Annotated in this window: 110 protein-coding genes and 1 tRNA gene (2 of these 111 cut by a window edge); 73 read left to right on the plus strand and 38 right to left on the minus strand. The window is 67.1% G+C overall.

Features of this window, described 5'->3' with window-relative positions; all coding sequences use genetic code 11:
- From KB879_RS05205 to ureG, 42 genes are all read left to right on the plus strand, one after another.
- A protein-coding gene (locus KB879_RS05205) for an NAD(P)H-quinone oxidoreductase (RefSeq protein WP_153955094.1) crosses the window boundary here: on the plus strand, positions 1-214 show its final stretch. 791 nt of this gene lie to the left of the window's left edge; only the last 214 of its 1,005 coding nucleotides appear in the window; the start codon falls outside the window, past its left edge; its stop codon occupies positions 212-214.
- Positions 215-328: 114 nt separating this feature from the next.
- Positions 329-1,066, plus strand: coding sequence for a triose-phosphate isomerase (tpiA, locus tag KB879_RS05210; protein WP_013956011.1), 738 nt, complete (start codon positions 329-331; stop codon positions 1,064-1,066).
- Positions 1,067-1,129: 63 nt separating this feature from the next.
- Positions 1,130-1,498, plus strand: coding sequence for a preprotein translocase subunit SecG (secG, locus tag KB879_RS05215; RefSeq protein ID WP_013956012.1), 369 nt, complete (start codon positions 1,130-1,132; stop codon positions 1,496-1,498).
- Positions 1,499-1,685: 187 nt separating this feature from the next.
- Positions 1,686-1,770: transfer RNA gene (locus KB879_RS05220), tRNA-Leu, on the plus strand.
- 166 nt (positions 1,771-1,936) lie between these two features.
- Positions 1,937-2,296: an NADH-quinone oxidoreductase subunit A gene (locus KB879_RS05225; protein WP_010809131.1), complete on the plus strand. Its 360-nt coding sequence runs from the start codon at positions 1,937-1,939 to the stop codon at positions 2,294-2,296.
- A gap of 6 nt (positions 2,297-2,302) precedes the next feature.
- Complete coding sequence (locus tag KB879_RS05230) at positions 2,303-2,785, plus strand: NADH-quinone oxidoreductase subunit B family protein (protein ID WP_008643342.1); 483 nt, start codon at positions 2,303-2,305, stop codon at positions 2,783-2,785.
- A 1-nt stretch (position 2,786) separates the two neighbouring features.
- Positions 2,787-3,383 carry an NADH-quinone oxidoreductase subunit C gene (locus tag KB879_RS05235; RefSeq protein ID WP_013956013.1) on the plus strand — a complete coding sequence of 199 codons (597 nt, stop codon included), beginning with the start codon at positions 2,787-2,789 and terminating at the stop codon, positions 3,381-3,383.
- A gap of 9 nt (positions 3,384-3,392) precedes the next feature.
- Positions 3,393-4,646, plus strand: a complete 1,254-nt coding sequence (locus tag KB879_RS05240; RefSeq protein ID WP_013956014.1) for an NADH-quinone oxidoreductase subunit D — start codon at positions 3,393-3,395, stop codon at positions 4,644-4,646.
- Positions 4,647-4,831: 185 nt separating this feature from the next.
- Entirely contained in the window at positions 4,832-5,329 is a 498-nt protein-coding gene (gene nuoE / locus KB879_RS05245; RefSeq protein ID WP_041228324.1) for an NADH-quinone oxidoreductase subunit NuoE, read from the plus strand.
- Between the two features lies 1 nt (position 5,330).
- Entirely contained in the window at positions 5,331-6,626 is a 1,296-nt protein-coding gene (gene nuoF / locus KB879_RS05250) for an NADH-quinone oxidoreductase subunit NuoF (RefSeq protein WP_013956016.1), read from the plus strand.
- 12 nt (positions 6,627-6,638) lie between these two features.
- The gene (nuoG, locus tag KB879_RS05255) at positions 6,639-9,005 is read left to right on the plus strand and encodes an NADH-quinone oxidoreductase subunit NuoG (RefSeq protein WP_153955096.1); all 2,367 of its coding nucleotides are present in this window, start codon (positions 6,639-6,641) and stop codon (positions 9,003-9,005) included.
- A gap of 21 nt (positions 9,006-9,026) precedes the next feature.
- Positions 9,027-10,091, plus strand: a complete 1,065-nt coding sequence (gene nuoH, locus KB879_RS05260; RefSeq protein WP_013956018.1) for an NADH-quinone oxidoreductase subunit NuoH — start codon at positions 9,027-9,029, stop codon at positions 10,089-10,091.
- Between the two features lie 58 nt (positions 10,092-10,149).
- Positions 10,150-10,641: an NADH-quinone oxidoreductase subunit NuoI gene (gene nuoI, locus KB879_RS05265; protein ID WP_010809124.1), complete on the plus strand. Its 492-nt coding sequence runs from the start codon at positions 10,150-10,152 to the stop codon at positions 10,639-10,641.
- 198 nt (positions 10,642-10,839) lie between these two features.
- On the plus strand, positions 10,840-11,484 hold the full coding sequence (locus KB879_RS05270) for an NADH-quinone oxidoreductase subunit J (RefSeq protein ID WP_041227814.1): 645 nt from the start codon (positions 10,840-10,842) through the stop codon (positions 11,482-11,484).
- A 16-nt stretch (positions 11,485-11,500) separates the two neighbouring features.
- Entirely contained in the window at positions 11,501-11,806 is a 306-nt protein-coding gene (gene nuoK, locus KB879_RS05275) for an NADH-quinone oxidoreductase subunit NuoK (protein WP_013956021.1), read from the plus strand.
- 58 nt (positions 11,807-11,864) lie between these two features.
- Positions 11,865-13,952: an NADH-quinone oxidoreductase subunit L gene (gene nuoL, locus KB879_RS05280; RefSeq protein WP_013956022.1), complete on the plus strand. Its 2,088-nt coding sequence runs from the start codon at positions 11,865-11,867 to the stop codon at positions 13,950-13,952.
- Positions 13,953-13,979: 27 nt separating this feature from the next.
- Complete coding sequence (locus tag KB879_RS05285) at positions 13,980-15,446, plus strand: NADH-quinone oxidoreductase subunit M (RefSeq protein ID WP_013956023.1); 1,467 nt, start codon at positions 13,980-13,982, stop codon at positions 15,444-15,446.
- Positions 15,447-15,464: 18 nt separating this feature from the next.
- Positions 15,465-16,940: an NADH-quinone oxidoreductase subunit NuoN gene (nuoN, locus tag KB879_RS05290; RefSeq protein ID WP_013956024.1), complete on the plus strand. Its 1,476-nt coding sequence runs from the start codon at positions 15,465-15,467 to the stop codon at positions 16,938-16,940.
- Between the two features lie 13 nt (positions 16,941-16,953).
- Positions 16,954-17,262 carry a DUF2818 family protein gene (locus KB879_RS05295; protein ID WP_013956025.1) on the plus strand — a complete coding sequence of 103 codons (309 nt, stop codon included), beginning with the start codon at positions 16,954-16,956 and terminating at the stop codon, positions 17,260-17,262.
- Positions 17,263-17,306: 44 nt separating this feature from the next.
- Complete coding sequence (locus tag KB879_RS05300) at positions 17,307-17,942, plus strand: NUDIX domain-containing protein (protein ID WP_153955098.1); 636 nt, start codon at positions 17,307-17,309, stop codon at positions 17,940-17,942.
- 128 nt (positions 17,943-18,070) lie between these two features.
- Positions 18,071-18,517: a DUF1178 family protein gene (locus KB879_RS05305; RefSeq protein ID WP_013956027.1), complete on the plus strand. Its 447-nt coding sequence runs from the start codon at positions 18,071-18,073 to the stop codon at positions 18,515-18,517.
- A 93-nt stretch (positions 18,518-18,610) separates the two neighbouring features.
- Entirely contained in the window at positions 18,611-19,813 is a 1,203-nt protein-coding gene (locus KB879_RS05310; protein ID WP_013956028.1) for an acyl-CoA dehydrogenase family protein, read from the plus strand.
- 13 nt (positions 19,814-19,826) lie between these two features.
- Entirely contained in the window at positions 19,827-20,945 is a 1,119-nt protein-coding gene (locus KB879_RS05315; protein ID WP_013956029.1) for an acyl-CoA dehydrogenase family protein, read from the plus strand.
- Between the two features lie 162 nt (positions 20,946-21,107).
- Positions 21,108-21,551, plus strand: a complete 444-nt coding sequence (locus tag KB879_RS05320) for a MaoC family dehydratase (RefSeq protein WP_013956030.1) — start codon at positions 21,108-21,110, stop codon at positions 21,549-21,551.
- Positions 21,552-21,585: 34 nt separating this feature from the next.
- Positions 21,586-22,062 (plus strand): MaoC family dehydratase, encoded by a 477-nt coding sequence (locus KB879_RS05325; protein WP_013956031.1) that lies wholly within the window; start codon positions 21,586-21,588, stop codon positions 22,060-22,062.
- Positions 22,063-22,677: 615 nt separating this feature from the next.
- On the plus strand, positions 22,678-23,646 hold the full coding sequence (cyoA, locus tag KB879_RS05330; RefSeq protein ID WP_211980868.1) for a ubiquinol oxidase subunit II: 969 nt from the start codon (positions 22,678-22,680) through the stop codon (positions 23,644-23,646).
- Positions 23,647-23,654: 8 nt separating this feature from the next.
- The gene (gene cyoB, locus KB879_RS05335) at positions 23,655-25,628 is read left to right on the plus strand and encodes a cytochrome o ubiquinol oxidase subunit I (protein WP_013956033.1); all 1,974 of its coding nucleotides are present in this window, start codon (positions 23,655-23,657) and stop codon (positions 25,626-25,628) included.
- Positions 25,629-25,633: 5 nt separating this feature from the next.
- The gene (gene cyoC, locus KB879_RS05340; protein WP_013956034.1) at positions 25,634-26,278 is read left to right on the plus strand and encodes a cytochrome o ubiquinol oxidase subunit III; all 645 of its coding nucleotides are present in this window, start codon (positions 25,634-25,636) and stop codon (positions 26,276-26,278) included.
- Positions 26,278-26,646, plus strand: coding sequence for a cytochrome o ubiquinol oxidase subunit IV (gene cyoD / locus KB879_RS05345; protein WP_013956035.1), 369 nt, complete (start codon positions 26,278-26,280; stop codon positions 26,644-26,646). The genes cyoC and cyoD overlap by 1 nt, the downstream gene beginning before the upstream one ends.
- 353 nt (positions 26,647-26,999) lie before the next feature.
- On the plus strand, positions 27,000-28,256 hold the full coding sequence (gene urtA / locus KB879_RS05350) for an urea ABC transporter substrate-binding protein (protein ID WP_013956036.1): 1,257 nt from the start codon (positions 27,000-27,002) through the stop codon (positions 28,254-28,256).
- Between the two features lie 147 nt (positions 28,257-28,403).
- The gene (gene urtB, locus KB879_RS05355; RefSeq protein ID WP_228772524.1) at positions 28,404-30,026 is read left to right on the plus strand and encodes an urea ABC transporter permease subunit UrtB; all 1,623 of its coding nucleotides are present in this window, start codon (positions 28,404-28,406) and stop codon (positions 30,024-30,026) included.
- Positions 30,026-31,231 (plus strand): urea ABC transporter permease subunit UrtC, encoded by a 1,206-nt coding sequence (gene urtC / locus KB879_RS05360; RefSeq protein ID WP_211982128.1) that lies wholly within the window; start codon positions 30,026-30,028, stop codon positions 31,229-31,231. Before urtB ends, urtC begins: the two co-directional genes overlap by 1 nt.
- The gene (gene urtD, locus KB879_RS05365) at positions 31,228-32,076 is read left to right on the plus strand and encodes an urea ABC transporter ATP-binding protein UrtD (RefSeq protein ID WP_010809104.1); all 849 of its coding nucleotides are present in this window, start codon (positions 31,228-31,230) and stop codon (positions 32,074-32,076) included. The genes urtC and urtD overlap by 4 nt, the downstream gene beginning before the upstream one ends.
- A 2-nt stretch (positions 32,077-32,078) precedes the next feature.
- Entirely contained in the window at positions 32,079-32,771 is a 693-nt protein-coding gene (gene urtE / locus KB879_RS05370; protein WP_013956039.1) for an urea ABC transporter ATP-binding subunit UrtE, read from the plus strand.
- 123 nt (positions 32,772-32,894) lie between these two features.
- Positions 32,895-33,764, plus strand: a complete 870-nt coding sequence (locus KB879_RS05375; protein ID WP_013956040.1) for an urease accessory protein UreD — start codon at positions 32,895-32,897, stop codon at positions 33,762-33,764.
- A 43-nt stretch (positions 33,765-33,807) separates the two neighbouring features.
- Positions 33,808-34,110 carry an urease subunit gamma gene (locus KB879_RS05380; protein WP_013956041.1) on the plus strand — a complete coding sequence of 101 codons (303 nt, stop codon included), beginning with the start codon at positions 33,808-33,810 and terminating at the stop codon, positions 34,108-34,110.
- Between the two features lie 54 nt (positions 34,111-34,164).
- Positions 34,165-34,776, plus strand: a complete 612-nt coding sequence (locus KB879_RS05385) for a HupE/UreJ family protein (protein WP_153955102.1) — start codon at positions 34,165-34,167, stop codon at positions 34,774-34,776.
- 11 nt (positions 34,777-34,787) lie between these two features.
- Positions 34,788-35,093, plus strand: a complete 306-nt coding sequence (locus KB879_RS05390; protein ID WP_018313224.1) for an urease subunit beta — start codon at positions 34,788-34,790, stop codon at positions 35,091-35,093.
- Entirely contained in the window at positions 35,090-36,808 is a 1,719-nt protein-coding gene (gene ureC, locus KB879_RS05395; protein ID WP_269148705.1) for an urease subunit alpha, read from the plus strand. Before KB879_RS05390 ends, ureC begins: the two co-directional genes overlap by 4 nt.
- A gap of 29 nt (positions 36,809-36,837) precedes the next feature.
- Positions 36,838-37,461 carry an urease accessory protein UreE gene (ureE, locus tag KB879_RS05400; protein WP_153955104.1) on the plus strand — a complete coding sequence of 208 codons (624 nt, stop codon included), beginning with the start codon at positions 36,838-36,840 and terminating at the stop codon, positions 37,459-37,461.
- Between the two features lie 9 nt (positions 37,462-37,470).
- The gene (locus tag KB879_RS05405) at positions 37,471-38,163 is read left to right on the plus strand and encodes an urease accessory protein UreF (RefSeq protein ID WP_013956046.1); all 693 of its coding nucleotides are present in this window, start codon (positions 37,471-37,473) and stop codon (positions 38,161-38,163) included.
- A 14-nt stretch (positions 38,164-38,177) separates the two neighbouring features.
- Positions 38,178-38,807 carry an urease accessory protein UreG gene (ureG, locus tag KB879_RS05410; RefSeq protein ID WP_013956047.1) on the plus strand — a complete coding sequence of 210 codons (630 nt, stop codon included), beginning with the start codon at positions 38,178-38,180 and terminating at the stop codon, positions 38,805-38,807.
- Here the strand turns inward: ureG and KB879_RS05415 are convergent.
- On the minus strand, positions 38,804-39,076 hold the full coding sequence (locus tag KB879_RS05415; protein WP_249221255.1) for a hypothetical protein: 273 nt from the start codon (positions 39,074-39,076) through the stop codon (positions 38,804-38,806). The two genes, ureG and KB879_RS05415, sit on opposite strands and share 4 nt — an antisense overlap.
- 121 nt (positions 39,077-39,197) lie before the next feature.
- Here KB879_RS05415 and KB879_RS05420 point away from each other — a divergent pair, with 121 nt between their 5' ends.
- The gene (locus tag KB879_RS05420; protein ID WP_249221256.1) at positions 39,198-39,728 is read left to right on the plus strand and encodes a hypothetical protein; all 531 of its coding nucleotides are present in this window, start codon (positions 39,198-39,200) and stop codon (positions 39,726-39,728) included.
- Between the two features lie 50 nt (positions 39,729-39,778).
- On the opposite strand, the gene KB879_RS05425 is transcribed toward KB879_RS05420, so the two are convergent.
- Positions 39,779-40,471, minus strand: a complete 693-nt coding sequence (locus tag KB879_RS05425) for a glutathione binding-like protein (protein ID WP_013956050.1) — start codon at positions 40,469-40,471, stop codon at positions 39,779-39,781.
- Between the two features lie 157 nt (positions 40,472-40,628).
- A complete protein-coding gene (locus tag KB879_RS05430) occupies positions 40,629-41,891 on the minus strand; it encodes an acyl-CoA dehydrogenase family protein (RefSeq protein WP_013956051.1) in 1,263 nt (420 codons plus the stop codon).
- Positions 41,892-42,080: 189 nt separating this feature from the next.
- Between KB879_RS05430 and KB879_RS05435 the strand changes: the two genes are divergently transcribed.
- The gene (locus KB879_RS05435) at positions 42,081-43,019 is read left to right on the plus strand and encodes a LysR family transcriptional regulator (RefSeq protein ID WP_013956053.1); all 939 of its coding nucleotides are present in this window, start codon (positions 42,081-42,083) and stop codon (positions 43,017-43,019) included.
- A 264-nt stretch (positions 43,020-43,283) separates the two neighbouring features.
- Positions 43,284-44,459: a CAP domain-containing protein gene (locus tag KB879_RS05440; RefSeq protein ID WP_153955105.1), complete on the plus strand. Its 1,176-nt coding sequence runs from the start codon at positions 43,284-43,286 to the stop codon at positions 44,457-44,459.
- Positions 44,460-44,486: 27 nt separating this feature from the next.
- Here the strand turns inward: KB879_RS05440 and KB879_RS05445 are convergent, their stop codons facing one another.
- From KB879_RS05445 to KB879_RS05455, 3 genes are all read right to left on the minus strand, one after another.
- Positions 44,487-45,704: a hypothetical protein gene (locus KB879_RS05445; protein WP_211980869.1), complete on the minus strand. Its 1,218-nt coding sequence runs from the start codon at positions 45,702-45,704 to the stop codon at positions 44,487-44,489.
- Positions 45,701-46,339, minus strand: coding sequence for a sigma-70 family RNA polymerase sigma factor (locus KB879_RS05450; RefSeq protein ID WP_013956057.1), 639 nt, complete (start codon positions 46,337-46,339; stop codon positions 45,701-45,703). Before KB879_RS05450 ends, KB879_RS05445 begins: the two co-directional genes overlap by 4 nt.
- A gap of 79 nt (positions 46,340-46,418) precedes the next feature.
- Positions 46,419-48,119 carry a VWA domain-containing protein gene (locus KB879_RS05455; protein ID WP_153955106.1) on the minus strand — a complete coding sequence of 567 codons (1,701 nt, stop codon included), beginning with the start codon at positions 48,117-48,119 and terminating at the stop codon, positions 46,419-46,421.
- Positions 48,120-48,326: 207 nt separating this feature from the next.
- On the opposite strand from KB879_RS05455, the gene ggt reads away from it, so the two are divergent.
- On the plus strand, positions 48,327-50,207 hold the full coding sequence (gene ggt / locus KB879_RS05460; protein ID WP_013956059.1) for a gamma-glutamyltransferase: 1,881 nt from the start codon (positions 48,327-48,329) through the stop codon (positions 50,205-50,207).
- Between the two features lie 67 nt (positions 50,208-50,274).
- Here the strand turns inward: ggt and KB879_RS05465 are convergent, their stop codons facing one another.
- The 4 genes from KB879_RS05465 to KB879_RS05480 form a co-directional block, all read right to left on the minus strand.
- A complete protein-coding gene (locus KB879_RS05465; protein ID WP_010809084.1) occupies positions 50,275-51,351 on the minus strand; it encodes a phosphotransferase in 1,077 nt (358 codons plus the stop codon).
- 60 nt (positions 51,352-51,411) lie between these two features.
- On the minus strand, positions 51,412-52,137 hold the full coding sequence (locus tag KB879_RS05470; RefSeq protein WP_013956060.1) for a histidine phosphatase family protein: 726 nt from the start codon (positions 52,135-52,137) through the stop codon (positions 51,412-51,414).
- Between the two features lie 83 nt (positions 52,138-52,220).
- A complete protein-coding gene (locus tag KB879_RS05475) occupies positions 52,221-53,000 on the minus strand; it encodes an oxepin-CoA hydrolase, alternative type (protein ID WP_013956061.1) in 780 nt (259 codons plus the stop codon).
- A 33-nt stretch (positions 53,001-53,033) separates the two neighbouring features.
- Positions 53,034-54,557 carry a 3-hydroxyacyl-CoA dehydrogenase gene (locus KB879_RS05480; RefSeq protein ID WP_013956062.1) on the minus strand — a complete coding sequence of 508 codons (1,524 nt, stop codon included), beginning with the start codon at positions 54,555-54,557 and terminating at the stop codon, positions 53,034-53,036.
- Positions 54,558-54,746: 189 nt separating this feature from the next.
- Between KB879_RS05480 and KB879_RS05485 the strand changes: the two genes are divergently transcribed.
- Positions 54,747-55,391, plus strand: coding sequence for a glutathione S-transferase (locus KB879_RS05485; RefSeq protein ID WP_013956063.1), 645 nt, complete (start codon positions 54,747-54,749; stop codon positions 55,389-55,391).
- A gap of 96 nt (positions 55,392-55,487) precedes the next feature.
- Here KB879_RS05485 and KB879_RS05490 read toward each other — a convergent pair whose 3' ends face one another.
- On the minus strand, positions 55,488-56,669 hold the full coding sequence (locus KB879_RS05490; RefSeq protein ID WP_153955618.1) for a pyridoxal phosphate-dependent aminotransferase: 1,182 nt from the start codon (positions 56,667-56,669) through the stop codon (positions 55,488-55,490).
- Positions 56,670-56,752: 83 nt separating this feature from the next.
- A complete protein-coding gene (locus tag KB879_RS05495) occupies positions 56,753-57,280 on the minus strand; it encodes a putative toxin-antitoxin system toxin component, PIN family (RefSeq protein WP_013956066.1) in 528 nt (175 codons plus the stop codon).
- A 49-nt stretch (positions 57,281-57,329) separates the two neighbouring features.
- Here KB879_RS05495 and yaaA point away from each other — a divergent pair, with 49 nt between their 5' ends.
- Together yaaA and KB879_RS05505 are read left to right on the plus strand one after the other, a co-directional pair.
- Positions 57,330-58,115: a peroxide stress protein YaaA gene (gene yaaA / locus KB879_RS05500; protein WP_041228327.1), complete on the plus strand. Its 786-nt coding sequence runs from the start codon at positions 57,330-57,332 to the stop codon at positions 58,113-58,115.
- A gap of 26 nt (positions 58,116-58,141) precedes the next feature.
- A complete protein-coding gene (locus KB879_RS05505; protein WP_013956067.1) occupies positions 58,142-59,284 on the plus strand; it encodes a M14-type cytosolic carboxypeptidase in 1,143 nt (380 codons plus the stop codon).
- Between the two features lie 80 nt (positions 59,285-59,364).
- On the opposite strand, the gene KB879_RS05510 is transcribed toward KB879_RS05505, so the two are convergent.
- The 3 genes from KB879_RS05510 to KB879_RS05520 all read right to left on the minus strand — a co-directional run bounded on the left by KB879_RS05510 (position 59,365) and on the right by KB879_RS05520 (position 62,284).
- Positions 59,365-60,144: a BspC domain-containing protein gene (locus KB879_RS05510; protein ID WP_371827391.1), complete on the minus strand. Its 780-nt coding sequence runs from the start codon at positions 60,142-60,144 to the stop codon at positions 59,365-59,367.
- A 250-nt stretch (positions 60,145-60,394) separates the two neighbouring features.
- Positions 60,395-61,282, minus strand: a complete 888-nt coding sequence (locus tag KB879_RS05515; protein WP_013956069.1) for an N-formylglutamate amidohydrolase — start codon at positions 61,280-61,282, stop codon at positions 60,395-60,397.
- A 15-nt stretch (positions 61,283-61,297) separates the two neighbouring features.
- Positions 61,298-62,284, minus strand: coding sequence for a tripartite tricarboxylate transporter substrate binding protein (locus KB879_RS05520; RefSeq protein WP_013956070.1), 987 nt, complete (start codon positions 62,282-62,284; stop codon positions 61,298-61,300).
- A gap of 124 nt (positions 62,285-62,408) precedes the next feature.
- Here KB879_RS05520 and KB879_RS05525 point away from each other — a divergent pair, with 124 nt between their 5' ends.
- Positions 62,409-63,317 carry a LysR substrate-binding domain-containing protein gene (locus KB879_RS05525; RefSeq protein WP_013956071.1) on the plus strand — a complete coding sequence of 303 codons (909 nt, stop codon included), beginning with the start codon at positions 62,409-62,411 and terminating at the stop codon, positions 63,315-63,317.
- 3 nt (positions 63,318-63,320) lie between these two features.
- On the opposite strand, the gene KB879_RS05530 is transcribed toward KB879_RS05525, so the two are convergent.
- On the minus strand, positions 63,321-64,229 hold the full coding sequence (locus KB879_RS05530) for a LysR family transcriptional regulator (protein WP_249221257.1): 909 nt from the start codon (positions 64,227-64,229) through the stop codon (positions 63,321-63,323).
- Positions 64,230-64,338: 109 nt separating this feature from the next.
- Here KB879_RS05530 and mdlC point away from each other — a divergent pair, with 109 nt between their 5' ends.
- The 3 genes from mdlC to KB879_RS05545 are packed head-to-tail and all read left to right on the plus strand — an operon-like array spanning position 64,339 to position 68,493.
- Positions 64,339-65,943 (plus strand): benzoylformate decarboxylase, encoded by a 1,605-nt coding sequence (gene mdlC, locus KB879_RS05535; protein ID WP_013956073.1) that lies wholly within the window; start codon positions 64,339-64,341, stop codon positions 65,941-65,943.
- 49 nt (positions 65,944-65,992) lie between these two features.
- Entirely contained in the window at positions 65,993-67,444 is a 1,452-nt protein-coding gene (locus KB879_RS05540; protein ID WP_013956074.1) for an aldehyde dehydrogenase, read from the plus strand.
- A gap of 59 nt (positions 67,445-67,503) precedes the next feature.
- Positions 67,504-68,493: a tripartite tricarboxylate transporter substrate binding protein gene (locus KB879_RS05545; RefSeq protein WP_013956075.1), complete on the plus strand. Its 990-nt coding sequence runs from the start codon at positions 67,504-67,506 to the stop codon at positions 68,491-68,493.
- 61 nt (positions 68,494-68,554) lie between these two features.
- Here the strand turns inward: KB879_RS05545 and KB879_RS05550 are convergent, their stop codons facing one another.
- The 3 genes from KB879_RS05550 to KB879_RS05560 are packed head-to-tail and all read right to left on the minus strand — an operon-like array spanning position 68,555 to position 71,256.
- Positions 68,555-69,730, minus strand: a complete 1,176-nt coding sequence (locus tag KB879_RS05550; protein ID WP_013956076.1) for a VWA domain-containing protein — start codon at positions 69,728-69,730, stop codon at positions 68,555-68,557.
- A gap of 28 nt (positions 69,731-69,758) precedes the next feature.
- Positions 69,759-70,352 (minus strand): GNAT family N-acetyltransferase, encoded by a 594-nt coding sequence (locus tag KB879_RS05555; RefSeq protein ID WP_013956077.1) that lies wholly within the window; start codon positions 70,350-70,352, stop codon positions 69,759-69,761.
- A 13-nt stretch (positions 70,353-70,365) separates the two neighbouring features.
- Positions 70,366-71,256 (minus strand): MoxR family ATPase, encoded by an 891-nt coding sequence (locus KB879_RS05560; protein ID WP_211980871.1) that lies wholly within the window; start codon positions 71,254-71,256, stop codon positions 70,366-70,368.
- A 539-nt stretch (positions 71,257-71,795) separates the two neighbouring features.
- Between KB879_RS05560 and KB879_RS05565 the strand changes: the two genes are divergently transcribed.
- Positions 71,796-72,143: a cytochrome c gene (locus KB879_RS05565; protein WP_013956079.1), complete on the plus strand. Its 348-nt coding sequence runs from the start codon at positions 71,796-71,798 to the stop codon at positions 72,141-72,143.
- A gap of 9 nt (positions 72,144-72,152) precedes the next feature.
- Positions 72,153-72,551, plus strand: a complete 399-nt coding sequence (locus KB879_RS05570; protein ID WP_013956080.1) for a c-type cytochrome — start codon at positions 72,153-72,155, stop codon at positions 72,549-72,551.
- Between the two features lie 99 nt (positions 72,552-72,650).
- On the opposite strand, the gene aroG is transcribed toward KB879_RS05570, so the two are convergent.
- Complete coding sequence (gene aroG, locus KB879_RS05575) at positions 72,651-73,730, minus strand: 3-deoxy-7-phosphoheptulonate synthase AroG (protein ID WP_013956081.1); 1,080 nt, start codon at positions 73,728-73,730, stop codon at positions 72,651-72,653.
- Positions 73,731-73,874: 144 nt separating this feature from the next.
- Positions 73,875-74,120 (minus strand): hypothetical protein, encoded by a 246-nt coding sequence (locus KB879_RS05580; RefSeq protein WP_148271560.1) that lies wholly within the window; start codon positions 74,118-74,120, stop codon positions 73,875-73,877.
- A 122-nt stretch (positions 74,121-74,242) separates the two neighbouring features.
- On the opposite strand from KB879_RS05580, the gene KB879_RS05585 reads away from it, so the two are divergent.
- Positions 74,243-75,298 carry a trans-aconitate 2-methyltransferase gene (locus KB879_RS05585; protein ID WP_013956082.1) on the plus strand — a complete coding sequence of 352 codons (1,056 nt, stop codon included), beginning with the start codon at positions 74,243-74,245 and terminating at the stop codon, positions 75,296-75,298.
- A gap of 64 nt (positions 75,299-75,362) precedes the next feature.
- Here KB879_RS05585 and tldD read toward each other — a convergent pair whose 3' ends face one another.
- The 3 genes from tldD to KB879_RS05600 all read right to left on the minus strand — a co-directional run bounded on the left by tldD (position 75,363) and on the right by KB879_RS05600 (position 81,961).
- On the minus strand, positions 75,363-76,823 hold the full coding sequence (gene tldD, locus KB879_RS05590; protein ID WP_211980872.1) for a metalloprotease TldD: 1,461 nt from the start codon (positions 76,821-76,823) through the stop codon (positions 75,363-75,365).
- 99 nt (positions 76,824-76,922) lie between these two features.
- A complete protein-coding gene (locus KB879_RS05595) occupies positions 76,923-77,753 on the minus strand; it encodes a carbon-nitrogen hydrolase family protein (protein WP_013956084.1) in 831 nt (276 codons plus the stop codon).
- Between the two features lie 23 nt (positions 77,754-77,776).
- The gene (locus tag KB879_RS05600) at positions 77,777-81,961 is read right to left on the minus strand and encodes a YhdP family protein (protein ID WP_211980873.1); all 4,185 of its coding nucleotides are present in this window, start codon (positions 81,959-81,961) and stop codon (positions 77,777-77,779) included.
- 293 nt (positions 81,962-82,254) lie between these two features.
- Between KB879_RS05600 and glnE the strand changes: the two genes are divergently transcribed.
- Both glnE and rrtA read left to right on the plus strand, forming a co-directional pair.
- Positions 82,255-85,248, plus strand: coding sequence for a bifunctional [glutamate--ammonia ligase]-adenylyl-L-tyrosine phosphorylase/[glutamate--ammonia-ligase] adenylyltransferase (glnE, locus tag KB879_RS05605; RefSeq protein WP_211980874.1), 2,994 nt, complete (start codon positions 82,255-82,257; stop codon positions 85,246-85,248).
- Positions 85,238-85,876 carry a rhombosortase gene (gene rrtA / locus KB879_RS05610; RefSeq protein WP_211980875.1) on the plus strand — a complete coding sequence of 213 codons (639 nt, stop codon included), beginning with the start codon at positions 85,238-85,240 and terminating at the stop codon, positions 85,874-85,876. The genes glnE and rrtA overlap by 11 nt, the downstream gene beginning before the upstream one ends.
- Positions 85,877-85,894: 18 nt before the next feature.
- Here the strand turns inward: rrtA and mprA are convergent, their stop codons facing one another.
- The 4 genes from mprA to KB879_RS05630 all read right to left on the minus strand — a co-directional run bounded on the left by mprA (position 85,895) and on the right by KB879_RS05630 (position 90,872).
- Positions 85,895-87,526, minus strand: coding sequence for an MprA protease, GlyGly-CTERM protein-sorting domain-containing form (mprA, locus tag KB879_RS05615; RefSeq protein ID WP_211980876.1), 1,632 nt, complete (start codon positions 87,524-87,526; stop codon positions 85,895-85,897).
- 108 nt (positions 87,527-87,634) lie between these two features.
- Positions 87,635-88,084, minus strand: coding sequence for a hypothetical protein (locus tag KB879_RS05620; RefSeq protein ID WP_013956088.1), 450 nt, complete (start codon positions 88,082-88,084; stop codon positions 87,635-87,637).
- A 49-nt stretch (positions 88,085-88,133) separates the two neighbouring features.
- The gene (gene recN / locus KB879_RS05625; RefSeq protein WP_013956089.1) at positions 88,134-89,888 is read right to left on the minus strand and encodes a DNA repair protein RecN; all 1,755 of its coding nucleotides are present in this window, start codon (positions 89,886-89,888) and stop codon (positions 88,134-88,136) included.
- A gap of 66 nt (positions 89,889-89,954) precedes the next feature.
- Positions 89,955-90,872: an NAD kinase gene (locus KB879_RS05630; protein ID WP_013956090.1), complete on the minus strand. Its 918-nt coding sequence runs from the start codon at positions 90,870-90,872 to the stop codon at positions 89,955-89,957.
- A gap of 102 nt (positions 90,873-90,974) precedes the next feature.
- On the opposite strand from KB879_RS05630, the gene hrcA reads away from it, so the two are divergent.
- The 3 genes from hrcA to KB879_RS05645 all read left to right on the plus strand — a co-directional run bounded on the left by hrcA (position 90,975) and on the right by KB879_RS05645 (position 93,623).
- Positions 90,975-92,009: a heat-inducible transcriptional repressor HrcA gene (gene hrcA, locus KB879_RS05635; RefSeq protein ID WP_013956091.1), complete on the plus strand. Its 1,035-nt coding sequence runs from the start codon at positions 90,975-90,977 to the stop codon at positions 92,007-92,009.
- Between the two features lie 106 nt (positions 92,010-92,115).
- The gene (hemH, locus tag KB879_RS05640; RefSeq protein WP_013956092.1) at positions 92,116-93,231 is read left to right on the plus strand and encodes a ferrochelatase; all 1,116 of its coding nucleotides are present in this window, start codon (positions 92,116-92,118) and stop codon (positions 93,229-93,231) included.
- Positions 93,228-93,623, plus strand: coding sequence for an RNA-binding S4 domain-containing protein (locus tag KB879_RS05645; protein ID WP_013956093.1), 396 nt, complete (start codon positions 93,228-93,230; stop codon positions 93,621-93,623). The genes hemH and KB879_RS05645 overlap by 4 nt, the downstream gene beginning before the upstream one ends.
- 67 nt (positions 93,624-93,690) lie before the next feature.
- Here the strand turns inward: KB879_RS05645 and KB879_RS05650 are convergent, their stop codons facing one another.
- The gene (locus KB879_RS05650; protein ID WP_013956094.1) at positions 93,691-93,864 is read right to left on the minus strand and encodes a hypothetical protein; all 174 of its coding nucleotides are present in this window, start codon (positions 93,862-93,864) and stop codon (positions 93,691-93,693) included.
- A gap of 275 nt (positions 93,865-94,139) precedes the next feature.
- Between KB879_RS05650 and grpE the strand changes: the two genes are divergently transcribed.
- Positions 94,140-94,700 (plus strand): nucleotide exchange factor GrpE, encoded by a 561-nt coding sequence (gene grpE / locus KB879_RS05655; protein WP_013956095.1) that lies wholly within the window; start codon positions 94,140-94,142, stop codon positions 94,698-94,700.
- 88 nt (positions 94,701-94,788) lie between these two features.
- Positions 94,789-95,220 (plus strand): thioredoxin family protein, encoded by a 432-nt coding sequence (locus KB879_RS05660; RefSeq protein WP_211980877.1) that lies wholly within the window; start codon positions 94,789-94,791, stop codon positions 95,218-95,220.
- Between the two features lie 22 nt (positions 95,221-95,242).
- Here KB879_RS05660 and KB879_RS05665 read toward each other — a convergent pair whose 3' ends face one another.
- Together KB879_RS05665 and KB879_RS05670 are read right to left on the minus strand one after the other, a co-directional pair.
- The gene (locus tag KB879_RS05665) at positions 95,243-96,559 is read right to left on the minus strand and encodes a phospholipase A (RefSeq protein WP_211980878.1); all 1,317 of its coding nucleotides are present in this window, start codon (positions 96,557-96,559) and stop codon (positions 95,243-95,245) included.
- A gap of 131 nt (positions 96,560-96,690) precedes the next feature.
- Complete coding sequence (locus KB879_RS05670; RefSeq protein WP_013956098.1) at positions 96,691-97,122, minus strand: DUF1841 family protein; 432 nt, start codon at positions 97,120-97,122, stop codon at positions 96,691-96,693.
- A gap of 102 nt (positions 97,123-97,224) precedes the next feature.
- On the opposite strand from KB879_RS05670, the gene KB879_RS05675 reads away from it, so the two are divergent.
- Both KB879_RS05675 and KB879_RS05680 read left to right on the plus strand, forming a co-directional pair.
- Positions 97,225-98,163, plus strand: coding sequence for a DMT family transporter (locus KB879_RS05675; protein WP_153955625.1), 939 nt, complete (start codon positions 97,225-97,227; stop codon positions 98,161-98,163).
- Between the two features lie 88 nt (positions 98,164-98,251).
- Entirely contained in the window at positions 98,252-98,839 is a 588-nt protein-coding gene (locus tag KB879_RS05680; RefSeq protein ID WP_013956100.1) for a malonic semialdehyde reductase, read from the plus strand.
- 80 nt (positions 98,840-98,919) lie between these two features.
- Here the strand turns inward: KB879_RS05680 and KB879_RS05685 are convergent, their stop codons facing one another.
- The 3 genes from KB879_RS05685 to KB879_RS05695 are packed head-to-tail and all read right to left on the minus strand — an operon-like array spanning position 98,920 to position 102,208.
- Positions 98,920-99,645, minus strand: coding sequence for a Coq4 family protein (locus tag KB879_RS05685; RefSeq protein WP_153955626.1), 726 nt, complete (start codon positions 99,643-99,645; stop codon positions 98,920-98,922).
- A 17-nt stretch (positions 99,646-99,662) separates the two neighbouring features.
- Positions 99,663-100,646, minus strand: coding sequence for an alpha/beta fold hydrolase (locus KB879_RS05690; protein ID WP_153955627.1), 984 nt, complete (start codon positions 100,644-100,646; stop codon positions 99,663-99,665).
- Positions 100,643-102,208, minus strand: a complete 1,566-nt coding sequence (locus tag KB879_RS05695) for an NAD(P)/FAD-dependent oxidoreductase (RefSeq protein WP_211980879.1) — start codon at positions 102,206-102,208, stop codon at positions 100,643-100,645. Before KB879_RS05695 ends, KB879_RS05690 begins: the two co-directional genes overlap by 4 nt.
- 84 nt (positions 102,209-102,292) lie before the next feature.
- On the opposite strand from KB879_RS05695, the gene KB879_RS05700 reads away from it, so the two are divergent.
- Positions 102,293-102,919 (plus strand): TetR/AcrR family transcriptional regulator, encoded by a 627-nt coding sequence (locus KB879_RS05700; RefSeq protein ID WP_153955629.1) that lies wholly within the window; start codon positions 102,293-102,295, stop codon positions 102,917-102,919.
- Positions 102,920-102,926: 7 nt separating this feature from the next.
- Here the strand turns inward: KB879_RS05700 and nth are convergent, their stop codons facing one another.
- On the minus strand, positions 102,927-103,571 hold the full coding sequence (gene nth, locus KB879_RS05705) for an endonuclease III (protein ID WP_011614905.1): 645 nt from the start codon (positions 103,569-103,571) through the stop codon (positions 102,927-102,929).
- A complete protein-coding gene (gene rsxB, locus KB879_RS05710; protein ID WP_211982129.1) occupies positions 103,568-104,374 on the minus strand; it encodes an electron transport complex subunit RsxB in 807 nt (268 codons plus the stop codon). Before rsxB ends, nth begins: the two co-directional genes overlap by 4 nt.
- Before the next feature lie 295 nt (positions 104,375-104,669).
- On the opposite strand from rsxB, the gene KB879_RS05715 reads away from it, so the two are divergent.
- Complete coding sequence (locus KB879_RS05715; RefSeq protein ID WP_013956107.1) at positions 104,670-105,305, plus strand: TetR/AcrR family transcriptional regulator; 636 nt, start codon at positions 104,670-104,672, stop codon at positions 105,303-105,305.
- A gap of 52 nt (positions 105,306-105,357) precedes the next feature.
- Here the strand turns inward: KB879_RS05715 and KB879_RS05720 are convergent, their stop codons facing one another.
- The gene (locus KB879_RS05720; RefSeq protein WP_153955630.1) at positions 105,358-106,617 is read right to left on the minus strand and encodes a polyhydroxyalkanoate depolymerase; all 1,260 of its coding nucleotides are present in this window, start codon (positions 106,615-106,617) and stop codon (positions 105,358-105,360) included.
- 312 nt (positions 106,618-106,929) lie between these two features.
- Positions 106,930-108,126 carry an amino acid aminotransferase gene (locus KB879_RS05725; protein WP_114134620.1) on the minus strand — a complete coding sequence of 399 codons (1,197 nt, stop codon included), beginning with the start codon at positions 108,124-108,126 and terminating at the stop codon, positions 106,930-106,932.
- A 239-nt stretch (positions 108,127-108,365) separates the two neighbouring features.
- Between KB879_RS05725 and uvrB the strand changes: the two genes are divergently transcribed.
- The 6 genes from uvrB to KB879_RS05755 form a co-directional block, all read left to right on the plus strand.
- Complete coding sequence (gene uvrB / locus KB879_RS05730) at positions 108,366-110,450, plus strand: excinuclease ABC subunit UvrB (RefSeq protein ID WP_013956110.1); 2,085 nt, start codon at positions 108,366-108,368, stop codon at positions 110,448-110,450.
- A 66-nt stretch (positions 110,451-110,516) separates the two neighbouring features.
- A complete protein-coding gene (locus KB879_RS05735; protein WP_013956111.1) occupies positions 110,517-110,816 on the plus strand; it encodes a putative quinol monooxygenase in 300 nt (99 codons plus the stop codon).
- A 22-nt stretch (positions 110,817-110,838) separates the two neighbouring features.
- A complete protein-coding gene (locus KB879_RS05740) occupies positions 110,839-111,060 on the plus strand; it encodes a hypothetical protein (protein ID WP_013956112.1) in 222 nt (73 codons plus the stop codon).
- Positions 111,061-111,092: 32 nt separating this feature from the next.
- Positions 111,093-111,335 (plus strand): hypothetical protein, encoded by a 243-nt coding sequence (locus KB879_RS05745; RefSeq protein ID WP_013956113.1) that lies wholly within the window; start codon positions 111,093-111,095, stop codon positions 111,333-111,335.
- Between the two features lie 91 nt (positions 111,336-111,426).
- Positions 111,427-111,915, plus strand: coding sequence for a low molecular weight protein-tyrosine-phosphatase (locus KB879_RS05750; protein ID WP_211980880.1), 489 nt, complete (start codon positions 111,427-111,429; stop codon positions 111,913-111,915).
- Positions 111,916-112,002: 87 nt separating this feature from the next.
- A protein-coding gene (locus KB879_RS05755) for a site-specific recombinase (protein WP_211980881.1) crosses the window boundary here: on the plus strand, positions 112,003-112,254 show its 5' portion. 1,845 nt of this gene lie beyond the right edge of the window; 252 of the gene's 2,097 nt are visible here — the first part of the coding sequence; its start codon is at positions 112,003-112,005; its stop codon lies off the right edge, out of view.

Below are 112,254 nucleotides of genomic sequence, written 5' to 3' on the forward strand. Positions count from 1 at the left end.
GCGCATCACCGTGACCGGCTCCACGCTGCGTCCGCGCCCGGCATCGTTCAAGGGCAAGATCGCCGCGGCACTGCATGAGCAGGTGTGGCCGCTGCTGGCCGCCGGCAAGATCAAGCCGGTGATCCACCAGGTGTTCCCGGCCGCGCAGGCGGCCGATGCGCATCGCCTGATGGAGTCGAGCGAGCATATCGGCAAGATCGTGCTGACCTGGTAAGTCACATCGACCGTTGCATGTGGCCAATGCTGCCGCCCCCCGCCATCGGGCGGCGGTAGCGCCGTGCCCCCGCCACAAGCTACAATACCGGGTTTGATTTGGGAGGGGCACTTCGTGAGACAAAAGCTCGTCATCGGCAATTGGAAGATGCACGGCAGCCTGGCTGCAAACGCGGCGCTGCTGGAGGGTATCAAGGCTGGCGCGGCCAAGGCGACGCTGGCGGTCTGCGCGCCGTTCCCCTATCTTGCACAATGCCAGGCGTTGCTGAATGGCTCGCAGGTGGCCTGGGGCGCACAAGATGTGTCGGCGGAGGCGCGTGGCGCCTTCACCGGTGAAGTCGCGGCATCGATGGTCGGTGAATTTGGCTGCACTTATGTGCTGGTCGGCCACTCGGAGCGCCGCACCTATCATGGCGAAACCGACCAGACCGTCGCGGCCAAGGCGCTGCGCGCGCTGGAATTCGGCATCGTCCCGGTGGTCTGCGTGGGTGAAACGCTGGCCCAGCGCGAGGCGGGCGAAACCGAGGCGGTGGTCGGCAGGCAACTGCAGGCCGTGCTGGACGCGCTGACGGTGGAGCAGCTGAGCCGCGTGGTGCTGGCCTATGAGCCGGTCTGGGCGATCGGCACCGGCAAGACCGCCACCAGCGAACAGGCGCAGGCGGTGCACGCGTTCCTGCGCGGCCAGGTTGTTGCGCGCGATGCGGGCGTGGCCGAGCGCATGGCCATCCTGTACGGCGGCAGCGTCAAGCCGGACAATGCGGCCGAACTGTTTTCCATGACCGATATCGACGGGGGCCTGATTGGCGGCGCCTCGCTGAAGTCGGAAGATTTTCTCGCGATCGGCAACGCCTGAATGCCGGCCGTTCCGATCGACCGATCAGGCAAGTAACCAGCCAGTAAGGCTTATTTAAATCAAATGGCAATCTTCAAGACTTTGTTGGTGGTGCTGCAGGTGTTGTCGGCGCTGGGCGTGATTGGCCTGGTGCTGATCCAGCATGGCAAGGGCGCCGATGTCGGCGCGGCATTCGGTTCGGGCGCCTCGGGCAGCCTGTTCGGTGCCACTGGCTCGGCAAACTTCCTGTCGCGCACCACCGCCGTGCTGGCCACGCTGTTCTTCGTCTGCACGTTGGCACTGACGCTGCTGGGCAACTACAAGCCGGCTGCGTCGCTGGGCGTGATGGGCGCGGCGCCGGCTTCGGCGCCCGCAGTGGCAGGTGCTTCGGCTCCCGCTGCAGCCGCGGCCGCTGACGCGTCGGCGCCGGCAGCCCCCGCTGTTCCGAAATAATCCGTAAGCCTTGCGGCGGATTCCTGAGTTTTTTTGCAGTTGTGCGTTGAACAAAGCAAGAAATCTAGGTTAGAATGCAAGGCTTGAAACGATTCCCCAGCGATGGGTTCCGAGCAAAGACGAAAGCCTCTGCAACGGACCTGAAGGGCCTGAAAACCCGGCGCCAGGCAATATTGTTTCTCCCCCAGCCGACGTGGTGAAATTGGTAGACACGCTATCTTGAGGGGGTAGTGGCGAAAGCTGTGCGAGTTCGAGTCTCGCCGTCGGCACCAAACAACTTGATCGGAGTCCCTGGCCGGGCAATGCACCCGAGCGTGGGGCTCCGGCAGTCCGCAAGGCGGCGCGCCATGAGGCTTATGGCTTAGCGCCTGGGGTGGGCAACAGGACGCCGCTTCAGCTGGTGCTGTTGACAACATTCCAGATAAGGCTGGCCGTACCTTGAATCTCGAAGCCTACTTCCCCGTTCTCATCTTCATCATCTTCGGTGTCGTGCTTGGCGTGGCACTGATGTCGATCGGTCGGATCCTCGGTCCGAACAAGCCCGATCCCGCGAAGCTGTCGCCGTACGAGTGCGGCTTCGAAGCGTTTGAGGACGCGCGCATGAAGTTCGATGTGCGCTACTACCTCATCGCCATCCTGTTTATCCTGTTCGATCTCGAAACCGCCTTCCTGTTTCCGTGGGGTGTCGCCCTGCGGGATATCGGCTGGCCGGGGTTCATCGCCATGGGCGTGTTTCTGCTGGAATTCATCGTGGGCTTCGTCTACATCTGGAAAAAGGGCGCGCTCGATTGGGAGTGATGTGAAATGGCAATCGAAGGCGTTCTCAATGAAGGCTTCGTCACGACTACCGCTGACAAGCTGATCAACTGGACCCGCACCGGGTCGCTGTGGCCGATGACTTTCGGCTTGGCCTGCTGTGCCGTGGAAATGATGCATGCCGGCGCCGCGCGCTACGACATGGACCGCTTCGGTGTGATTTTCCGCCCGTCGCCGCGCCAGTCGGACGTGATGATTGTGGCCGGCACGCTGTGCAACAAGATGGCCCCCGCGCTGCGCAAGGTCTACGACCAGATGGCGGAACCGCGCTGGGTGATCTCGATGGGCTCGTGCGCCAATGGCGGCGGCTACTACCACTACTCGTATTCGGTGGTGCGTGGCTGCGATCGCATCGTGCCGGTGGATATCTACGTGCCGGGCTGCCCGCCGACGGCCGAAGCGCTGATCTACGGCGTGATCCAGCTGCAGAACAAGATCAAGCGTACCAACACCATCGCGCGCAAGGGCTGAAATGGCGAAGCTCGACATCCTCAAGGCCGCGCTCGAGAAAGCTCTCGGCAAGCGCGTGCAGAATCTGATCGAGGCGACCGGCGAACTGACGCTGATCGTCAAGGCCGACGACTACCTCGAAGTTGCCCGCATCCTGCGTGACGATCCGTCGCTGCGCTTCGAGCAGCTGATCGACCTGTGCGGCGTGGACTATTCCGAGTACGGCGACGGTGCCTGGGACGGCCTGCGCTTTGCCGCGGTCTCGCAGCTGCTGTCGATTACCCACAACTGGCGCCTGCGCGTGCGCGTGTTTGCCCCGGACGATGATTTTCCGGTGCTGCCGTCGGTGATCGACGTGTGGAACGGCGTCAACTGGTTCGAGCGCGAAGCTTTTGATTTCTACGGCATCGTCTTCGACGGCCATCCTGACCTGCGCCGCATCCTGACCGACTACGGTTTCGTCGGCCATCCGTTCCGCAAGGATTTCCCGGTTTCGGGCTTCGTCGAGATGCGCTACGACCCGGAACAGAAGCGGGTCATCTACCAGCCGGTCACGATCGAGCCGCGCGAAATCACCCCGCGCGTGATCCGCGAGGACAACTACGGCGGCTTGCACTGATAACGCGCCATGGCAGACATCAAGAACTACACCCTGAACTTCGGCCCGCAACACCCGGCAGCGCACGGCGTGCTGCGCCTGGTGCTGGAGCTGGACGGCGAAGTCATCCAGCGCGCCGACCCCCATATCGGCCTGCTGCACCGTGCCACTGAAAAGCTGGCCGAGCAGAAGACCTGGATCCAGAACGTGCCGTACATGGACCGCCTCGACTATGTGTCGATGATGGTCAACGAGCATGCCTACGTGATGGCAATCGAGCGCTTGCTGGGCCTCGAGGTGCCGGTGCGCGCGCAGTACATCCGCGTGATGTTCGACGAGATCACCCGCCTGCTGAACCACCTGATGTGGATCGGCTCGCACGCGCTGGACGTGGGCGCGATGGCGGTGTTCCTGTACGCCTTCCGCGAGCGCGAGGACATGTTCGACATGTACGAGGCGGTGTCGGGCGCGCGCATGCACGCGGCCTACTACCGTCCGGGCGGCGTCTATCGCGACCTGCCTGACACGATGCCGCAATATCGCGCGTCCAAGGTACACAACGAGCGCGCCATCAAGGCCATGAACGAGGCGCGTTCGGGCTCGCTGCTGGACTTCATCGAGGACTTCACCAACCGGTTCCCGAAGTACGTTGACGAATACGAGACGCTGCTGACCGACAACCGGATCTGGAAGCAGCGCCTGGTGGACATCGGCGTGGTCAGCCCGGAACGGGCGCTGCAGATGGGCTTTACCGGCCCGATGCTGCGCGGCTCCGGCATCGAGTGGGACCTGCGCAAGAAGCAGCCGTACGAGGTGTACGACAAGCTGGACTTCGACATCCCGGTAGGCGTGGGCGGCGACTGCTACGCGCGCTACCTGGTGCGCGTGGAAGAGATGCGCCAGTCCAACCGCATTATCAAACAGTGCGTGGAATGGCTGCGCCGCAACCCGGGCCCGGTGATCACCGAGAACCACAAGGTGGCGCCGCCCTCGCGCGTGGACATGAAGTCCAACATGGAAGAACTGATCCACCACTTCAAGCTCTTCACCGAAGGCATGCACGTGCCCGAAGGCGAAGCGTATGCAGCGGTGGAACACCCGAAGGGCGAGTTCGGCATCTACGCGATCTCGGACGGCGCGAACAAGCCGTACCGCCTGAAGATCCGTGCACCTGGCTTCCCCCACCTGGCCGCGCTCGACGAAATGGCCAAGGGACACATGATTGCTGACGCGGTAACGATCATCGGCACGCAAGACATCGTCTTCGGCGAGATCGACCGTTAATCACGGACCGCCGGCCCGGACGACGATCCGGGCGCTTTCCACGGCGCTCCCCAGGGGAGCGGGCGGAAAACCCGCGGCGGACCGGCAGGGCCTCAGGCCTGCCGGCGGAACGGGCAGCGACGGCTGCAAACCTGCGGAAGGGAACGCCCAGTGGCGCTGCCTGACGCCGTTTTACTGCAATGACCATGCTATCAGCAGAAGCTCTCAAGGAAATCGATCGCGCGATCGCGAAGTATCCGGCCGACCAGAAGCAGTCGGCCGTGATGGCGGCGCTTGCCGTGGCGCAGGGCGAGGTGGGCTGGGTTTCACCCGAAGTCATGCAGTTCGTCGCCAACTACCTCGAGATGCCGCCCGTGTGGGTGGAAGAGGTGGCGACCTTCTACAACATGTATGACACCAAGCCGGTGGGCAAATTCAAGCTCGCCGTCTGCACCAACCTGCCGTGCGCCCTGTCGGGCGGCGAGCGGGCCGGCGAGTACCTGAAGCGCAAGCTCGGGATCGACTACAACGAGACCACCGCTGACGGCTGCTTCACCCTGAAAGAGGGCGAGTGCATGGGCGCTTGCGGCGATGCGCCGGTGATGATCGTCAACAATACCCGCATGTGCAGCTGGATGAGCGACGACAAGCTCGACGCACTGGTCGACGAGCTCAAGGCCGAGGCTGCCAAGGGGGGCAAGTAACATGACCTGTCTGCACGACCGCCATATCCAGCCGCTGATCCTGGCCGGCCTGGACGGCAAGAACTGGCACCTGGAAGACTACGTCAAGCGTGGCGGCTACCAGCAACTCAAGCGCATCCTGACCGAGAAGATCCCGCCCGAGCAGGTGATCGCCGACGTCAAGGCCTCCGGCCTGCGCGGCCGTGGCGGTGCGGGCTTCCCGACCGGCCTGAAGTGGAGCTTCATGCCGCGCACCTTCCCGGGTCAGAAATACCTGGTCTGCAACACCGATGAAGGCGAGCCCGGCACGTTCAAGGACCGCGACATCATCCGCTACAACCCGCATTCGCTGATCGAGGGCATGGCCATCGGCGCGTATGCGATGGGCATCACCGTGGGCTACAACTACATCCACGGCGAGATCTGGAACGAATACAAGATCTTCGAGGAAGCCCTCGAAGAGGCGCGCGCTGCCGGCTTCCTGGGTGACAACATCCTGGGTTCGGGCTTTGATTTCCAACTGCACGCGCACCACGGCTACGGCGCCTACATCTGCGGCGAGGAAACCGCGCTGCTCGAATCGCTGGAAGGCAAGAAAGGCCAGCCGCGCTTCAAGCCGCCGTTCCCGGCCAGCTTCGGCCTGTACGGCAAGCCGACCACCATCAACAACACCGAGACCTTCGCCGCGGTGCCGTTCCTGCTGGCCGTCGGCCCCGAGAACTACCTGAAGCTGGGCAAGCCGAACAATGGCGGCACCAAGATCTTCTCGATCTCGGGCGACGTCGAGCGTCCCGGCAACTACGAGATCCCGCTGGGCACGCCGTTCGCCAAGCTGCTGGAACTCGCCGGCGGCATGCGCGGCGGCAAGCGCATCAAGGCGGTGATCCCGGGCGGCTCGTCCGCGCCGGTGGTGCCGGGCGACCTGATGATGGCGTCCGACATGGACTACGACTCGATCGCCAAGGCCGGCTCGATGCTGGGCTCGGGCGCGGTGATCGTGATGGACGAGACGCGCTGCATGGTCCGCTCGCTGCTGCGCCTGTCGTACTTCTATTTTGAGGAATCGTGCGGCCAGTGCACGCCGTGCCGCGAAGGCACCGGCTGGCTCTACCGCATGGTCAATCGCATCGAACACGGAGAGGGGCGCCAGGAAGACCTGGACCTGCTCAACAACGTCGCGGAAAACATCATGGGCCGCACCATCTGCGCGCTCGGCGATGCCGCGGCGATGCCGGTCCGCGGCATGCTCAAGCACTACTGGAAAGAGTTCGAATATCACGTCGAACACAAGCAGTGCATGGTTCCGGCCTACATCTAAGCGTGGCAGAACATGGTTGAACTAGAGATCGACGGCAAGAAGGTTGAGGTTGCTGAAGGCAGCCTGGTGATGGAAGCAGCCCGCAAGCTGGGCACCTACATCCCGCACTTCTGCTACCACCGCAAACTGTCCATCGCGGCCAACTGCCGCATGTGCCTGGTCGAGGTCGAGAAGGCGCCCAAGGCGCTGCCCGCCTGCGCCACGCCCGTGACCCCTGGCATGAAGGTCTTCACCAATTCGGAGAAGGCGGTCAAGGCGCAGAAGTCCGTGATGGAATTCCTGCTGATCAACCACCCGCTCGACTGCCCGATCTGCGATCAGGGCGGCGAATGCCAGCTGCAGGATCTGGCCGTGGGCTACGGTGCCTCGGAGTCGCGCTACAAGGAAGAGAAGCGCGTGGTGTTCCACAAGAACGTGGGCCCGCTGATCTCCATGGAGGAGATGACCCGCTGCATCCATTGCACCCGCTGCGTGCGCTTCGGCCAGGAAGTGGCCGGCGTGATGGAGCTGGGCATGCTGGGCCGCGGCGAGCATTCGGAAATCACCACCTTCGTCGGCAAGACCGTCGATTCGGAGCTGTCGGGCAACATGATCGACCTGTGCCCGGTCGGCGCGCTGACCAGCAAGCCGTTCCGTTACTCGGCCCGTACCTGGGAGCTGGCACGCCGCAAGTCGGTGTCGCCGCACGATGGCCTGGGCGCGAACCTGGTGGTGCAGACCAAGAACCAGCGCGTGATGCGCGTGCTGCCGCTGGAAAACGAAGACATCAACGAGTGCTGGATCTCCGACAAGGACCGCTTCTCGTATGAAGGCCTGAACAGCGCCGACCGCCTGACCCGCCCGCTGCTGAAGCAGGGCGGCGAATGGATGGAAACCGACTGGCAGACCGCGCTGGAATACGTGGCCAACGGCCTCGCCAGCATCAAGCGCGATCATGGCGCCGACCAGATCGCCGCGCTGGCCAGCCCGCACAGCACGCTGGAAGAGCTGTTCCTGCTGGGCAAGCTGATGCGCGGCCTGGGCAGCGACAACGTCGACTTCCGCCTGCGCCAGACCGACTTCTCGGCCGCACTGAAGGGCGCGCCGTGGCTGGGCATGCCGGTGGCCGACGTGACCACCCTGCAACGCGTGCTCGTGATCGGCTCGTCGCTGCGCAAGGATCATCCGCTGCTGGCCTCGCGCCTGCGCCAGGCCACCAAGAAGGGTGCCCGCGTGGCCGTGCTGGGTGCCGGCGGTGAAGACCTGCTGATGCCGCTGGCCGCCCGCATCGACGTGGCGCCGTCCGGCTGGACCGCGGCGCTCGCCGGCGTGGCCCGTGCCGTGGCTGCCGCCAAGGGCGTTGCTGCCCCGGCCGGCACTGAAGGATTCGACGGCGGCGAAGCCGCTGGCAAAGTGGCCGAAGCGCTGCTGTCGGGCGAGCGCCGTGCGGTGTTCCTCGGCAACGAGGCGGTGCGCCATCCGCAGTTCTCGGCGCTGCACGCGCTGGCACAGTGGATCGCCATCGAAACCGGTGCGACCCTGGGCTTCCTGACCGAAGCCGCCAACACCGTCGGCGGCTATGTCGCGGGCGCGCTGCCCAAGCAGGGCGGCGCCAATGCGCAGGCGATGCTGGACACGCCGCGCAAGGCCTACATCCTGCTGAACACCGAACCCGAGTTCGACGCCGCCGACCCGCGCAAGGCGCTGGCCGCGCTGGCCCAGGCCGGCACGGTGGTGGTGCTGTCGCCGTTCCGTTCGGAAGCGGCCATGCAGTACGCCGACGTGATCCTGCCGGTGACGCCGTTCACGGAAACCGCCGGCACCTTCGTCAACTGCGAAGGCAAGCCGCAGAGCTTCAACGGTGTGGTGCGCGCCCTGGGCGAATCGCGTCCGGGCTGGAAGGTACTGCGCGTGCTGGGCAACCTGCTGGACGTGGTTGGCTTCGACTATGAAACCGCCGAGTCGGTGCGTGTCGAAGTGCTGTCGGCCCCGGTCGACGCGCAGCTGGACAACACCACCGACGCGCCGATCCGCGTGGCCGCCGCTGCCGCCAACGGCATCGAACGCATTGCCGATGTGCCGATCTACCACGCCGACCCGATCGTGCGCCGCGCCGAGTCGCTGCAGCTGAGCGCTGCCGCGCGCCGCGCCATGCAGATCGCGCTGCCGGCCGACCTGTTCGCCAGCCTTGGCATCCAGTCCGGCGATCCGGTGCGGGTCACGCAAGGGCAGGGCAGCGTGGTGCTGCCGGCCGTGCTCGAAGCCACGCTCCCGGCCAACACCGTGCGCGTGCCGGCGGCAACGCCGGCGGCCATGAGCCTGGGCGCGATGTACGGCACGGTCACCGTAGAGAAGGCCATTGACCTGGCGCCGGCCACCGGCACCGTGGCCACGGCGTAAGAACAACAGCGAGAACAAGACATGATTGACTGGATTACCTCGCAAGGACAGGGCCTGCTGGGTGCCTACTGGACACCGCTGTGGATCCTGATTCGCGCCGTGATCATCGTGGTGCCGCTGCTGCTGTGCGTGGCTTACCTGATCCTGTGGGAGCGCAAGCTGATCGGCTGGATGCACGTCCGTATCGGCCCGAACCGCGTGGGCCCGCTGGGCCTGCTGCAGCCGATCGCCGACGTGCTGAAGCTGCTGCTCAAGGAAGTCATGATGCCCACGCAGGTCAGCCGGGGCATGTACCTGATTGCCCCGCTGATGGTGCTGATGCCCGCCGTGGCGGTCTGGGCCGTGATTCCGTTCCAGGCCGAAGTGGTGCTGGCGGATGTGAACGCCGGCCTGCTGTACGTGATGGCGATCAGCTCGGTGGGCGTGTACGGCGTGATCCTGGCCGGCTGGGCCTCGAACTCCAAGTACGCCTTCATCGGCGCCATGCGTGCCGCGGCCCAGATGGTGTCGTATGAAATCGCCATGGGCTTTGCGCTGGTGACGGTGCTGATGGTTGCCGGCAGCCTGAACCTGTCGGCCATCGTCAACGGCCAGAACACCGGCTACTTTGCCGACATGGGCATCAACATCCTGTCGTGGAACTGGCTGCCGCTGCTGCCGATGTTCGCCGTCTACTTCATCTCGGGCGTGGCCGAAACCAACCGCCACCCGTTCGACGTGGTGGAAGGGGAGTCGGAAATCGTGGCCGGCCACATGATCGAGTATTCGGGCATGGGCTTCGCGCTGTTCTTCCTGGCCGAGTACATCAACATGATCATCATCTCGACGATGACCGCGCTGATGTTCCTGGGCGGCTGGGCGCCCCCGGTCGATAGCGTGCTGACCAACGCGATCCCGGGCTTCTTCTGGCTGGTGATCAAGGTATTCCTGCTGCTGTCCGTCTTCATCTGGATCCGTGCCTCGTTCCCGCGCTACCGCTATGACCAGATCATGCGCCTGGGCTGGAAGGTGTTCATCCCCCTGACGGTGGCGTGGCTGATCATCGTGGCGATCTGGATCAAGTCGCCCTGGAACATCTGGCACTGAACGGCCAAACGACGGTGCGCGCCGTGGCGCGCACCGTGTGGAAATACTAGGAAGCATCATGCTGCTCGCCATCAAGGACTTCTTCAACAGCCTGCTCCTGAAGGAACTCTTCAAGGGCATGGCCCTGACCGGCCGCTATCTCTTCGCGCGCAAGATCACCGTCCAGTTCCCGGAAGAGAAAACGCCGATCTCGCCGCGCTTCCGTGGCCTGCACGCGCTGCGCCGCTACCCGAACGGGGAAGAGCGCTGCATCGCCTGCAAGCTGTGCGAGGCGGTGTGCCCGGCGCTGGCCATCACGATCGAGTCCGACGCGCGCGCCGACGGCACGCGCCGCACGACCCGCTATGACATCGACCTGACCAAGTGCATCTTCTGCGGTTTCTGCGAAGAGGCCTGCCCGGTCGACGCCATCGTGGAAACGCAGATCCTGGAGTACCACGGCGAGAAGCGCGGCGACCTGTACTTCACCAAGGACATGCTGCTGGCAGTGGGCGACCGCTACGAGCCGCAGATCGCCGCAGCCAAGGCTGCCGACGCGAAGTACCGCTAAGCTGAATCACCGGCCGGAAATCTCGGCCAGAAGTAACGCCGGTTGGCGGCTGCCGCAAGCAGCAGACCTGGCAGCCGCCGCCACCGAATTTGAATGCGGTCCCTGCAATGCAAGGGGCCAATGCAAGGATGCCGCAGGAGCGGGCCACCCGAGGGGATGGCTTGTGCCGGACGGCCCAGAGAGGATCCGATAGGGACCATGGAACTCACGACCACCATCTTCTACGTCTTTGCGCTGGTGCTGGTGCTCTCCGCACTGAAAGTCATCACTGCGAAGAACCCGGTGCATTCCGCACTGTTCCTCGTGCTGTCGTTCTTCACGGCCGCGGCGATCTGGATGCTGCTCAAGGCGGAATTCCTCGCCATCCTGCTGGTGCTGGTCTATGTCGGCGCGGTGATGGTGCTGTTCCTGTTCGTGGTGATGATGATCGATATCGACATCGAGCACCTGCGGCGGGATTTCTGGACCTACGTGCCGATGGCCTCGGTGGTGGGCGCGCTGATCATCGCCGAGATGGCGATCGTGCTGGTGCGCAACTTCATCGGCACCACCACGCCGGTGGCCGCCAGCGGTTCGCAGGACCCGGGCTACTCGAACTCCGCCGCGCTCGGCAAGCTGATCTACACCGACTATATCTACGCCTTCGAAGTGGCCGGCATCATCCTTCTGGTGGCGATCATCGCCGCCGTGGCGCTGACCCTGCGCCGCCGCAAGGACGTCAAGGCCCAGGACGTATCGGCGCAGCTGCGCACCCGCCGCGACGACCGCGTGCGCCTGGTGCCGATGCAGTCCGAAGGCCAGACCCAGCAGACGGAAGCCGCGGCTGCCGCCAATAAGAACTAAAGCCCGGAGAAACGCTGTGCTCTCTCTCGCTCACTACCTCGTCCTCGCTGCGATCCTGTTCGCGATCAGCATCGTCGGCATCTTCCTGAACCGCAAGAACGTGATCGTGCTGCTGATGGCGATCGAACTGATGCTGCTTGCGGTGAATATCAACTTCGTCGCCTTCTCGCATTACCTGGGCGACCTGGCTGGTCAGGTTTTCGTTTTCTTCATCCTCACGGTGGCCGCCGCCGAGTCGGCAATCGGTCTCGCCATCCTGGTTGTGCTGTTCCGCAACCTGGATACGATCAACGTGGACGACATGGATACCCTCAAGGGCTGATCCGTGGCGCACTACGTAGATACCCAAGACTCACCGACCGCACACCACTAAGCGTCCTATGGCAACCACGCTCAACCCCAACCTGCTGCTTGCGATTGCGCTGGCGCCGCTAGTCGGCTCCGCGATCGCCGGCCTGTTCGGTACCAAGTTCTTCGACCTGTTTTCCTCGGAGTCGCGCGGCGGCCGGATCGTGGCGCATACGGCCACGATCCTGGGCGTTGCCATTTCCTTCGTGCTGTCGGTGATGGTGCTGCTCGACGTGATGAACGGCGCCGGCTACAACGGCACCGTCTACGAGTGGATGGCCATCGGCAGCCTGAAGATGGAGGTCGGCTTCCTGGTCGACTCGCTGACCGCGATGATGATGGTCGTGGTGACCTTCGTCTCGCTGATGGTGCACATCTACACCGTCGGCTACATGGACGGGGACCCCGGCTACAACCGCTTCTTCGCCTACATCTCGCTGTTCACCTTCTCGATGCTGATGCTGGTGATGAGCAACAACTTCCTGCAGCTGTTCTTCGGCTGGGAAGCGGTGGGCCTGGTGTCGTACCTGCTGATCGGCTTCTGGTACACCCGCCCGACGGCCATCTTCGCCAACCTGAAGGCCTTCCTGGTCAACCGCGTCGGCGATTTCGGCTTTATCCTGGGCATCGGCCTGCTGCTGGCCTACGCCGGCAGCATGAACTACACCGAAGTGTTCGCCGCGCGCGACCAGCTGGCGACCGTGATCTTCCCGGGCACCGACTGGCTGATGATCACCGTGGCCTGCATCTGCCTGTTCATCGGCGCGATGGGCAAGTCGGCGCAGTTCCCGCTGCACGTCTGGCTGCCTGACTCGATGGAAGGCCCGACCCCGATCTCGGCACTGATCCACGCGGCAACCATGGTGACCGCCGGCATCTTCATGGTCGCGCGCATGTCGCCGCTGTTCGAGCTGTCGGATACCGCACTGTCCTTCGTGCTGGTGATCGGTGCCATCACGGCGCTGTTCATGGGCTTCCTGGGCATCATCCAGAACGACATCAAGCGCGTGGTCGCGTATTCGACCCTGTCGCAGCTGGGCTACATGACTGTGGCGCTGGGCGCTTCGGCCTACTCGGTGGCCGTGTTCCACCTGATGACGCACGCGTTCTTCAAGGCACTGCTGTTCCTGGGCGCCGGTTCGGTCATCATCGGCATGCACCACGACCAGGACATCCGCAATATGGGCGGCCTGCGCAAGTACATGCCGATCACCTGGATCACCTCGCTGGTGGGTTCGCTGGCGCTGATCGGCACGCCGTTCTTCGCGGGCTTCTACTCCAAGGACTCGATCATCGAGGCCGTGGCCGAGTCGCATATCGCCGGTTCGGGCTTTGCCTACTTCGCCGTGCTGGCCGGCGTGTTCGTCACCGCGTTCTACTCGTTCCGCATGTACTTCCTGGTCTTCCACGGCAAGGAGCGCTGGGGCCAGAACCATGCCCACCAGCACCATGAGGGCGACCACGAGGACGAGGAAGTCACGCTCGACCACCACCATGGCCTGGCCGCCGGCGAGAAGCCGCACGAGTCGCCGTGGGTGGTGACCCTGCCGCTGGTGCTGCTGGCGATCCCGTCGGTGATCATCGGCGCGATCGCGATCGAGCCGATGCTGTTCGGCAACTTCTTCAAGCACGGCATCGCCTTCAAGGACGTGATCTTCGTCGGCGAGAACCACCACGCCATGGCCGAGCTGGAGGAAGCCTTCCACGGCTGGGTGCCGATGGCGCTGCACTCGCTGACCACGCCCGTGCTGTGGCTGGCCATCGCCGGGGTCGTGCTGTCGTGGTTCTTCTACATGAAGCGCCCGGACATCCCCGAGGCCATCAAGAACCGCTTCTCGGGCCTGTACAAGCTGCTCGACAACAAGTACTACATGGACGCCATCAACCAGGCCGTGTTCGCCCGCGGCGCACGCTTGCTCGGTACCGGCCTGTGGAAGGGCGGCGACCAGAGCCTGATCGACGGCCTGTTCGTCAACGGCGCGGCGCGCGTGGTGGCTTCGTTTGCTTCGGCAAGCCGCTACCTGCAGTCGGGCTATATCTACCACTACGCATTCGCGATGATCGTCGGCATGCTGGTGCTGCTGACGCTGACGGTCACGGGCGTGATCGGCACCAAGTGATAGGCACCAAGTAAGGAATACATAGAAATGGTTCTGTCTTTCTCAATCTGGCTGCCTATCTTTTTCGGCCTGCTGATCCTCGCCTTCGGCTCGGACCGGAGTCCGGGCTTCGTGCGGTGGATGTCGCTGTTCGGCTCGATCGCGAGCTTCGTCGTCACGCTGCCGCTGGTCTTCCGCTTCGACCGCACCACCGCGGCCATGCAGTTCGTCGAGAAGGCGAACTGGATCGAGCGCTTCAATATCAACTACCTGCTTGGGGTTGACGGCATCTCGATGTGGTTCGTGGTGCTGACCGCCTTCATCACGGTGATCGTGGTGATCTCGGCCTGGGAAGTGATCACCGAGCGTGTGGCGGAATACATGGCCTCGTTCCTGATCCTGTCGGGCCTGATGGTCGGCGTGTTCTGCACGCTGGACGGCATGCTGTTCTACGTGTTCTTCGAGGCCACGCTGATCCCGATGTACATCATCATCGGCGTCTGGGGCGGCCCGAACCGTGTCTATGCCGCGTTCAAGTTCTTCCTGTACACGCTGGCTGGCTCGCTGCTGACGCTGATCGCACTGCTGTACCTGTACAACAAGACCGGCACCTTCGACATCCTGCAATGGCACCAGGCCAAGCTGTCGATGAACGAGCAGATCGCACTGTTCATTGCCTTCTTCGTCGCCTTCGCCGTCAAGGTGCCGATGTGGCCGGTGCACACCTGGCTACCCGACGCCCACGTGGAAGCGCCGACTGGCGGTTCGGTGGTGCTGGCCGCCATCATGCTGAAGCTGGGCGCCTACGGTTTCCTGCGGTTCTCGCTGCCGATCGCGCCTGACGCCAGCCACTACCTGGCCCCGTTCATCATCACCATCTCGCTGATCGCGGTGATCTACATCGGCCTGGTCGCCCTGGTGCAGGCCGACATGAAGAAGCTGGTGGCGTACTCGTCGATCGCCCACATGGGCTTCGTCACGCTGGGCTTCTTCATCTTCAGCGACATCGGCGTGGAGGGCGGCATCGTGCAGATGATCTCGCACGGCTTTATCTCCGGCGCGATGTTCCTTTGCATCGGCGTGCTGTACGACCGCGTTCACTCGCGCCAGATCGCCGACTACGGCGGCGTGGTCAACACCATGCCCAAGTTCGCCGCGCTGGCAGTGTTCTTCGCCATGGCCAACTGCGGCCTGCCGGCCACCTCGGGCTTCGTCGGCGAATTCATGGTGATCCTGGGCGCGGTCAAGTTCGACTTCTGGATCGGCCTGCTGGCTGCCACCGCCCTGATCTTCGGCGCCGCCTACTCGCTGTGGATGGTCAAGCGCGTGATCTTCGGCGACGTCGTCCACCAGCACGTGCGCGAGCTGGCCGACCTGAACAAGCGTGAGTTCGTCATGCTCGGCCTTCTGGCCATCATGACGCTGTACATGGGCCTGCACCCGAAGCCCTTTACCGACGTGATGCACGCGTCCGTGGTGAACCTGCTGTCCCACGCGGCACAGTCCAAGCTGTAATCGGGGAGAGAAATCAACATGCAACCGTCCTCGACACTCGGCCCTGTGGCGCCGATCATTTTCCTGGCGATCGCCATCGCTGCGATCAACTGGGTCGACCTTGCGCGCGGCAAGGGCAAGCAAAGCGTTGCCTATCCGCTGTCGCTGCTGACCACTCTGGTGCTGACGGTGTGGTTTGGCCTGAACGCCGCCGCCGGCGAGACGCACTACGCGTTCGCCAACCTGGTCGTGATCGACCCGATGGCCAACGTGCTATCGGCGTTCTGCGCGGCGGGCCTGTTCGTCACGCTGGTGTACACGCGCCGCTACCTGGCTGAGCGCGACATGTTCGCCGGCGAGTTCTACATGCTGGCCCTGTTCACGCTGGGCGGCCAGATCGTGATGATCACCGGCAACAACTTCCTGACCCTGTACCTGGGCCTGGAACTGCTGTCGCTGTCGTCGTACGCACTGGTGGCACTGCGCCGCGAATCGCGCGTGACCTCGGAATCGGCGATGAAGTACTTCGTGCTGGGCGCGCTGGCTTCGGGCTTCCTGCTGTACGGCATCTCGATGATGTATGGCGCCACCGGTTCGCTGAACCTGGGCGAGGTGTTCCGCGTGGTCGAGTCGGGCCGCGTCAACACCACCATGCTGGCCTTTGGCGTGGTCTTTATCGTTGCCGGCCTGTCGTTCAAGCTGGGTGCTGCGCCGTTCCACATGTGGATCCCGGACATCTACCAGGGTTCGCCGACCGCGGTGACGCTGCTGATCGCCGGCGGCCCCAAGGTTGCTGCTTTCGCGCTGTTCATCCGCGTGCTGGTGGAAGGCCTGCTCCCGCTGGCGAGCGACTGGCAAATGATGCTGGTGGTGCTGTCGATCATCTCGCTGGCCATCGGCAACCTGACCGCCATCGTGCAGAGCAACCTGAAGCGGATGCTGGCGTACTCGACCATCTCGCACATGGGCTTCGTGCTGCTGGGCCTGCTGTCGGGCGTGGTGGCCAACAAGGCTGACGGCGCCGCCGATGCGTACAGCTCGGCGATGTTCTACTCGGTGACCTACCTGCTGACCACGCTGGGCACCTTCGGCATCATCCTGCTGCGCACCAGCAAGGGCTTCGAGGCCGAGACCCTGGAAGACCTGAAGGGCATGTCGCGCCGCAACCCGTGGTTTGCCTTCCTGATGCTGGTGATGATGTTCTCGCTGGCCGGCATCCCGCCGACCGTGGGCTTCTATGCCAAGCTGGCGGTGCTGGATGCGGTGGTCAAGTCAGGCATGACCTGGCTGGCCGTGGTGGCCGTGATGTTCTCGCTGATCGGCGCGTTCTACTACCTGCGCATCGTCAAGCTGATGTACTTCGATGCACCGGTGGGCGAAGAGCAGCTGGAAGCGACCTTTGGCCTGCGCTCGATGCTGAGTGTGAATGGTGCCGCGGTCATCCTGCTGGGCATTTTCCCGGCCGCGCTGATGAACCTGTGCTACCAGGCCATCCGCTCGACGCTGGGTTCCTGATCCGCCACACCCCATGAGCGCATCCGCAAGCGGCTGGTTTGTCATCCTGCTGGCACTGATCAGTGCGAACCTGCCGTTTGTGAACCAGCGCCTGTTCGCGCTGATCCCCCTGCGGCAGGCGCGCAAGCCGCTGTGGCTGCGCCTGCTGGAACTGATCGTCTGGTTCGCGGTGGCCGGCGCCGCCGGCTTTGCTGTGGAGGCCAGCCTTGGCAATGCCTTCCCGCAGGGCTGGCAGTTCTACGCCATCACCGCCTGCATGATGCTGGTGTTTGCCTTCCCGGGCTTCACCTGGCAATACCTCGTCAAACACCGCACGGCCTGAAGCCGGTCTTGTCGGCGCCGGGCCCTGCCTGATCCGGAGCGTCCATGACCGACAAGATCCAACGCGGCACCTCGTCTACCGATGAACCTACCGGGAACGACGACGCACTGAAGGAAGTGTGCGTCGCCTCGGCCACGGTCCATCGCGGCAAGTTCCTTACCCTCAAGCAAGACATCGTCAGGCTGCCGGACGGCAAGCAGACCGGGCGCGAGTACGTAGTCCATCCGGGCGCGGTGATGATGATCCCGCTGTTCAATGACGGCACCGTGCTGATGGAGCGCCAGTTCCGCTATCCGATCGGCGAAGTGATGCTGGAATTCCCTGCCGGCAAACTCGATCCGGAAGAGGGCGCGCAGCGCTGCGGCGAACGCGAGCTGCTGGAGGAGACGGGCTACAGCGCGGCGCGCTGGGATTACCTGACGCGCATCCACCCGGTTATCTCTTATTCCACCGAGTTCATCGACGTCTTCCTGGCGCGCGACCTGACGCACGGCGAGGCGCAGCTCGACGACGGCGAGTTCCTGGAAACCTTCATCACACCGGTGGGGCAGGTGATCGACTGGGTCCGCAGCGGCCGCATCACCGACGTAAAAACCATCATTGGCGCGTTCTGGCTGGAAAAAGTGATCTCGGGTGCCTGGCAACCGGGCGAACAGCCGCTGCCGCATTACGCCGTATAGTGAGTAGTGAGCCGCGTGGATTCTGCGCCATGCGGTTGTTCACGAACGGTCGTTCTAAAAAATTTAGCACGACCGTTCACAAAATTTCGATTCGCGGATAATATAGCTTTTGACGGGCTGGAAAGATCATGAAGGTGCTCGACCTGCGCTGCGCGCATGACCATGGTTTCGAGGGCTGGTTTGCCTCGGAGGAAGATGCGCAGTCGCAAATCTCGCGTGACCTCGTCCAATGCCCGGTCTGTGGCGACCACGCCGTGACGCGGCTGCCCAGCGCGCCGCGCCTGAACCTGTCGGGCGCGACCGCACGCGAAGGCGGCGCCAGGCCGGCGCAGCCGGCTGCCGCACCGGCGACACTGCAAGCGCTCTATATGAAGGCAGTGAAGCAGGTGCTGGCACAGACCGAGGACGTTGGCGAGCGCTTTGCCGAAGAGGCAAGGCGCATGCACTATGACGAGGCGCCGGAACGCGGCATTCGCGGTTCGGCCTCGGCGGAGGAGGTGCAGGCGCTGGCCGAAGAGGGCATCGAGACTTTCCCGCTCGTGGTGCCGGATGCGCTGAAGCAGACGGCTCACTGAATTGCGTCTTGTGCCCGTTGCTGTCGGCGCTTGACGTGCAGGCAGAACAACCGCCGGCGGCCCCACGCCAAGCCGGCACCACTGGAGACGGGCATGGATCTCAACTACTCGGCGTCCGACAACGCCTTCCGCGAGGAAGTGCGTAGCTGGCTCGAAGCCAACTTGCCGGCGGACATCCGCAGCAAGATTCTCAACCACCGGCGTCCGAACCGCGACGACCTGGTGCGCTGGCACAAGACCCTGGCCGGCAAGGGCTGGTCGGCACCGCACTGGCCCGTCCAGTATGGCGGCACCGGCTGGAACGCCACCCAGCGCCATATCTGGGATGAAGAGAATGCCCGCGTCGGCGCGCCCGGCGTGCTGCCGTTCGGCGTGGCGATGGTCGCGCCGGTAATCATGAAGTACGGCAGCGAGGCGCAAAAGTCGTATTACCTGCCACGCATCCTGGACTGCACCGACTGGTGGTGCCAGGGCTATTCGGAGCCGGGCTCGGGTTCGGACCTGGCCTCGCTGAAGACCCGCGCCGAGCTGACTTCGGACGGCAAGCACTACATCGTTAACGGCCAGAAGACTTGGACCACGCTCGGCCAGCACGCCGACATGATCTTCTGCCTGGTGCGCACCGATCCCGAAGCCAAGAAGCAAGAGGGCATCTCGTTCCTGCTGATCGACATGAAGACCCCGGGCATCACCGTGCGCCCGATCATCATGCTCGACGAAGAGCATGAGGTGAACGAAGTCTTCTTCGACAACGTCAAGGTGCCGGTCGAGAACCGCGTCGGCGACGAGAACCGCGGCTGGACCTACGCCAAGTACCTGCTGGGCCATGAGCGCACCGGCATTGCCCGCGTGGGCAACTCCAAGCGCGAGCTGGGCTTCCTCAAGCGCGTGGCGCGCCAGCAGCAGAAGAACGGCAAGCCGCTGCTGGAAGACCCGGTGTTCGGCGCCAAGGTGGCCGCGCTGGAAATCGAACTGATGGCGCTGGAAATCACCGTGCTGCGCGTGGTCTCGAGCGAAGCGGCAGGCAAGGGCCCCGGCCCCGAGGCCTCGATGCTCAAGATCAAGGGCACCGAGATCCAGCAGTTGCTGACCGAGCTGATGGTCGAGGCCGTCGGCCCGTACGCCCAGCCGTTCGACACCGCCTACCTGGAGTGCGAGACCGAGCACGCCGTGACCGGCTACGACGACGCCGCGCCGCTGGCCGCGTACTACTTCAACTATCGCAAGACCTCCATCTATGGCGGGTCCAACGAAATTCAGAAGAACATCATCAGCCAGATGATTCTGGGGCTGTGAGGAGACACGCAACATGAACTTCAATCTCAGCGACGAACAGAAGCAGCTGGCCGACGCCGTCCGCCGTTTCATCGACAAGGACTACGGCTTCGAGTCCCGCAAGAAGAACTACGAAAGCGCCGCCGGCTACGGCGGCGCCGCCTGGGGCTCGCTGGTCGAGCTCGGCCTGACCGCGCTGCCGGTGCCGGAAGCGCAGGGCGGTTTCGCGGGCAAGGCCCTGGACATGATGGTGGTGCAGCAGGAACTGGGCCGCGGCCTGATCGTGGAGCCGTACCTGGCCACGGTGGTCGGCGCCTACGCCCTGGGCCTGGCCGGTGGCCAGGATGCACTGCTGGAGCAGGTCGCCGGCGGCGAACTGAAGCTGGCCGTGGCCTTCAACGAGCCGCAGGCGCGCTACGAGCTGAACAACGTGCGCGTCACCGCCCGCGACGGCAAGCTCAGCGGCCGCAAGGTCGTGGTGGTGCATGGCGGCCAGGCCGACAAGCTGATCGTGTCGGCCCGCAGCAGCGGTGCCGAAGCCGACCGGGATGGCATCTCGCTGTTCCTGGTGGATGCGAAGGGCGCCGGCGTCAGCATCAAGGACTACCGCACCATCGACAACCTGCGCGCGGCCGACATCACCTTCCAGGATGCCCCCGCGCAACTGCTGGGCGAAGCCGGCAAGGCCTTCCCGGTGATCGAGCAAGTGGCCGACTACGCCGCCGTGCTGCTGTGCGCCGAGGCCGTGGGCGTGATGGATACGCTCAATGCCGCCACTTTGGAATATGCCAAGACGCGCCAGCAGTTCGGCCAGCCGATCGCGCGCTTCCAGGCGCTGCAGCACCGCATGGTCGAGATGTTCATCCACGCCGAGCAGTCGCGTTCGATAACGCTGCTGGCCGCTGCCCGCTTCGAAGAAGTAACGCCGGAAGAGCGGCGCCGCTATGTCTCCGCCGCCAAGGCGCGCGTGGGGCAGGCAGCGCGCACGGTCGGCCAGGAGGCGGTGCAGATCCACGGCGGCATGGGCGTGACCAACGAACTGCCGGCCGCGCACATGTTCAAGCGGCTGACGCTGATCAACACGACCTTCGGTGACGTGGATCACCACCTGGGCAGGTTTGCTGCCCAGCCCGGGTTCCAGGAAGCTGCCTGATCCTGCCCGTCCAGTCAAAACCGCGCTGTAGTCCAGGCGCGGTTTTTTTCTTTGGAGACCGTTAGGGGCGGGTTCGGCAAATACGGACGCCAGCCCCCGGCGGCCATGCGATCATTGCCTGGACAAAGTGCCCTGGCGCCAATCACTACAGAGAGACAACCGATGCTGTATTTCGAGGACTTTGAAGTCGGCAGCCGCCGCGAACTGGGTTCGTACCTCGTCACCGAGGAAGAGATCCTGGCTTTTGCGCGCCAGTACGATCCGCAGCCGTTCCATATCGACAAGGAGGCCGCTGCCAGGAGCATCTATGGCGGTGTGATATCGAGCGGCTGGATGACGTGCTCGATCATGATGCGGCTGCTGGTGCTGAGCAGCACCGGCAAGTCAGCCAGCATGGGCTCGCCTGGTGTGGATGAGATTCGCTGGCTCAAGCCCGTCTATGCCGGCGACACGCTCAGCGTCGTGCTGAATGTGCTCGATACCCGGCCGTCGCAGTCCAAGCCGGACCGCGGCGTGGTCCACACCCAGTGGGAAGCCACCAACCAGCGCGGTGAACTGGTCTGCACCGTCAAGGGCATGGGCATGTACGGCCGCCGGCCCGCCTGAGAACACTCAACCCACCATCGAGGAGACAACCGACATGCGCACCATCGCATCGCTTGAAGAACTGGAAGGCCTGCAGGGCCAGGAAGTCGCGGTCAGCGACTGGATCGAGGTGACCCAGCAGCAGGTCAACCAGTTTGCCGATGCCACCGGCGACCACCAGTGGATCCACATCGACGTGGAGCGCGCAAAGAAGGAGTCGCCCTATGGCGGCCCGATCGCCCACGGCTTCCTGACGCTGTCGCTGCTGCCCAAGTTCATGCACAACGCGCTGCACATGCCATCGAAGATCGGCGTCAACTACGGCCTGAACCGCGTGCGCTTCACGGCGCCTGTGCCGGTAGGCAGCAAACTGCGGGCACGAATCAAGCTGCTCAAGGTCGATCGGCTCGATCCGCTGCCGAAGTCTCCTGAACTGGTGGGCGCTCAGTCCACCTGGGAAGTGACGATCGAGCGCGAGGGCAGCGACCGTCCGGTGTGCGTGGCGGAGTCGATTTCGCGCCGATATGGATGAACTGCGGCTTGATCCGCGCCAAGGGTTCTGACGCAGTGCGACAATATGCCACATAGTGTTGTCGCACCCCGAAAAGCCGCGCATGCGCGGCTTTCTGCATATTCAAAGCCGAATTTGTGCGCTTGACGCCGGTCAATGCACGGAAAGCCATTCTCGAGGTCGATTGTCCGATAAAACGGACACTGTGTTTTGTGCCGTTGGGTTTACCCCTAATGTTGCGTTGCGGTACAGTCGCGCCCACGATGTTTTACGTGTTGCGCTCCCCGGCCGAAAACCGCGCTTGCCATGAAGGCAAGTCCGTCGGGAAGTGCAAAAACTTCGTATTCCAACGCTACCCGGCCGCTGTACTGAGCCGGGACCGTTCGCGGTTTCGGCCAGGTGCCGCAGCGCCGGCAAGGTCCTACAGGGCCTGCAGCGCACGCAGTCAGTTGTCCTTCCGTGTTCATGGCGTTGCAAGGCCGCATGGTCCCTCGGCGATCGATCCGCCGCCCGACCGCAACGCCAGCTAAGGACACGTCCTTCCGGTTTTCCCTCAGCCCCACGCCTCTTGCGCGAGCATCAGGCGGTTTAGCCGCGCTTTTGCCCGAAGCGCGGTGTAACCAAACCAGTCGTGACATGAAGAAACCCATACTGCCGCGTTGGACGCGGTTCCTGCCTTGCCTTGGCCTGCTCCTGCTCGCCGGCTGCAACATGACGCTGCTCGACCCGAAAGGGCAGGTCGGCGTCGACATCAAGAACATCATCCTGATCGCTACGTGGCTCATGCTGCTGGTGGTGCTGCCGGTGATCGTGCTCACGCTGGTGTTCGCCTGGAAGTACCGCGCGTCCAATACCTCGGCGCGCTATGAGCCGGACTGGTCGCACTCCACCGCGATCGAAGTGGTGGTATGGCTGATCCCCTGCCTGATCATCATTGCGCTGGGCATCATCACCTGGAAGTCCTCGCACGATCTGGACCCGTACAAGCCGCTTGAATCCAGCAAGAAGCCGGTCACCGTCGAGGTGGTGGCGCTGAACTGGAAGTGGCTGTTCATCTATCCGGAACTGAAGATCGCCACGGTCAACCAGATCGCCTTCCCGGTCGACACCCCGGTGAACTTCAAGATCACCTCGGATTCGAACATGAATTCGTTCTTCATCCCGCAACTGGGCAGCCAGGTGTACGCCATGGCAGGGATGGAGACCAAGCTCCACCTGATCGCCAACGAAGCCGGTTCTTACGACGGCGTGTCCGCCAACTACAGCGGCGGTGGTTTTTCGGGCATGAAGTTCAAGGCGATGGCCATGTCGAACTACGAGTTCGACCAGTGGGTCGCCAAGGTTCGCGCCTCGTCCACCGAACTGGGCGTTGAAGGCTACAAGACGCTGGCACAACCCAGCGAGAAGGAGCCGGTCACGTACTACGGCAAGGTGGAAGACCAGCTCTTCCGCAACATCCTGCACAAGTACATGGACCACAGCGGCACGGCTGTCGCCGCCGACGGGTTCAAGGGCGGCCCGATCTGCACGTCGCGCAACACCCTCGGTGAAGAGCAGCTGTCGATGACCACGCCGGCCAAGCTGGCGCTGGGCGCGCAATCCTAGGAGCAATGATGTTTGGCAAGTTGAGTTTGTCGGCGATTCCGTTTCATGAGCCGATCATCATGGTCGTTCTGGCCGGCGTCGCCGTGGGCGGGGCCGCGCTGCTAGGCGCGATCACCTATTTCAAGAAGTGGGGCTACCTCTGGAACGAGTGGTTCACCTCGGTCGACCACAAGAAGATCGGCGTGATGTACTGCCTGGTCGCCCTGATCATGCTGCTGCGCGGCTTTTCCGACGCGATCATGATGCGCGCCCAGCTGGCGCTCGCCACCAATGGCGCGACCGGCGTGCTGCCGCCTGAGCACTACGACCAGATCTTCACCGCCCACGGCGTGATCATGATCTTCTTCGTGGCCATGCCGCTCATGACCGGCCTGATGAACCTGGTCGTGCCGCTGCAGATCGGCGCGCGCGACGTGGCCTTCCCGTTCCTGAACACGCTCTCGTTCTGGCTGTTCGTCGCGGGCGCCATGCTGGTCAATATCTCGCTGGGCGTCGGTGAATTCGCCAAGACCGGCTGGCTGGCCTACCCGCCGCTGTCGGGCCTGGACTTCAGCCCGGGCGTGGGCGTGGACTACTACCTGTGGAGCTTGCAGATCTCAGGCCTGGGCACGCTGCTGACCGGCGTGAACTTCCTGGTGACGATCCTGCGCATGCGCGCCCCGGGCATGACCCTGATGCGCATGCCGGTGTTCACCTGGACCGCGCTGTGCACCAACGTGCTGATCGTGGCCGCCTTCCCGGTGCTGACCGTGACCCTGGCGCTGCTGGGCCTGGACCGCTACCTCGGCATGCACTTCTTCACGAACGATGGTGGCGGCAATGCCATGATGTACGTGAACCTGATCTGGATCTGGGGCCACCCCGAGGTGTACATCCTGATCCTGCCGGCGTTCGGCATCTTCTCTGAAGTGATCGCCACGTTCTCGGGCAAGAAGCTGTTCGGCTACAAGGGCATGGTGTACGCGACCGCCGCCATCATGGTGCTGTCGTTCATCGTGTGGCTGCACCACTTCTTCACGATGGGTTCGGGCGCCAACGTCAACGCGTTCTTCGGCATCACCACCATGATCATCTCCATCCCGACCGGGGTGAAGATCTTCAACTGGCTGTTCACCATGTACCGCGGCCGGGTCCAGATGACCACGCCGGTGCTGTGGACGCTGGGCTTCATGATCACCTTCGTGATCGGCGGCATGACCGGCGTGCTGATGGCCGTGCCGGCTGCTGACTTCGTGCTGCACAACAGCCTGTTCCTGATCGCTCACTTCCACAACGTGATCATCGGCGGCGTGCTGTTCGGCTACCTGGCCGGCATCACCTACTGGTGGCCGAAGGCGTTCGGCTTCAAGCTGAACGAGCGCCTGGGCAAGTACGCCTTCTGGTGCTGGCTGGTGGGCTTCTACTTCGCCTTCATGCCGCTGTACGTGCTGGGCCTGATGGGCATGACCCGCCGCCTGAACCACACCGACAACCCGGCCTGGACGCCGTGGCTGTACCTGGCCGTGGTCGGCGTGGTGTTCGTGGCGCTGGGCATCTTCTTCCAGGTGCTGCAGATCGTGGTGTCGATCCGCGACCGCAAGAAGCTGGCCGACGTGACCGGCGACCCGTGGGGCGGCCGCACCCTGGAGTGGGCCACCTCGTCGCCGCCGCCGTTCTACAACTTCGCGCACACCCCTGTGGTGCGTGACCTGGACGCGTTCGCCGACATGAAGGCCCGCGGCGAGACCCTGCCGACCGAAGGCTACGAGAAGATCCACATGCCCAAGAACACGGGCGCGGGCTTCATCATCGGCGCCTTCAGCCTGGTGTTCGGCTTTGCCCTGACCTGGCATATCTGGTGGATGGCCGCGGTTGGCCTGGTGGGCATGATCTGGGCGTTCATCCACCGCAGCAACGACGACCACATCGACTACTACGTGCCGGCCACCGAGGTCGAGCAGATCGAAACGCGCCAACTGCAGCGCATTGCTTCGCAAGCCTGAGAACCATGTCGACTCAAGTCCTAGACCGCATCCCCGCGCAGGCAGGCGCCTCGGCTCACGCCGACGCGCACGGCCATGACCATGCGCACCACGATACCAGTGCCAATACGGTGTATGGCTTCTGGATCTACCTGATGAGCGACTGCATCATCTTCGCCGGACTGTTCGCGGCTTTCGCCGTGCTGCGCGGCGAGCTGGCAGGCGGCCCGTCGGCGAAGGAGCTGTTCGAGCTCAACTACGTGCTGGTGGAGACCTTCATCCTGCTGTTCTCCTCGATCACGTACGGCATGGCGATGATCTCGCTGCAGAACCGCAGCCTGAGCCGCGTGCAGGTGTGGCTCGGCGTCACGTTCCTGCTGGGCCTGGCCTTCATGGCGATGGAAATCAACGAGTTCCATCACCTGATCGCCGAAGGTGCCGGCCCGGGCCGCAGCGCGTTCCTGTCGTCATTCTTCACCCTGGTCGGCACCCACGGCCTGCACGTTGCCAGCGGCATGCTGTGGATGATCGTGCTGATGTGGCAACTGTCGAAGAAGGGCATCACCCCGACCCTGACCAAGCGCCTGACCTGCCTGTCGCTGTTCTGGCACTTCCTGGACGTGGTCTGGATCGGCGTGTTTACCGTGGTCTACCTGATGGGACATCTGTGATGGCACAACACAACGCACCGGCGGCGCACGGCGCCCACGACTCGCACGATTCGCACGCGGGCCACGACACCCACGCCAGCTTCAAGTCGTACGCGATCGGCTTCATCCTGGCCGTGATCCTGACCGTGATCCCGTTCAAGCTTGTGATGGACGGCAGCATGGACAAGGGCACCATCCTCTGGATCATCCTCGGCATGGCCGTGGTCCAGATGCTGGTCCACCTGAAGTACTTCCTGCACCTGGACACGTCGTCTGAGCAGCGCAGCAACGTGATCGCGCTGCTGTTCACCGCGCTGATCCTGGTGATCGTGGTGGCGGGTTCGCTGTGGATCATGCACAACCTGAACGCCAACATGATGGTGATGTAAGGACCCAGCGTCCTGGCATCGAAAGCGGGGCCCCGGAAGGGGCCCTTTTTTTTGCCCATGCCAGCCTTGGGGCATGGTGCCCGGCCCTGGTGCGGGGCGCGCAGCGCCTGGCGCCTTTCGCATGCCGCCCGCACGGAATTGCACCGATGCACGGGAGTGGTGCGCGCGCCGCCCGCACTGCCCTGGTGCGGATACGCGATCGCCGGCAGCGGTAGCGCCTGCGCGCCGCGCCAGCAGGCCGTCTGCCGCCGGCGCAGTGGGTATCAGGCCGTTTGCCTCCATGGCACGCTAGTTGCAGAAGCATCACCCGGGGAGCGTAGTCCCTGACCAACACCATAAACGGGAGCTGCAAAATGCAACGACGTGACATGCTGAAGCTGTCGGCGATAGCCGCCGCGGCGATGATCGGTACCAGCCCGCTGGCGCTGGCGCAGTCCAAGGAGCCGATCAAGGTCGGCATCCTGCATTCGCTGTCCGGCACCATGGCCATTTCGGAGACGTCGCTGAAGGACGTGGCCCTGATGACCATTGATGAGATCAACAAGAGCGGCGGCGTGCTGGGACGCAAGCTGGAGCCGGTGGTGGTGGACCCGGCCTCGAACTGGCCGCTGTTCGCGGAAAAGGCGCGCCAGCTGATCACCAAGGACAAGGTCGCAGTGACCTTCGGCTGCTGGACCTCGGTGTCGCGCAAGTCGGTGCTCCCGGTCTATGAGGAACTGAACTCGCTGCTGTTCTACCCGGTGCAGTATGAAGGCGAAGAGATGTCGAAGAACGTCTTCTACACCGGTGCAGCGCCCAACCAGCAGGCGATCCCGGCGGTGGAATACCTGATGAGTAAGGAAGGCGGCGGCGCCAAGCGCTTCTACCTGCTGGGCACGGACTACGTCTACCCGCGCACCACCAACAAGATCCTGCGCGCCTTCCTGAAGAGCAAGGGCGTGGCCGACAAGGACATCGAAGAGGTCTACACCCCGTTCGGCCACAGCGACTACCAGACCATCGTCGCCAATATCAAGAAGTTCTCGCAGGGCGGCAAGACCGCGGTGATCTCCACTATCAACGGCGACTCCAACGTGCCGTTCTACAAGGAGCTGGGCAACGCCGGGCTGAAGGCCAAGGACGTGCCGGTGGTGGCGTTCTCGGTGGGTGAAGAGGAACTGCGCGGCATCGATACCAAGCCGCTGGTGGGCCACCTGGCCGCATGGAACTACTTCATGTCGGTCAAGAACCCCGAGAACGATGCCTTCCGCAAGCAGTGGGCGGCATGGGTCAAGGCCAACAATCTGCCCGGCGGCGACAAACGCGTGACCAACGATCCGATGGAAGCCACCTACGTCGGCATTCACATGTGGGCGCAGGCCGTGAAGAAGGCCGGCACCACCGACACCGACAAGGTGCGCGCCGCCATGTACGGCCAGACCTTCAAGGCACCGGACGGCTTCACCCTGACCATGGGCGAGAACCACCACCTGTACAAGCCGGTGATGATCGGCGAAGTGAAGGGTGATGGCCAGTTCTCGGTGGTGTGGAAGACGCCGAAGGCGGTGCGTGCGCAGCCGTGGAGCCCGTTCATCGCGGGTAATGAAGGCAAGCCGGACAAGGTGATGTAAGCGGACGCCAGTCCGGCCCCTGACGATGGCTTCCTTCTCCCGCAAGGCGGGGGAGGGGAGCGCATCGCCCCCTTTCGCACACCCAGAACAACAAGGCGCTGAAGCGCCGCCACTGCGCCAGCCACTATGCCCAAACTACTTCCGACAATGGCCATGCCATGGCTGCGCGCCTTGCTGGCGGCGCTGCTGCTGGCGGCTGCGCCGTGGGCCGCGGCGCTGACGCAGGCCGACCTGAAGCCGCTGGCCGAAGACGATTTCGATGCCAAGACCGCCGCGCTGGCCGCACTAGCCAAGGCACCCCCGGCGGAAGCCGGCCCGATCCTGAAAGCCTTGCAGGACGACGCGCTGCAATATGCACCATCGGTCGGCATGGTGCGCCAGGACGGCGACAAGACCGTCGATGCCATTACCGGCAAGCCGGTCGCGGTGAAAGCCGACGAACTGGAGTCCCTGACCCTGAACAACAGCCTGCGTGCGCTGGTCGACAGCGCCGCCAGCAGCCTGCTGCTGCAGTCACCCGACATCGCGGTGCGTGCGCAGGCGGTCGCCACGCTGCGCGCCCAGCCGGAAAGCGCCTCGCGCGCCGCGGTCGAAGCCGCGCGCAAGAACGAGGCCGATGCCGGCCTGCGCACCAGCCTGGACGTGATCTGGGCCAACCTGGTGCTGGCCGAGCCGGCCGATCCGGCAGCGCATGACGCGCGGCTTGAAGCCATCCGCATCCTCGGCAGCGACAGCAACCCGCAGAGCCGCCAGAAGCTGGCGCCGCTGGTGGAGCGCGACAGTGCCGGCAACTACCGCGAGCCCGATGCCGACGTGCGCCTGGCCGCGCAGCAGGCGCTGGACACGCTGCGCAGCGACCAGCGCCGCGCCGAGCTGATCGGCAACCTGTTCGCCGGGCTGAGCCTGGGCAGTGTGCTGCTGCTGGCCGCGCTGGGGCTGGCCATTACCTATGGCCTGATCGGCGTCATCAACATGGCGCACGGTGAATTCCTGATGATCGGCGCCTATGCCACCTACGTGGTGCAGTCGCTGTTCCGCGCCTACGCGCCGGGTGCGTTCGACTGGTACCTGCCGGCGGCGCTGCCGGCCTCGTTCCTGGCGGCAGCCGTGGTGGGCTTCGTGCTGGAGCGGCTGGTGCTGCGCCACCTGTACGGCCGCCCGCTGGAAACGCTGCTGGCCACCTTCGGCGTGAGCCTGCTGCTGATGCAGGCAGTGCGCACGCTGTTCGGCGCGCAGAACGTGGAAGTGGCCAACCCGGCGTGGATGAGCGGCGGCATCGAGTGGATGCCGGGCCTGGTGATTCCCTACAACCGCATCGTCATCATCCTGTTCGCGCTGGCGGTGGTGGCGGTGGCGTGGGCGGTGCTGAACCGCACGCGGCTCGGGCTGTTCGTGCGCGCCACCACGCAGAACCGCACCATGGCGGCCTGCGTCGGCGTGCGCACCTGGAAGGTCGACAGCTACGCCTTTGCCTTTGGCGCCGGCATTGCCGGGCTGGGCGGCTGCGCGCTGTCGCAGATCGGCAATGTCGGTCCCGACCTGGGTCAGGCCTACATCATCGATTCCTTCATGGTGGTGGTGCTGGGCGGGGTGGGGCAGCTGGCGGGCACCATCGTCGGCGCTTTCGGGCTGGGCATCATCAACAAGTTCATCGAGCCCTTCTATGGCGCGGTGCTGGCCAAGATCTTTGTCCTGGTGCTGATCGTGCTGTTTATCCAGAAGCGGCCGCAGGGACTTTTCGCGCTCAAGGGGCGCAGCGCGGAGGCATGATGCAGCGATTCCAATCGAATTCTTCCGCTACCCCGTTCCGGCTTGCCGTGCCTGAGCGCCAGGCGCTGTTCTCGCGGCGCGGCTGGATGGCGCTGGCGGCGCTGGCGGTGATCGTCGGCATCGGCGTGCCGGTGTGCGCGCTGGTGTTGCCGGAGGGCCATCCGCTGCACCTGTCGGCCTATGCGCTGACGCTGGTCGGCAAGATCATGTGCTTTGCGCTGGCCGCGATCGCGCTGGACCTGGTGTGGGGCTACTGCGGCATCCTGAGCCTGGGCCACGGGCTGTTCTTCGCGCTGGGCGGCTACGCCATGGGCATGTACCTGATGCGGGCGATCGGGCGCGAGGGCGTGTACAAGAGCGAGCTGCCGGACTTCATGGTGTTTCTCGACTGGAAGGAGCTGCCCTGGTTCTGGCACGGCACTGAGCACCTGGGCTACGCGCTGCTGCTGGTGGTGCTGGTGCCGGGCGTGCTGGCGTGGCTGTTCGGCTTCTTTGCCTTCCGCTCGCGCATCAAGGGCGTGTACCTGTCGATCATCACGCAGGCGATGACGTATGCGGCGATGCTGCTGTTCTTCCGCAACGAGACCGGTTTCGGCGGCAACAACGGCTTCACGGACTTCAAGCGCATTGCCGGCTTTGCGATTGCGGCGCCGCAGACGCGCACGGCGCTGTTCGTGCTGACCTTCCTGGCGCTGCTGGCGGGCTTCATCGCCTGCCGCTACATCGTCACGTCCAAGCTCGGGCGCGTGGTCACCGCAGTGCGCGATGCCGAGATGCGGGTGATGTTCTCCGGCTACAACCCGCTGGGCTACAAGCTGTTCGTGTGGACTTTCTCGGCAGTGCTGTGCGGCATCGCGGGTGCGCTGTATGTGCCGCAGGTGGGCATCATCAACCCTGGCGAGATGTCGCCCGGCAACTCGATCGAGATGGCGGTGTGGGTTGCCGTGGGCGGGCGCGGCACGCTGATCGGGCCGGTGATCGGCGCATTCCTGGTCAATGGCGCCAAGACCCTGTTCACCGCCCACTTCGCCGAATACTGGCTGTTCCTGCTGGGTGCGATGTTCGTGCTGGTGACCTTGTACCTGCCCGATGGCGTGACCGGGCTGTGGAACCGGCTGCGCGAGCGGCGTGCGGCCGCACCGCCAGCCGCTGCAGACCCTGTTTCCGCGCCTGCCGTGGCAGGCCGCACCGGAGGTGAAGCATGAATGCCGCACTCCAGCACGGCCAGGCCGAAAGCGGCGATGCCACCGGCCTGGGCCGCATCGTCGAGCCTGGCACCATCGATGTCTCGCACGGGCCGATCCTGTACCTGGAAGACCTGACGGTGCAGTTCGACGGCTTCCGCGCGCTGAACAAGCTGACCTTGTCGATCGACCATGGCGAGCTGCGCTGCGTGATCGGCCCCAACGGTGCCGGCAAGACCACGATGATGGATGTCATCACCGGCAAGACCGGGCCGCGCAATGCCAATGTCAGCGGGCGCGTGTTCCTGGGCCAGACCATCGACCTGATGCGGATGACCGAGCCGCGCATCGCGCAGGTGGGCATCGGCCGCAAGTTCCAGAAGCCGACGGTATTCGAGCAGCACGCGGTGTGGGAGAACCTGGAACTGGCGATGAAGGCCGACAAGCGCTGGTGGTCGTCGCTGCGCGCGCGGCTGACGGCAGAGGGGCATCGCCGCATCGAGGAAACGCTGGCGCTGACCGGACTGGAGGCCGAGGCCTACCGGCCCGCCGGGCTGCTGTCGCACGGGCAGAAGCAGCGCCTGGAGATCGGCATGCTGCTGATGCAGCAGCCGCAGCTGCTGTTGCTGGACGAGCCGGTGGCCGGCATGACCGATGAAGAGACCATGCAGCTGGCGGCGCTGCTCAACGGCCTGCGCGGCAGCTGCTCGATGATGGTGGTCGAGCACGACATGGAGTTCGTCGCCGCGCTCGCAGGCGATGCCGGCCAGGTCACGGTGCTGGCCGAGGGCAGCGTGCTGGCCGAAGGCACGCTCGACAGCGTCAAGCGCGACGAGCGCGTGATCGAATCCTACCTGGGAAGATAAGCATGCTGCAGGTCAATGCACTGAACCAGTTCTACGGCGGCAGCCATATCCTGCGCAATGTCAGCTTCGACGTGCCCGCCGGCAAGCTGACCACGCTGCTGGGCCGCAATGGCGTGGGCAAGAGCACGCTGCTCAAGTGCCTGATGGGCGTGGTGCCCACGCGCAGCGGCAGCATCCAATGGGAAGGGCAGGCGCTGGAGAAGAAGGCGCCGTATGAACGCGTGTCTGCCGGGCTGGCCTATGTGCCGCAGGGCCGGGAGATCTTCCCGCGGCTGACGGTGGAAGAAAACCTGCTGATCGGCGCCGCCAGCCGGGCGCGGCCGTCCGGCGTGCCGGACCGGATCTACCAGTTGTTCCCGGTGCTGCGCACCATGCGGCTGCGCCGCGGCGGCGACCTGTCCGGCGGCCAGCAGCAGCAACTGGCGATCGGGCGCGCGCTGATGAGCGAGCCGGGCCTGCTGATCCTGGACGAGCCCACCGAGGGCATCCAGCCTTCCATCATCCAGGACATCGGCCGGGCGCTGCGCCTGCTGGTTGACGAGTTCGGCATGACAGTGCTGCTGGTCGAGCAGTACTACGAGTTCGCGCGGCATATTGCCGACCACTACGTGGTGATGAGCCGCGGCGAAGTGGTGGCGCGGGGTGCCGGCGCCAGCATGGAGCAGGACGGCGTGCGGGAGCTGATCGCCGTGTAGGGCGGCTGCGCGGCAGCGCCGGGATTTGTGGGCCATACGCTGCTTCCGCCAAGGCGGACAGCGCGCTATGATTGCTTGCAACTCCCGCCCTTGCGCGCGTCCCCACCGCCGGCTGTCCTTGCCATGCGCCATCCCGATTTTCCTTCCGCCCTCGCCGTGCCGGCCGCATGGCAGGCCACCCTGCGGCTGCGCTTTGCGCAGCGCGGCGAACGCACCGCGCTGACCGAGCGGCGCCACCAGGGGCCGCTGCTGGTGCAGAAGCCGCTGTACCCGGAAGGAGGCATCTGCCATGCGGTGATCCTGCATCCGCCAGCGGGCGTGGCAGGCGGCGACAGCCTGGATATCGACGTGACAGTGGAGGCTGGCGCGCACGCCGTGCTGGCCACGCCGGGCGCCACCAAGTGGTACAAGTCGCTTGGCCGCGAGGCGGCGCAGCATGTGCGCCTGTCGGTGGGCGCAGGCGCGCGGCTGGACTGGCTGCCGCAGGAGAACATCGTCTTCGACGACGCCCGTGCGCGGATTTCGACCGTGCTCGACGTCGCGCCCGGCGGCAGCGCGATCGGCTGGGATGCGGTGGTGCTGGGCCGGCAGGCATCTGGCGAGCAGTGGGCCAGCGGCGCGCTGTGGCTGGATACCCGCATCGGCGCCGGTGAACGCGCGCTGTGGATCGAACAATCGCATCTTGAGGCCGCGTCGCCACTGCGCACCGCGGTGGCCGGGCTCGACGGACTCAATGTGCTGGGCACGCTGTGGGCGGTAGGCGAGGGCGCGACGCAGGAACTGGCCGAAGCGCTGGCCGAACAGCTGCCCTATCGGCCGGAGCTGCGCGCCGGCGTGACCTGCCTGGCCGCCAACGGCCAGTCGATGCTGCTGCTGCGCGTGCTGGGCCGGCAGATGGAAGCCGTGCGCCACGTCATGGTCGACAGCTGGCAGGCGCTGCGCATGCCGATCCACGGTGTCGCGGCGCGGCCGCTGCGGCTGTGGGCCACGTAGGCGGCCAACAGAGACAACCGAACCCAAGAACCAGGAACAAGAGATGGAACTGACGCCGCGAGAGAAAGACAAGCTGCTGATCTTCACCGCCGCGCTGCTGGCCGAGCGGCGCAAGGCACGCGGGCTGAAGCTGAACTACCCGGAAGCGGTGGCGCTGATCACCGCCGCCATCATGGAAGGCGCGCGCGATGGCCGCACCGTGGCCGAGTTGATGCATGAGGGCACCACCGTGCTGAGCCGCGAGGACGTGATGGATGGCGTGGCCGAGATGATCCCCGAGATCCAGGTGGAGGCCACTTTTCCGGACGGCACCAAGCTGGTGACCGTCCACCATCCCATTGTCTGAACATGACCGTTCCCCGATTTTGACCACGATAACAAGACCAACCCGAGAGCCGACATGAACCGTACCGCCTGCCTGCGTCTTGCCCTGGGCACTTCCCTGACCGTTGCCGCCGGCGCCGCCCTGGCACATCCAGGCCACGATGCCGCCACCGTCAGTGCCAGCCTGTGGGCCGGCCTGGCGCACCCCTTCACCGGCGCCGACCATTTGCTGGCGATGGCGGCGGTGGGCGTGTGGAGCGCCTTGATTGCCCGCTCGGCTGCCGATACGCTGCGCCTGCCGCTGGCCTTCGTGGCGCTGATGCTGGTGGGGGCTGCAATCGGCCTGTCCGGTGTGGCGCTGCCCGCAGTCGAACCGATGATCGCGGCCTCATTGCTGGTGATCGGGTTGCTGCTGGCGCTGCGCGCGAAGTTGCCGGCGTGGGCCGGTACGCTGCTGGTCGGCGGCTTTGCCGTGTTCCACGGCTATGCCCACGGGGCCGAACTGCCCGCCACCGCTGGCGCGCTGCCTGCGGTACTCGCATACGTAGGCGGGTTTGCCGCCGCCACCATGGCGCTGCACCTGCTGGGCATCGGCGCCGGCACGCTGTTGCGCCGCCATGCCGGCTGGCTGGCCCGCGCGGCCGGTGCCGGCGTGGCGCTGTACGGCGCCAGCCTGCTGGTGGCCTGAGGAGAATGGTCATGATCCCCGGTGAACTGATGCCCGCCGACGGCGAGATCGAACTGAATGCCGGCCGCGCCACGGTCAGCGTGACGGTGGCCAATACCGGCGACCGGCCGATCCAGGTCGGCTCGCACTTCCATTTCTACGAGACCAACACCGCGCTCGCGTTCGACCGCGAAGCCGCACGCGGCTTCCGGCTGAATATCGCCGCCGGCACCGCGGTGCGCTTCGAGCCCGGCCAGACGCGCACGGTGGAACTGGTGGCACTGGACGGCGACCGCATCGTCTACGGCTTCAACGGCAAGATCATGGGAGCGCTGTGATGGCAAAGATCTCCAGGCAGGCCTATGCCGAGATGTTCGGCCCGACCACCGGCGACCGCCTGCGGCTGGCCGATACCGGGCTTATCATCGAGGTCGAGAAAGACTTCACCATCTATGGCGAGGAAGTGAAGTTCGGCGGCGGCAAGGTGATCCGCGACGGCATGGGGCAGAGCCAGCGCATGGCGAAGGACTGCGTCGACACCGTCATCACCAATGCGCTGATCGTTGACCACTGGGGTATTGTCAAGGCCGATATCGGCCTGAAGGGCGGGCGCATCGCGGCGATCGGCAAGGCCGGCAATCCGGATATCCAGCCGGGCGTGACCATCGTGGTCGGACCGGGCACCGAGGTGATCGCGGGCGAGGGCATGATCGTCACCGCCGGCGGCATCGACAGCCATATCCACTTTATCTGCCCGCAGCAGATCGAAGAGGCGCTGATGAGCGGCGTCACCACCATGATCGGCGGCGGCACCGGGCCGGCCACCGGCACCTTCGCCACCACCGTGACGCCGGGGCCGTGGTATATGGAGCGCATGCTGCAGGCGGCCGATGCCTATCCAATGAATATCGGCCTGCTGGGCAAGGGCAACGCCAGCCAGCAGGGGCCGCTCCTGGAGCAAGTGGAAGCCGGCGCCATCGGCCTGAAACTGCACGAGGACTGGGGCACCACGCCGGCGGCGATCGACACCTGCCTGTCGGTGGCGGACGCGACCGACACCCAGGTGGCGATCCATACCGACACGCTCAACGAAGCCGGCTTTGTCGAGGCCACCATCGCCGCGTTCAAGGGCCGCACCATCCATACGTACCACACCGAAGGCGCGGGCGGCGGCCATGCGCCCGACATCATCAAGGTGTGCGGCGAGGCCAACGTGCTGCCGTCGTCGACCAACCCGACGCGCCCGTACACGGTCAATACGCTGGACGAGCACCTCGACATGCTGATGGTGTGCCACCACCTGGACCCGTCGATTGCCGAGGACATTGCCTTTGCCGAAAGCCGCATCCGCCGCGAAACCATCGCCGCCGAAGACATCCTGCACGACCTGGGCGCGTTCTCGATGATCTCCAGCGACTCGCAGGCCATGGGGCGCGTCGGCGAGGTCATCATCCGCACGTGGCAGACCGCGCACAAGATGGCGCTGCAGCGCGGCAAGCTGCCGGGCGATCCCAACGATGCGCGCGGCGGGCACGACAATTTCCGCGTCAAGCGCTATGTCGCCAAGTACACCATCAACCCGGCGCTGACGCACGGCATCGCCCATGAAGTGGGCTCGGTTGAAGTCGGCAAGTGGGCCGACCTGGTGTTGTGGCGTCCGGCGTTCTTCGGCGTCAAGCCCAGCCTGATCCTGAAGGGCGGCATGATTGCCGCGGCCGCGATGGGCGATCCCAATGCGTCGATCCCGACACCGCAGCCGGTGCACTACCGGCCGATGTTTGCTTCGGCCGGCGGGGCGCTGCACCGTTCGTCGTTGACCTTTGTGTCGCAGGCGGCGCTGGCGGCCGGCATCGGCGAGCGCTACGGGCTGGCCAAGACGCTGTCGGCGGTGCGCGGCACGCGCACGGTAAGCAAGCGCGACATGGTGCACAATGACTGGCAGCCGCATGTCACGGTCGATCCGGAGACCTACCAGGTCGTTGCCGACGGCCAGTTGCTGACCTGCGAGCCCGCCACCGAGCTGCCCATGGCGCAACGCTATTTCCTGTTCTGACTGGCCGGCGCCCGCGCCCCGCATCGCCCATGCTGAAGATCGACAAACTCCTGAGCGCCCCGCACGGCATCGCGCCCGTGCTGGTGCGCCGCGCGCCCAAGCTGATCCTGCCCTTCGCCGAACGCAGCAAGAGCCGCCTGCGCGCGGTGCTCGACAACGGCGACGAAGCCGCGCTGTTCCTGCCGCGCGGCACCGTGCTGCGCGGCGGCGACCTGCTGGTGACTGAAGACGGCAGCTTCGTGGAAGTGCAGGCCGCTACCGAGGCAGTGCTGGAAGTGCGCGCGCAAGACCCGCATGCGCTGATGCGTGCGGCCTATCACCTCGGCAACCGCCATACGCCGGTGGAGATCGGGCGCGACTACCTGCGGCTGGAATACGACCCGGTGCTTGCCGACATGCTGCAGCGCCTGGGCGTGCGCGCCGAGCGTGCCGAGCTGCCGTTCGAGCCGGAGGCGGGGGCCTATGGCGGCGGGCACAAGCATGGGCACGATGCGACGTTTGCGGAGGACTATGCGGCGGCGCAGGCGGTGTTTCATGAGCATCATGGGCACGACCACGGGCATTCGCATGGACCTTCGCACGGACATGGTCATTCCCACGATCACGGTGATCCGCACCATGTCCACGATGAGCATTGCGGACACAAGCATTGATTGCGTGCCATGACCGGCCTGCCCCAACTGATCTCGCTGCTACATCTGGCATCGCCATCCCTGCCGATCGGCGGCTTCAGCTATTCACAAGGACTGGAAGCTGCGATCGATTGTGGCAGCGTGCACGATGCGCCGAGCGCCGAACGCTGGATTCGCGACAACCTGCTGCATGTGCAGGCGCAATGCGAAGCGCCACTGTGGCTGCTGCTGCATCGTCACTGGCTGGCCGGCGACGCTGGGCAAGTACGGACGTGGAACGACTGGTTCCGCGCCACGCGCGAGACTTCCGAGTTGCGGCTTGAGACCGAGCAGATGGGCTGGTCGCTGTCCAGGCTGATTGCGCAGATGGAGTGGGGCGCGCCGGTGCTACGCGAGACGCTGGCGGCGCTGTCACCGGTCTGCCTGCCGACGGCGTTCACTGCGGCATGCGTGGCGCTTCAGGTCGAGGCGCGCGATGGCCTCGCCGCCTACTGCTTTAACTGGGCCGAGAACCAGGTCGCCGCGGCGATCAAGGCGGTGCCGCTGGGCCAGGTGGCGGGGCAGCACATGCTGCGGCGCCTGCACGGCGCGGTGCTCGACACGGTCGATGAAGCCGCGCGCCGCGCCGAAGCCACGCCGCCGCAACTCTCCACCTTTTCCCCGATGCTGGGCCTGCTTTCCGCGCGCCACGAAACGCAGTACTCCCGGCTGTTCCGATCCTGAACTCATACCGCACCATGACCCAGGCCCGTACCAAGAAGAACCCTCCGCTGCGCGTCGGCGTCGGCGGCCCGGTTGGCTCCGGCAAGACCACGCTGCTGGAGATGCTGTGCAAGGCGATGCGCGACCGCTATGACCTGGTCGCCATCACCAACGACATCTACACCAAGGAAGACCAGCGCCTCCTGACGATCTCCGGCGCGCTGCCGGCGGAACGCATCATGGGCGTGGAAACGGGCGGCTGTCCGCACACCGCGATCCGCGAAGACGCCTCGATCAACCTGGAGGCGGTGGACCGCATGCTGGCGCGCTTCCCGGATGCTGACGTGGTCTTCATCGAGTCCGGCGGCGACAACCTCGCCGCCACCTTCAGTCCAGAACTTTCTGATTTGACGATCTACGTCATCGACGTAGCCGGCGGTGAGAAGATTCCGAGAAAGGGTGGGCCGGGCATCACCAAGTCCGACTTGCTGGTGATCAACAAGACGGACCTGGCGCCATACGTCGGGGCATCGCTGGAAGTGATGGAGAGCGATGCACGCAAGATGCGCGGCGCCCGGCCGTTCGTGATGGGCAGCGTCAAGTCCGGGCAGGGCCTGGACGAGGTGATCCGCTTTATCGAACGGCAGGGCATGCTGGGCGTCTAGTCTTTGTTGTCGCCCTTGGCATCGGATGCGGCGCTGGGGGTGTGAGTCAGCGACGGGCGGAAGCTGCCCTTGCCCGCCAGCGCCCGTGCCACCGCGGCCATCAGGTTCAGCTCGGGCTCGGTCAGCTCCGCCATATGGCGCACGGTGGCCTCGATCGCCGCGCGCTGGCGGTTGCCGAAGGGCGCGCGCGATTGTTCCACCTGCAGCTGGCTGGCGTCTTCTTTCTCTGCGCAGGCGAGACCCAGGCTGAATTTGCCGCGGACCGCCATGAATGGTGGGGCTGCCTGCGCGGGGGCCTGCGGCTGTGGTCGCCCGGGCGCGGCTGCCTGCTGCTGGGCGGCGGCGAGCTATTTTGCGCCGGCGCCAGGCGTGCCGATGCAGGTGCAGGCAATGGTCGACACCATCCTGGTGCGCACCGTGCCGCAAGGGCCTGCCGATGCCTCGCGGCCGGTGGCGCTGCCTGCGGGCGGATGGCACTGCGCGCTGGGCGGCATTGCCGCGGTCGAGGCCAATGGCGCAGAGGGGATGGCCGGCATGCACGTATTGCCAGCCGAGGTGGTGCGGGCACAGGACCCGCAGCCGGAGCAGGGCATGCGGCCGGAGTTCATCCGGCTCGACCAGTCAGGCGAAGACTGGGCGCAGCGGCTGCAGGCGCGCGGGCTGCGCTGGGCGCTGTGCTACCGCGGCGCCATCGGCCTGCACTGGCATGGCGCGCTGGTGCGGGCCGGCGGGGACATGGCCTTCCTGCAGCCCGGCACGCTCTACGCGCCGGACCCGCACGAGTCATGCCGGCTGTTGCCGGGCACCGGCCTGCTGTGCTGCTTCGGACCGGGCGATGACGCGGACCTTGGCGTTGCGGCCCGCGGCGGCCGGCGCGCGGACGGATATGCCGTTGCGTGCCACGCGCTGGCGCCGGCCTGATGCCAGGCGAGGCAGCCGGGGCCAGGGTCCCGGCTGCTGCAATACCAGGCTCAGTGCCGCTTGTATTGCGTGGCGCCGAACAGCACCTCGCGTGCCTTGTCGTCCTGCAGCGCCTTGCGCGCGCTGGCCAGCACCTCCACGCCGCGCTTGACCGCGGGGCGCTCTGCGATCTCGTTGAACCAGCGCTTCAGGTGCGGGTAGTCGTCCAGGTCCACGCCCTGGTTCTGCCAGCTGCGCAGCCACGGGAAGGTGGCGATGTCGGCGATGGTGTACTGCTCGCCGGCCAGGTAGGCGTGCTTTGACAACTGCGTGTCGATCACTCCGTACAGGCGCCTGGCCTCGTTGGTGTAGCGGTTGACCGCGTACTCGATCTTCTCGGGCGCGTACATGCGGAAGTGGTGCGCCTGGCCCAGCATCGGGCCCACGCCGCCCATCTGGAACATCAGCCACTGCAGCGCCTCGTACTTGCCGCGCACGTCCTCGGGCAGGAACTTGCCGGTCTTGCCGGCCAGGTAGAGCAGGATGGCGCCCGATTCGAACAGCGAGATCGGCTTGCCGTCCGGGCCGTCGGGGTCGACGATGGCGGGGATCTTGTTGTTGGGGCTGATCTTCAGGAAGTCCTCGCCGAACTGGTCGCCGGCGCCGATATTGATCGGATGGACCTTGTACTCCAGGCCGCATTCTTCCAGCATGATGTGGACTTTGTGGCCGTTGGGCGTGGCCCAGGTGTAGACGTCGATCATCGCAAAAGATCTCCTGGCTGCGATCGTTGGGGATGGCCACATCAACCACTGACGTGGCGAACCGGGCGATTTAAGCACAGAAGAAAAAAACGCGCAGACTGGCTGCGCGTTTTCCATACTGCCGGCAGGGCCGAAGCCCCGCGGCGTTGCCAGGCGGTCAGAACCCGCGTGCCACCGGCATCCTGATGTCGTCCGGGTTCAGATTCATGTGCTTGGCCAGCTCCAGCTTGGCGATGGCGTTGCGGTGCACCTCGTCCGGGCCGTCGGCCAGGCGCAGCGTGCGCTGGTGCGCCCACCAGTTGGCCAGCGGGAAGTCGCTGGAGACGCCGGCGGCGCCATGGACCTGGATGGCCCAGTCGATCACCTTCAGCGCCACGTTCGGGGCGATCACCTTGATCATGGCGATCTCGGCCTTGGCCACCTTGTTGCCCACGGTGTCCATCATGTACGCTGCCTTGAGCGTCAACAGGCGCGCCATCTCGATCTCGCAGCGGGCTTCGGCGATGCGTTCCTGCGTCACGCCCTGGCTGGACACCGGCTTGCCGAAGGCCACGCGCGACAGCGCGCGCTTGCACATCAGTTCCAGCGCGCGCTCGGCCACGCCGATGCTGCGCATGCAGTGGTGGATGCGGCCCGGGCCCAGGCGGCCCTGCGCGATCTCGAAGCCGCGGCCTTCGCCCAGCAGGATGTTCGAAGCCGGCACGCGCACGTTCTTCAGCTCGATCTCCATATGGCCGTGCGGCGCGTCGTCGTAGCCGAACACCGGCAGGAAGCGCTTGATGGTGATGCCCGCGGTATCGGCCGGCACCACGATCATCGACTGCTGCTCATGGCGGCCGGCGTCGGGATTGGTCTTGCCCATCACGATGTAGACCTTGCAGCGCGGGTCGCCTGCGCCCGACGACCACCACTTGGTGCCGTTGATCACGTAGTGGTCACCGTCGCGCTCGATGCGGCATTCGATATTGGTCGCGTCCGACGAGGCCACGGCCGGCTCGGTCATCAGGAAGGCCGAGCGGATCTCGCCGGCCAGCAGCGGCTCGAGCCACTTGTCCTTCAGTTCCTCGGAGGCATAGCGCTCCAGCGTCTCCATGTTGCCGGTGTCGGGGGCCGCGCAGTTGAAGACCTCGGCCGACCAGGGCACCCGGCCCATGATTTCGCACAGCGTGGCGTACTCCAGGTTCGACAGGCCTTGCGGCGCACGCGGCGAGCGCGGCAGGAACAGGTTCCACAGCCCGGCTGCACGCGCCAGCGGCTTCAGTTCCTCGATCACCTTGGTCGGTACCCAGGCGTTGCCCGCGCGGCGATTGGCGTCGATTTCCTCCGCGAAACGCTTTTCGTTCGGGTAGATGTGCTGGTCGAAGAAGGCCAGCAGCTTGGCCTGCATTTCCTTGACCTTCGGGCTGTATTCGAAATCCATGTGGTCTCCTCGCTACGGAATCAGTGGACGCCGGGGTGGGTGGCGGCGCCTCGTTGGCCTCGGCAGGCCCCGGCATCAGTGCGGCATGGGCCGATGGAATGCACTCTATCTGAAAGCCGGTAATAAGAAAAATGAATTTTCTGGATTTGCCAGTATCAATTCCCTGCATTCCGTGCCAGAATCTTCGGCATGCAGCTCTCCCGCATCGACCTGAATCTCTTCGTGGTGTTCGACGCCATCTACAGCGAAGGCAGCATCACCGCGGCCGCGCGCCAGCTCAACCTGACGCAGCCCGCGGTCAGCCATGCGCTGGGCCGGATGCGCACGCTGTTCGACGACCCGCTGTTCGAGCGGCGCGGGCAGGGCATGGCGCCCACGCCGCTGGCGCGCTCGCTCGCCGCCGAGGTGCGCAGCGCGCTGCAATCGTTCGCGCGCACGCTGCAGGATACGCCGCACTTCGATCCCACCAATACCGTGCGGCGTTTCACCATCGGCATGCGCGACGCGCTGGAATCCACGCTGCTGCCGCCGCTGATGGCGCGTGTCACGGCAATGGCGCCGCAGGTGGAGATCGCCGCGATCCGCTTCGACCGCCGCGAGATGGAGTCCGAGTTGCTGGCCGGCACGCTGGACGCCGCGCTGGACATCTTGCTGCCGGTCTCGCCCGCCATCCACCACGCGCCGTTCATGGCCGATCCGATGGTGGTGCTGGCGCGGCGCGACCATCCGCTGGTGAAGAAGGAACTGACGCTTGAGCGCTACCTGGCGGCCGAGCATGTGCACGTGTCGTCGCGCCGCCGCGGCGCCGGGCTGGAAGACCAGGCCCTGCACCGCATGGGCCTGACGCGGCGCGTGCGCCTGCGTTGCCAGCACTATGCGGCCGCGTGCCGCGTGGTCAGCTGCACCGACCTGCTGGCCACGCTGCCGCTGCGCTATGCGCGCATCGCCAATGAGCCCTATGCCAACCGCCTGCTGTCGCTGCCGTTCAAGGTGCCGTCGCTGGAACTGCACCTGTACTGGCATGCGGGCGGCGAAAACGACGGTGCCAACCGCTGGCTGCGCGAGCAGCTGATGGCCGTGATGGCCGCGCTCGGCACCGGCATGGCCGACGTGGCTGCCGCCAGCTAAGTGCGCCCGCGCCCGCATGGCTGGCACCGCAAGCACCCCGCGCGGCGCCCCGGTGCGGCGCGCGCGGGTCACACGTAAGGAATTGTTCATGGGCTAGACCCTCCCGGTCCGCGCCCATACCATCGTCCGGTCTTTCTGCCCCCGGCGCCGCCGCCGCGAGCCCGTGTCCACACGGTGCTGGCGATGGTTGCCGCGCCGGCTGTCCGCGCCTGCGGATCCCCCGGGGCAGGTTCCTTCCTCCGATGACCACGACGATTCAGAACGATGACCGGGAAACGCTTGCTTGCTGATCACCAACCCATGCCTCCGCGACGCGCGCGGCGCACCACGCTCGCCCTGACCACCTTTTGCGCCGCTGCGGCGCTGGCACTGTCCGCATGTGGCGGCGGTGGTGGCGATGGGGGCGATGGGGGCGGCGGCGGTACTTCGTCGAACGCATCGCAAGCGAACGGGCAGGCCAGCGCGCCGTCCGGCTCGGGCTCGACCACGCCATCCACCGCAGGTGCCTGCTATACCGTCAGCGGCACGGCGCCGGCACCCGCGGCGGGCGGCGGCGTCTCGCTGCTGCCGGCGCGCGGCAGTGCGGTCAGCAATTACCGCGTGCTGGAAGAGCCGCGCACCGCCGGCCTGTGCTACGCCAACTATCGGCGCGAGCAGGTGGGCCTGCCGCCGCTGGCGGCACGCGATCCGCTCAATACCGTGGCGCAGAACCACACTGCCTACATGCTGGCCAACGCCACGCTGACGCACGACGAGACCAGCGGCAAGCCGGGCTATACCGGCGCCACGCCCAACGAGCGCATCCAGGCCGCCTATCCGACCAATGCCACCGCGGAAGTCGTGGCCGGTGCCAACCGCTGGACTTCGGTTGCCAATGCGCAGCTGTCGATGTCGCCCAAGGACGCGCTGGTGTCGGACCTGGTCAACGCGCCGTTCCACCGCGCCGCGCTGCTGGGCAGCTACGGCTCGGCCGGCAGCGGCTTTGCCGAGCGCGTGGGCCCGGACGGCAGCGGCACCTCGGCCAGCTACTACCAGACCATCGACCTGGCCGATGCATCGAAGGGCGGCAGCGACAACCAGATGGTGGCCTACCCGTACAACGGTCAGGCCGACGTGCCGGCCAGCTGGGTCAACTCGGAAAGCCCCAATCCCGCGCCGGGCTACGAGGGCAAGACCGTGGGCTATCCGGTATCGCTGCAGGCCATCAACACCTCGCTGCAGTTCGATGCCGACAACTTCGTCATCACCGACGCGCAAGGCAACAATGTCAGCTGCCTCAAGGTTGACAGCCGTTCGTCGGGCCTCTCCAGCGCGGCACGCGGCCTGGCGATCTGCACGCCGGTGGCGCCGCTGGCCAGCCAGCAGCGCTACAGCGTGCGGGTCACCGGCCGGCTGGGTTCGCAGCCCGTGGACCTGAGCTGGTCGTTCACCACGCGCTGACCAGCACTCGCCAACGCACCGGCGCGCTCATTGCGGCGCGCCGTGGCGCAGTTCGATGCGCACCTGGCCCGGGGCCAGCGTGCGGTCGGCCTGCACGGCAAATGGCACCGGCGGGCGTTGTGCCGCCGGCATCGACTGCCAGAGCCGTCCTGCCCATTCCCTGATTGCCTCACTGTCCGGTTCGGCCGCCAGCAGCGTGACCGATGCCGCCGCCGGCATGCGCGCAGCCGTGGCGGCGGGGTCGTCCTGGATGGACACGACCATGCTGGATGCGGTGTGCGCGGCGGGGGCGCGTGCGGCCGCCATCGGCGGCGCCGCCTTGCGGGCGAAGTCTGCCTGCGGCGCGGCCGCCGGCGGTGCCGCGGGTGCCGGCATTGCCGGCTGCGGGACTGCCTCTGCCATGGCCGGATACGCGGGAGCGGCCGGTGCGGCGGCCACAGCCGGCGCCTGGGCGGATAAGCTTTCGGTCGCCTGCGGCGGTGCTTGCGTGGCGGCCTCGCGTGGCGCCGTGCCCCGGGCCGTTGCCGGCGCGCGGCTGAGCTGCCCGGCGTGCGCCGGGGCAGGCCGCTCTTCCCGCCGCGCGGCCGGGGCAGCTTTCGGGGCTGGCGGCGGGTTTGCCGGCGCGGCGGTCCCAGACTCCGCCGCAGCTTGTGGTGCGGGCGCTGCTGCCATCTCTGCGGCGGGTGCCGCGGCCGGGGCGGACACCTGTTCAGGCGCCGATGCCGGCAGCAGTGCGCCGTCATCGATCTGCCGCAGTACGATGCTGGTGGTCAGCCCGGCCACCGCCGCGACGCTGGCCACGAGCCCCAGCGAGCGCCACCAGCGCCGCGCGCGCGCGGCGCGCGCTGCCATGGACTGCGCTGTGGTCCGTGTTGCCCGTGCTGGTGTTGCCGCCTCCGCCGCCTGTGCCTGCAGCCATGCGCTGGCAGCGGCACCGACCGGGGCACCCAGAATCTCCGCTGCGGGCTCGCCTGACGCCACGCGCGCAAGCAGCGCATCGCGTCGCGCAGCCTGCGCCGCCTGCAGGCGCGCGGCTTCTTCCAACACCGCCGTGGCAAGCGTTGGCGGCGCGGCGAAGGGCAAGGCCGCCGCGCCGGCCCGCAGGCGATCCGCTTCCTGTTGTGCCGCACGTGCGGCCGCGTGCACCGACTCCGCCAGCGCAGCGGACGACGCGTAAGCGGGCAGCTCCCGCAGCAGTGCCGAAAGCCGGTCCTTGCCGTCGATAAATCGGTCGGCCGCGTTCACGACGGCGTCTCCTGCGAGCCCGGCACGCTGCCGGCCAGGTCTGCGCGCAGGCGCGCAAACGCATAGCGCAGCCGGCTCTTCACCGTCTCGAACTTCTCGCCGAGCATCTGCGCAATCTCTTCGACGCTCATGTCGCTGAAGAAGCGCAGCACCACCACCTCGCGCTGGGCGACGGGCAACTGCAGCAGCGCGCGATGCACGTGGTGCGCGTGCTGGCGCAACTGCAGCTCCGCTTCCGGCGACAGGTCGTCGGCCGGCATCTCCGCTGGCTGGTCGTCCAGGGCTTCGCGCTGGCGCGCATCGGCGCTGCGCACCTGGTCGAGCCAGGTATTGCGCGCGATCTGGAACAGGAAGGTGCGGAACGCCGCGTCCGGCTGGTAGTCGCCGCAGCGGGTCATCAGCTTGACCCAGGTCTTCTGCGCGATGTCTTCCGCTTCGCCGCGGTTGCCCTGGCACAGCCAGGCCACGTAGTTGTAGAGGCCGGCGTTATGGCGGCGGAACAGCTCGGTGACGGGCTGCTCGATGATGCCGCCCGCCACCAGCAGCATCAGGTCATGGTCGGGCAGCGCCGACAGCGCTGCGCCGGGCGTGGCGGCTGTGGGCGCGGCGGAAGGGACGGGGTCGGGTGCCTGCATGCGCCCGAGTATAGGAGAGCGCAAGGCGGCGCGACAGTCTGCCGCGCCGCCTTGCGCCGGCTCGCGGCCCGGGCTGGTGTCAGCGTGCCGCATGCTCGGCCGGCCCGCCGCTGCTGGCGCCGGTCGGACTGGCCGTGCCCAGGCTCTGTGCCAGGTCCACCAGCTTGAGGAACTCGCCCCGATAGCCAAAGCGGTCGGTGCCGCGGGCGCCCTGGGCCAGCGCGCGGGCATCTGCGTAGCGCCAGTCGCCGGTGAACTTGCCGCCGCGCAGCACCTGGCCGAAACCGGCCACCGCCGCGGCAAAGCGGAAGTCGTCATCGCCTTGCGCCAGCGGGCGGATGGCCTGCCGCGCGACGGTGATGTCCATCAACTGGCTGGTGCTGGCGGCGGGCAGCTTGTAGCGCAGCTTGATGTGCGCCAGTTCGCCGTCGCGCCCCGGCACGGGTGCGGCCAGCTGGTAGCGCAGCGGATCGACCAGCCCGGGCTGGCCGGCCAGCGTCAGCTCATACAGCGCCGTCACGGTGTGGCCCGCGCCGATATCGCCGGCATCGACCTTGTCGTTGTTGAAGTCCTCGCGCGCCAGCATGCGGTTCTCGTAGCCGATCAGGCGATACTCCTTCACCGTTGCCGGATTGAATTCCACCTGGATCTTCACGTCGCGCGCGATGGTGGCCAGCGTCGAGCTGATCTCGCTGACCAGCACCTTGTTGCCTTCCATCAGGTTGTCGATATACGAATAGGCGCCGTCGCCGGCATCGGCCAGCTGCTCCATCAGCTGCTCGTTGTAGTTGCCGGTGCCGAAGCCGAGCGTGGACAGCGACACGCCGGACTTGCGCTTCTCTTCCACCATGCTCTTGAGCTGCCGGAAGTCGGTCACGCCCACGTTGAAGTCGCCGTCGGTGGCCAGCAGCACGCGGTTGATGCCGCCGGCGATAAAGCTCTGTTGCGCGGCCTGGTAGGCCAGCGCGATGCCACTGGCGCCGGCGGTGCTGCCCCCGGCCACGAGCTGGTCGACGGCGGCGCTGATGGCGGTCTTGTCGCTGCCCGGCGTGGGCGGCAGCGCCACGCGCGTGCCGCTGGCATAGGTGACCAGCGTGATGCGGTCCTGCGGGCGCAGCTTGTTCACCAGCAGCTTCAGCGAAGACTTCAGCAGCGGCAGCTTGTCCGGCGAGTTCATCGAACCCGATACATCCACCAGGAATACCAGGTTGGCAGGCGGCAGCGCGCCGCTGGCCATGTCCTTGCCCTTGATGCCGATGCGCAGCAGCACATTGGCCGGGTGCCAGGGCGCGGGCGCCAGCGCGGCATGCACGGCGAACGGGCGACCGTCGGCGGGCTGGGCATAGTCATAGGGGAAGTAGTTCAGCAGCTCTTCCACGCGCACCGCATCGGCCGGCGGCACGCGCCCGGCATTGAGCATGCGGCGCATATTGCTGTAGCTACCGGTATCGACATCGATGCTGAAGGTGGATACCGGCGCCTGCGCCACCAGCCTGACGCCGTTTTCCTCGATGACGCCGTAGCGTTCGCGCTCGGCCGGCGCAGGCGGCGGCAGGTGGTAGGGCATGGCCAGCGCGGCGCGCGGGGCGACGGCATGCAATTCCATGGCGGGCGTTGCCTGGCCAGCCTTGGCGGCCTGGTCGTGCGTGGGCGCCGGCGCTGCGGGTGGCGGCACAGGCTGTGCCACTTCCTGGGGAAGCGACGGCGAATGCCCGCCGCAGGCCGACAGCGCCAGTGCGGCAGCAAGACTGGAAATGACGGCCGGTGCGCGAAGTTGCATGTTTTTCTCCTGAGCGGCCGCGGGGCGGGTTCCCGGTCATGACGGCCTGTCGATGAAACGGCGCAGATTAGCGATCGGGGTTAAACCGGGAGAATTTTTTGCTGCGCCTTCATGTGGCCCCCGCATGTGGCGGCAGTCAGACTTTCTTGCCCCAGAATGCGCCGATCGCCACTACAATCGTTTGATCCTTCCCCCAGGAGATATCGCATGGCTCACCCTGACCTCTCTTCGATGGCGTGGCGCGGCGCGCTGGCCCTTGCCCTGACGGCGCTGCTCGGTGCTTGTGGTACCCAGGGCGGAGGGACCGCCACGCCGGCCGCGCCTGCCGCCCCGACCGCGACCACGCCACCGGCCGCCATGCCGCCGGCACCGGAAGTGTCGTCCGGCTATCGCCCCGGCATGTCCACGGCCTACGCGCAGCGCCATATGGCGGCCGCGGCCAACCCGCTCGCGAGCGAGGCCGGGCGCGCCATCCTGCGCCAGGGCGGCTCGGCCATCGATGCCGCCATCGCGATGCAGGCCGTGCTGACGCTGGTCGAGCCGCAGGCCACCGGCATCGGCGGCGGCGCCTTCATCATGTACTGGGATGGCAAGAACGTTCAGGCCTTCGACGGCCGCGAGACCGCCCCTGCCGGCGCCACCGAAAACCTGTTCCTGCGTTCCGACGGCAAGCCCATGGAGTTCAGCGAGGCCCAGATTGGCGGACGCTCCGTCGGCACGCCCGGCGTGATGCGCGCGCTGGAAATGGCGCACCGGAAGCACGGCCGCCTGCCCTGGGCCAAGCTGTTCCAGCCCGCCATCGACCTGGCGGAGAAGGGCTTCCCGATCTCGGAGCGGCTGTACACGCAAGTGGCGGCCGACAAGTTCCTGGCCAATTCGCCGGAGATGGCCGCGTACTTCCTGGATGCACAGGGCAAGCCCAAGCCGGCCGGCACGGTGCTGAAGAACCCGAAGCTGGCGCAGACCCTGCGCGATGTCGCCCGGCGCGGTGCCGGCGTGCTCTACAGCGGACCGATCGCGCGCGATATCGTCGCCAAGGTGAACGATGGCAGCAATGCCGGCTCGCTGTCGCTGGCTGACCTGGGCAGCTACCGGGCCAAGCAGCGCGTGCCGGTCTGCACCGACTACAAGCGCTGGAAGATCTGCGGCATGCCGCCGCCGTCGTCGGGCGGCATCGCCATCGCGCAGATCCTGGGCACGCTGCAGGCGCTCGAAACCAAGAATCCCAAGTACGCGCTGGCCGCGCTCAAGCCACAGGGCGTGAACACGCCGGCGGTGATGGAGGCCAATCCCGACGCGGTCCACGCGATCTCCGAAGCTGACCGCCTGGCCTATGCCGACCGTGGCCTGTACGTGGCCGATACCGACTTCGTGCCGGTCAACGTGACCGGCCTGGTCAGCCCGTCCTACCTTGCCACGCGCGCGGAGCTGATCGGCGACAAGAGCATGGGCAAGGCCCAGCCAGGGGTGCCGCCGGGCACGGCGATGGCTTACGCGCCCGACCGTTCGCCGCCGCGCGTTTCCACCTCGCAGATCGTTGCGGTCGATGACCGCGGCGGGGCGATTTCGATGACCACCACGATCGAGTCGTACTTCGGCTCGCATCTGATGGTGCGCGGTTTCATGCTGAACAACCAGCTGACCGACTTCTCCTTCGTGCCGAGCGAGAACGGCAAGCCGGTGGCCAACCGCGTGGAGCCGGGCAAGCGCCCGCGCTCGTCGATGGCGCCGACGCTGGTGTTCGACCGCGAGAGCGGCCAGCTGGTCGCCACGGTCGGTTCGCCGGGCGGCTCGCAGATCATCGAGTACGTGTCCAAGACCCTGGTCGGCATGCTGGACTGGAACATGGACGTGCAGGCCGCCATCGGCATGGGCAACTTCGGCAGCCGCAACGGCCCGACCGAGGTGGAGAAGGGGCTGGTGTCGCCGGGCCTGGTGCAGGCACTGCAGCAGCGCGGCCACCAGGTGGCCGAGATCGAGATGACCAGCGGCACGCAGGCCATCATGCGCAAGCAGGGGCCTGACGGCAAGGCGGTGTGGGCGGGTGGTGCGGACCCGCGGCGGGAAGGGGTGGCGCTGGGGGATTGAGCGCCGCGCGACGCGGATGAAAAACGGGCGCCTCGGCGCCCGTTTTCTTGCCGCAGCCGTTGCTGCGTCAGCCCTTCGCCTTCTGCGCGTACTGCCACCCCATCTCCGCCATCGGCCGCGCGCGCTTGCCCGCGTCCAGCGCCTGCGCCGACGACGCGGTACCGTCCACCACGCGCTTCATGATCCCCTGCAGGATGCCGGCGATGCGGAACATGCTGAAGGCCAGGTAGAAGTTCCAGTCGCCGGTGATCGGGCGGCCGGTGCGCTGCTCGTACAGGCGGCGGTAGCTGGCTTCGTCGGGGATGCCCAGTGCGGCGAAGTCCACGCCTGCAATGCCGCGGAACTGGCCCGGGGCGATATGCCAGCTCATGCAGTGATAGCTGAAGTCCGCCATCGGGTGGCCCAGCGTGGACAGTTCCCAGTCCAGCACCGCCAGCACGCGCGGCTCGGTCGGGTGGAACATCAGGTTGTCCAGCCGGTAGTCGCCATGCACGATCGAGGTCAGGTCGGCGTCTTCCTGCGGGATATGCTGCGGCAGCCAGTCCATCAGCGCGTCCATTGACGGGATCGATTCGGTCTCGGACAGCTTGTACTGCTTGGTCCAGCGCTCGATCTGGCGCTGGAAGTAGTTGCCGGGCTTGCCGTAGTCGCCCAGGCCGATGGCGTTGTAGTCGACCGTGTGCAGCGCGGCGATGACGCGGTTCATCTCGTCGTAGATGGCGCTGCGTTCGGCGGTGCTCATGCCCGGCAGCGACTGGTCCCACAGCACGCGGCCGGCGACGAACTCCATGATGTAGAAGGCGCGGCCGATCACGGACTCGTCCTCGCACAGCGCGTACATGCGCGCCACCGGCACGTCGCTGCCGGCCAGCGCGGCCATCACGCGGTACTCGCGCTCGATCGCGTGCGCCGAAGGCAGCAGCTTGCTCTTGGGGCCGGGCTTGGCGCGCATCACGTAGGTCTGGCCCGGCGTGACCAGCTTGAAGGTCGGGTTGGACTGGCCGCCCTTGAACTGCTCCACGGTCAGCGGGCCGGCAAAGCCCTCCACGTGCTGGCGCATCCAGGCTTCCAGCGCGTCGGTGTCGAAGCGCTGCTGGTCCGCCACCGGGCGCGTGCCCTCGAAGTGCGATACGTTGCTCGTCATGCTGTCTCCGTTGGTTTTCTGTTCGGTATCGGTTGGGATTCGATCAAGTCCGCGGCGCACTCAGCCCTGCGGCTGGCGTCCGCGCAAATACTGGTGCAGCAGCACTTCCATGGTGGTGTGGCGCGTGCCGCTGTGAACGGGCGTGGGCGGCGAGTAGTTGGTCATGCGCACCACCCAGTCGAGCGGATCGTCGCCCATGTCGAGCACATTGATGCAGCCCGCGGTCTGCAGCAGCGAGCCGAAGAACACGCGCCGTCCGCAGGTGATGGCCTGCGACAGGATGGCGCGGTTGGTGCCGCCATGCAGCACCATCAGCGCGGTGTCCCAGTCGGGATCGGCGCGCAGGCGCTCCAGCGCGGGCAGCACGCGGTCGAGGAACTGGCCGATGGTCTCGCCGTTGAGGAAGCGCTTGTCTTCGGGGACTTCGCCCTCGAAGGCGCCGACGAAGGCGTCGCGCAGGTCGTGGTCGGCGATGGTGGACAGGTCGCCGCCACGGATTTCCTGCAGCGCGGGCCAGACTTCCGGCACCACGTCGTCCATCCCGGGCAGTTCGGCCAGCACGCGCTCAGCCGTCTCGACGGTGCGCGGCAGGCCGCTGACGATGACGCGGTCGAAGCGAATCTGTTCGGCGGCAAAGGCGCGCCCGGCGGCGGTGGCCTGCATGCGGCCGGTCTCGTTCAGGGGCACCATCTCGGGCAGGGCAGGGCGCCCGGCCTCGTCAAAATATGAAACGGCACCATGCCGCATCAGGTAGATGCGGCGACGCGAGGACGGCGGCAATTCCATGCGTTGTCTCCTTGCATTGTGCCGGCATGCCCGTCTGCCGCGGGCTGGCCGTTCGGGTAAAGCCAGGCGTCCGGCGCCCGGCTTCAGCGGTACTGCGGCTTGCGCTTTTCCAGGAAGGCGCTGATGCCTTCGCCGCCGTCGGGGTGATGCAGCGCGGCGACGAAGCTGTCGCGCTCGGCCAGCAGGTGTTCGGCGCGCGATGCGGTGGCCGCGTGGTTGATCAGATCCTTGATGCGGCCCACGGCGTGCGGCGACTGGCGGGCAAGGCCGGCGGCCAGGCGCAGGGCCTCGTCCAGGGCCTGGCCCGGCTCGGTGACGCGGTTGACCAGCCCGAACTGCGCCAGCCGCGCCGCGTCCACCGGCTTGCCTTCCATCATCAGTTCGCTGGCCAGCGGGCGCGGCAGCGCGCGTGCGATCTCGTACGAACCGCCGCCGTCGGGCGTGAGCCCCACGGAAACATAGGCCATCACGAACTTGGCATTGCTGGCCGCCACTACAAAGTCGCACGCCAGCACCACCGAGAAGCCCGCGCCCGCGGCCGCGCCTTCCACCGCCGCGATGATCGGCTTGGGAAAGGCGTGCAGCGACTCGACCCAGCCGTTCAGCAGGGCGATGCTGGCGGCCTGCACCTCCTGCGGCTGGCTGCGGTTGCCGAGCAGCCGGTTCAGGTTGCCGCCGGCGCAGAAAATGCCGTCGGCGCCGGTGATGATGACTGCGCGCACCGAGTCATCGGCCGCAGCCTGATCCAGCGCCTGCTGCGAGGCCGCGTAGATGTCCGGGTGCAGCGCATTGCGTGCCTCGGGGTTCGAGATGGTCAGCACCAGCGTCGAATCGACGCGGTGGGAAAGCAACTGTGCGGGCATGGGCGTGGCTCGGTCGGTGGGGCGGTGGCGGGCTTACTGCTCTTCGGCCAGCAGCGACAGGCCCAGGCCGGCACGGCGCCACAGCCACGGGCTCGGGCGGTAGCGCATGTCGCCGGTGAGCGCTTCCATGTTGCGCAGCGTCTCCAGCACCAGTTGCGGGCCGACCGCATCGCCCAGCGCCAGCGGGCCCTTGGGATAGCCCAGGCCCAGGTTGACGGCGAGGTCGATGTCCGACGGCGTGGCGATGCGTTGCTGCGCGATATCGCTGGCGATATTGATGATGCAGCAGAGCACGCGCTGCGCGACGAAGCCGGCCGAGTCGCGGATCACCGTGACCGGCACGCCGTCGCTGCCAAACAGGCCGTGCGCGGCATCACGGGCGGCGGCGCTGGTGGCCGGCGTGGTCATCAGCGTGCGGCGCTTGGTGGCCTCGAACGGCAGCAGCGTGTCGATGGCGACGGTGCGGGCCGGGTCCAGGCCCTGTTGCAGCGCGCTGGTGGTGGCGTCCAGGCCGAGCGGGGTGACGATGATCAGCGCATCGGCCGACGGCTTGTTGCCGCCTTCCGGGGTCACGCCCAGCGCGCCCAGCAGCTTGCTCACCATGGCGTGGCCGCGCTCGCTGGCGTGGCTGACCCACACGCTCGACGGGCGCGCGCCCGGCACCGCGGCAGCGGCCGGCACTTTCTTCTGGCCATCGGCGTACGAATAGAAACCAGCACCCGCCTTGCGGCCGATCAGCCCGCCGACCGCGCGGATCGCGGTGATCGGCGAGGGGCGGTAGCGCGGTTCCTGGTAGAACTGGTTGTAGATCGATTCCATCACCGGGTGCGACACGTCCAGCCCGGTCAGGTCCATCAGCTCAAACGGCCCCATGCGGAAGCCGGCCTGCTCGCGCATGATGTTGTCGATGTCGGAAAACCCGGCCACGCCTTCCTGCGCGACCTTCAGGCCTTCGATATTCATGCCGCGGCCGGCATGGTTGACGATAAAGCCCGGCATGTCCTTGCAGCGCACCGGCGTATGGCCCATGCGGCGCGACAATGCCATCAGCGCGTCGCCCACCGCGGGGTTGCCCGACAGGCCGTCGATGACCTCGACCACCTTCATCAGCGGCACCGGGTTGAAGAAGTGGTAGCCGGCGATACGGCCCGGGTGCCTGGCGCCGACTGCGATGGCAGTGATCGACAGCGACGACGTGTTGGAGGCAATGACGGCGTCTTCACGCAGGACCGCTTCGAGCTTGGCGATCAGGTCGCGCTTGACTTCCAGTTTCTCGACGATGGCTTCCAGCACCATGTCGCAGCCGGCCAGGTCTTCCAGCGTGCCGCAGGGCTTGACGCGGGCCAGCGTGGCCTCGGCGTCGGCAGCGCTGATCTTGCCCTTGTCGGCGAGCTTCGCCAGCGTGTCCTGCAGGTACTGGCGCGCGGCGGCCACCGCTTGCGGGTTGGTGTCGTACAGGTTGACGGTCAGGCCCGCCTGCGCGGCGATCTGCGCGATGCCCCGGCCCATGGCGCCGGTGCCGACGATACCCAGCGTATCGATGGTGAAAGTGCTCATCATTCGTCCCAGAAGTTGTGGTTAAATTAGCACGATCGTACGTTTTTTGCACCTTCCGCGACAGTCCAGCGGGGCAGGCGGCGTGCGCTGATCGGCCAGCCGGTACACTGCAGACCCCGGATGGTCCACAATCACCCGACATCCGCACCGGGCGATGCGGGGATCATTCCAATAACGGAGAGAGACGACATGCTGAAGCTCTGCGGTTTTGCCGCCAGCAACTACTACAACAAAGTGAAGCTGGCGCTGCTGGAAAAGAACGTGCCGTTCGAAGAGGTGCTGGCCTGGATCGGCCAGACCGACCCGGCAGCCACGCCCGCGGGCAAGGTGCCCTACATCATCACCGAATCCGGCCCGCTGTGCGAGTCCGAAGCCATCGTCGACTACGTAGAGGCGGCCTATCCGCAGACGCCGCTGCTGCCGGGCGACCCGTACCAGGCCGCCAAGGTGCGCGAGATCGTCGTCTTCATGGAACTGTACCTGGAGCTGACCGCGCGCGAACTGTACCCCGAGGCATTCTTCGGCGGCAAGGTCAGCGATGGCGTCAAGGAACGCCAGCACAAGCTGCTGACGCGCTATGTCCCCGCCTTCGCCAAGCTGGCGAAGTTCTCGCCGTATATCGCCGGCGACACCTTCACGCTGGCCGACTGCGCCGCCGCGGCGCACCTGCCGCTGGTGTCGTCGTGCACCAAGATCATCTACGGCACCGATCTGCTGGCCGACCTGCCGGTCAAGGACTACCTGAAGACGCTGTCGGCGCGCGAATCGGTGCAGAAGGTCAATGCCGACCGCAAGGCCAATCTTGAGCTGATGGCGAGCCGCAGCAACAAGTAACCGGCAACAAGCCGGCCACAAAACCGGCGGCACAAGGTAAAACGCCCGCGATTGGATCGCGGGCGTTTTTCGTTGGCGCAGAGGCCAGGCCTGCGCCTACAGCTTGCCCAGCCGCTCCAGCGCCAGCGCCAGTGTCTCTTCCTTCTTCGCAAAGCAGAAACGCACCACGCCCGATTCACGCGGCTGCGTGTAGAAGGCCGAGACCGGGATCGCGGCCACGCCGATCTCGCGCGTCAGCCACATGGCGAAGTCGGCCTCGCTCAGGTCGGAAATGGCCGAGTAGTCGACGCACTGGAAGTAGGTGCCGTCCGACGGCAGCAGCTTGAAGCGGCTGTTGGCCAGCCCGGCGCGGAAGAAGTCGCGCTTGGCCTGGTAGAACGCCGACAGCTGCAGGTAGGGCGCGGGATCGGCCATGTAGTCGGCCAGGCCGTGCTGCACCGGCGTGTTCACGGTGAACACGTTGAACTGGTGCACCTTGCGGAACTCGGCCATCAGCGCGGCCGGCGCGGCCACGTAGCCGACCTTCCAGCCGGTCACGTGGTAGGTCTTGCCGAAGCTCGAGATCACGAAGCTGCGGCGCGCAAGCTCAGGATGGCGCGAGACCGAGGCGTGCTGCTGGCCGTCGTAGACCATGTGCTCGTAGACCTCGTCCGAGAGCAGCAGGATGTCGGTGCCGGCCAGGATCTGCGCCAGCTGGTCCATGTCGGCCGCGCGCAAGATCGTGCCGGTGGGGTTGTGCGGCGTGTTGATCAGGACCATGCGCGTGCGCGGCGTGATCGCGGCGGCCAGCTTGTCGAAGGGCACGCGGAATTCCGGCGCTTCCAGCGTGACCGGCACGGCGGTGGCGCCGGCCAGCTCGATCGCGGGCAGGTAGCTGTCGTAGCACGGCTCCAGCACGATCACCTCGTCGCCCGGATGCACCGCGCACAGGATCGCGGTCAGGATGCCCTGGGTGGCGCCGGCGGTGACGGTGATCTCGGTGTCCCAGCTGTACTGGTGGCCATAGAGGCTGGCGATCTTGGCGGCGATGGCCTGGCGCAGGCGCGGCACGCCAGCCATCGGCGGGTACTGGTTATGGCCGGCACGCATGGCAGCGGTCACGGCATCGACGATCCTGGGGTCGCAGTCGAAGTCTGGGAAGCCCTGGCCCAGGTTGACGGCGTTCTTCTCGGTGGCCAGCGCGGACATCACGGTGAAGATGGTGGTGCCGACGGCGGGCAGGCGCGAAGGCGGCGGGGTCAGCGGCGTCAACTGGGTGTGGGTGGTGTCTGCGGACATGATGCGAACGTGTCGATGCGGTGGGGACGGGGTGCGATCAGGCGTGCGGCGCCACCACGTAGGCGGCGCCGGGAGCCGACATTCTAAAGCGGATCGGCGGCGCTGGCGGCGCCAAGCGCGGCCAGCCAGGCGCCGAAGGCCGGTGGCGTCATCACTTCCACGCCGCTGCTGCGGCGCAGGCGGCTGCGCAGCTTGAGCACGGCCTTGTCCTTCGATACCAGGCAGGCGGCGCCGGCAAAGTGGGCCAGCTCGATGAACTTCTGGTCGTCGGTGTCCTTGCAGCGCGGCAGGCTGATGGCGTCGTAGTCGGCCTGCGGCGGCGCGGCTTCCAGGCTGGCGAGGCGGTCGACAGTGGCCAGCGCGGCATCGATATCGACGTCAAAGCGGGCAAATTGCGGATAGGCCAGCACCCGGCGCAGTTCCTCGCGGCAGTCGGCGCGGATCACCGGGGCGATGGTGCCGGCCTCAAGCGCGGTGCGGATCGGCTCCACATGGGGGTCGCGGAAGACCAGCAGGTCCACCCAGATGTTGGAGTCGAGCACCACGCGCGGCGCTGATGTGACGCCGGCGGGGCTGGCGAAGAGGGTGGTTCCGGTGGTGTCGAGGCGCATTCGCTACAATCTTGGCTTGTTTGTCCTTGGCTACTGCCGCGATTTTGCCATGCTCATCGTTTTGTCTCCCGCCAAGTCGCTGGACTATGAGACTCCTCCGCGCCTCAAGACCCATACGCTGCCGCGCTTTATCGACCGTTCCGCCACGCTGATCGAGCGCCTGCGCAAGCTGGCGCCGCAGGATGTGGGCGCGCTGATGGACATCTCCGACAAGCTCGCGGTGCTCAATGTGACGCGCTACGGCGACTGGTCGCCGGAGTTCACCGCGGCCAACAGCAAGCAGGCGGTGCTGGCCTTCAATGGCGACGTCTACGATGGCCTGGACGCGAAGACGCTGTCGGCCGATGACCTCGGCTTTGCGCAGAAGCACATCCGCATCCTGTCCGGCCTGTACGGCGTGCTGCGCCCGCTGGACTGGATGCAGCCCTACCGTCTGGAGATGGGGACGCGCCTCGATAACGTTGCCGGCAAGGACCTGTACGCGTTCTGGGGCGACGATGTTACGCAGATGATCAACGCCGACATGGCCGCGCTCAAGCAGGAAGGCGCGCCGGTGCTGGTCAACCTGGCCTCGGAAGAGTATTTCAAGGTGGTGCGGGCCAAGGTGCTGCAGGCGCGCATCGTCACGCCGGTGTTCGAGGACTGGAAGGGCGGCCGCTACAAGATCATTTCGTTCCACGCCAAGCGCGCGCGCGGCACCATGGCACGCTACGCGGTGACGCAGCGCGTGACCGAGCCGGAAAAGCTCAAGCGCTTTGCCGAGGACGGCTACGCCTTCGACGCCGCGGCCTCGGATGCCACCCGCTGGGTGTTCCGCCGCCGCCTGGAAGACTGAAACCCATCGCCACGAGACTGCCAGCCATGCCTGCCGACATGCATATCTCTTCGCAATTCGACTCCGGCGCCATCGAGGTCGAGGCACTCGACCGCGCCGACGATATCCGCCTGCGCATCCGCGCCGACTCGCACGCCGACTTCCGCCAGTGGTTCCATTTCCGCCTGCAGGGCGCGGCGGGGCAGGCGTGCCGGATGCACTTCCTGAACGCCGGCGACTGCACCTATCCGGATGGATGGCGCGACTACCGCGCGGTGGCCTCGTACGACCGCGCCAACTGGTTCCGCGTGCCGACGCGCTTCGACGGCCAGGTGATGACGGTGGAATGCACGCCCGAGCACGACAGCATCTGGTTTGCGTATTTCGAGCCGTATCCGGATGAGCGCCACCTGTCGCTGCTGGCCAGTTGCCAGCGCTCGCCGCTGGCGCGGCTGTCGCACCTGGGCAGCACCGTGGACGGGCGCGACATGACCCGCGTCACGCTGGGCCAGCCCGGCCCCGGCAAGAAGACCGTCTGGATGATCGCGCGCCAGCACCCGGGCGAGAGCATGGCCGAATGGTTTGTCGAAGGCGTGCTGCAGCGCCTGACCGGCACCGGCATGTGGGCGGGCGACCCGGTCGCGCGCAAGCTGCTGGAGCGCGCGGTCTTCCATATCGTGCCGAACATGAACCCGGACGGTTCGGCGCGCGGCAACCTGCGCACCAATGCCGCCGGCGCCAACCTGAACCGCGAGTGGATGGCGCCGAGCCCGGATACCAGCCCCGAGGTCTACCACGTGCGCCGCGCCATCGAGGCCAGCGGCTGCGACATGTTCTTCGACATCCATGGTGACGAGGGACTGCCGTACAACTTCGTCGCCGGCAGCGAGATGCTGCCGGGCTTTACCGAGGCGCGCCGGCGCGAGCAGCAGCGCTTTATCGAGGCCTTCAAGCGGGCCTCGCCGGATTTCCAGGATGTGCACGGCTACGCGGCCAGCAAGTACAACGCGGATGCACTCAAGCTGGCGTCCAAGTACATCGGCCATACCTTCGGCTGCCTGGCGCTGACGCTGGAGATGCCGTTCAAGGACAATGCCGATCTGCCGGATCCGGCGGTCGGCTGGAACGGCGCGCGCAGCGCGCTGCTGGGGACGGCGATGCTGCAGGCGATCCTGGACTACCTGGGCTGAGCCAGCGCAAACGGCCCAACCGGACGAAACCGGGTGGGCCGGAACGGCCTTGGCGCGGACGCGGTGCGCCCGCTTTGCGCCTATTGCTTCTTCTTGGTCTTGCTGGTCGTCTTGGCCGGGCCGGAGGTGGACTTGGCGGTCGTTGACTTCGACGACTTGGACGCCGACGCCTTGTCCGACTTCGACGCCGTGCTCTTGCCTTTGGCCCCCTTGCGGCTCTTGCTTGCCGAAGTGTGCGTAGCAGCAGGCACGGCCGGCTCGGCAGCCGGTTCGCTGATGGTGGCGCCGCCGCTGTCCAGCAGCTCATACGCCAGCATCATGCCGTCGTCATAACCGCAGCGCACCTTCACCGGCTGCCAGTCGTCGCTGCCGCGGCGCTTGTGCGCGGTAGCGGCGAAGGTGACCACCGAGCTGACCGGCACGGCCTGCTTGCCGGGCGAGAAGCGTCCGTTCCATGGCTCGGTCGTGGCCTGTCCCGCGGCGAGCGCGCCGGTGGGGATCTTCAATGCATCGTAGCTGGCCGAGCGCGGCACCACCCAGCTGGCGTGGGCGGCGCAGTCCGCCACGTCGCTGGTGGCGTTCTCGGTCTTCATCAGTTGTTCGCGCATGCGGGTCCGGTACTCGGACAGGCTGACGCGGCCACGGTCGGGCAGGGTGACGGTCTTGGTGGGCGGAGTGGAAGTGGCGGGTGCCGGGGCGGCGGCAGGTCGGGCGGGCGCGGCGGTGGGTGCCGGGGCAGGGCCGGCGCTGGCATCATCGGCCGGCATATTGGCGCAGCCTGCCAGCGCGATCGCACCGGCCACTGCGGCAGCCACCATGCGGAGCCGGCTGCCGAGCAGTTCGGAGATTCGTCGGATCACGGTGTGAGCGGTGTGTGCGTTCTTGGGTTTTGCCCGCGGGGCCGCAGGGGCCGGCAGGCAAGATGGGTTCGCAAGGAATGCCATGATAGAGGAAACCTATCTGACAAAGTTCCTAAATCTTGTTACCCATTCTTCCAAGGCTTGAGGTCGTGCAGCAAGTGACTTGTGCACTAGCAGGAATCCCTTCTCTCGCACAACTGCGGTGAACCCGCAGCGTATGCGGGGCTGCGTGGCGCAGCCCCGGCCCGGGTCAGGCCACGCGCGACGGCATCGAGCGCGTAAAGCGCAGCAGCTCGTCGAGCAGCAGGTTCAGGTCATGGCGCAGCCTGGCAAAGCCCGCGGTATGCGTCAGGCCCACCTCGTCCATATAGAGCTTGCGGTTGACCTCCAGCTGCAGGCTGTGGCAGCCGGCCTGGGGCTGTCCCACCACGCGCACGATCTCCACGCCCTTGTACGGGTGGTTGCGCCAGACGTCGTAGCCCATCTCCTTGAGCACGCCCTCGACCCGGTCGGTGAAGCGCTTGTCGCAGGTGGTGCCGTCGCGGTCACCCACCACGAAGTCCGGATGCTCCAGCCCCGGGAACTCGGTGGCGAATGGCGCGGCGTGGCTCGGCATCGAATGGCAGTTGATATGCCAGGCGCTGCCGTGGCTGGCGACGGCGCGGTCGGCCAGCTTCTGCAGCTGCGCGTAATAGGGCAGGTAGCAGCGGTTGATGCGCGCCTGCACTTCTTCCACGCTCAGCTTGCGGTCGTAGATGGCCTCGCCAGTGTCCAGCACGCGCCAGACCAGGCCCTTGCCCAGCCGGGTCTTGGAGGTCTCCTGCCTGGCGCCGGGCCACGGTGTGTCGAGCAGGGCTTCGTCGATTTCTTCCAGCGCGCGGTTGGCGTCCAGATAGCTGCGCGGGAAGCCCGCGCACAGCAGCGGGATGCCGCGCGCCGGGGCGCCGGCGTAGAGCTCGTCGACAAAGGTGTCTTCGGCCTGGCGCAGCAGTTCCAGCGGTAGCGCGGGGTCGGGGCGGAAGTCCGTCGGGTAGGTCGTCGCGCTGTGCGGCGAGTCCAGGAACAGCGCCGCGGGCTCGCCCTCGGGCTGGTACAGGTAGAACGGACTGTCCGCGGTGGTTCGGTCGGTGTCGGTCATGGTGTTGCTGTGGAATCAGTCGAGCGAGATCTTGGCGGCGGCGGCCACGCGCTTGTTCTTGGCCACTTCGCTCTTGATCTGGGCGGCAAAGTGCGCCGGCGTATCGCCCACCGGGGTCGCGCCCAGCTTCTCGAGCTTGGCCTTCACTTCCGGCAGTGCCAGCACCTTGACCGCGGCGGTGTGGAGCCTGGTCTGGATATCCGCCGGCAGGTTGGCCGGTGCGATCAGGCCGAACCAGGCGGCGTCGTTGACTTCGCCCAGGCCCAGTTCGGCAAAGGTCGGCACGTTGGGCAGCGCGGCCACGCGCTTGGGCGCTGCCACGGCGAGCGCACGCAGCTTGCCGCCTTCGATGAACGGCAGCGACGACGGCAGGTTGTCGAACAGCACCTGCACCTGGCCGGCCAGCGCGTCGTTCAGCGCCGGGCCCACGCCCTTGTAGGGCACGTGCAGCAGTTCAGTCTTGCTGCTCATCTTGAACAGTTCCCCCATCATGTGCGAGACGCTGCCGTTGCCCGCCGAGCCATAGGCAAGCTTGTTGGGCTGCGACTGCGCCAGCGCGATGAAGGACTTCATGTCGGTGGCCTTGACCGCCGGGTTGATGCTCATCACGTTGGGCACCGAGGCCAGGTTGGTGATGGTGGTGAAGTCCTTGGTTGCATCGTAGGACAGGCGCGGGTAGACCGCCGGATTGATGCCATGGGTCGAGGCCGTGGCAATGCCCAGCGTGTAGCCGTCCGGCGCCGCCTTGGACAGGAAAGCGGTGCCGATGCTGCCGCCGGCGCCGCCGCGGTTGTCCACCACCACGGCCTGGCCCAGTTGCTGGCCGAGCTTGTCGGCGACGATGCGCGCGACGATGTCGGTGGTGCCGCCTGCGGGGAAGGGCACCACCAGCGTGATCGGCTTGGTCGGGTAGCCGGCCTGGGCGAAGGCGCTGAAGGAGATGCCGGCAGCGGCGGCGGCCGAAGCGGCGGCCAGGAGTCGGAGAAGATGGCGACGTTGCATGACGGGGTCCAGGGGAAGGGGAGGAATAAAGTGGATTTCACGATTCTGCGCGCCCGGGCAAGCGTGCCGCAAACGAAATAAAATCCTTAGCTCATTCCATTTGGTCGTAAAGTAGAGGTGATTTATGCGACGCCTATGTCCGTCGCTGACCGAGTTGCAGGCCTTCGAGGCTGCGGCGCGTCATAACAGTTTTACCGTAGCCGCGCGTGAACTGCATGTCACGCAAGGCGCGGTCAGCAAGCAGGTGCGCAGCCTGGAGGCTTACCTGGGCGTGGAGCTGTTCCAGCGCGTGCGCCAGCGCCTGATGCTGACCAAGGCGGGCGAGCGCTACCTCGAGCGCATCGGCCCCAGCCTGAACGAGCTGGAGGCCGCCACCGTCGAGCTGATGGCGCGGCAGGGGCGGGGCGGCGTGCTGCATATCGCCAGCATGCCGACGCTGGGCGCCAAGTGGCTGATCCCGCGCCTGCCGCAGTTTTTCGCGCGCCATCCGGAGGTGACGCTGGAATTCGTGCCGCACGCGCAGGGCTACGATTTTTCCGAGCCGGACCTGGACGCCGCGATCCGTTTCGGCGACGGCGTCTGGCCCGGCAGCCTGGCCGACTACATGACCGGGCGCGAGGTGCTGCCGGTGTGCCGCCCGGGCCTGCTGGCGTCCGAGCCCGGCGGCGTGGCGCCCACGCCCGCCGCGCTGCTGCGCTATCCGCTGCTGCACCACACCACCGTTCCCGAAGCCTGGCCCGACTGGTTCGCCACGCTGGGCGTGCCGACCCGCGAGGCCTGGAGCGGCGCGCGCTTCGACCAGTTTTCGCTGCTCACGCAAGCCGCGCTGTCGGGTCTGGGCATCGCGCTGATCCCGCGCTGCCTGATCGAGGAAGAACTGGCCACCGGGGCGCTGGTGGTGGCGCATCCGGCCCAGGTGCTGGCCAAGAAGGGCTATTACCTGTGCTATCCGGAGCAGAAGCAGCACCTGCCGGCGCTGCGCACATTCCGCGCATGGGTGATGGAAGGGGCCGACCTGGCGCGGCCCGCCTGACGTTCAGCCCACGTCCGATGTCAACTGGCGCAACTGCTCCAGCAGCTTCGCTGCCGGCGCCGGCAGGATGCCCTGGCGGCGCCGGTACACCGCCAGCCGGCGCGGCGCCTGGGCGCCTTCAATGGGCAGCGGCTGGATCATGCCCGCCTTTTGCTCGGCCTCGTACATCGGCGCGGCCATCCAGCTGAGGAAGCCCGCGCGTGCCACCAGCGCCTTGAGCGCAATGATCGAGCGGGTTTCGGCGACGATCTCCGGCGGCGGCAGCCCGGCCCGTGCAAACAGCCGCTGCAGTTCGTCGAATGGCGCTGTGCCGCGCGGCGGCATGACCCAGCGGCAGCCGACCGTATCCGCCAGCCGCAGCGCCGGCCGGCCCATCAGCGGATGCCCGGCGGCGGCGACCACGAAGCTGCTGTCGCTCCAGCCCACATCCGCCACGGCGCAGATTTCCTCGTTCTCCGGCAAGGCGATGCCGATAACCAGGTCGATCTCGCGGCGCAGCAGCGCATCGGCCAGGAAATCTCCCACCCCTTCGACGATGCGCACGCGCAGCCCGGGCCAGCGTGCCAGCACCGCCTCGATCGCCTCCGGCAGCACCACGCTGGCCACGCTGGCGACGGTGCCCACGCGGATGGTGCCGGCGGCCAGCCCGCGCAGCGCGCGCACGGCCTCGGTGGCGTGCTCGGCCTCGTGGCGCAAAAGGTTGGCGTGCGGCAGCAGGGCCTCGCCGCAGGCGGTCAGCACCATGCCGGTGGCATAGCGTTCGAACAGCGGCGCGTCCAGCTGGGCTTCCAGCCGCTGGATGGTGCGGCTCAGTGCCGGCTGGGTCACGTTCAGCTGTGTGGCCGCACGGCCCAGGCTGCCGTGTTCGCACACCGCAAGGAAGGCAAGAAGCTGGCGCAGATCGAGGGTCATGCCGAATCGTAATGACTTTGCCCCGAAACGGCAATTTCTGGGCAAGGCCTGATTGTCCATACTGGTCGGCAAGCTTTGTCTCTAATTCCGCACTGGAGCTTCCTCGACCATGGCCAGTTCTGCCTCGCCTGCCGCCTCCGCCACTCCCACCACCGTGCGCACCGCGGTGCTGGACCTGGTGCGCGCGTTCGGCATGACCACCATCTTCGGCAATCCCGGCTCGACCGAGCTGCCGCTGTTCCTCGATTTCCCCGACGACTTCCGCTACATCCTCGGCCTGCAGGAATCCGTGGTGGTGGGGATGGCCGATGGCTATGCCCAGGCCACCCGCAATGCGGCCTTCGTCAACCTGCACTCGGCGGCCGGCGTCGGCCATGCCATGGGCAGCATCTTCACCGCCCACAAGAACCGCACCCCGATGGTGATCACGGCCGGGCAGCAGGCGCGCTCGATCCTGCCGTTCGAGCCCTTCTTGTTCTCGGCTCAGGCCACCGAACTGCCCAAGCCCTACGTGAAGTGGAGTTGCGAGCCGGCGCGGGCCGAAGACGTGCCGCTGGCGATTGCGCGCGGTTACTACATCGCCATGCAGCCGCCGCGCGGGCCGGTGCTGATCTCGATTCCCGCCGATGACTGGGCCCGGCCATGCGAGCCGGTGCTGCCGCGCACGGTCAGCACTGAAAGCCGCGTGCAGCCGGCACTGCTGGCGCAGATCGGCGACGCTCTCGATGCCAGCCGCCGGCCGGCGTTCGTGGTGGGCGCGGCCGTGGACCGCGATGGCGCCTGGGACGACGTGGTGCGGCTGGCGGAACGGCACCAGGCGGCGGTGTGGGTGGCGCCGATGTCGGGGCGCTGCGGCTTTCCGGAAGACCATCCGCTGTTTGCCGGCTTTCTGCCGGCGATGCGCGAGAAGATCGTCGGGCTGCTCACGGGCCACGACCTTGTTTTCGCGCTGGGCGCGGCGGCCTTCACCTATCACGTCGAGGGGTTTGGCCCCCATGCGCCGCCCGGGGCGCAGGTGGTGCAGCTGATCGACGATCCGAATATCGCCGCATGGGCGCCGGTGGGCACTGCCGCAGTCGGCAGCATCCGCCAGGGCGTGGCCGACCTGCTGGCGCGCCCGGCGCCGCCGCGGCGCGAAGCCCCGCGCCCGCGCGTGCCGGCACCGCGCGCCGAGCCCGGCACGCCGATGACCGTCGCCTATGTCCTGCAGACGCTGGCGGAGCTGCGCGACCCCGATTCCATCGTGGTCGAGGAAGCGCCCAGCGCGCGCCCGGTGATGCATCGCTACCTGCCCATCCTGCGCAGCGAGACCTTCTATACGATGTGCAGCGGCGGGCTTGGCTACGGCCTGCCCGCGGCAGTGGGCGTCGCGCTGGGCAAGCCGGGGCGCAAGGTGATCGGCCTGGTCGGCGACGGCTCCAGCATGTATTCGATCCAGGCGCTGTGGAGCGCCGCGCAACTGGGCCTGCCGATCACGTTCATCGTGCTCAACAACCGGCGCTATGCCGCCCTGCAGGAGTTTGCGCCGACCTTCGGCTTTGGCAGCGATGATCCGCTGGTCGGCACGGCATTGCCCGATCTGGATTTCGTGTCGATTGCGCTCGGGCATGGTTGCGAGGCATCACGGGTGACTCATCCTGCTGCATTGCGCGAAGCGCTGGCGACAGCCCTGCGCATGCGTGTGCCGACCGTGGTGGAGATCGAGGTGGCCTGAGCCGCAGCGCCAGACGACAGACGAAGTACCCCTTCCAGGAGACTCCAGGATGCAAAACATCACCATGCTGATCAACGGCGAGCGCACGCAGGCCGCCAACGGTGCCACCTTCGAGCGCCGCAACCCGCTTGACCACAGCGTGGCCACGCGGGCGCCGGCAGCCACGAGCGCCGATGCGCTGGCCGCGGCCGACGCTGCCGCGCGCGCCTTCCCGGCCTGGCGCGACACCGGTCCGGGCGAACGGCGCGCCTTGCTCATGCGCGCGGCGCAGGCACTCGAAGGCAAGGCCGGGGCACTCACCGCCGCGATGGCGGCGGAGACCGGTGCGTCGGCGATGTGGGCCGGCTTCAATGTGCACCTTGCCGTCGGCATGCTGCAGGAGGCCGCCGCGCTGACCACGCAGATCAACGGCGAGGTGATCCCCTCCGACGTGCCGGGCAGCCTGGCGATGGCGGTGCGGCAGGGCGCGGGCGTGGTGCTGGGCATCGCGCCGTGGAACGCACCGGTGATCCTGGGCGTGCGCGCTGTGGCCACGGCGCTGGCGTGCGGCAATACGGTCATCCTGAAGGGTTCGGAGATCTGTCCGGCCACGCATGGCCTGATCGTCGATGCGCTGGCGGAGGCGGGCTTCCCGGCGGGCGTGGTCAACTTTGTCACCAACGCCCCGGCCGATGCCGCCGCGGTGGTCGAGACCATCATCGCCCACCCGGCCGTGCGCCGCATCAACTTCACCGGCTCCACGCGCGTGGGGCGTCTGATCGCGCAGACCTGCGCGCGCCACCTGAAGCCCGTGGTGCTGGAGCTGGGCGGCAAGGCGCCGCTGGTGGTGCTCGACGATGCGGACCTGGACGCCGCGGTGGACGGTGCCATCTTCGGCGCCTTCGCCAACTCGGGCCAGATCTGCATGTCCACCGAGCGCATCGTGGTGGATGCCAGCATCGCGGACGCCTTCGTGGCACGCTTTGCCGCGCGTGCCGGCGCCTTGCCGCTGGCGGATCCGCGCACCGGCCCGGCGGTTCTGGGCTCCGTGGTCGACATGAGCACCGTCGAGCGCTGCAACGTGATGATCGACGACGCGCTGGCCAAGGGCGCGCGGCTGGTCTGCGGCGGCAAGGCGACCGACACGCTGATGCGGGCCACGGTGCTGGATCACGTGATGCCGGACATGGAGATCTATCGCGAGGAATCGTTCGGGCCGGTCAAGGCCGTGGTGCGCGTGGATGGCGTGGAAGCGGCCATTGCCTGTGCCAATGATTCCGCCTATGGGCTGTCGGCGGCCGTGTTCGGCGGCGATGTGGCGCGCGCGATGCGGGTGGCCGGCCGCATCGAATCGGGCATCTGCCACGTCAATGGCCCGACCGTGCAAGACGAGGCGCAGATGCCGTTCGGCGGCGTCAAGGCGAGTGGCTATGGCCGCTTCGGTGGCAAGGCCGGGATCGATGCCTTCACCGAGCTGCGCTGGATCACGGTGCAGACCACGCCACGGCAATATCCGTTCTGAGTGGCGCCGCGGAGCGCTGCGGCAGGCAGTAGCAAAACATAAGACAGGAGACAACCATTATGCGATTCCCCCACCGTATCGCGCGCGCCCTTTGCGCCGCACTGTGCGCGCCGGGCCTGCTGGCTGGCGTGAGCGCGCCGGCCGCCGCGCAGCCGTGGCCGGACAAGCCGATCCGGCTGGTCGTCAACTTCCCCGCCGGCGGGGCCGCGGATACGCTGGCGCGCGGCATCTCGCCCGGTCTGTCCGAGGCGCTGAAGCGTCCGGTGGTGATCGACAACCGCCCGGGCGCCAACGGCATCGTTGGCGGCGATGCCGTGGCCAAGGCGCCGGCCGATGGCTATACCTTCCTGCTGACCTCGGGCGGCGCGGTGGCCATCGACCCCTTCCTCTACAAGAAGATGCCATACGACCCGCTCAAGGACCTGACCCCGGTCGCATCGGTGGCGCTTGTGCGGGTCTACCTGCTGGTGCATCCGTCGGTGCCGGCGAAGACGCTGGACGCGTTCATCGCCTATGTGCGCGAGCATCCGGGCAAGCTCAGCTACGGCTCGGCCGGCAACGGCAGCACGCCGCATATCGCTGCCGAGATGTTCAAGCGCGCCGGCAAGCTGGACGCCGTGCACGTGCCGTACAAGGGCGCGGCCCCGGCCCTGAGCGACCTGCTGGCAGGGCAGGTGCAGTTCATGTTCGATCCCGGCCCCGGCCTGCAGCACGTGGCCAGCGGCAAGCTCAGGCTGCTGGCGGTGGCCAGCGCCAAGCGCGCGGCGCAATACCCGGACGTGCCGACGCTGGCCGAGGCCGGCCTGCAGGACGTCGACGGCGACTCGACCTTCGGCGTCTATGCGCCCGCCGGCACGCCGCCGGCCATCGTCGAGCGCATGAACCGCGAGATCAACCGCGCGCTCGCCGGCGTGCAGCTGCAGGACAACGTCAACAAGCTGGGCGGTGCGGTGGCGCCGCTGAGCATCCAGGCGTTTGCCGAGCGGCAGAACGTGGATCGCGCGCGCTATGGCAGGTTCATCCGGCAGGCGGGCATCACCGTGGACTGACCCATGAAAAAGGGCGGCATGTCGATGCCGCCCTTTGCGCGCTTCAGCAGCCAGCGCCGCCTTACTTCGACAGCACCTTCATCGCCTGTTCCAGCCCCGCCAGCGTCACCGGATACATCCGTCCCTTCATCAGCTGGTTGATGACTGTGATCGACTGCCGGTACTGCCACAGGCCTTCCGGCTCCGGGTTGAGCCAGACGAAGTGCGGGAACTGCTCGGTCATCCGGTTCAGCCATACCGCGCCGGCCTCGGTGTTGTTGTACTCCACCGAGCCGCCCGGCTGCAGGATCTCATACGGGCTCATGGTGGCGTCGCCGACGAAGATGATCTTGTAGTCGGGCGTGTACTTGTGCAGCAGGTCCCACGTGGCCAGCTTCTCGGCGTGGCGGCGGCGGTTGTTCTTCCACACGTAGTCGTACAGGCAGTTGTGGAAGTAGTAGTACTCCAGGTGCTTGAACTCGGTCTTGGTGGCCGAGAACAGCTCTTCCACGCGCTTGATGTGGTCGTCCATCGAGCCGCCCACGTCCATCAGCATCAGCACCTTGACCTTGTTGTGGCGCTCGGGCCGCAGCTTGATGTCGAGCAGGCCGGCGTTGGCCGCGGTGGAGTGGATGGTGTCGTCCAGGTCCAGCTCGGTGTCGGCGCCTTCGCGGGCGAAGCGGCGCAGCCGGCGCAGCGCCACCTTGATATTGCGCGTGCCCAGTTCGACCTGGTCGTCATAGTCCTTGTAGGCGCGCGCCTCCCACACCTTGATGGCGGTGCGGTTGCCCTTGGACGGGCCGCCGATGCGGATGCCCTCGGGGTTGTAGCCGCCGTGGCCGAAGGGCGAGGTGCCGCCCGTGCCGATCCACTTGTTGCCGCCCTCGTGCTTTTCCTTTTGCTCCTCCAGCAGCTGCTTGAGGCGCTCCATCAGCTTGTCGAGGCCGCCCATGGCCTCGATCTTGGCTTTTTCCTCGGGCGAGAGTTCGCGCTCCAGCGTCTTCTGCAGCCAGTCGAGCGGGATGTCGGACTTCCAGTCGACCAGGCTCTCGACCCCCTTGAAGTAGGCGGCGAAGGTCTGGTCGAACTTGTCGAAGTGCTTCTCGTCCTTGACCAGCGTCATGCGCGACAGGTAGTAGAACTCGTCGATCGACGGCGAGATGACCTGCGCCTTGAGTGCTTCCAGCATGGTCAGGTATTCCTTGACCGAGACCGGCAGCTTGGCGTGGCGCAGCGAGAAGAAGAAATCGATCAGCATGATGCCTCGCTTTCAGTCGGCGGCCGCTTCAGCGCGGACGGTCGAGCTGGAATTGCAGGTGTTGCCGCACCGCCGGCCATTCGCTGGCGATGATCGAGAACACCACGGTGTCGCGCAAGGAGCCGTCCGGCATGCGCTGGTGGTTGCGCAGCACGCCGTCCTGCTTGGCGCCCAGGCGCGCGATGGCGGCGCGGCTCTGCTGGTTCATCCAGTGCGTGCGGAATTCCACGGCGATGCAGTCGAGATGCTCGAAGGCATGGCCCAGCAGCATCAGCTTGCATTCCGTGTTCAGCGGCGTGCGCTGGACGCGGCGCGCATACCAGGTGGAGCCGATCTCCACGCGCCGGTGGGTCGCGTCGACATTCATGTAGGTGGTCATGCCCGCCAGCTCGCCGGCGGCGTCGCGCACCGCGAACGGCAGCATCGAGCCCTGTTCCTGCAGCGCCAGGCGCCGCGCGATCTCGGTTTCGATCCGCTCGGGCGCGGGCACGCTGGTGTACCAGAGCTTCCACAGCTCGCCGTCGGCGCAGGCGCTGCGCAGGCCATCCGCATGCTCGGCGCGCAGCGGCTCCAGCGTGACGTGCCGGCCCACCAGCGTGACGGGTTTGACGAACGCAGTCATGGCGGGCGGTGCCTCAGCGGTTGGCGCGGTTCATGAACACCAGGCGCTCGAACAGGTGCACGTCCTGCTCGTTCTTCAGCAGCGCGCCATGCAGCGGCGGAATCGCGGCCTTCTTGTCCGGGCTCTTCAGCGCCTCGGGCGGGATGTCCTCGGACATCAGCAGCTTGAGCCAGTCGATCAGTTCGGAGGTGGACGGCTTCTTCTTCAGGCCCGGCAGGTTGCGCATCTCGTAGAACGATTCCAGCGCGGCAGCTACCAGCTCGCGCTTGATGCCGGGGTAGTGCACGTCGACGATCTGCTGCATCGTCTCGGCATCGGGGAACTTGATGTAGTGGAAGAAGCAGCGGCGCAGGAAGGCGTCGGGCAGCTCCTTCTCGTTGTTCGAGGTGATGATCACCAGCGGGCGATGCTTCGCCTTGACCAGTTCGCGCGTCTCGTAGACATAGAACTCCATGCGGTCGAGTTCGCGCAGCAGGTCGTTGGGGAATTCGATGTCGGCCTTGTCGATCTCGTCGATCAGCAGCACGACCTGCTCGTCGCCATCAAAGGCCTGCCACAGCACGCCCTTGACGATGTAGTTGCGGATGTCGTGGACTCGGTCATCGCCCAGTTGCGAGTCGCGCAGGCGCGACACCGCGTCGTACTCATACAGGCCCTGCTGCGCCTTGGTGGTCGACTTGATATGCCACTGCAGCAGCGGCATGCCCAGCGCGGCGGCGACTTCCTCGGCCAGCATGGTCTTGCCGGTGCCGGGCTCGCCCTTGATCAGCAGCGGGCGCTGCAGCGTGCGCGCGGCATTGACGGCCAGCTTGAGGTCGTCGGTGGCGACATACTGGTCGCTGCCCTCGAAACGGGCCTGCTGGGCGATGGAAGCTTGGGTGGAAGCGTTGGCGGTGTTTGACATGAGGCAACCTGAGGTGACGGCCTCGGATCGAGGGCCGGGTTGGCGTGCTTGGCGCGGTCTCTTCGCGCTGTCATGCGCGCTTTCATTATGGAAACAGGGTCCGGTGCAGGGCGCCCGCAAGCTGCTGGCGGCAGCATTCGCGAACGGTCGTGCAGATTCCCGGGATCAGCCAGTATAAAAGACCTTTGCGGTTCGTGTTGGGGCACGCTGACAGGCCGTCGGTGGTCCGGGCCGGTTGCTGGACTGGCAGGTGCCGGCTGCGGTACAATGCGGCGGTTTGACGCGCCCCCACGTCCAGTTCTCCAGCATCCGGCAGTCCGCGTTCAGAAGTCCCAGCGGCCCTTCCGGGTCGCGGCGATTGCGAGAGGTGGTTCCAGAATGGTGTTCCACATCCCTGCAACAGAGCGGATGCGACATGTCTGGCGGGTTGCACCTCGGCAATCCGTCCGGCTGCCCTGGTTTTCCCCGCAGAAGCATTCTGAAACCGTCTCCGCCCGGCAGGGCAGGTCACACGGTTTAACTTCCAATCCGCAAAGACAATGAAAAAGCTCCTCACGATGGTGGTGCTGGGCGCGGCTGCAACGGCTGCGCAGGCACAGGAAGTCAAGGGCAATGGAGACGCTGCCAAGGACAAGGTTGCAATGTGCATCGGATGCCACGGCATTCCGGGCTACCGTGCGTCATTCCCCGAAATCTATGAAGTGCCGATGCTGGGCGGCCAGAGCGCCAAGTACATCGAGAACGCGCTCAAGGCCTACCAGAAGGGCGAGCGCAAGCACCCGACCATGCGCAGCATCGCCGCGACGCTGACCGAGCAGGACATCGCCAACGTGGCGGCCTACTACTCGCAGCAGAAGGCCGGTACGCAGAACAATTCCCTCAAGTAAGAGACCCTCATGAATACGCTCAAGACGCTTTCGTTCGCGCTCGGCGCACTCGTGCTGGGTGCTGCCGCGATGCCGGCCTCGGCCGCCGACCTTGCCGCCGGCAAGGCGCTGGTGGAAAAGGGCGCCTGCGTGGCCTGCCATGGCGCGGGCCTGAACGCCCCGATCTCGCCGGACTACCCCAAGCTGGCGGGTCAGCACGCCGACTACCTGTACCACGCGCTGGCGTCGTACCAGGTGTCGGGCAACGCCCTGGTGGGCCGCTCCAACGCCATCATGGCCGGTCAGGTCAACGCCAATCCGGCCGTGACCGACAAGGACGGCAAGCCGCGCCCGTTCACCCGCAAGGAGCTGAAGGACATCGCCGCCTACATCGAGTCGCTGCCTGGCGACCTGGTGCTCAAGAAGTAAGAACGCGCGGCGGCTGCCGTGCCGATGCCAAAAAGCCGCTTCCCTGGAAGCGGCTTTTTGTTGTGTGCGGCAGCGCGGGGCCCGGGCCCCGCCGCGGCATCAGTTGCCGCTGCCCGAGGCCAGCCGGCGCTGGCGCACCGACTCGGCCAGGCCCTCGAGCACCTTGACCGAGTCGTCCCAGCCGATGCAGGCATCGGTCACGGACTGGCCGTAGGTCAGTTCCTCGACCGGCTGGCCCTGCACGTGGTCCTGGCGGCCCGCCACCAGGTGCGATTCCACCATCACGCCGATGATGCGCTGGTCGCCGCCGGCGATCTGGCGGCCGATGTCCTCGCACACCGGGATCTGGTTCTCATGCCGCTTGCTGCTGTTGGCGTGCGAGGCATCGACCATCAGGCGCGAGGCCAGGCCGGCCTTGGCGATGGCGTCGCACGCTTCCTGCACGCTGGCTGCGTCGTAGTTGGGCGCCTTGCCGCCGCGCAGGATCACGTGGCAGTCCTCGTTGCCCGAGGTCGACACGATTGCCGAGTGGCCGCCCTTGGTCACCGACAGGAAATGGTGCGGCTGCGACGCGGCCTTGATCGCATCGACCGCGATCTTGACGTTGCCGTCGGTGCCGTTCTTGAAGCCCACCGGGCACGACAGCCCGGAAGCGAGTTCGCGGTGCACCTGCGACTCGGTGGTGCGGGCGCCGATCGCGCCCCAGCTGACCAGGTCGGCGATGTATTGCGGGCTGATCATGTCGAGGTACTCGGTGCCGGTGGGCACGCCCATCTCGCTGATGTTCAGCAGCAGCTCGCGCGCGGTGCGCAGGCCATCGTTGATCTTGAAGCTGCCATCCATGTGCGGATCGTTGATCAGCCCCTTCCAGCCCACCGTGGTGCGCGGCTTCTCGAAGTACACGCGCATCACCACCTCCAGCTCGCCGGCGAAGCGGTCGCGCTGGACCTTGAGCAGCTTGGCGTAGTCCAGCGCGGCGCGGGTATCGTGGATCGAGCACGGGCCGATGATGACGATCAGGCGGTCATCCATGCCGTGCAGGATGCGGTGCATGGCCTGGCGCGCGCCGTAGATCACGTCCGAAGCCTGTTCGGAGCAGCCGAACTCGCGGATCAGGTGCGCGGGCGGCAGCAGTTCCTTGAGTTCGCGAATGCGCAGGTCGTCGGTGTTCTTCAGCATGATGGCTCCAGGAATCTTGTGAGGTCGTGAGTGTGTGGGGTAACAAACAGGTATAAAAAAACCGCCAGGGTCGCTGGCGGTCTTTTTTGTATTCGGGGCGCTGCTTACAGCCGTCCCTCCCTATCCGCCAGCGGTGTGAGATCGCTAAAAAAGTAAAAGTAAAACTTGGCGGACATGGCGGAAAAAGGCGTTGGCTTGGGTCAGCTTGAATCGATTATCGTCGTGGGCGCCGAATTTATGCTGCACTGCGTAGCAGAAAGGCAGGAAATTGCGCGCCGGTCGGTCAATTTTCGGCGTGCGTCCGTTGCTTATCGCGCGGCGAAGCATCTTTATAGCGCCTTTTGCCAGGGTTGGCAAGTGTCGACGAGGCCATGCGGTGCGCTGGCGCACCGATCTCCGGCGGCTTGCAGCCTTGCCGCGCAAGCCTTGTCCCGCCGCCGCTTTTCGGCTTTTCCCAACATAACCGGGGGCTATATTGGAACCGGGGAGCGGTGAGCACGGGGAGGTGCATCATGAGCGTCGATGAAGCGAGGCTGAATGCCTTCATGGAAAAATTCATCAACGATATCGGCGCGGTGATGCATGCCGCGACCGTGGTCGTGGGCGATGAACTCGGCCTGTACAAGGCGATGGCGGAAAAAGCCATGACCGCAGAAGTGCTGGCGGCAAAAACCCATACCGACGTGCGCTACCTGCGCGAATGGCTGTCGGCTCAGGCGGCCAGCGGCTATGTCGACTATGACCCGGCAACCGGGCAGTTCAGCCTGAACGAAGAGCAGGCCTATGCGCTGGCGCAGGAGGGCAGCCTCGCATTTATCCCGGGCGCGTTCCAGATCGCGGTGGCGCAGTTCCGCGCCATCCCGAAGATGATCGATATCTTCCGCAACGGCCGCGGGCTGGGCTGGCACGAGCACGATCCCGCGCTGTTCCACGGCACCGAGCGCTTCTTCCGGCCCGGCTACGCGGCGCACCTGGTCTCCGAATGGATTCCCGCGCTGGACGGCGTGGAGGCGCGGCTCAAGGCGGGCGCGTCGGTGGCGGACGTGGGCTGCGGCCACGGCGCGTCGACCATCATCATGGCGCAGGCGTATCCGGCCTCGCGCTTTGTCGGTTTCGACTACCACGAGCCTTCGGTGCGCCATGCCGCCGAAGCCGCGCGCCGCGCCGGCGTGGCCGAGCGCGTGCGCTTCGAAGTGGCCACCGCCAAGGACTACGGCGGCAAGGACTATGACCTGGTGGCGGTGTTCGACTGCCTGCACGACATGGGCGATCCGGTCGGCGCGGCGCGCCACGTGCGCGAGACCCTGCGTGCCGATGGCGCCTGGATGATCGTGGAGCCGTTTGCCAACGACACGCTGGAGCAGAACCTCAACCCGGTCGGCCGGGTGTTCTATTCCGCGTCCACCTTCATCTGCACGCCGGCGTCGCGCGCGCAGGAAGTTGGCCTGTGCCTGGGCGCGCAGGCGGGCGAGACGCGCATGCGCGCGGTGGTTGAGCAGGCCGGCTTCCGCAGTTTTCGCCGCGCGGCGCAGACGCCGTTCAATTTGGTGTATGAAGTGCGGCCGTAAGGCTGGGACGATCCCATGAAAAACGGGACCCCGCGGGGTCCCGTCTTCGTCATCGCCGGACCGCTCAGGCGGTGCCGCCCACCGTCATGTTCTCGATGCGCAGCGTCGGCTGGCCCACGCCCACCGGCACGCTCTGGCCCTCCTTGCCGCAGACGCCGACGCCCGAGTCCAGGCGCATGTCGTTGCCGATCATGGTGACGTCCTTCAGCGATTCCGGGCCGTTGCCGACCAGCGTCGCGCCCTTGACCGGATAGGTGATCTTGCCATCCTCGATCATGTAGGCCTCGCTGGCCGAGAACACGAACTTGCCGTTGGTGATGTCCACCTGGCCGCCGCCGAAGTTGACCGCATACAGGCCGCGCTTGACGCTGGCGATGATTTCCTGCGGATCCCTGTCGCCGTTGAGCATGTAGGTGTTGGTCATGCGCGGCATCGGCAGCGCGGCATAGCTTTCGCGGCGCGCGTTGCCGGTGACCGGCATCTTCATCAGGCGCGCGTTGAGCGTGTCCTGGATATAGCCGCGCAGGATGCCGTCCTCGATCAGCGTGGTGCACTGGGTCGGGTTGCCTTCGTCGTCCAGGTTGAGCGAGCCGCGGCGGTTGGCCAGCGTGCCGTCGTCGACCACGGTCACGCCCTTGGCCGCGACGCGTTCGCCCATGCGGCCGGCAAAGGCCGACGAGCCCTTGCGGTTGAAGTCGCCCTCCAGGCCGTGGCCGACGGCTTCATGCAGCAGCACGCCAGGCCAGCCCGGGCCCAGCACCACGGTCATCGCGCCGGCCGGGGCCGGGCGCGCGTCCAGGTTGACCAGGGCCGAAGAGACGGCCTCGTCCACATACTTCTGCAGCAGCTCGTCGGTGAAGTAGCCATAGGCATAGCGGCCGCCGCCGCCGGAAGAGCCGACCTCGCGGCGCCCGCCGTGTTCGGCGATCACCGTGACCGAGACCCGCACCAGCGGACGCACGTCGGCGGCGATCACGCCGTCGCTGCGCGCCACCAGCACCACGTCGTATTCGCCGGCCAGGCCTGCCATCACTTGCACCACGCGCGGATCCTTGGCGCGCGCCATGCGCTCGACGCGCTCCAGCAGCGCCACCTTCTCGGCCGCGCTCATGGAGTCGAGCGGGTCGTTGGGCGTGTACAGGTTGCGCCCGGCGTGCGTGGCCAGCTCGCCGGCCACCTTGACGCGGCCGCTGCCGGCACGGCCGATGGTGCGCGTGGCCGCCGCGGCCTGCGACAGCGCCGCCAGGCTGATGTCGTCCGAATAGGCGAAGGCGGTGCGGTCGCCCGAGACCGCGCGCACGCCCACGCCCTGGTCGATGCTGAAGCTGCCCGACTTGACGATGCCTTCTTCCAGGCTCCAGGCCTCGTTGCGGGTGTACTGGAAGTACAGGTCGGCATAGTCGACCTTGTGCGTGAAGATATCGGCCAGCACGCGCTGGAGCTTAGCCTCGTCCAGGCCGTACGGTGTCAGCAGCAGTTGCTGCGCGGTGGCCAGGTTGCGGATTCCGAGATCGCCGGCGTTCATGAGATGTCCTTTCTTCCTGGGAACGCGCCGGCTTGCGGCCGGCGCGGCAAAAAATTCTCTGGGCGGGCGCCGGTGGCGGCCCCCGCGGTTGCGTACATGCTACAGCACCCGGTGTCGCAGTGCCGGCAGGTTCTGCCGGACCTCTGCCAGGCGCGCGGGGTCGATCACGCCGCCGACCACGCCTTCGCCTTCAGGCAGCGTTGCCAGGACCTCGCCCCACGGATCGACCAGCATCGAATGGCCCCAGGTGCGCCGGCCGTTCTCATGCTTGCCGCCCTGTGCCGCGGCCAGCACATAGCATTGGTTTTCAATGGCGCGGGCGCGCAGCAGGATCTCCCAGTGCGCCTGCCCCGTGGTGTAGGTGAAGGCGGCCGGCATCAGAATCAAGCTGGTGCCGTCGCCGGCGGCCAGTCCGCGGTAAAGCTCGGGGAAGCGCAGGTCGTAGCACACCGACATCGCCACCCGGCCGCAGGGCGCATCGAAGCTGACCGGCGTGCGCCCGGCCAGGATGGTGCGCGACTCGTCGTAGCTTTCAGTGCCGCGGGTAAAGCCGAACAGGTGGATCTTGTCGTAGCGCGCCACGCGCTCGCCGCGCGGGTTGAAGGCGAGCGAGGTGTTGTACACGCGCGCCGGGTCGTCGCACCACATCGGCAGCGTGCCGCCGACCAGCCAGATGCCGTGGCGGCGTGCCGTATCGGCCAGGAACTGCTGCACCGGGCCGTCGCCGTCATGCTCGCGCACCGCCACCTTGTCCGATTCGGAGCGGCCCATCATGCAGAAGTATTCGGGCAGCAGCACCAGCGCGGCGCCGCCGGCGGCGGCCTCGGCGATCAGCGCGCCGGCGCGCGCCAGGTTGGCATCGAGCGAGGTGCCTGTCACGGTCTGGATGGCGGCAACGCGGAACGGGGCGGGGGCGGCGGGTGCAGTCATAGGCGGGGCGGGCGTTGTTTTCCTCAGCGCGGGAAGGCGGGGTCGGCGCGGTTCTGGAAGGTCGGGGCTTGCGCCTTATTGTCCTCCAGTTTGCCGATCTGCGGGTTAGCCCAGCTACCGCTGATGCGGTAGTGCTGGGTGAACACCTTGGAGAACTCGTCGGCAAACAGCAGTTGCGCGGCCAGCGTGCCGATGCCCAGCACCGGGTTGATGAAGGCGGCCGCGATCGAGGTGGAGGTGGCGTTGATGCGCGGCACCACCTCCACGCGCAGGTCCTGGGTCTCGCGCAGCAGGTTGGCGGTGCCGCTCATGCTGGCCATGATCTGCGGGCTCCTGAGCTCGAAGTCCTGGATCGTGCCGACGCCGTTCTCGATCGTGCCGGTGCCGGCAATGCGGTCGAACACCAGCCCGCGGCCCGACAGGGTGCGGAAGTCCAGCGTGGCAAAGCGCAGCAGGCCCTGCAGGCTGAGCACGCCCAGCAGCCGCGCCGCGCCGGGGTCCACGCTCAGGATCTGGCCATTCTCCAGGTCCAGCGACAGCTTGCCCGACAGCGTCGGGTAGTCGATCGACAGCGGCGAGCCGCGCCAGGCCACGCGGCCTTCGAGCTTGCCCTTGCCGTCGCTCAGCGTGTGTGCCAGGCCCAGCCGGTCCAGCGTGGCGCCGGCATCGCGCACGTCGATGGTGAAGGACAACAGGGTGCGGCGCTCGGCATTGGCGTCGGCGCGCAGCCGGCGCGGCACGCGCCAGCTGCCGCTGCCGGTCAGGGTGGCGCCGGGCTGCTCGATCTGCAGCTTGTCCAGGGTCCAGACCGGGTCGGCAGCGCTGGTGCCGGTATGGGCCTTGACCTCAAGCTTGCCGAAGTCATGCCCGCGCAGCATGAACTGATCGGCCACCAGGTCGATCGCGGGCAGCTCGTCGATGCTGCTGGCAAGCGCGTCCACCACGTTGTGCTCGTCGCTGGCATCGGGCACGTTCAGGCGCGCCAGGCGCAGTTGCAGCGACCCGGTGGCCGAGGGCCCGGCCGGACGCCACTGCACCGCGCCGGCCACCTGGCGCGAGTCGATCTTAGCGTTCCAGCCACCGGCCTCGCGGTTGGCGTCGAGCACCACCTCATCCAGCGTGCGGCCCATGGCGTGCAGCGCTCGCGCGCGCAGCGCAATGCGGCCAGGCAGGAAGGGCGAGGGCGCCTCAGCGGGGCCCGCGGTGCCGGCACCGCCACCGAAGGCCGCCCGCCACGCATCGATATCGAGCTGGTCGAAGGTGGCCGCGGCGCTGACACCGGCCGCAGGCAGCGGCGCCGCCTGCTGCACGCCGATGCCGCCGGCGAGCACGTCGATGCCGCCGCCCTGGTCGCGGCGCAGCAGGTAGCGCGCGTTCAGCGCATGGCCCAGCTGCACCACCAGTTCGCTGGCGCCGGCGCGGCCCGGGGCGCTGGCCGGGCGCAGGTCCACGCGCAGCGCCAGGTCTTGCGCCGCGGCCTTGGCCAGGGGCGCGGGCAGGCCGCTCGCCATGCCATTCAGTTCGGAGCTCAGCTGCACCTGCAGCTGGCGCTCGCGCGTGGCGATCACGGCGCTGTAGCTGGTGCTGCCTTCGAGCCGCGCGGCCACCGGCGCCAGCGCCGAGCCCGCGGCAGCCTCGCGTAGCCCCGCGGCCGAGACGCTGCCGCTGGCGGTGACGTGCGTGGCGCCGTCCGGCTGGGTGCCGCCGCCGAGCCGGATCTCGCCACCGAGGAAGCGGGCGCGCATGTTCTCCAGCCCGAAACCGTGTTCGTTGAACGTGATGGTGCCGTTGGCATGGCCCAGTTGCGGCAACTGCGGGCTGAGCACGACTTCGTTGCCGGGGAAGCGGAAGCGGCCGTCCACCTTGGCGGCATTGGCGTGTTCCAGCGGCATGTCGAGCTTGAGCCTGAGCTCGCCGTTGCCGTTGGCCTGCGCCGCATCGGCCACGTGCGCGGTCCATTCGCGCACCGGCGAAGCGTTGATGTAGCGCAGGAAGCCCTGCACCGGTCCGCTGGCGCCGCCGTCGATCACCAGCTTGCCGTGCGGGCCAAGGTCGTCGATGCGGCCCTTGACGTCCTGTAGCGTGACGCCGGGGATATCTTGGACCGTGGCCCGGCTCGCCAGGAACGTCATGCCGCCGCGGTCGAACACGACCCGCCCGGCAATGTCGGTGAACGTGGGCCACGCCTGTACGCCGGCGGTGGTGCCGCTCGCGGTCTCATGCGGGGCGATCTGGTAGCTGACGTGTTCGATCGGCACCTCGACGCGGAACTCGCCGGCCTTCTCGTGCGGGGCACGGAACGGGAAATGCGCCAGGTCGCCGCGCAGCACGAAGCTCACGCCGGCCGCTTCGCCGCCCGCCAGCGCGCCGGCCAGGTAGTGCCGGGTGCCGGCCGGAATGCTCAGCGGCAGGTAACGCGGCACGCGCGCCACCTGGGCGCGGGTCATGTCACCGGTCAGGTTGGCGATGCCGGATACACCGTCGCCGCCTGCGCGCCAGGTGCCGCGCACCGAGCCGGCCGCATCGGCATTGGCAAAGCGCACGCCGTCCAGCGTGACCGCGAGCTTGCCGCCGGTGTGGGTCCAGTGCACTTCGCCGCCGATCTGGTCGAACGGCAGCCGCGGCTCCTCGAACAGGCCGGGCAGCACCAGTGCCGCGTCATTGCCTTCGAAGCGGGCATTGCCCTGCTGGTCATCGAAGGAGAAGGTGCCGGACAGGTGCGAGAAGCCGGGCGTGCCCAGCCGCGGGTGACCGCTGGCGTCCATCGCGGGCACGGCCGGCTGGCCATTGACCGAGACGTCGCGCAGCGTGCCCTGCACGCTGTAGAGCGGCTTGCCGCCGCCGCGCTCGAGCATGCCGGCGCGATCGCGGCTCCAGGTCACGTTCAGGTTGTCGATGTGGCCCGCCGGCTGCAGCGCGCGCAGCCGGCGCAGCACCGCGGTGTCCAGCGGCATCGAGCTGGACACCGCGCGCACCGTGTTCAGGTCCAGCGTGGGCGCCTTCAGCGAGAACTTGCGCAGGGTGCCGTCATTGGCGGTGGCCCAGCCGAGGGTGACCTTGCGCATGCCTTCGCGCCAGGTGCTGTCGGCGGGGGTGCCCTCATCGTCGCTGGCGGGCAGGGGTTGCCAGAGCAGGGTGTCGACGGTCAGCAGGTTGCTGCCGTCACGCTCGGTCCGGTGCAGCAGGAAGGCCTGCGCATTGGCCAGGCGCAGCGGGGCGGAGGCGCCGGCCAGCTGCAGGTCGACGCCGCTGGCGCGCAGCCGGGTCTGGCTGCGCACGATGCGGCCCTGGCGGAATTCAATGCTGCCGTCGGTGCTGAAGGTGCCGCTGGCGACGCGCTCGAACATCGCCAGGTAGCGCTGCAGCACCGGCAACTGCAGCTGGCCGAGGTCCCAGCTGGCCTGCCCGGTCCAGTAGCGCCAGTTGCCGGCGCTGTGCAGGTAGTCGTTGCGGAAGGTGGACTGCACTACCAGGGGGCTCGGCCCCAGCGCCGGCGAGCGCGCTTCCAGTTCCAGCGTATGGCGCACGCCATCGCGGCGGGTATCGAGGCGGATCTCGCCGATATCGAGCTGCGGCAGGCCTGCCTTTTCGTCCAGCCAGCGCAGCTTGCCGTCGGACAGCGCCACGCGCCCCTGCGACATCAGCCAGCCCAGGAAGCGGTCGTCGTCCTGCTGGCCGCCGGTCGCGTCCACCACCATGCCGCCCACCAGCAGCCTGCCCTCGGGCGTGCGCCGCACCAGGATGTCGGTGCTGGTCGCGCCTAGGCTGACGAACTGCAGGTTCATACTGAACAGCGAACGCCACGACAGCTTGCCGTCGAGCGTGGCGGCCGCAAGCAGCACGCGCCGTTCGGGGTCCACGGCGCGCAGGCCGCGGGCGCGGAAGGCTGGGTGCCAGCCGTCCCAGTAGGTATCGAGCGCGCCGATGCTGACCTTGGCCGAGAGCGCCACCGAGCCGCGCTCTTCCAGCCACTGGCGCGCGGTGGATGCCTGTGGCCACAGCACGAAGCGGATCAGCAGGCCCGCCACCAGCGCCAGCGCGGCCAGCACCAGTGCCAGCCGCACCAGCGCGCGGCCCAGCCCGCGCCAGAACGGGTGGCGCACGGCTGCCGCCACGCCGCGCGCGCAGGCGCGCAGGAACGTGCCCGCGCGTGCGCGGGCGGAACCGCTGCGCCGGGCGCTGGCGGCATCGTTGGCCGGGGGATTCACGGCGTGTGGCGGGGCCAGGGTGGAGGCGGCCTCCGGCCCGCCCGCGCCGCAATTGGGGGGGGAACCATCAGCGGGTGGTGGGGCGCGGCTGGACATGCGCAGATTATCCGACAATACTAGCCGCTCTCCAATCTGGTGCCCGGCCGGCTGAAACAAGAACGCGCAAGCTGCGCGCACCCAACGCGACAATAGCGACGATGGCGCGCCCGCTGCGCGGACAACAGGACGCGAGCATCGGGTGAACCGCGGGGCGAACCACGGGCCGCACCTTTTCTCGCATTTCAAATACTGGAATGACTGCCTCTGAACCGACGAGTTCCGCCGCTGGCGACGCTGCTGACCAACATGGCGCGCGCGCCACACCGGATCCGGCCAATCCAGCGAATGCGCAGCCAGGGCCGGGCCCCGGCACCATGGCTGCCGGCGCCTTTGCCATCACCGCGGCGCAGGCGCTGCAGCCGGCTGACGGGGTTGGCCAAGCGGGCGGCCACGTATTGTACTCGGCTGCGTATTCGCACTACGCGCGCCGCGTGCTGCAGGCCCGGCCGGATTTGCCGGCCGTCCTGGCCGCCGCGGCCGCCCAGCCGCTGACGCGCGCCTGGATGCAGGCGCGGCTGCAGGCGCTGCACGAGCCCTCGGCCGATGCCGAGGAATCCGCCAAACGCACCCTGCGCCGTCTGCGCGCCGAAGTGATGTGCGCGGTGATCGAGCGCGATTTGCGCGGCCTGGCCACGCTGGGCGAGGTCACCGGCGCCATGACCGACCTGGCCGAGCTGGCGATCCAGCATGGCCTGGCGATGCTGGGCGACGACCTGGCCGCCACCTTCGGGCGCCCGGTCGGCGCCCAAAGCGGCGAGGTGCAGGAGCTGGTGGTGGTGGGCATGGGCAAGCTGGGCGGGCGCGAGCTCAATGTCTCGTCCGACATCGACCTGATCTTTCTCTATGACGAGGACGGCGAGACCCAGGGCGGCTCGCGCAGCCTGTCCAACCACGAGTACTTCATTCGTCTCGGCCGCCGCCTGATCAACCTGCTGGCCGAGGTGACCGCCGATGGCTATGTGTTCCGCGTCGACATGCGGCTGCGCCCCAACGGCGATGCCGGCCCGCTCGCGTGCAGCCTGGGCATGCTGGAGGAATACCTGGTGGTGCAGGGGCGCGAGTGGGAGCGCTATGCCTGGATCAAGGGCCGCGTGGTGTCGGCGCTCGACACGCCGCACGCGCAGCGCACCGCCAGCCTGCTGGCGCGGCTGACCACGCCCTTCGTGTTCCGTCGCTACCTGGACTATGGCGTGATCGCCGCCATCCGCTCGCTGCATGCGCAGATCCGCAGCGAGGCCGCCAAGCGCAGCGGCGGGCTGGCGGGGCACGGCGTCAACCAGCGTTCGTTCAATATCAAGCTGGGCCGCGGCGGCATCCGCGAGATCGAATTCATGGCGCAGGTGTTCCAGCTGATCCGCGGCGGCCAGGACCCGGTGCTGCGCGTGCGCCCGACGCTGGAAGTGCTGGCGGTGGCGGTCGATCGCGGGCTGTTGCCCGCCGGCCAGGCCGAGCAGCTCGGCGATGCCTACCGTTTCCTGCGCCAGCTCGAACACCGGCTGCAGTACCGCGACGACGCCCAGACCCACCACCTTCCGACTTCGCCCGACGGACAACTGGCGGTGGCGCGGATGATGGGTTGCGCCGACTGGCAGGAACTGCTGGCGCGCCTCGCGGCGCTGCAGGAGCCGGTGGCGCAGCAGTTCGAAGCCACCTTCTCGGATCCCGATGCCGCCCCGTGCGAAGCGCTGTGGCCGGGCATCGTGTTCGACGACAACGCCGCGCAAGCGCAGGACAACCTGGAACAGAAGCAGGACGACGCGGCCTGCGACGATGACGCCGCGCCCTGTCAGCGCCTGCAGGCCGCCGGCTTCACCGACTGCAACGGGCTGCTGGACCGGCTGCGCGCGATCGCCTCGTCGCTGCGCTACCGCGCGCTGTCCGAGTCCAGCCGCGCGCGCTTCGATCAGCTGGTGAACCGCGCGCTGGACCTGGCCGCGCGCCAGGACGACGCCGACAGCACCATCGCGCGCTTTATCGACTTCCTCGAGGCGATCAGCCGCCGCGCCTCCTACCTGTCGTTGCTGTCCGAGTATCCGCAGGCGATGGACCGCGTCGCGCAGACGCTGCATGCCTCGCGCTGGGCCGCGGCCTACCTGACGCGGCACCCGCAGCTGCTGGACGAACTGCTCGACAGCGATGCGCTGGCCGGCGCGCCCGACTGGGCCGCCTTCCGCAAGCGCCTGCATGAACGGCTGCTGGCCGCCGAAGGCCAGATCGAGCAGCAGATGGACATCCTGCGGCGCGAGCATCATGTCGAGACCTTCCGAGTGCTGCTGCAGGACCTGCAGGGCATGCTGACGGTGGAGCAGGTGGCCGACCGCCTGTCCGACCTGGCCGATGCCATGCTCGAGGCCACGCTGGCAACGGTCTGGCGCCAGCTGGCCACGCGCCACCGCGACACGCCGCGCTTCGCGGTGATCGCCTACGGCCGGCTGGGCGGCAAGGAACTGGGCTATGCCTCGGACCTGGACATCATCTTCCTGTACGACGACGACCATGAGCGCGCGCCCGACGTCTACGCCGCCTATGCGCGCCGGCTGATTACCTGGCTGACCAGCCATACCGCCGCCGGTGCGCTGTTCGACGTCGACACGCGGCTGCGCCCCAACGGCGCGGCCGGCCTGCTGGTGACCAGTTTCGAGGCGTTCCGCCGCTACCAGCTGCGCGAAGGCGACAACACCGCCTGGGTGTGGGAACACCAGGCGCTGACGCGCGCGCGCTTCTGCGCCGGCGACGCCGCCATCGGTGACCGCTTCGAGGCGCTGCGCGGCGAGGTGCTGTGCCAGGAACGCGATGCCGCCGCGCTGCGCGACGAGATCGTGCAGATGCGCCGCAAGGTCGCCGAAGGCCATCCCAACCCGACCGACCTGTTCGACCTGAAGCACGATCGCGGCGGCATGGTCGATATCGAATTCACGGTGCAGTACCTGGTGCTGCTGCACAGCCGGGCGCACCCGCAGCTCACGCGCAATGCGGGCAATATCGCGCTGCTGCGCGAAGCGGGCGAGCTGGGCCTGATCGACGCGACGCTGGCACTGGCGGTGGGCGATGCCTACCGGCTGTTCCGCGCGCGCCAGCACCAGCTGCGGCTCGAGGGGCAGGCGCATGCGCGCGTCGCGCCCGCGTCGGTGGCGCAGCAGACCGGACAGGTGCGCGCGCTGTGGCAGGCCGTGTTCGGTGAGGCCTGACGCGGCAGTTCCGCCGGCACCGGCCGGGGCATCGTGGCCGGGGTTGCTGGCGGCGATCGCGCTGGTGTGGGCGCTGTCGGCCTGGTTCACCTTCATGCCATGGTGGCATGCGCATGGCCTCTACCTGCGCGATGCCGTGCGGCTGGACGGCCAGTGGTGGCGCCTGGCCACCGCCATGTGGGTGCACCTGGATGGACACCACTGGCTGGCCGACGCGCTGGCGGCCACCGGCGTGCTGGCCATCGCCGCGCGCGCGGCGCGTGCGCACACCCTGTTGCTGGTGCTGGTTGCCTGCGGCATCGGCGTGCAGGTGGTGCTGCTGCGCGCGCCGGCGATTGCATGGTATGGCGGGCTCTCCGGCGCCTTGCACGGGCTGGCCCTGTGGGGCGCGCTCGCGCTGTTGCGGGCATCGGGCCTGGCGCGCGTCACCGGCGTGCTGCTATGCCTGGGCGTGCTGGCCAAGGTCTGGGTGGAACAGTCGTGGCTGGCGCCGGTGGTGTTCGAACCGGCCTGGGGATTTGGCGTGGTGCGCCTCGCGCACGCGGCCGGCGCCGTGGCCGGCCTGCTGTGCTGGGTCTTGCAGGAGTGGTGGCTGGCGCGTCGCCCGGCCCGCGGCGACGACGCCTGAGCCGGCCGGGCGCCGGGGTTACAGGCGACGCCGCAGCGCGAAGGCCAGCAGGCCGGACAGCGCCAGCAGTATCGCGGTCCAGGGCGCAATGGCGCCGCCGCCACCGCCACCACCATTGCCCGGTGCCGGCGCAGCCTGCGCCGGTGGTGTGCCCGCCGCGGCCGCCAGTGCGCCGTCGGCATCGAGCAGGCCGGCGCCGCAGACGCCCGGATTGGTGGTGCAATAGGTGCCGGACGGATGCGGGCGTGCCGAAGCCTTCAGCGCTGCGGTGACCTGGGCCGGAGTCAGCGAACCATTGACCGCGAACATCATGGCCACCACGCCCGAAACCATCGGCGCGGCGAAGCTGGTGCCCGCGGATGACGTCACGACATAGTTGCCAAGGCCAGTCTTGCCATCGTTGTTCAAGGTGCGAATGACCGAGGGCGTGGTCGTGCACTGCCCATTGACTACCTGCGAGTTGCCGCATCCGCCGCCCGGCGCGCTGATCGCGACCTGCGGGCCGACGTTGGCATAGCTGGCATTCTCGCCGTCGTTGGCATGCGCCGTGACCGCGATCACGCCGCTGCAGTCGCCCGGCGCTTCCACCGCGCCGCGCTCATTGCCGGCGGCGGCCACCACCACCACGCCGCGCGCGTTCAGGTCGTTGACGGCCTGTTGCTCAATGCTGCTGCAGGTGCCGCCGCCGAGGCTGATATTGACCACGCGCGCCGGCGTCGCATTGGCCGGCACGTTGGGTACCGACAAGCCGCCGGCCCAGCGCATGGCGTCGACGGTATCGGACAGCAGCGCGCCGCAGCGGCCCGAGACGCGCACGGGCAGGATGCGCGCGTTCCAGTCGACGCCCGCGATGTCCTGCGCATTGTTGGTCTGCGCGCCCAGCACGCTCGCCACGCGCGTGCCGTGCCAGCTGTTGTTGGTCGCCGTCTGCGTGGGCGTTGAACTGCCCGGGCAGGTGAAGTTGGCCGGGACATTGTCGCCGGCGTCGGTGGCATCGGCGTCGCGGCCGTCGCCGTCATTGGAAATGGTGCTGCTGCTGATGAAGTCGTAGCCCGGCAACACGCGCGCCGCCAGGTCGGGGTGCGGCAGGATGCCGGTGTCCACCACCGCGATCACCACGCCGCTGCTGCCGCGGCTGCGGTCCCACGCGCGCGGCAGGTTGACGCCGCCCACCGCCGTGCCGGTACCCATCAGGTAAGGCTGGCGCGAGATGAACTCGGGATCGTTGGGCACGGTGTCGTGCAGCTTCAGCCAGCGGTCGGGCACGGCATCGGCGATGCGTGGGTCCTGGCGCAGCCGGGCCGCCGCGGCTTCCGGGTCGGCAGCGAGTGCGTCGGGCACCTGCAGCAGGTGCAGGTTGCCGCCCATGGCGCGGCGCGCCGTGACGGCAATGCCGGTGCGCTCGCTCAGCTGCTTGAGCGCATCCGCCGCGGCTGCAGGCGTCTTGCTGCTGCCATCGCTGGCGGTGCCCTTGGCGCCGTCACGCCAGCGCACGATGATCTGGCCAGTGTAGGCGGGTGCGGCATGGGCGCCGGCAGCCAGTGCCGCGCTGGCCGGCATCACGCCGCACACAGCGGCGGCGAAGACAATGGCCCGCCAACGGCGGGTCACGGGGCTGCTACGGAAGTCGGACTGCGCGGGTTGCGGCATGTATTCCTCCTGGGGCGTAGCGCGCGAGGGGCTTGTTATGTAGCGAATACGATCCAGCGTGGTTGCGCAAGGGCAACCGAAGGCTTAAGTCCTGTCGTGCATCCGGGCTCAGCTCTGCGGCATGTCGCGGCTGGTGGGAATGTTGCGGTTGGGCTTGAGCACGCGGTCGGGCTCGGCGGTCTCGATGCGGGGCGTGGCGCGCAGGGTCTCGACCGCCTGGTCGAGGGTGGCATCCGCCGACGGCGAGATCGCGGTGACCAGCCAGACGCCGCCGGACATCGGGCGCTTGACCACGTAGCGGATCGGGCCCTTGATCTCGGCCAGCAGCTTGCCGGCGTCCTCCGACAGGTTCACCGCGGGCGGCTTGAAGCGCACCATGATGTCGCCCAGGGAACGGTCGTCGCTGATGCTGCCCGGCGGCGGGGCCGAGGACTTAGGCTGGGCCTGGCAGGCGGACAGCGCCAGCAGTGCGGCCGATGCGGCGGTGGCGATGGCCAGCACGGCGCGCAGCGATGCGCGCGGGCGTTGCCGGAGGCCGGCTTGCGCTTGGCGGGTCATGGTGAAGCTCCTGTCAGTATATGGATTGGCGCACGTGCGGGGGCGGCTTTCAGCCGGCGGCGCGGCGGCTGCGCCGGCCATCCTTGCCGCCCGTGCCGCGTGCGGGCTGGCTGCCCTGGCCGCCGGCCATGCCTTGCGCCAGCATTTCTTCCGCATGTTGCAGCGTGGTGGCGGTGACAGTGGCGCCGCCCAGCATGCGGGCGGTCTCGACCACGCGCCCGGCGGGGTCCAGCACCCGGATGCGCGAGCGTGTGACCGAGCCGTCGCCTGCATCGGTGGTTTCCTTGCTGACCAGCAGGTGGGTGCCGGCCTGCGCCGCCACTTGCGGCAGGTGCGTCACGCACAGCACCTGGCGCGCGCGGCCGAGCTCCTGCAGGCGCCGGCCGACCACTTCGGCCACCGCACCGCCGATGCCGGTATCGACCTCGTCGAAGATCAGCGTGGGCGTGGGCGAGGCCTCGCTGGTGATCACCGAGATCGCCAGGCTGATACGCGCCAGTTCGCCGCCCGAGGCCACCCGGGCCAGTGGCCGCGGGCTCACGCCGGCATGGCCGGCGACCAGGAATTCGACCTGCTCCAGTCCATGGCTCTGGCCTTCGTCGAGCGCATTGAGTGCGGCGACAAAGCTGCCGCCGGCCATCGACAGGCCCTGCATGGCGTCGGTGACCGCGGCGGACAGCGCCTGCGCGGCCTGCTTGCGGGCGTGGCTGAGATGCTGTGCCAGGGTCAGGTAGGCGGCCTTGGCCGCGGCCTCGCGCGCCATCACCTTGTTCAGGTCCTGCGCGGCCTGCAGGTCGTCCAGCTGCTGGCGGCGGGCCACCAGCTCGTCGGGCAGTTGCTCGGGCGGCAGGCGGTACTTGCGCGCGGTGGCGTGCAGCGCCTGCATGCGTTCGTCCACGGCCTGCAGCCGCTCGGGATCGAGTTCGAGCCGGTCGACATAGCGCATGAGCGAGTGCGCGGCTTCCTCGGCCTGCATCTGCGCAGGCTCGAGCGCGGCCAGCACGTCGCGCAGCGCGGGATCGACATCGGCAAGCTGCTGCAGCTTGTGCACGATGGTATTCAGCGCCGACAGCACCGAGCCGTCGGCCTCGGACAGTGCGTCGAGCGCGGCGCGGCTGCCGTCGATCAGGCCGGCGGCATGCGACAGCCGGTTGTACTCGGACTGGATCTCTTCCCATTCGCCCGGCTGCGGGTTGAGCTTGTCCAGTTCGCCGACCTGCCATTCCAGCCGTTCTCGTTCGAGCTGCATCTCGCGCGACTGGTGTTCTACCGCCTCGCGCTGGCGCACGCAGGCACGCCAGGCGCGCCAGGCCTCGGCCACGGCGCCGGCCTGCTGGGTGAGGCCGGCGTGGGCGTCGAACAGCAGCCGCTGCGCGTCGGGGCGCAGCAGCAGCTGGTGCGCGTGCTGGCCGTGGATGTCGACCAGCTGGTCGCCGACTTCGCGCAGCTGCGCCAGGGTGGCGGCGGCGCCGTTAATAAAGGCCTTGCTGCGGCCGCCGGCATCGACCGTGCGGCGCAGCAGCACGGTATGCACGCCGTCTTCCGCTTCGCTGTTGAGCTCGCGCTCGGCCAGCCAGGCATCCAGTGCCGGGTGGGTCGAGAAGGTGGCGCTGACGCTGGCGCGCGGGGCGCCTTCGCGCACCACGCCGGCATCGGCGCGTTCGCCCAGCACCAGCGCCAGGGCATCGATCAGGATGGATTTGCCGGCGCCGGTCTCGCCGGTGAAGACGGTGAAGCCAGTGGTGAAGTCCAGGTCGAGCGTATCGACGATGACGAAATCGCGGATGGACAGGCTGCGCAGCATCGTGGCGTGGAAGGTAGTCGGTCCGATGGGTTCGGGCTCAGGCTTGAGGGGCGGCTTGATACTGGCTCAGAGGCGATTGTCTTCGGAAGGATACTCGTGCCAGTGCAGCTTCTTGCGCAGCGTGGCGTAGTAGTTGTAGCCGACCGGGTGCAGCAGGTTGATGGATTTTTCGGAGCGCCGCACCACGATGCGGTCGCCCGGCAGCAGCGAGGTCAGCGACTGCATGTCGAAGTTGACGCTGGCGTCGCGCGCGCTGGCCACCTCGATGGTGACCTCGGCGTCGTGCGGCAGCACGATCGGGCGGTTGGACAGCGCGTGCGGGGCGATCGGCACCAGCACCACGCCCGACAGCGTCGGATGCAGGATCGGGCCGCCGGCGGACAGCGCGTAGGCGGTGGACCCGGTGGTGGTCGACACGATCAGCCCGTCCGAGCGCTGGTTGTACATGAAATGGCCGTCCACCGACACCGCCAGCTCGACCATGCCGGAGATGCCCGAGCGGTTCACCACCACGTCGTTCAGGGCCAGCGCGGAGAAGATGTCCATGTCGTCGCGCACCACGCGCGATTCCAGCAGCAGGCGGGTCTCGGCCTCGTACCGGCCGTCGAGCATGTCGGGCAGCACGGTGTGCGCGTCTTCCAGCGCGATGTCGGTCATGAAGCCCAGCCGCCCGTGGTTGACGCCGATCAGCGGCACGTCGTAGCCGGCCAGCTGGCGGGCGATGCCCAGCAGCGTGCCGTCGCCGCCCAGCACCACGGCCACGTCGGCCTGCCGGCCGATCTCCTCGGCGGACAGGGCAGGGTAGCCGGTTAGCCCGGTGGCCAGCGCGGTTTCGCGCTCGAACACCACGTCCTGCCCGTTGCGCAGGATATAAGAGGCGATCTCCTCCAGCGGCCCTTCGATGCCGGCAGTGGAGTACCGGCCCACCAGGGCGACGGTCTTGAACGAAGTGCGCACGGCGCTGGCTTTCGGGGGGGCGGACATGCGTGGATTAGACCATACCGCCATGACGGTTGTCAGCAGGCGCGGGCGGGCGGCCCGGGCCGCCCGCCAGAAGGTCCAAAACTTGCGTAAAATCGGGGCATCATGGATGAACGCTCCAAAACGCTGCTCAAGACCCTGATCGAGCGCTATATTGCCGAAGGGCAGCCGGTCGGTTCCCGCACCCTGTCGAAGTACTCGGGGCTGGACCTGTCGCCTGCGACGATTCGCAATGTGATGTCCGATCTGGAGGAAATGGGCTTTATTGCCAGCCCGCACACCTCGGCCGGCCGTATCCCGACCCCGCGCGGCTACCGGCTGTTCGTCGATTCGATGCTGACGGCCAAGCCGCTGGAGCGCAACGCCGACCTGGCCGAGCTGACCGGCCAGATCCAGGACCAGCTCGGCGGCCAGCAACTGGGGCCGCAGCGCATGATCACGGCGGCGGCGCGCACGCTGTCCAACCTGTCGCACTTCGCCGGCGTGGTGATGACGCCGCGCCGCGCGCAGGCGTTCCGGCAGATCGAATTCATGCGGCTGTCGGACAAGCGCATCCTGCTGATCATCGTCAGCCCCGAGGGCGACGTGCAGAACCGCATCATCCAGACCGAGCTGTCATACACGCCGGCCCAGCTGATCGAGGCGGCCAACTTCTTCAACTCGCACTATGCCGGCATGAGCTTCGACACGGTGCGCGGCCACCTGCGGGTGGAACTGCAGGACCTGCGCCGCGACATGTCGCAGCTGATGCAGGCCGCGGTCGAGGCCGGCAGCGTCGCCGAGGACGAGGACGACGACCACGTCTTTATCAGCGGCGAGCGCAAGCTGCTGGAAGTGGAAGACCTGGCCTCCAGCATGGACAAGCTGCGGCGCCTGTTCGACGTGTTTGAGCACAAGACCAGCCTGTTGCAGCTGCTGGACGTGTCCAGCCATGCGCAGGGCGTGCAGATCTTTATCGGCGGCGAAAGCCGGCTGGTGCCGATCGAAGACATGGCGGTCATCACCGCCCCGTACGAGGTTGACGGCCAGATCGTCGGCACGCTTGGCGTGATCGGCCCCACGCGCATGGCGTATGAGCGCGTGATCCCCATCGTCGACATCACCGCGCGCTTGCTGTCCAGCGCCCTGAGCCAGAACTAGTGCAAAGACTGGCTGGTCTGACAAGCAGTTCCATTCCTACCGAGCGCGGCAATCGCCGGTGCGCCGCACCGGCGCCATCCCGGCACCGTGCCAACCCGGAAGCGACATGACGTTTTCTCCCGAACCGGCCTACCAGCACGGCCACGCGCCGCGCACGGCGATCCTGCTGGTCAACCTGGGCACCCCGGACGCACCCACGCCCAAGGAGGTGGGGCGCTACCTGAAGGAATTCCTGTCCGACCCGCGCGTGGTCGAGATCCCGCGCGTGGCCTGGCTGCCGCTGTTGCATGGGGTGATCCTGCCGCTGCGATCGCGCGCCTCGGCGCTGAAGTATGAATCGATCTGGCTGCGCGAGGCCCATATGACGGGCTCGCCGCTGCTGGTCTACAGCGAGCGCCAGGCCCATGCGCTGCAGCGGCTGCTGAACCAGCATGGCCATGAAGTGACGGTCGCGTGCGCAATGCGCTACGGCAACCCGTCGATCGCCTCGGTGCTGGAGGCGCTGCGCCGGCAGGGCTGCGAGCAGGTGCTGGTGCTGCCGATGTATCCGCAGTACTCGGGCACCACCACGGCCACGGCCTTCGACGAGGTGTTCCGGGTGCTGGGCCAGTGGCGCAACCAGCCCGAGCTGCGGCTGGTCAAGCATTTCCATGACCACCCGGCCTATATCTCGGCGCTGCACCAGCAGGTCGGCGCCTATTGGGCGCGGCACGGCATGCCGGACTTTGCCCGCGGCGACAAGCTGATCCTGTCGTTCCACGGCGTGCCGCGGCGCACGCTGGAGCTGGGCGACCCCTATCACTGCGAATGCCTGAAGACCGGCCGGCTGCTGGGCGAGGCGCTGGGCCTGCAGCCGGGCCAGTATCAGGTGACGTTCCAGTCCCGTTTTGGCAAGGCGGAATGGCTGCAGCCGTACACCGCGCCGACGCTGGCCGAGCTGGGCAAGGTCGGCGCGGGCCGGGTCGACGTCTTCTGCCCGGGCTTTCCGGCCGACTGCATCGAGACCCTGGAGGAAATCGCCATGGAAGGGCAGACCGAGTTCAAGGTCGCGGGCGGCAAGGATTTCCACTTCATCCCGTGCCTGAATGATGCCGATCCGTGGGTCGCGGCCATGGCCGAGATCGCGCTGCAGCACCTGCAGGGCTGGCCGCTGGCCACGCCGCATCCGCACGAACTGGAAGCACGGCGCACGCGCGCCCAGACCCGGGGAGCGGCGGCATGAATGTCGACTTTGCGCCGGATGCGCGCCAGCGCATTGACAAATGGCTGTGGTGCGCGCGCTTCTTCAAGACGCGCTCGCTGGCGGCCGAAGCGGTGGAGCGCGGCAAGGTGACCGTGAACGGCCAGCCATGCAAGAACTCGCGCGAGGTGAAGCCCGGCGACATGGTGGTGCTGGAAGCGCACCAGCAGCGCTGGGAACTGGTGGTGATGGGCATCGCCCCGGCGCGCGGGCCGGCGCCGGTGGCGCAGACGCTGTACGAGGAAAGTGCCGAAAGCCAGTCCCGCCGGCTGGCCGATGCCGAACGCCGGCGCCTGCAGCCGGAGCCGTCCGCGCAGATCCAGGGGCGCCCGACCAAGCGGGACCGGCGCCGCATCGACCACCTAAAGAGCTGAAATGACAACGCGGCGGCACCGGGAAGCTCCGGTGCCGCCGCGCAGTGGGCACAGGGTCAGGTGGCGCTTATTCCTGCGTGACTTCCTGACTGACGATAGGGACGATGTAGTGCTTGAACACCGCCTTGCCGCTGCCATACTCCGTATCGCGCGAGGTGAATGCGCCGGAAAGGCAGATAAAGACGGTCATGACCGCCAAGGCGGCCACAAGGCAGAGCGTCACGACTGGCAGCTTATGCATGGCCAACCTTTCGGAAGAGGCACAAAGTTGAACCATCTCCAGGACCCCCGACATTTTTGTCATTTTTCTTACTGAGAATCTTAGTGAGTGCGATGCAGCAAAGCAATAAGGCGTCGATTGCATATGGGTGGCCTTTGTAACCGTGTGTTTCCGCGTCACGCCAGCGCCACTCTTGAAAACCTGCGCCTTGCCACCACCTGCACGGAACACGCGCCGATTTACCACCCGCGGCCAGGCCCACGGCGGGCCGCGACAATGCATTGATACGGATCGACATGGAAGAACAGAAGCAGACGCCAACCACCCAGACGCCTACGCCCGCGGGCGAAGAGGCGGCCAACGCCAGCCAGGAAACCGGTGCGCCGGAAACCGCTGCCGTGGATGACGTGGCGGCCCAGCTGGCCGCCCTGGAAGCCAAGGCGCGCGAGCATTACGACCTGTATATGCGCGCCGTTGCCGAAGGCGAGAACATCCGCCGCCGGGCGCAGGACGATGTCGCCAAGGCGCACAAGTTCGCCATCGAGAACTTCGCCGACAACCTGCTGCCGGTGATGGACAGCCTGCAGGCCGCGCTGGCCGACGGCTCGGGCGATATCGCCAAGCTGCGCGAAGGCGTCGAACTGACCGCGCGCCAGCTGGCGGCCGCCTTTGAGCGCGGCAAGATCGTTGAACTCAACCCGGTGGGCGAGAAATTCGACCCGCACCGCCACCAGGCCATCTCGATGGTGCCGGCGGACCAGGAACCCAATACCGTGGTGACCGTGCTCCAGCGCGGCTACACCATTGCCGAGCGCGTGCTGCGGCCGGCGCTGGTGACGGTGGCGGCACCGAAGTAAGCCGGCCCGGGACGGCGGCGTGCCATCCTGGATTGCGACCTGACGCCCGGTGCCGGCTGGCCCGGGCGTTTGTCATTCTGGAGCGAGCATGACCACTGAACCAGGCGCCGGCTCGGCGCAGTCGTCCCCGGCCCCCCACCTCGACCACCGCGCCTTCGAGGCGTTCGGCATGCGCGAGGTCGATGACGGCATCATCGACGCCGCCATAGCCGGGGCCGGCGACGCGCTGGTGTGCGTGTTCTTCTGGGGGGTGGACTGCTTCAACTGCGAGATGGCCAAGAAGGCCATGCTGGCCAACCCCGAACCGGTCCGCGCGCTGGCGCTGCACTGGCTGCATGCCAACGTCTACGCGCATCCCGGGCTGGGCCGGCGCTTTGGCCTGCATGGCATCCCGGTGTTCATGTTCTTTCAGAACGGCAAGAAACTGGGCTGCGCCACTGGCTGGCATGGCCACGGCCAGTTTGCCGCCGCGGTGGCCAATGCGCGGCTCAAGGCCAGCGGCAAGCCGCTGGCCGGCTGAGCGGTCTGGCCGTTCAGCGGGTTCAGCGGGACAGCGCGTAGCCGATGCGGAACTGCCACGGCAGCTTGTGGTTGTAGTCCAGCAGGCTCTCGCCATAGCCGACGAAGTAGCCCGCCATCAGGTAGCCCGCGGTGCCGGGGATCAGCCGCGCCATCGGGTAGGTCAGCTGGGCGTCGACGCTGCCGTACCACTTGCGCGTGCCCTTGCGCAGCGTGGCGGAGAACTCCCATGAGTCCGGGCGCCCGTAGGCAATGCCCAGGTCCATGAAGCCGCGGTAGTGGGCGATGTCGGGGTTGTCGCCCTTTTCCACATAGGCATAGAGCTTGGGCGCGACGCGCCAGTGCCAGTCGTTCTGGTCGCCGAAGTAGAAGGTCGGCTTGACGAAGACCGTATTGATGCTGCGCGATTCGTCGCCGCTGCGGCCATTGGATTCATGCTCCAGGCCGGCCGCCAGCGACAGCCGGCTGATGACGTTGTTGCGCACGCCGGTATCCGACAGGTAATAGAACAGGCTGGGCCGGTAGTTGGTGTCGCGGAACGGCTTGGACTGCTCGGACAGGTCCCACAGCGAAAACTGCGTGTAGCCCACGTACAGGTTGTCGAACAGGCGCTTCGACGCCGGGTCCTCGCCCTGAAACAGGCGGTACTTGAAACTCAGCTGGAACTTGGCGTTGGCGCCGTCATGCGCGCCGACCATGAAATACATCGGGTCATGGAACGACAGCCGGGCGCTGTCGCGCAGGTCGGCCGGCGCGGGTGCGGCGGCGCCCGCCGTGGTGACCGGGGAGACCGGCACGGCTGCGGTAGCGGTCGCCGGCTCTGTGGCGTCGGTGGCCGGCTCGGTGCCGTTCGCTGCCGGTGCCTTGCCGGCGACCGGTGGAGCGGCGGTGGCGGGTTCGCCGGGCTGCGGCAGGCGGTTCAGCGTCACCAGTACCGGAGCGGCGTCGATGCCGGTGGCATCCAGCCGCACCTGGCCGCGCAGGGCCGGGGGCAGCGCCACCGTGTAGCGGATCGCGCGGTGCTCACCGCGGCGCAGGTTGACCACGGCCGGGCCCGAGACTTCGCGCCACAGCACCAGCCGCACCGGCGCCTGCAGGTCGCCCGAGGCGGTCACTTCGAGCGTGTCGGGAATCCGGTAGCGGCGCGTGGCGTCGTCGGCGCTGACCACCAGCGTCAGCGTCAGCGGCTGGTTGCCGTCGATCACGCGCGGCGGCTGCAGCAGCGCCACCCCGGCGTGGCCGGCCAGCGGCCAGGCCAGCATCAGCGACAGGCAGAGCGGGGCAACGGCGCGGCCGGCGGGCGCGAGCCGGCGCCGGCGGGGGAGGGCAATACGGGGCATGGTTTGCGGGCACCGCGCCGCCATATGACGGCAACGCGGCTAGGGAAATGCGGACCCCAAAGCCTACCACGCACCCATCGGAGGGTTGTGACGAATTGTACGCAGCACTTGATGCGTCTCGCGTACCGGACTTAGCGGTTGGCGCGGCGCTTCACGCAATCGACGTAGTGGTCGCCGTCGGGCGGCTGGCCGGTGCGTTGTGCCTGCCACAGCATTTCGCCCAGGCATTCCATCACCTGGTGCTGGGCTTCGTGCGGGGAATCCAGCCGGCGCGCCAGCGCCTCATAGGCCTGGCGAATGCCGCGCGGCTGGTCGACCGAGACCTGCTCGGAGATCGACAGGTGCATCGACAGGTGCAGGAAGGGGTTGGTCTGGCCTTGCTCGGGAGTGTAGTCCTGCGACAGCGCACCTTCACTGTCGCGCAGCAGGCCGTGGTACTCGGGGTGCTCGCCGATCCAGTCGATTGCGATGGCTTCCAGCGGGGTCAGCACGCCGCCTGTGAGCTGCTTCTGCCAGGCATCGCAGAAGAACCGGCGGACTTCTTCTCGGGAGGGATTAAACATGGTGGCGACATTGTAAACGAGGGCCGCGGCCCGCGCTGGCGGCGCCGCTTGTTGCAAGCGGCGCCAAGTAGAATGCGGGATCGCCGACTTTCCGCCCGCTCGATGACCGCTTCCGCCCAAACCGCCCCGGACCACGCCCGCGACAAGCTGGCCGGCGTGCTGCTGATCGCGCTGTCGGCCAGCGCCTTTGGCGCCATGGCGATCTTCGCGCGCTTTGCCTACGCGGCCGGCGCGGATGTCTACGGGCTGCTGCTGGTGCGCTTCATGCTGGCCGCCGCGGCATTGGCCTGGGTGATGCGCACGCGCGGCATCGCCTTGCCGCCGTGGCGCCGCGTGCTGGCGCTGGCGGCGATGGGCGGCATCGGCTATGTCGGCCAGTCGTTCTGCTTCTTCAGCGCGCTCAACCATGCGCAGGCCAGCCTGGTGGCGCTGTTGCTGTACCTGTATCCGCTGTTCGTGACGATCCTGGCGGCGGTCTTCCTGAAGGAGCGGCTGACCACTGCCGCGGTGATCGCGCTGGTGTTGTGTTCGGTGGGCGCCGGCCTGACCGTCGGCGGCGGCGAGGGCTCACCGCTGGGGATCGCGCTGGGGCTGGCGGCGGCGGTGATCTATTCGGTCTATATCATCGTCGGCGCGCGCGTGACTGCCGGCGTCAACCCGATCGCCACCACCACGGTGATCTGCACCGCGGCGGCGCTGGTCTACGGCGCCGTCGGCCTGCTGCGGATGGGGGCGGGCGCGCCGCCGCAGTTCCCGGCCACTGCCGGCGGCTGGCTGGCGCTGGCAGCCATCGCGCTGTTGTCGACGGTGCTGGCGATCCTGACCTTCTTCGCCGGCCTGCAGCGGCTGGGCGCGGCGCAGGCGTCGATGCTGTCGACGCTGGAGCCGGTGGTCACGGTGCTGCTGGCGGCGCTGCTGCTGGGCGAGCATATCGGCGCGGCGCAGGCCGTGGGCGGCGGGCTGATCCTGGCCGGCGTGCTGTGGCTGACCCGCCGGGGCAGTGCGCCGGCGCCGGCCCGCGCCGATATGCAAGGGAATTGAACGGGTTGCTCAAAGGCGCTGTCGTGGGGCGCACAAGGCGTTGGGTACAATCGCGCCTTCTCTTAAATCTCGTACAGGAAAGAAGCGCATGTCCCAGATCGACAACGCCGCGCTGGCGCAGCTGTTCACCGAAGCCCGCACGCACAACGTGTGGCAGGACCGCCACGTGGACGACGCCGTGCTGCACCAGATCTATGAAGCGATGAAGTTCGGCCCGACCGCTGCCAACAGCAGCCCGGCGCGCATCGTGTTTGTCAAGAGCGCTGCCGAGAAGGCGCGCCTGGTGGACTGCGTGTCGGCCGGCAACGTCGACAAGACCCGTTCGGCGCCGGTGACGGCCATCATCGCCTTCGACACCGCCTTCCACGACCAGCTGCCCAAGCTGTTTCCGCATGCCGACGCCCGTTCCTGGTACGCCGGCAACGCCGAGAAGATCGCCCGCGACGCGCTGATGAACAGCTCGCTGCAAGGCGGCTACTTCATCCTGGCGGCGCGCGCGCTGGGCCTGGACTGCGGCCCGATGGGCGGCTTCGATGCCGACAAGGTCAACGCGGCCTTCTTCCCTGACGGCAAGTGGCAGGTCAACTTCCTGTGCAACCTGGGCTACGGTGAGGCCGACAAGCTGTTCCCGCGCGGCCCGCGCCTGTCGTTCGACGAAGCCTGCCGCATCGTCTGAACGCGCTGCGCACCAACGGTGCCAGACAAAAAAGCGACCCGCCGTGGTCGCTTTTTTTTGTCTGGCGCGCGGCGGCGGCTTCAGGCCGTCCACTCCTGCACGGGATTGCAGGCCAGGTAGCGCTGGGGTTCGGCAATGCCAAGCCGCGCGCGGGCCGCGTCGATGGGTTCATGCAGCAGCCTCTCGTAGTCCTCGCCCAACAGCCATTGGGCGCGGCGGCCCAGCCGGTAGCCCTCCAGCACGGCCCGCGCAAAGGCCAGGCTGCCGCTCACGCGCAGGCTCTTCAGCGACGCCGCGATGGCGATGAAGGCCCAGCCCTTGCCGCCGGTCTGGGCATAGCTGAATGCCACCAGTGCGGCTTCGCCAAGGCTCTCATCGGCCCGGTAGCCGGTAAGCACATGCCAGATGTCGTGGATGTCGCGGGTACGCCGGCCGAACCACATGTAGGCGTCCTCGACCACGGGCTCCTGGTCCAGGTTCGAGACCTTGGCCAGCCCGTCAGCGCTGTAGCCGGTCTGTTCCAGGAAGGCGCGATAGGCCGCGCCCACCGTGCCCGGTGCGAACCTGGCCACGTAGGCGGGATCGGACAGGCGCTCCGCCAGCTCGACGCGCTGGTAGACCATGCGCCGCCCGTCCGGTGTGCTCAGCAGGCGGCTGAAGTTGCGGGGCATGGACGGCCCGTTGAGTGCGCGCATGATGCGGAACACCTGCTCCGTGTCGTTGCCATTCGCCATCAGCTTGCGAACGGCCTGGAACGCGGTGAAGACATCCTGCTTGTAGGGGTTGGAACCGGTGGTGGTGGCCATGGGCGGGGCTCCGTGGATCAGGCGACTTGCGCCTGGGCCGGCGCGGGTACATGCAGCCGGGCGGCGGTGTCGCGGACGAAATCGACGCTGGTATCGACGGCGGTCACCGGCAGCATATGCCCGCCGCTGACCAATGTCAGCGTGGCGCCGGGGACCTTGGCGACAAGCGCTTCGCCATGCTCGGCAAAGTCCAGGATGCGGTCTTCGCGGCCGTAGAGGACACTGACCGGCACGCGCAGCGTGCCATAGCGGTGCAGCAGCGCCGGCAGGCTATGCGCGGCACCGATCAGGTCTTCGGACGCGGCCAGGAAGTGGCAGGGCCGCAGCGCCAGCAGGCCGCCTCCGCGCGTCGGGAAGTCGTCCGGCACCGGGTCCGGGCCGAATACGATGTCCATCACGGCTTCGCGGCGCCGTATCGACATCGGCACCACCAGCGTCCATGCCATCAGCCGGCGCAGCCACGCGCTGTGCACGGCCATGGCCTGGAACACCGGCGAGATCGCCTTGGGCGGGTGCGTGAGCGGCGCGATCAGTGCCAGCCCGCCCACGCGTTCGGGGTGGTGGATGGCCAGCGCCAGCGCAATGGCACCGCCCAGCGAATGGCCCACCACCAGCGGACGCTCCAGGCCAAGCTTGTCGCACAGCGCGGCGAGCGCCGCGGCCTGTGCCGGCAGGTCCGCGGCGCTGCCCGGCGTGCGTGTGGAGTGGCCCGCGCCGGGGCGGTCGACGGCGATCACGCGGAAGTGCTCGGCAAGCGGCCCGATCATGCCGTAGCCAAAATTCTCAAGCTGGCCAGACAAGCCATGCACCAGCAGCACCGCCGGGCCCTGGCCGCGCTCCACCACATGCAGCCGCGCGCCGGGCACGTCGACAAAGCGGCCGGGCGGCGGCATAGCGGCTTCGATGCGCCGGGCGGTGCGCCACGTGTACAGATACAGCGACGCGCCCAGCACCAGGATCAGCCCGATCAGCACCGCGAAGACGGTCAGGACGATGGTCATGATTGCACCTCGCTGGCGGCAACGGCCGGCACCGTGTTTTTGTTCGTGGTGTCCTGGCTGTCCCGGTGCGCCCGGTGTGCCAGGGGAGAGGGAGGCGGGACATCGAACTGCAACACGCCGTCTGCGACGCGCCCGTGCCGAATCGTCAGCAGGTCCTTCAGGTAGTTCTGGTGCACGCGCCATGGCTTGCGATGCCCTTGCCGGGGCAGCACGGTGGCGGCACGCTGCACGTAGCCGGAGGTGAAATCCAGGAACGGGGTCGGCTCAACGTCAGCGGGGGCGCGCGGCACGGCAATGCGGTGGGCGTGGCGATCCATATGACGCAGCAGGCGGCAGACGTACTCGGCTGTGAGGTCGGCCTTGAGCGTCCACGAGGCATTGGTGTACCCGAAGGCCAGCACCAGGTTGGGCACATCGCTCAGCATCATCCCCTTGTAGGCCAGGCATTCGGCGGGGCGGCGCGGCTGGCCGTCTACAGTGAGCGCAATGTCGCCCAGCATGTTCAGCTTCAGGCCGGTGGCCACCACCACGACATCCGCGGCCAGCGTCTTGCCGCTGGCCAGCACGATGCCGTCTTCGGTAAACCGGTCGATGGTGTCGGTCACCACCGATGCGTGCCCGTCGCGGATCGCGCGGAACAGGTCGCCGTCCGGCACCAGGCACAGGCGCTGGTCCCACGGCCTGTAGCGGGGCGTGAAGTGGGTGCCGACGTCATAGCCTGGCGTCAGTTGCGCTGCCGCCATGCCGATCAGGCGCTGCCTGACGCGATCCGGCCGGCGCCGCGCCAGCTGGAAGAACATCATGCCCAGCAGCACGTTCTTCCAGCGCGTGGCGGCGTAGGCCAGCCGCTCCGGCAGGATGCGGCGCAGCTTGTGGGCGATGGCGTCCTCGCCGGGGCGCGTCACGATATAGGTGGGAGAGCGCTGCAGCATCGTCACGTGCGCGGCGCTCTTCGCCATGGCCGGCACCAGCGTGACCGCCGTGGCGCCGCTGCCGATCACCACCACGCGCTTGCCGGCGTAGTCGAGCGATTCGTCCCAGAACTGCGGATGCACCATGCTGCCGCGGAATTGTTCTTCGCCTGCAAATTCGGGCCGGTGGCCCTCGGCATAGCTGTAATAGCCCGCGCACACATAGAGCAAGCGTGCGCGCAGGCGCAGCCGGCTGTGGTCCGCCGTGCGTTTGGCTTCGACCGTCCAGCAGGCTGCGGCGCTGTCCCATGCCGCGCTGACGACCCGATGGCCAAAGCGGATATGTGACGTGATGCCGGCCTCTTCGGCGGTTTCGCGGATATAGGCGCGAATCGACGGCCCGTCGGCGATGGCCTTGGCGCCGCGCCAGGGCTTGAAGCGGTAGCCCAGCGTGTACATGTCCGAATCCGAGCGGATGCCGGGGTAGCGGAACAGGTCCCAGGTACCGCCCATGGCCTCGCGCGCCTCCAGGATGGCGTAGCGCTTGCCGGGGGAGCGCATTTGCAGCTGGCGCGCGGCGCCAATGCCGGACAGGCCGGCGCCTACGATCAGGACATCGAGGACTGCGTCATCGGAACTTGGGGCGGTCATGGCGGATCCGGACGAGTGGCACTTCTGACAACATAGATTGTCAGAAGCGATCCGGCAAGTAATCTGACAATAGGGAATGTCATAATGGCGCACATGACGACCGAGCTCACCCCCGCGCGCCGCTACCGCGGCGCCGAAGCCGAAGAACGACGTGCCCAGCGCCGTGTGCAGCTGATTGCCGCGGCCGTGCAGGTCTACGGCGAGCGCGGCTACCAGAACGCCACCGTCAAGGCCGTGTGCGAGGCCGCGGGCCTGACCGAACGGTATTTCTATGAGTCGTTCGCCAACAGCGAGGCCTTGCTGCTGGCATCGTTTCAAACAGTGACCCACCGCTTGCTGCACACCCTCGCCCTGGCGGGCGAGGGGGGCGGAGGCGATGGCCAGCAACGCGCGCTGGCCATGCTGCGCGCCTATTTCGGGGCGCTGCAGCGCGAGCCGCGTTCAGCGCGGGTGTTCCTGGTGGAAATCCGCGGCGTCAGCAAGCTGGTCGACGGGGCGTTGGCGGAGTCGCTGGATGAATTCGGCGGGCTGCTGGCGCAAGCGCTGCTGCCGCCGGGACGCAAGCTGGATCCGTTGCTGACGGCGGGGGTGGCGGGCGGGGTGGTCCACATCGCCCTGCGCTGGATCACGCACGGCTACGCGCCCGATGTGGAGGTGGTCGCGCGCACGGCGCTACAGCTGGCCTTGGTGTTGGCGCACGAGCCGGACTAGCCTCGGGTCACAACTGCGGCGCCGGCGTCTTTTCCCTGAACTCGCATAGCGGCTCGATCACGCAGTGCCAGCACTCGGGCTTGCGCGCCTTGCAGACGTAGCGGCCGTGCAGGATCAGCCAGTGGTGGGCATCGTGCAGGAACTCATGCGGCACGCACTTGAGTAGCTTTTGCTCGACGATCTGCACAGTCTTGCCCGGCGCCAGCCCGGTGCGGTTCGCTACCCGGAAGATGTGCGTGTCCACCGCGATGGTGGGCTCGCCGAACGCGGTGTTGAGCACCACGTTGGCGGTCTTGCGGCCCACGCCCGGCAGTGCCTCCAGCGCTTCGCGCTCGGGCGGGACCTTGCCGCCGTGGCGCTCGACCAGGATGCGGCAGGTTTCGATCACGTGCTTCGCCTTGGTCTTGTACAGCCCGATGGTTTTGATGTACTCGCTGAGGCCGGCTTCGCCCAGGTCCAGCATCTGCCGCGGGGTATGCGCCACCGGGAACAGCCGCCGCGTGGCCTTGTTGACGCCGACGTCGGTCGCCTGCGCCGACAGCAGCACGGCGATCAGCAGCTCGAACGGCGAGCTGTATTCCAGTTCGGTGGCCGGGGCAGGGTTGGTTTCGCGCAGCGTCTCAAAGATGGCACGGCACTTGGCGGCGTTCATTTTTCTTCTGGGTCGGTATTGGCGTTCTGGTCGGATCCAGGCCTGGTAAGCCCTGCGCGCGCGCGCCGTGCTTCGGCGGCGTCGATCTGGGCCTGCACCGCAGCCGAGACATTTTCCGTGTTGCGCGGTTGCGCGGCCTGCTGCTTCTGCCGGGCGCGTTCGATCGCGGCCTGGATGATGGCGCGCTTGCGTTCCTGCGCGGCGCGCTCGGCATCGTTCTCCGGCGCTTCGGCCTGCACCGCGGCCAGCTTGGCGGCGGCCTTGGCGGCCAGGCGCGCGTCGTTTTCCTCGCGCTCGCGCACCAGCCGCGCATTGCGCGCCAGGTAGCGCGCGTGCGCGGCATCGGCCTGCGCCTGCGACCACGCGGCCCAGCCGGTGCGTTCGCCGGTGACCGGGACCATGTCGATGCAGTCGACCGGGCAGGGCGCCACGCACAGGTCGCAGCCGGTGCACCAGTCAGGGATCACCGTATGCATCTGCTTGGCGGCGCCGGCAATCGCATCGACCGGGCAGGCCTGGATGCAAAGCGTGCAGCCGATGCAAAGGCTCTCGTCGATGCGGGCCACCGCGCGCGGCTGTTCGCTGCCGCGTTCCGGGTCCAGCGGCAGCGGTTCGGTGCCCAGCACCGCGGCCAGGCGCACGATGCCTTCCGCGCCGCCGGGCGGGCAGCGGTTGCAGGCGGCTTCGCCGTTGGCCATGGCTTCAGCGTAGGGGCGGCAGCCGTTGAAGCCGCATTTGGTGCACTGGGTCTGGGGCAGCAGCGCTTCGATGCGGTCGGCGAGGGACTTGACGGCGGGATTCACGACTACGGGCAGAAAATCAGGGGACAAAACAGGGACCAAGGCCGGATCAGAACGGTCAAGACACGAAATTTGCGGGGCACTGTGAGGGTTTGGCGACATAACAGCCGAACCCTGCGGCGGACAATAGGCCAGCGACCCTGCGGCACCGGGATCTCTGTGAACCCCTGCGAGCCATCGCGCCGCAAGGATTATCCCCGATTTCGCCGGCGGGCAGAAACGGCGATGATGCGCGCACCGCCGGATTGCCGCATTCCGGCCTATGCCATAATCCGCGCAACGATCGACCAGCCACCCCATGTCAACTGAGCCCAAGACCAAACGCGACCCGGAAGGGACGCGCCGACGCATCCTCGCTGCGGCCACCGAGGAATTCGCCAAGGGGGGTCTGGCCGGCGCCCGCGTCGACCAGATTGCCCGGCGTGCGGAGACTAACGAACGCATGCTGTACTACTACTACGGCAGCAAGGAAGGCCTCTTCCTGGCGGTGCTCGAGAAGCAATACGCCAATTTCCGCGCTGACGAGGAGCAGTTGCACCTCGTTGACGAAGACCCGGTCCAGGGCGTGCGCACGCTGGCGCGCTTCGTCTGGGACTGGTATTACGAGCATCCGGAGTTCATCCGCCTGGTCAACAGCGAGAACCTGCACGAGGCCCGGCACCTGAAGAAGTCGGCGCAGCTGCAGCAGCTGATCAACCCGGTGGTGGATGTGCTGGCCGACGTGATCCGGCGCGGGCAGGAACAAGGCGTGTTCCGCGACAATATCGACGTGCCGCAGTTCTACCTGACGATTTCCGCGCTGGGCTACTACGTGCTGTCCAACCGCTACACCATCAGTGCCGTGATCGGCCGCGACGTGGCCTCGCAGCAGGAGCATGAGCGCTTTGCCGAGCTGCACTCGGAAATGCTGCTCAGCTACCTGAAGAAGCACTGAACCTCCCGGCCCGGCCCCGCAAGAAGAAACGCCCGCGATCGCGGGCGTTTTTTTACTTGGTGGCCGAGGCCTGGTGGTACTTGCGGATAAAGTCGCGCAGCTGCGGGTAGATCTCCTCGCGCCAGCGCCGGCCCGAGAAGATGCCGTAGTGGCCGCAGTGTTCCGCATTCAGATGCTGCTTGCGGGCTTTCGGGATGCCGGCGCACAGGTCGTGCGCCGCAGCGGTCTGGCCCGCGCCGGAGATGTCGTCCAACTCGCCCTCGACGGTCATCAGCGCGGTGCTCTTGATGTCCTGCGGCCGCACCGGATTGCCGTCGATGGCCCAGGTGCCGTTGGCCAGGCGGAACTCCTGGAACACCTCGCGGATGGTGTCGAGGTAATACTCGGCGGCCATGTCGAGCACCGCGTTGTATTCGTCGTAGAAGCGCACGTGGGCGTCGGCGTCGTCCGCATCGCCCTCGACCAGGCTCAGGTAGAAGTCATAGTGCGAGGAAAGGTGCCGGTCCGGGTTCATCGCCACGAAACCGGCATGCTGCAAAAAGCCCGGGTAGACGCGGCGCCCGTGGCCGGGGTAGTTGGCCGGCACGGTGTAGATGACGTTGTTCTCGAACCACTCGAACGACTTGTTGGTCGCCAGCGAGTTGACCGCGGTGGGGCTCTTGCGGGCGTCGATCGGGCCGCCCATCATCGTCATGGTGCGCGGCGTCTTCTCGCCGGCCGAGGCCATCAGCGAGATCGCGGCCAGCACCGGTACCGTGGGCTGGCACACCGAGATCACATGCAGGTTCTCGGCGCCGATGTGGCGGATGAATTCCTGGATGTAGTAGATGTAGTCGGACAGGCGGAACGTGCCATCCTCCACCGGCACCATGCGTGCGTCGATCCAGTCGGTCACATAGACCTTGTGGTCCTGCAGCAGCGTGCGCACCGTGTCGCGCAGCAGCGTGGCATGGTGGCCCGACAGCGGCGCGGCCACCAGCACCACCGGCTCATCCTTGAGCAGCTTGATGGTATCCGGGTCGTCGGCATAGCGCTTGAAGCGCACCAGCTTGCAGAAGGGCTTCTCGAGCACGGTCTGCTCGACGATGGGGATGTCGCGCCCGTTGGAGCGCACCGACTTGATGTCGAATGCCGGTTTTTCGTATTCCTTGCCGAGCCGGTACAGCAGTTCATAGCCGGCAGCCAGGCGGGGTGCGCCGGGAACCAGCGAGAGCGGGCTGAGGGGGTTGGTGAAGGTCTTGGCCGTCGCCTGGGCCCACGCGGTCAGCGGGTGCAGGATCGAACGCTGGAACTCATGCAATTGGTAGAGCATGCCTTTTCTGCCTGGGGTCTAGCTATGAGGTACGTACTACCAGGTACTAATGTACTGACAATACACCGTGGATCGTGGCGCCGATTATGCCCTTAACCGAACGACCGTGCTAACGATCTTGCTCTGCAGCATATACCTTAAAGTACATCCATTGCTGCGGAAAACAATAAGGTAAAAGGCTGATTTCTGGATGACATTTGGCTGAAAAATTGCAAACAAATGCAAAAAGCGGCCGAAGCCGCTTTTTGTGCATTGCTTTGTGACGCTTGCGCCAGTCGCCACTTGTTGCGGTGTGGCGATTTCAAAGGGCTTTTACATCACAGCTGCGATTGCATCGACGACGGCGTCGATGTTGCGGCTGTTCAGCGCGGCCACGCAGATGCGGCCGGTGCCGACGGCGTAGATGCCGTGCTCATTGCGCAGGCGATCCACCTGGGCCGAGGTCAGGCCCGAGTACGAGAACATGCCGCGCTGCGCCTTGACGAAGGAGAAGTCGCCCGGCACGCCCTTGGCGGCCAGCTTGTCCACCAGCGCATGGCGCATCAGCTTGATGCGGTCGCGCATCTCGGCCAGTTCTTCTTCCCACATGGCGCGCAGTTCCGGGCTGTTCAGCACGCTGGCGACCACGGTGCCGCCGTGCGTCGGCGGATTGGAATAGTTGGTGCGGATCACGCGCTTGACCTGCGACATCACGCGCTGCGCTTCTTCCTTGCTGGTGGTGACGATCGACAGCGCGCCCACGCGCTCGCCGTACAGCGAGAAGCTCTTCGAGAACGAGCTCGACACGAAGAAGGGCAGGCCGGAGTCCGCGAACAGGCGCACGGCGGCGCCGTCCGGATCGATGCCGTCGGCAAAGCCCTGGTAGGCCATGTCCAGGAACGGGATCAGGTTGCGTTCCTTGACCAGTTCCACCACCTGCTTCCACTGCTCGGGCGACAGGTCCACGCCGGTCGGGTTGTGGCAGCAGGCGTGCAGCACGACGATGGTGTTGGCCGGGAACGACTTGAGCGATTCCACCATGCCGGCAAAGTTCAGGCCGTGGCTGGGGGCGTCGTAGTAGGCATAGTTGACCACCGGGAAGCCGGCGGATTCGAACAGTGCGCGGTGGTTTTCCCAGCTCGGGTCGCTGATGGCGACCTTGGCGTCCGGGTACAGGCGCTTCAGGAAGTCGGCGCCGATCTTCAGCGCGCCGGTGCCGCCGAGTGCCTGTGCCGTCACTACGCGGCCTTCGGTGATCAGCGGCGATTCCTTGCCGAACAGCAGCGTCTGCACGGCCTGGTCATAGGCGGCGATACCTTCGATCGGCAGGTAGCCACGCGGGGTGGCGGTGGTCAGACGGGCCTTTTCTGCCTCCTGGACGGCGCGCAGCAGGGGGATTTTCCCTTCGTCGGTGAAGTACACGCCAACGCCCAGGTTGACCTTGGTCGGGCGGGTATCGGCATTGAAGGCTTCGTTGAGGCCCAGGATCGGGTCGCGCGGGGCCATCTCGACGGCAGAAAACAAACTCATTTGGAATCTCGTGGTCGGCAATGAATGAAAACGGGAAGGCGTAGAATGCTTCGGACTGCGCTGGCGGCTGGCAGGCCCCGTTCCCTTCCGGCGGGAAGTGGCTTGAAGCGGGGGCTGTCAACCCCAAGATTCTAGCGTATCCGCCCGTTTTCCTGAGGTTTTTCCCTAATCTCGCCGCGCCTTCTTTCGTTATTTCTTTCCTTACTCGTACCGCTACCTCTCCAGCCACCACGCCCCTTATGTCGAACCTTGCCGAAGCCGCGCCGGCCCTGGACGAAGACAAATTCGTCACATTTCCCGGCTCCCCGTTCCAGCTGTACCAGCCGTTCCCGCCCGCCGGCGACCAGCCGGAGGCCATCCGGCAGCTGGTGGAGGGCGTGGACGACGGCCTGTCGTTCCAGACGCTGCTGGGCGTCACGGGCTCGGGCAAGACCTTCACCATGGCCAACGTGATTGCCCGCATGGGGCGGCCGGCCATCGTGTTTGCCCCGAACAAGACGCTGGCGGCGCAGCTCTATGCGGAATTCCGTGAATTCTTCCCGCGCAACGCCGTCGAGTACTTCGTCAGCTACTACGACTACTACCAGCCCGAGGCCTACGTCCCGCAGCGCGACCTGTTTATCGAGAAGGACTCGTCGATCAACGAGCATATCGAGCAGATGCGGCTGTCTGCGACCAAGAGCCTGCTGGAGCGCCGCGACACCATCATCGTGGCAACCGTCTCGGCGATCTATGGTATCGGCAACCCGACCGAATACCACCAGATGATTCTCACCTTGCGGGCCGGCGACAAGATCAGCCAGCGCGACGTGATCGCGCGCCTGATCGCGATGCAGTACACCCGCAACGAGACCGACTTCCAGCGCGGCACCTTCCGCGTGCGTGGCGACACCATCGATATCTTCCCGGCCGAGCATGCCGAGATGGCGGTGCGGCTGGAGATGTTCGATGACGAAGTCGAGTCGCTGCATTTCTTCGACCCGCTCACGGGCCGCGTGCGCCAGAAGATCCCGCGCTTCACGGTCTACCCGTCGAGCCACTATGTGACCCCACGCGAGACCGTGCTGCGCGCGATCGAGGCGATCAAGTCGGAGCTGCGCGAGCGCCTCGAGTTCTTCCACAAGGAAAACCGGCTGGTGGAGGCGCAGCGGCTGGAGCAGCGCACCCGCTTCGACCTGGAAATGCTGTCCGAGCTGGGCTTCTGCAAGGGCATCGAGAACTATTCGCGGCACCTGTCCGGTGCACGCCCCGGCGATCCGCCGCCGACGCTGGTCGACTACCTGCCGCCGGATGCGCTGATGTTCCTGGACGAGTCGCACGTGCTGATCGGCCAGCTCAACGGCATGTACAACGGCGACCGCGCGCGCAAGACCACGCTGGTGGAGTACGGCTTCCGGCTCCCGTCGGCGCTGGACAACCGGCCGCTGAAGTTCGACGAATTCGAGCGCAAGATGCGCCAGGTGATGTTTGTCTCGGCCACGCCGGCGCAGTTCGAGCAGGAGAATGCCGGGCAGGTGGTGGAGCAGGTGGTGCGTCCGACCGGGCTGGTCGATCCCATCATCCTGGTGCGCCCGGCGACCACGCAGGTGGACGACCTAGTGTCCGAGATCCACGCCCGCGTCGAGGCCGGCGAACGCGTGCTGGTGACCACGCTGACCAAGCGCATGGCCGAGCAGCTGACTGAGTTCCTGTCCGAGAACGGGGTCAAGGTGCGCTACCTGCACTCGGACATCGACACCGTCGAGCGCGTGGAGATCATCCGCGACCTGCGCCTGGGCACCTTCGACGTGCTGGTGGGCATCAACCTGCTGCGCGAGGGCCTGGATATTCCCGAGGTGTCGCTGGTGGCAATCCTCGATGCGGACAAGGAAGGCTTCCTGCGCGCCGAGCGCTCGCTGATCCAGACCATCGGCCGCGCCGCGCGCAACGTCAACGGTACCGCCATCCTGTACGCGGACCGCATGACCGAGTCGATGAAGAAGGCCATTGGCGAGACCGAGCGCCGCCGCGCCAAGCAGATCGCCTTCAACGAGGCCAACGGCATCACGCCGCGCGGTGTGGTCAAGCGCATCAAGGACATCATCGACGGCGTCTACAGCGTCAGCGATGCCAAGGCCGAGCTGCTGGCGGCGCAGGAGCAGGCCCGCTACGAGGACATGAGCGAGAAGCAGGTCTCCAAGGAAATCAAGCGCCTGGAGAAGCTTATGCTTGACCATGCCCGCAACCTGGAATTCGAGCAGGCGGCGCAGGTGCGCGACCAGCTGGCCAAGCTCAAGGCACAGGTGTTCGGCGCCAGCGGAGATGGCGCGCTGCCGCCCGCCTGATACGCGTGGTGCCGGCTCCGGCTGGCCTATAGTGAAATGCGTCACACCTGATCCGGGAGGCGCATCATGGTAAAACTTGGGCTGTGGGTACCGCTGGAGGCCAGGCCGGGCAAGGAGCAGGAGGTTGAGCAGTTCCTGCGCGACGGGCTCGCGCTGGTGGAGCAGGAGGCCGGCACCACGGCCTGGTTCGCGCTGCGGCTGGGCCCGTCGATGTTCGGCATCTTTGATGCCTTCCCCGATGAGTCAGCGCGCGAGGCGCACCTCGGCGGCAAGGTTGCCGCGGCGCTGATGGCCAGGGCGCCGGAGCTGTTCATGGGGACGCCGCCGATCCAGAAGCTGGAGGTGGTGGCGGCCAAGCTGCCTTGATGGCGAACGACAAGGAGCTACGATGGAACGCCAGTTTGAATACGGCGGCTACGCGGTCGTGGTCAGCGCGGTCCCGAATGCCGCCGGCGGGTTTGCGGCGCAGATGCGCATCGCCGATGCCTTCGGCGAGCCTTCCGGCCCCAGCTTCGAGGCGATTGCGGGCGATGCGCCCACGCCCGAAGGGGCCATCGCGCTGGCGGAGGCCGGCGCCATGCGGGCGATCGACGCCGGCGAGGTCAACTAGCCAGGCACCCCCATTTTCCGTGGAGAACCACAATGACCGAAATCGGTGAATGGAAGAAGAAGGTCTATGAAACCCACGAAGTGCAGGTCCAGGTCAGGCAGCGCTCACAGAGCGAATGGTCCTACACCGTGCGCGTCTGCCGCCCCGGCACCAATATCCGCGCCGCTGGCACGCTGACCGAGACCTCGCGCATCACCGAGCACTATAAATCGCGCGAAGCCGCGGAAGTGGCCGGGTTTGCGCACGGCGAGCGGCTGGCCAAGCAACTGGCCTGAAGGGCTGCGGGTAGAATTGCGGGCTGTCCGGCCGGCGGCCCTGCCGAGGGCCGGTGCGCCTGCCATTCCACTCCCGCCAAGTTGTGATCCGATGAAGACATACGCCATCCTGATGTGTTGCATGGGAAACATCTGCCGTTCCCCGACGGCGGAGGGCGTGCTGCGCGCCAAGCTGGCGGAGGCCGGGCTGGACGCGCTGGTGGAGCTGGATTCGGCGGGCACGCATGAATACCACCTCGGCCGCGCGCCCGATCCCCGCACCCAGCGCCACGCGCTGCAGCGCGGCTATGACCTGTCCGCGCTGCGCGCGCGCAAGGTCGGGCTGCCGGACTTCGATCGCTTCGACCTGATCCTGGCGATGGACCGCGAGAACCTGGCCGGCCTGGCGCGGCTGCGCCCCGATGCCGGCGAAAAGCTGCGCCTGCTGATGAGCTTCGCCACCCGCCACGACGCCGACGAGGTGCCGGACCCGTACTACGGCGAAGGCGATGGCTTCGAGCGCGTGCTCGACTACATCGAAGATGCCTGCGAGGGCCTGGTGGCCGAGCTGCGCCAGCGCCTGCAAGACAACGCCGGCTGATCCGGGCACCCGCCCCGTCGCCTTTTCTGCGGCCCGCGCCGCGACGCCACGAGCGCCGCGGCCGGCGGCCCGATCCCACGAGAATCCATGCTTCGCAAACTGTTCCGCAAATGGCGCGAATCGCGCAATGCCAGCCTGCAGCTCGACGCCATCCTGGCCGCGGCCGATCCTGAGGCCCCGCTGGCCGAGCGCAACGGCTGGCTGATCGAGCTGGGCTTCTGGATCCGCCGCGATGGCGGGCTGGGCGCCGATGCCGGCAGCCAGGAACCCGGCACGGACCGCAGCCACCCCGAGCATGTGCGGCTGCGCTACCTGCTGCAGGTGCTGGAGCGGCATCCC

The organism is Cupriavidus sp. KK10 (genome assembly GCF_018223725.1).
GTDB lineage: Bacteria > Pseudomonadota > Gammaproteobacteria > Burkholderiales > Burkholderiaceae > Cupriavidus > Cupriavidus necator.

Bases quoted from the DNA above. Each gene is read 5' to 3' on its own strand.
- secG (WP_013956012.1), top strand. From the start codon at position 1,130: ATGGCAATCTTCAAGACTTTGTTGGTGGTGCTGCAGGTGTTGTCGGCG.
- KB879_RS05230 (WP_008643342.1), top strand. From the start codon at position 2,303: ATGGCAATCGAAGGCGTTCTCAATGAAGGCTTCGTCACGACTACCGCT.
- KB879_RS05235 (WP_013956013.1), top strand. From the start codon at position 2,787: ATGGCGAAGCTCGACATCCTCAAGGCCGCGCTCGAGAAAGCTCTCGGC.
- KB879_RS05240 (WP_013956014.1), top strand. From the start codon at position 3,393: ATGGCAGACATCAAGAACTACACCCTGAACTTCGGCCCGCAACACCCG.
- nuoE (WP_041228324.1), top strand. From the start codon at position 4,832: ATGCTATCAGCAGAAGCTCTCAAGGAAATCGATCGCGCGATCGCGAAG.
- nuoF (WP_013956016.1), top strand. From the start codon at position 5,331: ATGACCTGTCTGCACGACCGCCATATCCAGCCGCTGATCCTGGCCGGC.
- nuoG (WP_153955096.1), top strand. From the start codon at position 6,639: ATGGTTGAACTAGAGATCGACGGCAAGAAGGTTGAGGTTGCTGAAGGC.
- nuoH (WP_013956018.1), top strand. From the start codon at position 9,027: ATGATTGACTGGATTACCTCGCAAGGACAGGGCCTGCTGGGTGCCTAC.
- nuoI (WP_010809124.1), top strand. From the start codon at position 10,150: ATGCTGCTCGCCATCAAGGACTTCTTCAACAGCCTGCTCCTGAAGGAA.
- KB879_RS05270 (WP_041227814.1), top strand. From the start codon at position 10,840: ATGGAACTCACGACCACCATCTTCTACGTCTTTGCGCTGGTGCTGGTG.
- nuoL (WP_013956022.1), top strand. From the start codon at position 11,865: ATGGCAACCACGCTCAACCCCAACCTGCTGCTTGCGATTGCGCTGGCG.
- KB879_RS05285 (WP_013956023.1), top strand. From the start codon at position 13,980: ATGGTTCTGTCTTTCTCAATCTGGCTGCCTATCTTTTTCGGCCTGCTG.
- nuoN (WP_013956024.1), top strand. From the start codon at position 15,465: ATGCAACCGTCCTCGACACTCGGCCCTGTGGCGCCGATCATTTTCCTG.
- KB879_RS05295 (WP_013956025.1), top strand. From the start codon at position 16,954: ATGAGCGCATCCGCAAGCGGCTGGTTTGTCATCCTGCTGGCACTGATC.
- KB879_RS05300 (WP_153955098.1), top strand. From the start codon at position 17,307: ATGACCGACAAGATCCAACGCGGCACCTCGTCTACCGATGAACCTACC.
- KB879_RS05305 (WP_013956027.1), top strand. From the start codon at position 18,071: ATGAAGGTGCTCGACCTGCGCTGCGCGCATGACCATGGTTTCGAGGGC.
- KB879_RS05310 (WP_013956028.1), top strand. From the start codon at position 18,611: ATGGATCTCAACTACTCGGCGTCCGACAACGCCTTCCGCGAGGAAGTG.
- KB879_RS05315 (WP_013956029.1), top strand. From the start codon at position 19,827: ATGAACTTCAATCTCAGCGACGAACAGAAGCAGCTGGCCGACGCCGTC.
- KB879_RS05320 (WP_013956030.1), top strand. From the start codon at position 21,108: ATGCTGTATTTCGAGGACTTTGAAGTCGGCAGCCGCCGCGAACTGGGT.
- KB879_RS05325 (WP_013956031.1), top strand. From the start codon at position 21,586: ATGCGCACCATCGCATCGCTTGAAGAACTGGAAGGCCTGCAGGGCCAG.
- cyoA (WP_211980868.1), top strand. From the start codon at position 22,678: ATGAAGAAACCCATACTGCCGCGTTGGACGCGGTTCCTGCCTTGCCTT.
- cyoB (WP_013956033.1), top strand. From the start codon at position 23,655: ATGTTTGGCAAGTTGAGTTTGTCGGCGATTCCGTTTCATGAGCCGATC.
- cyoC (WP_013956034.1), top strand. From the start codon at position 25,634: ATGTCGACTCAAGTCCTAGACCGCATCCCCGCGCAGGCAGGCGCCTCG.
- cyoD (WP_013956035.1), top strand. From the start codon at position 26,278: ATGGCACAACACAACGCACCGGCGGCGCACGGCGCCCACGACTCGCAC.
- urtA (WP_013956036.1), top strand. From the start codon at position 27,000: ATGCAACGACGTGACATGCTGAAGCTGTCGGCGATAGCCGCCGCGGCG.
- urtB (WP_228772524.1), top strand. From the start codon at position 28,404: ATGGCCATGCCATGGCTGCGCGCCTTGCTGGCGGCGCTGCTGCTGGCG.
- urtC (WP_211982128.1), top strand. From the start codon at position 30,026: ATGCAGCGATTCCAATCGAATTCTTCCGCTACCCCGTTCCGGCTTGCC.
- urtD (WP_010809104.1), top strand. From the start codon at position 31,228: ATGAATGCCGCACTCCAGCACGGCCAGGCCGAAAGCGGCGATGCCACC.
- urtE (WP_013956039.1), top strand. From the start codon at position 32,079: ATGCTGCAGGTCAATGCACTGAACCAGTTCTACGGCGGCAGCCATATC.
- KB879_RS05375 (WP_013956040.1), top strand. From the start codon at position 32,895: ATGCGCCATCCCGATTTTCCTTCCGCCCTCGCCGTGCCGGCCGCATGG.
- KB879_RS05380 (WP_013956041.1), top strand. From the start codon at position 33,808: ATGGAACTGACGCCGCGAGAGAAAGACAAGCTGCTGATCTTCACCGCC.
- KB879_RS05385 (WP_153955102.1), top strand. From the start codon at position 34,165: ATGAACCGTACCGCCTGCCTGCGTCTTGCCCTGGGCACTTCCCTGACC.
- KB879_RS05390 (WP_018313224.1), top strand. From the start codon at position 34,788: ATGATCCCCGGTGAACTGATGCCCGCCGACGGCGAGATCGAACTGAAT.
- ureE (WP_153955104.1), top strand. From the start codon at position 36,838: ATGCTGAAGATCGACAAACTCCTGAGCGCCCCGCACGGCATCGCGCCC.
- KB879_RS05405 (WP_013956046.1), top strand. From the start codon at position 37,471: ATGACCGGCCTGCCCCAACTGATCTCGCTGCTACATCTGGCATCGCCA.
- ureG (WP_013956047.1), top strand. From the start codon at position 38,178: ATGACCCAGGCCCGTACCAAGAAGAACCCTCCGCTGCGCGTCGGCGTC.
- KB879_RS05415 (WP_249221255.1), bottom strand. From the start codon at position 39,076: ATGGCGGTCCGCGGCAAATTCAGCCTGGGTCTCGCCTGCGCAGAGAAA.
- KB879_RS05420 (WP_249221256.1), top strand. From the start codon at position 39,198: ATGGTCGACACCATCCTGGTGCGCACCGTGCCGCAAGGGCCTGCCGAT.
- KB879_RS05425 (WP_013956050.1), bottom strand. From the start codon at position 40,471: ATGATCGACGTCTACACCTGGGCCACGCCCAACGGCCACAAAGTCCAC.
- KB879_RS05430 (WP_013956051.1), bottom strand. From the start codon at position 41,891: ATGGATTTCGAATACAGCCCGAAGGTCAAGGAAATGCAGGCCAAGCTG.
- KB879_RS05435 (WP_013956053.1), top strand. From the start codon at position 42,081: ATGCAGCTCTCCCGCATCGACCTGAATCTCTTCGTGGTGTTCGACGCC.
- KB879_RS05440 (WP_153955105.1), top strand. From the start codon at position 43,284: ATGACCGGGAAACGCTTGCTTGCTGATCACCAACCCATGCCTCCGCGA.
- KB879_RS05450 (WP_013956057.1), bottom strand. From the start codon at position 46,339: ATGCAGGCACCCGACCCCGTCCCTTCCGCCGCGCCCACAGCCGCCACG.
- KB879_RS05455 (WP_153955106.1), bottom strand. From the start codon at position 48,119: ATGCAACTTCGCGCACCGGCCGTCATTTCCAGTCTTGCTGCCGCACTG.
- ggt (WP_013956059.1), top strand. From the start codon at position 48,327: ATGGCTCACCCTGACCTCTCTTCGATGGCGTGGCGCGGCGCGCTGGCC.
- KB879_RS05465 (WP_010809084.1), bottom strand. From the start codon at position 51,351: ATGACGAGCAACGTATCGCACTTCGAGGGCACGCGCCCGGTGGCGGAC.
- KB879_RS05470 (WP_013956060.1), bottom strand. From the start codon at position 52,137: ATGGAATTGCCGCCGTCCTCGCGTCGCCGCATCTACCTGATGCGGCAT.
- KB879_RS05475 (WP_013956061.1), bottom strand. From the start codon at position 53,000: ATGCCCGCACAGTTGCTTTCCCACCGCGTCGATTCGACGCTGGTGCTG.
- KB879_RS05480 (WP_013956062.1), bottom strand. From the start codon at position 54,557: ATGAGCACTTTCACCATCGATACGCTGGGTATCGTCGGCACCGGCGCC.
- KB879_RS05485 (WP_013956063.1), top strand. From the start codon at position 54,747: ATGCTGAAGCTCTGCGGTTTTGCCGCCAGCAACTACTACAACAAAGTG.
- KB879_RS05490 (WP_153955618.1), bottom strand. From the start codon at position 56,669: ATGTCCGCAGACACCACCCACACCCAGTTGACGCCGCTGACCCCGCCG.
- KB879_RS05495 (WP_013956066.1), bottom strand. From the start codon at position 57,280: ATGCGCCTCGACACCACCGGAACCACCCTCTTCGCCAGCCCCGCCGGC.
- yaaA (WP_041228327.1), top strand. From the start codon at position 57,330: ATGCTCATCGTTTTGTCTCCCGCCAAGTCGCTGGACTATGAGACTCCT.
- KB879_RS05505 (WP_013956067.1), top strand. From the start codon at position 58,142: ATGCCTGCCGACATGCATATCTCTTCGCAATTCGACTCCGGCGCCATC.
- KB879_RS05515 (WP_013956069.1), bottom strand. From the start codon at position 61,282: ATGACCGACACCGACCGAACCACCGCGGACAGTCCGTTCTACCTGTAC.
- KB879_RS05520 (WP_013956070.1), bottom strand. From the start codon at position 62,284: ATGCAACGTCGCCATCTTCTCCGACTCCTGGCCGCCGCTTCGGCCGCC.
- KB879_RS05525 (WP_013956071.1), top strand. From the start codon at position 62,409: ATGCGACGCCTATGTCCGTCGCTGACCGAGTTGCAGGCCTTCGAGGCT.
- KB879_RS05530 (WP_249221257.1), bottom strand. From the start codon at position 64,229: ATGACCCTCGATCTGCGCCAGCTTCTTGCCTTCCTTGCGGTGTGCGAA.
- mdlC (WP_013956073.1), top strand. From the start codon at position 64,339: ATGGCCAGTTCTGCCTCGCCTGCCGCCTCCGCCACTCCCACCACCGTG.
- KB879_RS05540 (WP_013956074.1), top strand. From the start codon at position 65,993: ATGCAAAACATCACCATGCTGATCAACGGCGAGCGCACGCAGGCCGCC.
- KB879_RS05545 (WP_013956075.1), top strand. From the start codon at position 67,504: ATGCGATTCCCCCACCGTATCGCGCGCGCCCTTTGCGCCGCACTGTGC.
- KB879_RS05550 (WP_013956076.1), bottom strand. From the start codon at position 69,730: ATGCTGATCGATTTCTTCTTCTCGCTGCGCCACGCCAAGCTGCCGGTC.
- KB879_RS05555 (WP_013956077.1), bottom strand. From the start codon at position 70,352: ATGACTGCGTTCGTCAAACCCGTCACGCTGGTGGGCCGGCACGTCACG.
- KB879_RS05560 (WP_211980871.1), bottom strand. From the start codon at position 71,256: ATGTCAAACACCGCCAACGCTTCCACCCAAGCTTCCATCGCCCAGCAG.
- KB879_RS05565 (WP_013956079.1), top strand. From the start codon at position 71,796: ATGAAAAAGCTCCTCACGATGGTGGTGCTGGGCGCGGCTGCAACGGCT.
- KB879_RS05570 (WP_013956080.1), top strand. From the start codon at position 72,153: ATGAATACGCTCAAGACGCTTTCGTTCGCGCTCGGCGCACTCGTGCTG.
- aroG (WP_013956081.1), bottom strand. From the start codon at position 73,730: ATGCTGAAGAACACCGACGACCTGCGCATTCGCGAACTCAAGGAACTG.
- KB879_RS05585 (WP_013956082.1), top strand. From the start codon at position 74,243: ATGAGCGTCGATGAAGCGAGGCTGAATGCCTTCATGGAAAAATTCATC.
- tldD (WP_211980872.1), bottom strand. From the start codon at position 76,823: ATGAACGCCGGCGATCTCGGAATCCGCAACCTGGCCACCGCGCAGCAA.
- KB879_RS05595 (WP_013956084.1), bottom strand. From the start codon at position 77,753: ATGACTGCACCCGCCGCCCCCGCCCCGTTCCGCGTTGCCGCCATCCAG.
- glnE (WP_211980874.1), top strand. From the start codon at position 82,255: ATGACTGCCTCTGAACCGACGAGTTCCGCCGCTGGCGACGCTGCTGAC.
- mprA (WP_211980876.1), bottom strand. From the start codon at position 87,526: ATGCCGCAACCCGCGCAGTCCGACTTCCGTAGCAGCCCCGTGACCCGC.
- KB879_RS05620 (WP_013956088.1), bottom strand. From the start codon at position 88,084: ATGACCCGCCAAGCGCAAGCCGGCCTCCGGCAACGCCCGCGCGCATCG.
- recN (WP_013956089.1), bottom strand. From the start codon at position 89,888: ATGCTGCGCAGCCTGTCCATCCGCGATTTCGTCATCGTCGATACGCTC.
- KB879_RS05630 (WP_013956090.1), bottom strand. From the start codon at position 90,872: ATGTCCGCCCCCCCGAAAGCCAGCGCCGTGCGCACTTCGTTCAAGACC.
- hrcA (WP_013956091.1), top strand. From the start codon at position 90,975: ATGGATGAACGCTCCAAAACGCTGCTCAAGACCCTGATCGAGCGCTAT.
- hemH (WP_013956092.1), top strand. From the start codon at position 92,116: ATGACGTTTTCTCCCGAACCGGCCTACCAGCACGGCCACGCGCCGCGC.
- KB879_RS05645 (WP_013956093.1), top strand. From the start codon at position 93,228: ATGAATGTCGACTTTGCGCCGGATGCGCGCCAGCGCATTGACAAATGG.
- KB879_RS05650 (WP_013956094.1), bottom strand. From the start codon at position 93,864: ATGCATAAGCTGCCAGTCGTGACGCTCTGCCTTGTGGCCGCCTTGGCG.
- grpE (WP_013956095.1), top strand. From the start codon at position 94,140: ATGGAAGAACAGAAGCAGACGCCAACCACCCAGACGCCTACGCCCGCG.
- KB879_RS05660 (WP_211980877.1), top strand. From the start codon at position 94,789: ATGACCACTGAACCAGGCGCCGGCTCGGCGCAGTCGTCCCCGGCCCCC.
- KB879_RS05665 (WP_211980878.1), bottom strand. From the start codon at position 96,559: ATGCCCCGTATTGCCCTCCCCCGCCGGCGCCGGCTCGCGCCCGCCGGC.
- KB879_RS05670 (WP_013956098.1), bottom strand. From the start codon at position 97,122: ATGTTTAATCCCTCCCGAGAAGAAGTCCGCCGGTTCTTCTGCGATGCC.
- KB879_RS05675 (WP_153955625.1), top strand. From the start codon at position 97,225: ATGACCGCTTCCGCCCAAACCGCCCCGGACCACGCCCGCGACAAGCTG.
- KB879_RS05680 (WP_013956100.1), top strand. From the start codon at position 98,252: ATGTCCCAGATCGACAACGCCGCGCTGGCGCAGCTGTTCACCGAAGCC.
- KB879_RS05685 (WP_153955626.1), bottom strand. From the start codon at position 99,645: ATGGCCACCACCACCGGTTCCAACCCCTACAAGCAGGATGTCTTCACC.
- KB879_RS05690 (WP_153955627.1), bottom strand. From the start codon at position 100,646: ATGACCATCGTCCTGACCGTCTTCGCGGTGCTGATCGGGCTGATCCTG.
- KB879_RS05695 (WP_211980879.1), bottom strand. From the start codon at position 102,208: ATGACCGCCCCAAGTTCCGATGACGCAGTCCTCGATGTCCTGATCGTA.
- KB879_RS05700 (WP_153955629.1), top strand. From the start codon at position 102,293: ATGGCGCACATGACGACCGAGCTCACCCCCGCGCGCCGCTACCGCGGC.
- nth (WP_011614905.1), bottom strand. From the start codon at position 103,571: ATGAACGCCGCCAAGTGCCGTGCCATCTTTGAGACGCTGCGCGAAACC.
- KB879_RS05715 (WP_013956107.1), top strand. From the start codon at position 104,670: ATGTCAACTGAGCCCAAGACCAAACGCGACCCGGAAGGGACGCGCCGA.
- KB879_RS05720 (WP_153955630.1), bottom strand. From the start codon at position 106,617: ATGCTCTACCAATTGCATGAGTTCCAGCGTTCGATCCTGCACCCGCTG.
- KB879_RS05725 (WP_114134620.1), bottom strand. From the start codon at position 108,126: ATGAGTTTGTTTTCTGCCGTCGAGATGGCCCCGCGCGACCCGATCCTG.
- uvrB (WP_013956110.1), top strand. From the start codon at position 108,366: ATGTCGAACCTTGCCGAAGCCGCGCCGGCCCTGGACGAAGACAAATTC.
- KB879_RS05735 (WP_013956111.1), top strand. From the start codon at position 110,517: ATGGTAAAACTTGGGCTGTGGGTACCGCTGGAGGCCAGGCCGGGCAAG.
- KB879_RS05740 (WP_013956112.1), top strand. From the start codon at position 110,839: ATGGAACGCCAGTTTGAATACGGCGGCTACGCGGTCGTGGTCAGCGCG.
- KB879_RS05745 (WP_013956113.1), top strand. From the start codon at position 111,093: ATGACCGAAATCGGTGAATGGAAGAAGAAGGTCTATGAAACCCACGAA.
- KB879_RS05750 (WP_211980880.1), top strand. From the start codon at position 111,427: ATGAAGACATACGCCATCCTGATGTGTTGCATGGGAAACATCTGCCGT.